The organism is Streptomyces sp. NPDC057002, from assembly GCF_042673825.1.
Classification (GTDB): Bacteria; Actinomycetota; Actinomycetes; order Streptomycetales; family Streptomycetaceae; genus Streptomyces.
Map to the genome: position 1 here is coordinate 1 of NZ_JBHURZ010000001.1, position 113,223 is coordinate 113,223.

Sequence of the window (113,223 nt, forward strand, 5' to 3'; positions counted from 1 at the left end):
CGCCTCGAAGCAGACCACGTCCTCGGCGGAGCGCCCAGACGCCCGAAACGTCACGCCCTGACCGGCCGGCACTCTCGCCGAGCTCGAGAGCACGCCTGCACCCCGGGGGCGAAGACCGGCACATCCGGCACCGCCCAGATGCCCTGGCCCAACGAGAGCGCGCCGACCTTGCGCAGCTCGCGCGAGACCGCCACCCGGTGCCGCGACGGCTCGGCGGGCAGCTTGATGACAAGGACGAGCCAGCGTATTCCAGATCCTTGAGCTGTCACGCCCGAGGATGTAGCAGGCGTTACATTGATACATGATTTTCTGAATTCAGGATTCTCTGTACTGTTAGGGTGTGCTGACTCTCGCTTCCGAGATCGAGGTGCTGGCGCGGTTCGGCCGCGCCCTCGCCGACCCGATCCGCTGCCGCATCCTGCTCGCCCTGCGCGACGCCCCGGCATACCCGGCCGATCTCGCCGATGCACTCGGCATCTCGCGCACGCGGCTGTCGAACCATCTCGCGTGTCTGCGTGACTGCGGGCTGGTCGTCACGGTCCCCGACGGCCGCCGCACCCGCTACGAGCTGGCCGACGAACGCCTCGGCCATGCCCTGGACGACCTGCGCACCGCAGTAGTCGCCGTCGAGACCGACCGGACCTGCGCCGACGCCGACGAGAAGGGCTGCTGCTGAGATGACCGCCGAGATATCGATACCCCTCGGCCCCTCCCCGGCCCGCCGCGACCTCCTCACCCGCCGGATACGCCTCCTGGTCGCGGCCACGATCACCTACAACGTCATCGAGGCGATCATCGCCCTCACCGCCGGCACCCTCGCCTCCTCCACCGCCCTGATCGGCTTCGGCCTCGATTCGATCATCGAGGTCTCCTCCGCCGCCGCAGTCGCCTGGCAGTTCTCCGCGGCCGACCACGCCGTACGCGAGGCGCGAGAGCAGCGCACCCTGCGGATCATCGCCGTCTCCTTCTTCGCCCTCGCCGCCTACGTCACCATCGACGCCGTCCGTGCCCTGACCGGCACCGGGGAAGCAGAGCGATCGATCCCCGGCATCATCATCGCCGCCCTGTCGCTGGCGATCATGCCGTTCCTGTCCGCCGCCCAGCGCCGCGCCGGCCGCGAACTCGGCTCCGCCTCCGCAGTCGCGGACTCCAAGCAGACACTCCTGTGCACGTACCTGTCGGCCGTGCTGCTGCTCGGCCTGGTCCTCAACGCCACCCTCGGCTGGTCCTGGGCCGATCCGATCGCCGCCCTGGTCATCGCCGCCATCGCGATCAAGGAAGGCCGCGAGGCGTGGCAGGACGAGGGATGCTGCGCCCCCACCGCCGCGCTCGTGCCGTCCGTCGGCGACGAGGCGGATGCGTGCGGCTGCCGTCCGGGCTGCGACTGCTGCAACTGACCGCACGCACGCAGGGCCCCGGCGTCGACCGACGCCGGGGCCCTCAGCTTGGGCGCATACGGTCGCTTCGGCGGCGAGGCCGGCCGGGCCGCCCAGGGCGGGGAAGCGGCGCGGACGCGGACGGCGGTGTCCGGCTGGAACAGGGTGCAGGCGTAGAGCATGGCGGCGTCGAACCCTACGGGAGCGCTGCCCCAGCCGTCCCAGTCCAGGAACGCAAGGGCGCGCTGAGGTGTTCGCCCATTGCACATGTCCGTGGGCGGTGGTCCAGCAGGTCACCGTCGCACCGAGCGGATCGAGCCGTCGCCGCCACCGGTAGTGGGCGAGGCCCTCAGGGAGCGCCGGCCTTCGGGCTGGGTGCTGCAGCAGGTGCGCGGCGAGCGTGGCCCGGGTTCCGGTTCGTCATCGAGCGCGATATCACACCGCTGCGCGGGGTGTCGGCGGCAAGCGGAGTGACGGCCACGAGCGCAGCAGCGGAGGTAGTGCAGGCCACCGGACGCGGCCCCCAATGGATGGCGCAGGTCGTGTGTGAGGCCAAGGAGCCGGACAGCGACGGCACGGCCCCTCACCGCTCGGCGCACACGGTGTGCGGAGGCGCATTGGGCGGCCAGGCTGTCGTCGAATCAGCCGGTGCTCTGGCGTGCGGCCTGTGAGCCCCGAGGGTCGGCAGCAAGGGTTCGTGCCTGGTCGAGGTCGGCAACGAGATGCAGAATGCCCCTGCCGGGTGACACCGCTGATCTCCCGCGGTGCCACCCCGGGCTCTCGGTTCAGGAAAATCAACCGCAATGACTGCGGCTGACCGCACGCACTCATAGATCTGGGCACCCCAGTTCGCACATGGCAGTCAGCCCCGCCGGGCGGCAACCACACGGCGGGGCTGATCAGCATGCGCGGTCGTGCAGGGCGGTCGCCTACGCGGCGAAAGGCTCTGCAGGGCTTCGATCGAGGTCTGCTCCTGTTGCGGCTCCGCGTGCAGGGTGTCCGCTTACGCGGCCGTGGTGAGTTCGGCGCGGCCGAACAGCAGCGCGTGGCCGGTGGGGAGCTGGTGGAGGATGCGGGTGATGAGGTCGGGGCCGGCGTGGGCGGCGACGGCCGCGAAGACGGAGCCGGTGTCCCACCGGGTCGTGGCCAGGGAGGCGCCGGAGCGGGCGGCGAGGGCCTTGACGAAGGCCCATCCGGTCAGCGGCTGGGTGGCGGGGATCTGTGCGGTCATGACGCGTGCGGCCTCCGGGGGCAGGCAGGCGGCCAGGTCGACTCGTTCGTCGCCGGTCAGCTGACGTCCCAGCCCTGAGAGGACCAGGCGGACGGCTTCGTCGGCTCTCTCACGGGTGGGGTAGGCGCCTTCGTAGCGAACCTTCTCCAGCATCTGCTCATACGCCGTCGAGTACGGCTGCTGGTGCTCAAGCGGTACGCGCACGTCGGTGATCACTACGGTGTATGCCTTTCGTGGAACCAGGGTGGGTGGGCTGGAGCCGGTGCGCCGGCACCCAGCGATGGGTCAGGTGGGCCGAGGGCGGCCGAAGGGCAGGTCGTAGCCGTCGGGGAGCTGGAGCAGGATCAGGCCCAGGAGGTCATCGCCGGCTGTGTCGGCGACCGTGGACAGCATGGCGCTGACGTCAGGTCGCGGTCTGCGCGGTGACACTCTTGATCCAGGCCGCGGTCGCCGCACGAACCGATTCGGGGACAGCGGTTCGCCGCTGCAGCGGGGTTGGGCAGGATCAGGGCGAAATCCTCCGGCAGGTGTGCCGTGAGCTGAGCGTGGACCTCGCCGACCGGGCGCGCCGAGCAAGGCGAGCACCACACGGGCCGCGCGGTCCGCCTCGTCACGCCTCGCAGAGTCATCTCGGCCGCCACCCCTTCATGTCCTTCGGACTGCCGACAGGAGGTGCGGAGGGCGGGTGAGGGGGGAGATCAGGTGCCCGTCCTCCGCACCTGTCCGGCCGGTGTCAGCCGGAGATCTCCTTGTGTCCGGATCCGACGCCGATGGAGATCTTGCGGGGCTTGGCGCGCTCGGCGATCGGGATCCGCAGGGTGAGCACGCCCGCGTCGTAGTGGGCTTCGATGCGCTCGGTGTCGAGGGTGTCGGCGAGCACGATCTGGCGGGAGAAGACGCCCAGCGGCCGCTCGGACAGCTCCATCTGCACGTCGTCGGCCTTCGCCACCGGCCGGCGCTCGGCCTTGACCGTCAGCATGTTCCGCTCGACGTCGATGTCGATCGCGTCCGCTGTGACACCGGGAAGGTCGAAGGCCACCACGTACTCGTCGCCCTCGCGGTAGGCGTCCATCGGCATCGCCGACGGCTTCGACCAGGTGCCCGGGCCCACCAGCTGCTGTGCCAGCCGGTCCAGCTCACGGAAGGGGTCAGTGCGCATCAACATCGTGAAAACACCTCCAGCAGGTTCAGGCAGTTGCTGCCAATGCGCCTCACTGACACCGTTGTAGCATGTCATCCAATGGATGACAAACACGATGTCGTCCATCTGATGACGAACCGAAGGAGGTGCCCATGCCCCCGGCCAACCAACCGTCCTCCCCCACCGCCGACGCCCACAGCCCGGCCTCGTTCCTCGCCGCAGCGGCGGCCCTCGACGCCATAGACAATGCCCTGCGCGAGGCCCGGCACAGGACCCCGAACGCCCCTGACACTCCCGGTCCTGGTCCGGAACAGGCCCTGGCCTCCTTGTCGCTGCTGCGCCAGGTACGCGAACAGCTCGCCGGATGGGAGACCGGCCTGATCGAAACAGCCCGCGACGCGGGCGCCAGCTGGGCCGACCTCGCCCACCCCCTCGGCGTCGCCAGCCGCCAGGCCGCCGAACGCCGCTACCTGCGCGGCCGCCCCGGCCCGGCCGGGACCACCGGCGAACAGCGCGTGACGGCCACCCGACAGGCCCGCGCCGCGGACCGCACCACCGCCACCTGGGCCCGCCGACATGCGGCCGATCTGCGCCGGCTCGCCGGCCAGATCACCGCACTCACCGACCTGCCCCCCGCCGCCCGTCTCCCGATCCGCGAACTCCGCGCGGCCCTCGCCCACGACGACCCCGCCAGCCTCATCGCTCCTCTGACCGCCACCCGGCATCACCTGGCCAGTACTCACCCAGACCTAGCCTCACAGGCCGACACCCTCACTCCCCCCTGAGCCGAAGCGATTGAGGAGCTCCTCAGCCCAGTCCCTGAGCGGGGCTTCGAGGTTGAGGTTGTCGCCTCCGCTCCAGCTCGCAGATCTTGGACTACCCGGCCGGGTAGCACCACTGTCCTCCTGCGGTGCCACCCCGGTTCGGTTCAGGCCACGGGAGGGGACGGCGCTACTTCACCGCTCCGGTGCGGAAGGGGTGACCGCCGTCGTCGATCCGTAGCGTGCCCGAGCGGGGGCCCTGGGTCCATCTCAGTTCCAGGTACCAGCGCACCTCGCTCTTCGACGTGTGCGCGGTGACGTCCAGGACCAGGGGGGTCCCGGCGGACGCCTCGCGCGGGAAGCCGCGCCTCGGGCTCACGGCCCGGGGCTCAGGGGCGTCCAGGTCCACGGCGAACGGGTGCTGTGCGTCTGTGCCTTGACAGTCCGCGTAAGTGACTTCGGCGGGCGGGGCTTCGGCGGACAGTACCCGGACGTCCATGGCGGTCATGGTCACGGGGCCCTCTGCCGTGCTTCGCACCTTCAGGCGGAACGTCGTGGGACGAGTCCGATTGCCGTCCGTCCGGGGGCAGTCGTCGTCGGACGGGACGACTGCCGCCGAGAGGGGGACGTTCCCTCCGGCCGCCCCGACCTCCTCGGTCGACGGGTCGGGCACCGTGATGGCCGGGACCGTCAGGTCCGGCACCGACTCGGCGCGGAACCGGTCGATGGCCAGCGCTCCGGAGGTGCTGAGGGCGACCACGGCGGCCCCCAGCAGGACGTACCGCGAGACGAGTTGGCGGGCTGGCGGCGTCGGCTCCGCGACAGTCGGCGGACTCTGGACGACCGGTACCGGCGCGGGCACCGGCACCTCCCCACCCTCCGACGGGCTCGCCCCTCTCCCGCGCCGCGCCTCGTCCGCCACCGCCCATCGCCGGTGCAGCTCCAGCAGCTCCTCGGGGTCCGCCCGGCAGATCCGGCCGAAGCGTTCGACCGGGGCGAACTCGGCCGGCACCGAGTCACCGGTGCAATAGCGGTGCAACGTCGAGGTACTCAGGTGCAGCCGGCCCGCGAGAGCGCCGTAGCTGAGGCCCGCGCGCTCTTTCAGCGAGCGCAGCATCTCGCCCAGCCCGGCCGCCGTATCGGCGTCCCTCACCGTCCCCACCCCACCCACACGTCCCACCCCGTGTCCCCTGCGGCCGCATCCCGCCTGGTCAGGGGATGCGGAGCGTCCCAGCGTCCCGGAACGGCCGTCCGGGCTGGCCCGGGACACACGTCCCGGGCAGGCTGCGATCACCAACCGGCGAGCCCGACAAGGGGATCATCACACATCTCGCCGGACGACTCGCGCGCGCACGCGCGGCCCTCCAGTCGACCGACCGATCCGCCCCAGGATGGAAATGATCACCGTCATACGCCAGACCCGCTCGTCCCGAAGATCCCTGATACGCCCGCCGGCGATGGTGGCGAGAAGCACCGCGCTCGGCGTGCTCCTCGCCCTGCTGCTGTCCGTCTCCGGCGTCTTCCTCTCCGCCACCCCCGCCCGGGCGAACGACTACTACAGCAGCATCACCGAAGCCTCCGCGGCCAACGTCGACTGGATGTCACGCGTCCCGGACGGGACCAACCTCGCCTGGCTCTCGGTGCCCGGCACCCACGACAGCCTCGCGCTCTGCGGGGACACACCGGACCCGGACACGGGCCAGTGCTCGGGCATCGTCACCAGCATCACCCAGACGCAGGAGAACCACGGCTTCAGCGCGAAGACCCTGACCACCCAGTTCGATGCCGGCATCCGGGCGCTCGACATCCGGGTCCGGGTCGACAAGGGGGACGAGGGGCTGAAGTTCACCGTCCACCACGGCGCCACCTATCAGTACGCCAACTTCACCGACGTGCTGAAGGCCACCGACGACTTCCTGAGCGCCCACCCCGGCGAAACCGTGCTGATGAACCTGAAGGCGGAGTGCACCGGCTCCACCTTCTCCTGCAAGGACGCCGACGGGTTCGGGACCGACGAGTGGCGCAAGAAGATCTTCGACTCCTACCTGAACGGCCGCTCATACACCGGGGACGGTAACGAGAGCAACCCGTCGACCGCCTGGCGCAACCTGTTCTGGCGCCCCTCGGTCACCGGCAAGAGCCAGTCGAGCCGCGTTCCGACGCTCGGCGAGGTACGCGGCAAGGTCGTGCTCCTCGGCTACCGGAACACCGGCGGCGGCATCTTCGGCGGCTACGGGCTCAAGCAGCCCTACCCGTCCGGCGGCTCCAACGAGGAGTACGTGCAGGACGACTTCGAGCTGTCCACCATCAGCGACATCGACGACAAGTGGGAGAAGGTCCGCGCGCACCTGCGCCGGACCAACGGCACGTGGGACGGCAGCCGCCCCGGTGAGAAGGACCACGAGTACGAGCAGGACGCGCTGTATCTGAACTACGCCAGCGGCTTCGGGACCGGCGTCCACCCCTACACGGTGGCGGGCGGCACCCCGACGGCGACCGGTGTGAACAACTTCCTCATCCAGTGTCTGCGCGCCGAGAAGGACCGGTGCCCGGAGTTCTACGCCGGACGCGACGACCGGTTCGGCGGGCGGTCCGACCTGGACCGTATGGGCGTCATGATGATGGACTTCCCCGGCGGCAAGCTCATCGACGAGATCATCGCCCGCAACTCCGTGACGCACACCGACATCCGCGACGTCATGGTGGTCGGCGATTCCCTCAGCCACGGGTACGAGGGTGACCACACCTGGCGCTACCGGCTGTGGGACTGGGCCAGGAGCAAGAAGTGGCCGGTCACCTTCGTCGGGCCGTACCGGGGCACCGTGCGGCAGGCCGACGCGCAGCCGCCGCGCCCGCCGGTGCTGGGCGAGAGCGGCGACGGCGAGCCCACGGAGCCAGGTTTGGGCGACCCGCGTGTCCAGGGCGAGTACGCCGGGGGCGTGAATGCCGGGTTCTCCGCTGGCGGCTCGGCTCACTACGCCCTCTGGGGCCGTTCACTGACCCGGACCGTGCCGACCATCAAGCCGGTGATGCAGGAGCTGAAGGCCAAGGGCCGGACGCCCGACCTGCTCCTGGTCGAGCTGGGCTTCAACGACATCGGCTGGTACGGGGCGGGCGCCGATCTGGTCGGCACCATGAAGAAGTTCGTGGACAACGCGCGGGTGGTCAACCCGGACGTGCGGATCGTCCTGGCCAACGTCCCCCAGCGGACCACCCTGGGCGACGCGAACCCTGACCTCCCCCAGCGCATCAGCGACTACAACGCGGCCCTCGCCAAGGCGGCCCCCGGCTGGAGCACCAGCGCCTCGCCGGTGGAGCTGGCCGACCTGGACAAGGCGATGGGCTGCGACCCGAAGGCGACGACCTGCGCCACCACCTACGACGGGCTGCACCCCAACGCCCTCGGCGAGTACCGCATCGCCCAGGCGTTCGGCACCGTGCTGCACAAGGAGTTCGGCATCGGCGCCGCCGCGCCCGACGTACCGGACAGCGCACCCGGCCGGTCGCTCGCCACGCCGTCCGGCATGAAGTTCGACGGCACCCAGCAGGGCGTCACCGCCACCTGGGACAAAATCTTCGGCGCGCACACCTACGACGTTCAGTGGCGTGACGTCACCACCGACTCGAACGCGGACTGGCAGGACGTGGTGCCCGGTGTGAGCGCCCCGCGCTACGACATGTCCTGGCAGTTCACCGACCAGCCCTACGACGGCCACACCTACGAGGTGCGGGTCCGCGCGGTCGCCGGTGACGGCGCGGCCAACCGTTCCTCGTGGTCCTCGACGGTCCGGGGCAAGGCGGCGCCGACGACGGTGGGGCGGCCGCCGGGGCTCACCGCGACGGCCGGCGCGGGCTCGATCGACGTGCGCTGGTCGGCGCCGACGAACTCGCACAGCGGCTCGATCGTCCGGTACGCGGTATGGGTGTACGACAAGAGCACCCCGATGAACCACTCCCGGATCATCGGCTACCCGGCCTCCGCCCGCTCCGCCAGGATCACGGGGGTCACGGCGGGTCACGAGTACGTGATCCTGGTCTGCGCCTGGAACGCTTCGGGTGAAGGGAAGCCGAGCATGAGCGACACGGTGGTCCCGGGCTAGCGACCGGGCGCGCCGTCTGTGCCGAGCGCTCCGTTCGGGGATACGTTCCGGGGTGGGGCGCTGGACCACAAGCATCGAGGAGAGCACAGCGTGGCGATCAGGCGGATGGACAATGTCGGCATCGTCGTCGAGGACATGGACGCCGTCGCCGCATTCTTCGAGGAGCTCGGCTCGAAGGTGCCGTCCCGGTCGCGGGGTACGGACATCTCGACCGGTCCGATTCTCGGTGAGCACGGTCTTGTCGCGGGGTGCCGTTGCGGGAGTTGCCGCCGTTCCTGCCCGCCGGGTCGTGCTTGTCATAGCCGAGGTCGTCGGTGTGCCTGGGCCCGGCCCACCAGCTCGTCGATCAGCGACCGTATCTGCGCAGTGACCTGCGGGTTTCCGTCCTGCTCGGTGCCGGGCACCAAAGTGGGTTCCACAGTGGCATCCCGAATGCGCACCACAGGAGGCCGGGTCGGCTTGCCCGGCTCTGGTCACAGGATCCCGATGGAGACAGCCCAGGCATGCCCCGCCCACGTCAGGGGAGGCAGGAAGAACGGTCCGCTGATGCCAAGCAGCAGGGCTGCCACAGCAGCCTCAGCGGTGACATTGGCGGAAGTCCGGCCGAAGGCGTCGCGATGTCCGTACTCGACGAAGAGCGCGGAGGCGGTCAGCAGCCCCCACAGGCACAAGGCGAGGGAGAAAATCAGAATGATGTAGGCGACGAGCTGAGCGATGGTCAGGCCGGCGTCGTCGCGCCAGGTGACGACGAAGGACGCGACGTTGATGTGCAGCACGGCACAGGCACTTAGACGCCATCTCATTTGGTGAGTCTGCGATAGCAGATGAGGGTGCAGGCGATGCTCGTGAAGGCGAGGAAGTGCTCGGCTTTGCGCTCGTAGCGTCGGTGGAGACGGCGGCATACGGCGAGCCAGGACATGGTCCGTCCGATGGTCCACCGGTGGCGGCCCAATCGCTGCGAGGTCTCGATGCCCCTGCGGGCGATGCGGTGGGTGATGCCGCGTTGCCGTAACCAACGCCGCAGGTACGAGTAGTCATAGCCCTTGTCGGCGTGAAGCATGCCCGTTTTGCGTCGGCGGGGTCCGCGGCGGGAGCGGATCAGCGGTATGCCCTTGACCAGGGAAATCAGGGCCTGGCTGTCGTGCAGGTTGGCTCCGGAGATACCGATGGACAGCGGTAGACCGGCCTGCTCAGTAATCAAGTGAATTTTCGAGCCATACTTGCCCCGATCGACAGGATTCGGACCTGTCAGCTCCCCTTTTTTGAGGGTCCGCATGTTCACGGAGTCGATCGCGCAGCGGGACCAGTCCAGCTCGCCACGCGAGCCGAGTTCATCGAGGACCAGGCGGTGGAGCTTGGCCCACACCCTGGACTTCGTCCACTCGGAGAAGCGCCGATGGGCCGTCGCTCCCGATGGCCCATACGACGCCGAAGGCAACTGCTGCCACGTGCATCCTGACGTGGCCACGAAGATGATCGCAGCGACCACCTCCCGGTCACCGTGCCGACGTCGGCCACCGCCCTGAGGCCGGGTCGGCGCCTTTGGCGCCACCTGCTGGAACAACTTCCACAACTCGTCCGGCACCAGCCGCTCAACGGTCATCACGCGCCCAGACTATGGATCAACCGGATCAGACCGGGCGGCGGATGAAGAATCCGCGGCTGCTCCATGCGGCGGGACGGAAGACGACAGCGGTGCCCAGAGCGGCGTCGGCCGGTACGAACATGTCGCCGGTTGGTGTCTCTCGAACGGTGAGCCCGTTGCGGCGCAGCAGGTCGCGAGTGAGGACGAGGTCACGTACGACCACGGTGTAGCCAACGAGCGCCGGGAGGGCGGGGGGCCGCTCGCCCGGCAGGGCGGTCGCCAGACCCGAGCTGGGCACAAGTTTCAGGGTGGCACCATCGAGGTCGAAGACGTAAGCGGGCCCTTCCTGCCGCGCCGTCCGTCCGAGGTACGTCTCGTACCGCCGCCGAACCGCGGCCAGTTCCGGGTCGGCGACGCAGAGCATCGTCTCGACGAGCTCGACGGCGCCGTTGGGGTGGTCGAGGCGGCGGGCACCTTGGACATCCGAGTCCAGATCGGCGACGAAGCCCACCCGCCCTTCGGCGACCGTGCCCGGCCTGGCATCGGACCTCTCGCCGTCGATCTCCAGGTAACGGACCGTCTCCACCGAAACTCTCGCACCCTCGGGTGAGGCTCGCCGCACTGTGTTGACCCCGCCGTGCCGTACGCCAGCGGAGGTCAGTCGCTCGGCTGCCTCGTCGATGGCGGGCGACGAGAACATGAGGATGTGCACCCCCTGGAAGCGGTCCAGGCACGCGGCCACGTTGGCGCTGGTCTCGCTGATCCGTTCCACGAGCAGAGGCAACACATCGGCCGGCGCCTCCAGGGGAACGAGGTGTGTGTCGGCGGGCAGGTTTCCGGTGTCTCCTTCCTTCACCCATGTCGCGAGTTCGAGGAAGGAACACGGGAAATCCGCATGGGTATTGGCGGCTCCGAAGGGTTCGGGCACCGCGCCCTCACGTCGGGACATCGCCGGACAGCTGGGCGGTGGCATAACGAACCCCAGCCGCTCGTACAGGCTGATCGCCTGAGCCATGTTCTCGACGATGTGGCCCACGTGGTGGATGCGGGCAGTGTCGTGTCCCATAGCCGTCACCGTAAGGAAGGGTCGATCACCGGTCAACGCACCGCAGAATGGGGCCACCATGTGCCACTGAAGCACTCGACGATCCACTAGATCGTTACTGCACCAGCGCGCACTCAGTCCACCGACTCTGACTGTCGGTCAAATGAGACAACGTCTTAAGCGCCAGATGTTCGGCCGCGCGGGCTTCAGTCTGTTGCGCAAGCGGGTACTACTCGCCTGAGCTGGCTGGCCGAGTTCCGGCTACTTCAGCAACCGGAAGCTGGGCTGCTGAGCCCATGCTCTGAGGAACTCCGCCGAACCATACGCGGCAGGCCACGGACCGGTCGTCGTGGCGATGACGCCGGGAAGGCCGACCACCATTGGCACTTGGTCCTCCCTTAGTTCGGCGTTGACGACTCCACCGATCACGTCGATAACGGCGGCGGTCAGCAGGGCCGTGACGACGTGGTCGACTGGACGGTTGCAGAAGGCGACGACATTGACGGCGTGGGTCGGCGTGAAGCCGATAAGAGACTCCTGATCGACTTCATCGGCGTGCTCGGCCTCGAGCACGGACTCGTCGCCGATACCGGGTCCCATGACGGAAACCAGGACAGGCCGGCTTCCGTCGACGTCCCCGGTCTCCGAGATGCCGAGGCTCTCCACGTGAATGTTCAGGTCGTACTCGCCGACCCGCTTCTCCTCAAACCGTGCCGACGAGCGAACCAGAAGGTCGCGGAGCCGCTGAATCGCCGCGCGGGGGACGGCCTCCGCCAACTCGATCCCCAACACCGGTCCGCTCATAGCTCGGAGCCTAACCAGCCGGAACCGTCTTCCCCACCTCATTACGCAGCGTGCACGCACCACAGAAGTTGAGCCAGAACCGCGTTCTGTGAATAGAGCACAGGCACCGACAGGCGAAGTGGGTTGGCGGGCGGGCTCAGATCGGGGTGGGCAGATGGATCGAGGCGAGTTTGGCCGGGTCGACCACCATGTGGATGCCGGTGACTCGGCTTCGGTGACTGTGAAGGCGATGATGGACAGAGGGCTTCCGTCGGGCGCCAGGGCATCTGGCCGGGGATGCCGTTGACCAGCACGGGTCGGTGGCGGGCGACTTCGCTGGAGAACATGCGGGCCTGGCGGCGACCTTGGTGGCACCGAGGGTGACGACCACGCCATTGAGGTGTCGACGGTCAGCTTCACGTTCGGTCGAGGACACGCAGGAGACCTTCGAAGTCGCCGCTGAGAGCGGCGGCGCCGAGTTCCTGGACGACCTCTCGGTGCTCGCGGCCGGGACTCGCCCGCCGGTCCGTGGCTTGGACCTTGCGGCGGGCACGGCCGGCGATCATCTTGGTGGCGTCGGCGGATTTGCTCAGGATCTGGCCGATTTCTTGGAACGGGACAGCGAACATGTCGTGCAGGACGAACGTCAGGCGCTCGCTCGGGGTGAGCAACTCGAGCACGACGAGCAGGGCGAGGCCGACCGAATCGGCCAGCGCCACCTGCTCGTCCGGCGTGGGGTCGTCGTCGGTTGTCACCACGAGGTTCGCCCACTCTTACTCGTAGGCGGTTTCGGGGTGGGCTCTGCGGGATCTCAGGAGGTCCAGGCTGATGCGGCCGACCACGGTGGTCAGCCAACCCGCCAGGTTGCCGATTGTCGCCTCGTCCTGGCGGGCGAGGCGCATCCAGGCTTCCTGGACCACGTCCTCGGCGTCGGCGTCGGCGTCGGCGTGCGAGCCCAGCACGCGGTACGCGACGGCGCGCAGCCGATAGCGCTGGGCTTCGAACGCCTCGGTGACGGAGCCGGACGGATGGGCGGTCACGGCTTTCGCGGCTGACGGAGCGAGACCCGGTTGCCGTCCGGGTCCACCGCCTCGATGCGGAGCCCGAACGGATAATCCTGGGGTTCGGACTCTTCGAAGATGACGCCGCGCGGGCGCAAGATCTCGAAATCCTTTCGCAGATCGTCGGATTCGAGGATCAGCAGACCGGGCGCGGCATGGCGGCCCGCGTCGGCCCGCTGTCCCGCGGCCGCCGCCTGCGGCCACAGGATGATCTGCACCGGGCTGTCGGGAACGCCGACGGTGAGGAAACGTCCGTCAGGTCCCGGGAAGTCGAGGCGCTTTTCCAGGCCGAGGCCCTGGGTGTAGAACTTCAGCGCGCGGTCCTGATCGGTGACGTAGATCGTCGCGTACATGATGTTGGTCAGCATCCGGTTCTCGATTCACTCGTTGGTGTGACGACCGTTCGTATTCGGCCGTCGCACCTATGACGAGTGCCGACGGGAGAAGGTAACAGGACCGGTCCGCCGGAGCTGTTGGCCGGCGAACGCGGTGCAGGCATCGCGCGTGACGTGGACGCTGCCAGAGCCGATGCTGAGGACGCCCGTGCCCGAGCCGAACCTGCGGTCGGCTGAGCCTCGGAGTTGGGTTTTGGAGCTGTAGGGCGTGACCGACGCCGGGGCGTTGGTGATGCGCTCCATGCGCGGCACCGAGCAGGACACATTGACCGTCGGTGTCGCTGAGTGCCTCGGCACCGGCAGAATACGGTACCAACGCGGCTCCTGTGCCCTGTGGGTCGTGACTTCGAACACCTCCCCCAACGGCACGGGGGCCTCGTGCGTTGCCGGCATCGATTCCGTCACCCGATCAGTAGCCACGCTGAAAGAGATCACTGCTTTTGACATGCCCTTTCGGCGGTCTCAACGTCTTCGCTATCCCAGCTTTGTTCGGCCTTCACCTATTTCCATGACAGGACACGGCCGGTTTGTCTGGCTAAGCTGGATGTGTGGTGTTTCCGGCTAGGTCCGGGAGCGTGGGTGAATTGCTCGCAGCTCCGAGGGGTGCGTGTACACCATGAGCGCAAAGATAAACCTTCTCGCGGCGTCATCCCTCCTGGTCGCCATGTGCGGGGCAATGGTGCCGACAGCGGGCGAGCCCTCTACCGGAGACCCTGAGCAGGCCAAAGCTGCTGTTGTGCAAGTGGTGGGCGACTCCGCAGCAGGTACTGGCTTTATTTACGACGCCAGCAGAGGTCTCGTTGTCACCACCGCATCCCTTATTGCGGGAGAGAGCAGCCTAGGCGTGATCATACCGGGTGAGAAACATTTGGCGCCTGCCCAGTTGGTAGGTAGTGATCTCTGCCAGGATCTAGCCGTACTTAGGCTTACTTCTCCACTGCAAGGACTGAAGGAACTGCAATTCGGAGATAGTGACCTGGTTGTTGACGGCGATCCCATCACGTCGCTTGGTTACCCGGAGGCAGGGGGTGACGCTGGAGCGGATGTTGTTGCCACCGCCGGCGAGGCGACAGATGAGTCCGACGTGGAAGGCGACACTCCGTCATACCCTCACCACCCCTCTGTAATTTACCATTCTGTGGAAGTGAAAGCCAGAGCCGCAGGAGGACCAGTACTTAATAGCGATGGAGAAGTGATTGGCGTCAATACTGGGGTATTCATAGAACAAGATCCCTTGATAGGAGAAAAGCATCGAAGTTCTTCTGTTGCCATAGATAGCAATCACGCGAAGTCCAAGCTTCCTGGCCTGGCTGCGGGCGACATGAAGAACGACCCTGGATGGTGGCTCGGTGCGGTGTCCGATCCGACTCTCCCGCAGAGTGCGGCGGCGGCCGGGATTCCGGAGGGGTCAGCGAAGGACGCACAGAAACGTCTTCAGGACGAGGGGATTAACGGTCTGTTCCTTGTTGATTTCCGGAAGAACTCTCCGGCCAGCAACGCGAATCTTCAACAAGGTGCCGTGATCGCCGCAGTCAACGGGGAGAATGTGTCCTCGGTCACCGAGCTGTGCGACGTCCTTGAGTCTGCTTCAGCCGGTGACACGCTGAACCTGAAAGGGGTGTATTCGGGAGTCGGTTCAGCTGGACATACGTTTGGTGGCTCGTGGACTGCCGAGCTGGTATTGGAAGGTAATTCGTAGAGGGAAATCTTCCGCCCACTAATACTCCAGCAGTAAATCGTGATCTTCACGTTCGAGCGGCTTGCCGCCGGTAGTGGCTGGTCTGGGATCGGGCCTGGTGGCGGCGTCGCCAGTCGGACCAGCCGAGCCGGTGGACCGGGTCACGGGCCGGATGACGAGCGTGATGAACAGCCGTTGGATATCGTTGCAGGTGAGCGGTATAAGGGCGTCTGGTGCGGGATCGCGGTCGTGTTCGTTCGCGCGGACGACGGCGAGGAAGACGTGCGCGAGCATGGCCAGGGTGACCCAGCGGGACCGGGACGGGTAGCGGCGGCCTGGTGCTCGTCCAAGGCCGCCAGGCCCTTGCCGGACTGGAAAAACTCCTCGACCCGCCACCTTGATCCAACGACGCGCACCAGGGTGGTTAGCGGCACTGCGGCGGCCGGCGAGTAGTAGCGGCAGTACGCGAGTTCGCCGGTACTGCGGTTGCGGCGGATCAGCAACTGCCGGCTCCCGGGCCGGAGGTCGGTGTGGTCGATGACGGCCCAGTCGTAGAAGCGGTGGCCCTTGGCTCCGCTCCCTGCGGACAGCTTCTACCGGCCCTCTTGGGCAGCTTCCTGGCCAGCGTGTCCGCGCGGAACTTCCCGGCGCCTGTGGTGACTTCGTGCGAGCAGGCCACCGCGAGGACGTAGCCGGTGCCGCGTTCTTCCAGCGCGACGCATAGCGTCGGGTTGCCGCCGTAAACCTCGCCTCCCGTGAGCCAGGCGGCCCGGTGGCCGGCGTCCAGGAGTCGGGTGACCATGCGGACGGCAAGCTGCGGTTTGGTCGCGAATTTGGTCGTGTCACCGAGTCCGGCGGCCCGGAAGCGGTCGGGGTCCAAGGTCCAGGAACGCGGAACGTACAGTTCCCGGTCTACTGCGGCGCGTCCGCGGCAGCCGGCGTAGACGAGACAGACGGCGACCTGCGCGTTCTCGATCCTGCCCGCGGTGCCGGTGTACTGGCGCTGGACACCGACGGTGTCGGTGCCCTTCTTCACGTCGCCGGTCTCGTCGACCACCAGAACCGCCTGGTCGTCCCGCAGATGCTCCACTACGTAGGCCCGCACGTCGTCGCGGACCTGGTCGGCGTCCCACTTGGCCCGCCCGAGCAGGTGCTGCATGCCGTCCGGGGTGCTCTCTCCGGCCCACTCTGCGATGGTCCAGCAGTTTTTGCGCGGCAGGTCCGACAGCAGCCCGAGCACCAACCGCCCGACCCGACGTCGGGGTTCGACCGTGCGAACCGGCCCGCGATCCGGGTCATCAGGCCCTCGAACGCCTCCTGCCAGCGGGCAGGGTCTACGCTGTGACCTGCGGCCACCGCATGATCTTCAGTCTTCACACACCGATGAGCAACGGTGGCCGCACCCGTCTCCACAGCGCGTCAGGGTCGCGCAGCGTCTGCCTGCCGTCATGTGTCTGGAGGACTTGTGCAACGTGGCGAAGTCTGGTGGGTCCAGTTCGACGAGCGGAGGTTGGTCGTACTGCTGTCGGGAGACGACACGTCCGGGATCCGGGTGATGCAGGTCGTCGCTCCGGCGGGCGTCGACATCAGCGGTCTGGGCATCGAAGTGATGGTGGGCGCCGGTGAAGGACTGCCGTTCGAAGGCGTGCTGCGGCTCGCGTTCCCGCGTCCAGGCTTCACCCCGTGCACGTGGCTGACCACTGTGTCCCGGGACGACCTGATAGAGCGGGCGGCCGTCCTGTCCTCCGTGAAGCTCAGCGAGATTGACGACGCCCTCCGACTCGCTGAACAAGCGCAGGAGCGGACCCCGGCCACGACCGCGAAGCTCAGCGAGATAAGGGATGCCCTCCGTCTCGGTGAACTCGGGTAGACGGAGAAGGAGCCGACGCCCGCGACGGCGTGGGCGATCTCGGGCGAGATGATCGACGCTGGCCACCTGCCGCCGCGGCGCCCCTCACCACCGAGATCACGATCTACGGCTGGAGTACTAAGCGAAATTGCGACCTTGCCCTCAGAGCTAGCGGATCGATCTAAGGGTTGTCCCGCAATCGGCCTTTGGCTTCGATCGACTGCAGGGCCGCGGGCTATCGGCCGCGCCTCCATCGCGAAGGCGGCAGCTCCAAGGAGCTCCGGCGCTGTGTGAGCGACTGGGTACTCGACGGGGTCGAGGGCCTGCCTGTGCGGGAGATATCGGGTGGTTACGCAGAGGGGTGGGGCACCTGGTGTCTCAGGTGCCGTGGTCCCCGGCGCGCCGTATCGAGCCAGCATGGCCAGCACCGCTTGGTCGACCGCGTTGGTGATGGCGGAGTCGTCAGGCTCCCAGCGTGCGAGCAGCATGCGCGGCCAGAACACGTAGTTGGAGATCATCCCGAGGAATTGGGTCGCTGCTATCTCCGCATCGTCAAGCCGGGCTGTACCAGCGGCGTTTTCCGCTGCCAGGTAGCGGCGGACCGATTCGAAGTAGGGCATCTTGCCGAGCCCGTCAGCGCTGCCCGCAGCACCGCCCGCCCCTGGGTCCGCTGTCGCCAGGCGGGCCACCACCGCGTCCGCCAGCGAGGTCGCCTCGTCCGTGTTGATACCGCGCTCGGTCGCGTGCCTCAAGATCTGTGTGCGTACGAGGGTGAGCTGGGCGCGGTCCAGCTCGGTCAGGGTGCCGGGGAGAGCCGCGGTGCCCCGACACAGGACCCGGCGCAGTCCGGAGCGGCCCCGCTCGACCAGGCCGTCGGTGGCGACGTCGAGCGCGGGACGGGCCACCTGGTCGAGAACGAGCCACACCACGGCGGTGACCAGGGCAGTGGCCTCGGCCAGACCGAACCCGAGCGGTTCCCTGCGTGATCCCCGCCCGGCAAGGACCGGGCGGCCTCCTCGTCGTCGAACCGGAACAATCCCTCGACAAGGGGCAGCTCGTGCGGCGCGTGCTCGGTCACCACCGCACGCACCACGTACCGTACCTTCGTCGTTCCGACCTCGTCGGTCACCGTGAACTCCCGTACGCCGACGACCCGTTGAGGTCCATGGCAGCACAGGGACACCGTCGGTCGCCCCCCCGTCGCCGTATGCAGCCACAGTCCGCGCACCTTCAGCGCGGCGGCGAGTCTCCTCCCATTGCTGCCGTCGGCGATCCGCAGCGCCAGCGTCCGCGCGCAGGCCACCTTGCCGTGCCGGCGCAGCAGCAGTGTGAGCGCCCGGAGGTTGGCGCCCTCCAGGGCAAGGCCCAGGTTGTTCACCGCGACTTCGCGACGGCCGTCGCCGAGCTCGCGGACCATGGTTACCGTCTGAGAGTGGCGTCTGACCGCTTCCTGAGTCAGGGCCAAACCCTCAGCGCTTGGCGTGTCAAAACGACGCAGAACGCCAACTGGACCGTCCCGACGGTTCGGTGTCCCAGCCGCAGCAGCACCAGGCCCGTCACGCCGACCGCCAGTGCCAGAACGCCGAAGCACAGCACCGTCGTCCAGTCTGCGGATCGGGCAGTGGGTCGGCCGCTGTCTGTCGGGAGCTGGCTCCATCCGGCCCAGCCCCCGTACCGCGAGCACGATGACGACCAGCAATCCGGCCGCCACGTCCGCCAACAACACAAGCTGCAGGAGACAGCCAGCGGTGAAAACATCCCTTCTGCTGGAAGGACGCTTGTCGGCAAGTTCGGGCATGTCCGAATGGTCGTGCAGGATCCACCCCTCCCCGGCATCAGCAGCCACCGCTCGGTTTCATGTCAGCGGATCACCTGGGAAGACACCGCCTCATGATGAGTGGCGGTCAGCCTGCCGCCCTGCCGGGCCCCGGGGATGCATTTCTCTCCAACTTTGCAAGCAGGCGGCGTTTGACGGAGCCGTATCAGCGGCTTCGCAGTCGGCGGGCCTCGGCTTGGCGGTTCCGTCGGATCACGTCGCCGATGGTCTGACCGGTACCTTGTCGGCTCGACCGGGTGCTGCATCCGCCGCTGCACGAGGGCCTGGAACAGGAGTCAGCCGAACGCGCCCGGCTGCTTCGACCCGCCGCTGCGGCAGGCAGCTCGCGTCCTCCACCGTGACTGTCCCGGCCCCGGGCGGTGCCGAACCCGTCATTCCGTGGTGCAGTCGGGCCATGGCCTCACCGTCCACGGACCACCAGGACTCCGATGCGCCTCCCGGACGCGAACGCCCTTCCCGGCTGATCGACATCGCCGTCGGCCTGCTCTTCCTGGTCGCGGACGCGGTCATCGTCGTCGCCGCCGGGCTGCTGTTCGTCATGGTCGGCATGGGGAGCGCGGAGCCGCCGCACTCGGTGCAGCCCGCGCGCTCCCGGGACGTACCCGTCCTGGCGTGGCTCGTCGTCTGGGGCGTTCCGGCCGTGGCTGCGGCCAGCGCCGTCGTGCACGCCCGTCTGCGGATGCCCGTCACCGCCGTCGTGCAGGGCCTGTTCACCCTCGTCTGCACGCTGCTGGCCGTGGTCTGGACGCGCATGCTGCTGTCGTGAGGCCGGTCGGACCAAGATCGATTGTCAGTGGTGGGTGAGAGGATTGGAGCATCAAGTCGGAACAAGGGGGAGCTGTGATGACCGGAAGCCAGAATTACATCAACCACGTTGCTCTAGTACTGGATGCCAGCTCATCCATGTCGCACCTGAGCCGAAAGGTTGTCGAGGTCGCCGACCAGCAGATCGCCTATCTCGCCCGCCGTTCGAGGGAACTGGACCAGGAAACCCGCGTCACGGTGTACGTCTTCGCCGACAAGGTGGAGTGCGTCATCTACGACAAGGACGTGCTGCGCATGCCGTCACTGAAGCAGCTGTACCGTACCGGTGGAATGACGGCGCTCCTGGCGGCCGCACTGAAGTCGCAGCGGGAGCTGGCGCAGACCGCGCAACTGTATGGCGACCACAGCTTTTTGACGTTCGTCCTCACCGACGGCCAGGAGAACGCGAGCCACCGCTGCCGGGATTTCTCCGCCCAGGATCCACGCCAACTGGTCCAGGCCGTGGCCGAGATGATCGCGACACAGCAGGACAACTGGACGCTGGCCGTCCTGGTGCCCGATCAGATGGGCAAGCGCGAGGCCATGCAGTGCGGTTTCCCCAAGGACAACATCGCCATATGGGACGCCACCAGCACACAGGGCCTGGAGGAGGCCGGGCAGGTCATCCGGCAGGCCACGGAGAACTTCATGATGGGCCGCGCCCAGGGCATTCGGGGATCGCGCGCGGTGTTCTCCACCGGCGCGGAGGCGGTCAATGAGAACACCATCAAGGCAGCCGGCCTCACCCCGGTCGATCCGTCGAACTACCAATTGATCCCGGTCTCTCGCGACGCGGCCATCAAGGAATGGGTCATCGAATGCGGACACACCTACCGGACCGGTGGGGCGTTCTACCAGCTGAGCAAATCGGAGAAGATTCAGGCGCAGAAGCAGATCGCGGTCCTGGAGAAGAAGACGGACCGCGTGTACTCGGGACCCGAAGCCCGGGCTCTGCTCGGCCTGCCCGACACGGAAGTTCGCGTCAAGCCGGACCACAACGACCACTTCACCATCTTCGTGCAGAGCACCAGTGTCAACCGGAAACTCGTGCCCCAGACGCGGCTGCTGCTCATGATCTGAATTCGATGTGAGACCGAGCGGGGTGCCGGAGAATTCACCGCTCTCTCCCCCGTCGCGGCCGGGCGTCAGGTGGCGGCCGAACAGCACGCTGTGCGACATGCTGCCGCCGCTTGCGTCTTCTCCCCGAGGCCGTCCCACACGCGGCCGACAGGTCGCCCTCCTTCAGTGCGTGGTCGGCGACAGACCGAGTTCGCGTTCTCCGAGTGAGTTAAGAAGCGCCCGACAGCAGCATCGGTGACTCCGCGACTCGGCATGCAAGGTCTCTGCGGCTTCCTTGAAGGCAGGAGGTACGGAGCTGCCGCACGACGACGTCCAGGCGCCATAGGGCGGCGATCTGGTCCTCGGTCAGGGCCTTGGTGCGGCGGCGGCGCCGGCCGCCGTTCGATGCCGATGGTCGGGTCGCATTCGATCCAGCGGGGGCGCTGCCACCAGCCGATCGCCTTGCGTGCGATGGAAAGTTCGCAGTTGACGGTGTCGGCGTCCATCCCGTCCGCCCGCATTGCCGCCAACTCGACCAACACTTCCGGCGGCAATGCCGGGGCGTCGATCGCGGCGACGGGGGGAGGACGGGCGGCTTCGCGCCCCGGCGGGCGGGCCCGGGTGCGCGGCAGCCGGAGTGCACCCGCTCTCGAATTCGGTGACCGGTGCGATCGCCACCCCCGTCCCAGCCCTTCCGGTCCTGCCGTAGAAAGTGCGGCGGACACCTCACCCTCCCGATCCGATCGGCCCACCACAGGTCGCGATGATCACGGCAGAGGCGCTGACGAGTGGATCCGGCATTTACTGCGGCAGCCCTGTCCGGGACAGGGTCCGGACATGGCCCCGGACCAGCCCGGACAGTCGGCGAACTGTCCGGGACAGCCGGCTCTCATTGCTTCACCTGTCGTTGGTCAGCAGCCTGTGTGGTGTCCGGCCGGCCGAACGGTCGCCCCGGCACAGCCCGCTGCGTCGATGAATCACTCTCCGCACAGCGAGCTGCTCCTGAACTACAACCGTCGATCCGCGACGTGTGGATGACATCCGTATTCCCCTGCTCAGCGGACGCTCAGCAGGACCATGGAGGAGGAAACCTTGCAACTGTTCAAAGGACTCGGAGTGACCATCGCCGTGACCGCGGCAGCCTTCGCGATGATGCCGGCAGCGTCAGCATCCGCTCAGGCGGACACCGTCTCCGCCCCTCAGGCTCCCGCAGCCGTGAACTGCAACTGGGACCCGAGCGGGTCGGGCGGCGGCGTGAGCCTTGTGACCAACAAGGAGATTCGACTCAGGTATGGGCCGGCTGCGCGCTGCGATTTCATCGGGTGGAGCGACATGGGCGTGCCCACGCAACTGTGGGCTGTGTGCAAGTACCGCAACCCCGATTCGGGCAACACCTGGTACTACGTTGACCCGGCCGGCTCCACTTGGCGGAATGGCTGGATCTACTCCGGCAACGTCGACGTCGGTTCGGGGACGATCCGCAACTGCTGAACAGGATCCGGAGTTCGTGTCCCAGGGTGAGCTTCCCGGTGTACGCACATGAAGGCAGAGCCCTTTCGATGCTGACCGTCCTCGGCGGCTCCCGTCGGGTCGGTCTCGCCGTGGCCTTCGGCCTCATGGTCACCGCCCGGCGCTACATCGCTTCCGCCCACGCCTGACATCGCACCACGAGAAGCGGCGCCCGAAGCCATAAGAGGTGGCTTCGGGCGCCACTTGGGTGTCGTTGCAGAAGTCGGCGACGCCGCCCTTGGCGAGGCACCATCGCTCGATTCAGCGATGGCCCGGCCCCGGTGGAAGGCATGGCGCGTGATGTGGACGCTGCCGCAGCCGATGCCGGCCACCACCGAGCCGGATCCCGCTCTGCCGTCGGCTTGGGCCGGCGAGTTGAGGTGGGACGGGTTCCGGGCTCTGGTCTCCGTCGACGCGGGGCGAGTGGTGCTGCGTTCGAGGCGGGGCACCGAGATGGGGCCGTCGCTCCCGGAGGTGGTGGCCGGCACTGCGCAGCTGCCGGGACGCGACCGCGCTCGACGGGGTCATGTGACCTGTGGGGGTGTCTCAGCCCCACAGGTGTCTCAGGCGGCGCAGCTCCCATGGACGAGACGTGACGGGAGTCGCGACCACGTTCCGCAGCGGCCGCTCAGAGGTGGCCGTCCAGGAACTTCCGTAGCTCGGCGATGGTCATAGGCCCCGTGCCGTGCGCCACCGCCTCTCCCTCCTTCAGCAGGACGTAGGACGGGGCTCCGGTGATCCCGTATCGCTCGGTTGCGGCCGGACATCGCGTGATGTCGGCGCGGACGGCCGTCAGGCGGCCCGTGTAGTCGTCGGCGATGCCACTCACGACGAGGTCCATCACCCGGCAGGGCTCGATTGCCTTGGGCCATGTCCCGGTGAAGTATGCGAGGACCGGAACTCTGCTCATCCCGAGGATGAAATTGAACTCCGCGTCCTCACGGGGGCGGTGAACCCGCTTCGTCATGGAGGCTCCTGACCTCACGTTCCGGAATTCCATCCCCATCATCCCTCGCGCGGTGTGCCAGGCCGGCCCGGCCGGTCGTCCGGTTGACCTGTCGGAAGGGAGGCACGGGGCCGTCGCGGAACCACGGTGGTCCCCGGCGCGAGCGGCCCGGCCCCCAGCCCCTGGTGACCCGGCTTGGCCGCCCCGCCGGTCACCCGGCTGCAGCCCGCCGCGCGCCCGTGGGCCAGCTCGTGCCAGGACAGCGCCCTGAACGACGACATGAAAGCCGTGTTCCAGGACGTAGCGGCCCAGATCATCGACCAGATGCTCGATGAGCGCGTCGACGAGCGGGCCTGGGCGCATCGTCCACCGGATCCAGTCGTCGTGGACGGTCGAAGTACGCGTCAGCCGGCCCGAAGACCGACCGCCAGCGTCAGTTCAAGGACCCGGTGTGGCGATGCGAGATCCGGAAACAGCTCCCGCAGCTGCGACATCCGGTACCGGACTGTCTGGGGATGGACGAACAACGCCGCCGCCACCTCGTCCCGTCTGCCCTGGTGCAGCAGCCACTCCCGCAACGTCTCCTCCAGCCGCCGTGCGGTCGCGACAGGCAAGGTCCGCAACGGTGCGAGGGCTCGGGCACGCAGGTCTGCGAACGCGTCCGCGTCCGCGCTCAGCACCAGCTCGGGCAGGTGGTCCTCGGTGTCGCGGATATCGGAGGAGAGGGAGCGTGCGCGTACGGCTCGTGCGTACGAGGCGGACGCACGAGTCCATGGCCGGGCTGGGCCCGCCACGGCGGTGCGGTCGGTCAGCTGCCGCAAGAGATGTGATCGGTCGGCGTCGGGGACGAGCAGCACACCGGTGGTGTCCGGCAGATCGTCCAGGACGAGGGTGCTCGGGTCGAGCGCGCGGTAGGCGGGCCGGGCCTGGGCGGCGGGCAGCAGGACCGCGGTCAGCGAGACCGGAGGCTGCCACCCGGCCCTTTGAGCAGAGACCAGCAGCACGTCCGGGCTCGCACTGGCGAGGAGGTCGCGAGCCAGGTGCTCCAGGTGGCGCTCGTGATCCCTGCCCCGGGCCGCCAGTTCGTCGGCGTGGCCCGCGGCGCTCGCGGCGGAGAGCTCGTCGATGTAGGCGAAGGTCAGCTCGGCGAACTTGGCGACCTCGGCGGCGGGCAGACCTGCGGGTACGGCCCCCGCTGCCAGGCATCGCCAGGCCACGCGGGCGCCGACGCGGTAGGCGCTGAGCAGGGCGTCCATCGAACGGCCGTCGCGGACCTCGCCGCGGCCCAGCTCGTAGGCCGCGTCACCGCCGTCGCCGCCCGTGGCATTCCCGCTCGCGAGGTCCAGGTAGTGCCCCAGGGCGGTGCGGACGGCTCGGCGGATGGTGGCGCCCATGTGGCCCGAGAGGGCGTTGGCGTAGGGAGGGACCTCGTCGATGATCGCCTGGACGACCTCGTCGGCGGTGGCCTTCAGCGCAGCCCGAAGTACTGTGACCGTCGTCTCATCCAGGGCCAGTTCACTGGCCCTGCGGATTACATGGCTCATGTTTTATTCCCTGCGAACAATTCAGCAGGCCAGATTTACGTCCTGCGGTCAGGACTTTACGCCCTGAGGCGCAGCAAGCTGGAGCCATGACGAGTACAGCCCTCCGCAGCAGGGCGTGGAAACTACTGGAGATGGTCACGACGCCGCTGCTGCCGTCTGACTACCTCGACCTGGTCAGCCCGCTGCGTGCGGGCGCTGACCTGCGTGGGCGCATCGAGGCCGTGCACCCCGAGACGGGGGACGCCGCGACCATCGTGATCAGGCCGGGACGGGGCTGGCGCGGCCACACAGCCGGTCAGTATGTGCGGATCGGGGTCGACGTCGACGGGGTGCGCCTGTGGCGTGCCTACTCGCTCACCTCGCCGACAAACCGCCAGGACGGCCGCGTCACGATCACCGTGAAGGCGATCCCGGACGGCAAGGTCAGCAATCACCTGGTCCGCAGAGCGAAACCGGGCACGCTGATCCAGCTCGACCAGGCGACCGGTGACTTCGTGCTGCCGCAGGCCAAGCCCGCCAAGGTGCTCTACCTGACAGCCGGCAGCGGCATCACGCCGGTGATGGGCATGCTGCGCGACACCGAGTTCGACGACGTCGTCATGGTCCACTCCGCGCCACAGCCGCACGACGTGATCTTCCGCAACGAGCTGCACGACCTGGTCGCGGACAAGAAGCTGCGACTCACCGAGGTGCACACCGACACAGACGGCATGCTCGACATCGCCCGTCTCGACGAACTCGTGCCCGACTGGGCCGAGCGCGAGACCTGGGCCTGCGGGCCCGCCGGCCTGCTCGACGCCGCCCAAGAGCACTGGACCGAGCATGGCGTCCTAGAGCGCCTGCACACTGAACGCTTCCGCCCCAGCATCGTCGTCGCCGGCGACGGCGGCGAGGTCACGTTCAGCGCCACCGGCAAGACCGTCGACGCGGACGGCGCCACGCCGTTGCTGGACGTCGGCGAGGAGGCCGGCGTGATCATGCCCTCCGGGTGCCGCATGGGCATCTGCTTCGGCTGCATCACGCCGCTCAAGGCGGGCGCCGTCCGTGACCTGCGCACCGGCGAGATCACCGAGGCCGAGTCGGGCGTCCTCATCCAGACCTGTGTGTCCGCCGCGGCGGGCCCCTGCGACATCGAACGGTAGGAGCACCTTGACCGCCATCGACCCCACCGCCCACCTGACCGCGGAGCAGATCGAGGAGCTCGGCCGCGAGCTGGACGCGATCCGCGACGAGGTGATCGCCGGCCGCGGCGAGAAGGACGCCGCCTACATCCGCAAGGTCATCTCGGCGCAGCGCAAGCTCGAGCTGGTCAGCCGGGGCGTGCTGCTGTTCTCGTTCTTCCCGCCCGCGTGGATCATCGGCACCGCCGGTCTGTCCGTGGCGAAGATCATGGACAACATGGAGATCGGCCACAACATCCTGCACGGCCAGTGGGACTGGATGCGAGACCCGAAGATCCACTCCACCACCTGGGACTGGGATCACGTCTCGCCGGCCGACCAGTGGAAACACTCGCACAACGAGCTGCACCACACGTACACCAACGTGATCGGCAAGGACAACGACCTCGGCTACGGCATCATGCGCGTCGACGAGGACCAGAAGTGGCACCCCTTCCACCTGGGCCAGCCGCTGTGGAACTTCATCAACGCCTGCTTCTTCGAGTACGGCATCGCGGCGTACGACCTGGAGCTCGGCAAGAACCTGCACAAGCGCCGCCGCAACAACCCGGAGTTCCGCGCGCGGGCCAGGGCCGTGGGCCGCAAGATCCGCAAGCAGGTGCTCAAGGACTACGTGATCCACCCGCTCCTGTCGGGCCCGTCGTTCCTCACCACGCTCGCCGCCACGTTCACCGCGAACCTGGTCCGCAACCTCTGGACCCACTCGGTGATCATGTGCGGGCACTTCCCCGAGGGCGTGCAGGTCTTCGAGCGCCGGTCGATCAAGGGCGAGACGCGCGGCCAGTGGTACCTGCGCCAGATGATGGGCTCGGCGAACATCAGCGGCAGCAAGGCCATGCACTTCATGACCGGCAACCTGTCGCACCAGATCGAGCACCACCTGTTCCCGGACCTGCCGAGCAACCGGTACGCCGAGGTCGCGGTGAAGGTGCGCGCGCTGTTCGAGAAGTACGAGCTGGAGTACGTCACCGGACCGCTGCCCAAGCAGGTGTTCTCGGCGTGGCACAAGGTCTTCCGGCTCTCGCTGCCGAACAAGAAGCCCAAGGTCAAGACGCCGGACCGCGAGCAGGAGCTCGTCGCGGCCTGATTCCCGGTACTGGTTCAGATCCTTCGGCCGTACCGGCGGCACCGCCGGGTTCGGTGAGATCCGTTGCGGACCCGGCCCACGCCGACGGAGACCAGGGCCCGCCACCCGTCCCACTTCGGCTCACCCGCCCATCCCGGCAGCAGCGCAGGGTCGGGCACAGGGGCGGCGGGTTCCGGCAGTGTCCACGTCACAGCACATGCCTCCCACCCAGCGCGCCCGTCCGCAGCCGAGTGCGCGTACGCACCCGACCACCGGCCCGCGACGGCCCTGGATGGCGGACCGGTCGTGTGGGAGCAGGAGCGGCTCGCATTCGAGCGGCTGCAGAACCGGCTGCGGCGGTGCGGCACAGGGGCAGCCCCGGCGACTGACGAGAGCCCCGATCCGAAGGTCGTGAGTGAGTTGCTGACCTGGGGGCGGTCGGCATGGAAGATGTGGTCTTCAAGCGGCTGGGCGGTGTGTACGAGCCGTCGGTGAGGGGCTGGCGGAAGTACAAGGTGCGCGGGACTACCAAGGCGATCGTCGGCACGGGCACCGGCTCCCTGGCTTCCCCGCGCTGTCTGCTGCGCGGCCGGTACGACGACCGTGGGCGCATGCAGCACACCGGCCGCACCACCCTCGCCCAGGCAACCGGCAGCACGGCCGCCGGAGGGAGACGCTGTCCATCGCGCTGGTGCGGCCCAAGCTGATGGAGGTCGGCGTCGACGTGGCCCGCGACGCCGCCGACAGTGGCGCCATCCCGCGCGAGTGCACCGCCCTGCACCGCACCGACCTCTCCCCTACTGACGTCCCCCTCGCTGCTCCGAGGCCGCCATGACCGCGGCCTGGCGCGGCGGTGGGCCGGAACCGACTCGGTTGGGTGAACGCGCCAGGGCAGGGAATCTCTGGGATCTGCGGCGCGTAGTGCCGGGCATGAAGCCGATCAACGAAGCGCACGTGGCGCTGCCGGGACTGGCCGCCGTCGACGTCTTGGCGCGCCAGGAGCCGGACTCGTAGCATCCCTCGCCAGAGTCGCAGGCCGGTGGGCAGGAGTTGCGGTAACGAGAATGCGTCACGGTGACGGAAGTTCTTTCGGAGTTCGGCGGTCAACGGATGTCGAGAACGTGCCACCGGCTCCGTCCCAGGGACATCAGCGGCCACCACCGGCCGCGCGAGGAAGAAGGAGAAGCCAGCATGGCGATTCAGCGGATGGACAACGTCGGCATCGTCGTCGAGGACATGGATGCCGCCATCGCGTTCTTCGTGGAACTCGGTATGGAGCTGGAGGGCAGAGGGGAGGTCGAGGGTCTCGTCGCCGACCAGTGCACCGGACTCGACGGTGTCCACTGTGACATCGCGATGGTCCGGACCCCGGACGGTCACAACCGACTCGAGCTGGCGAAGTACCGCAGCCCCGCGGTGATCAGTGCCGGGCCACGCAACCGGCCTCACAACATTGTGGGCACGCACCGCGTCATGTTCGCCGTCGACGACATCGAGGACACCGTTGCCCGTCTGCGCCCTCACGGCGCCGAACTCGTCGGCGAGATCGCCCGGTTCGAGGACAGCTATCTGCTCTGCTACCTCCGCGGCCCGGAGGGCATCATCGTCGGACTGGCCGAACAACTGCGCTGACTTTTGCTGAGAACCCAGTTCGTGAAAGAGGTAGCCGTCGACAATGTCAGCTGCAGACCGTCCAGCAGGGGCTTGGCCTGGCCCGCGGCGTAGTTGGGGCCGCTGTCCCGCGCGCTCCAACCGCCACCTGCAGAGAGGTTGACGGGCGTGCTCGTGAGGGCGTTACCGGAAGCAGCAGCTTTGAATACTTGCTGTATCCCGCCACAATGCTTGCGCCGCTCGGGATGGATCCAGGCTGGTGATCGACCACTGTACCGAGAGATTTTCCAGGCAGGAGACCGCGCTGACTCTCGCATCCAAGTCCCCCTCCTAGTTGAGGCCGAAGCAATTTCGTTCTATCTAGAATCTTTCGGATTGTGGGGGTCCGGTGCTCTTCGCTTACCGCCACCGGCAACGCGCATCGGCTGTCGCGGGGCCGACTGCAACACCGCCCGTGGCCGTGGCCACTTCCCACGAAGCGACAATCCCCGACCGCCTCTGACACCACGGGCCCGGGACGGCATGCCGCATAGCCGCGCTGAGCCGTCCTAGCAGTGGCGCGAGCCGGCGGGGTGTCAGGTTCGTGCGCCAGCAGGCCGCGACCAGGAGCGCAGGGTCCTACCGGGGTAGCGACAAGGGGCGTCCCGGGCGCCGCTGGTCGGCGCCCCCAGGCGGTCATAGCTGCCGGGGGCGGAATCCGGCAGAGCAGTCGCCCCCCCCAGAGCCTCACGCGCGCCGCACGAACGGTAGTTACGGGACAGTCCGTAGGCGACAACACGCACGCTGGACGCACTCACAGCGTTCGGGTCCGCGCAGCCTCACAGCCTGGATCTCAGCACGTCGACCTCACAGCCCGGCGCGGACGGGTCGAAGCCGTGCTCGACCAGCCAGCGAATCCCCAGCAGGCTTCGCAACGACCACCAGGCACGGATCACGTCGAGGTCGACGTCGGTGCCATAGCCGGCTACGACGTCGCCGAGGTGCTCCTCGTGTCCGAGCGTCAAAGTGGCGAGGTCGAACAGGGCATCGCCCTGGCCCGCCTCGGACCAGTCGATGATGCCGGTGATCTCGTCGCCGTCGACGAACACGTGAGCGATCTGGAGGTCGCCGTGCGTGAACACCGGAGTCCACGGCCGGAGTGCTGCCTCCGCGACCTGGCGGTTGCGGGTGACCAGGTCAGGGGGAAGGACGCCGTTCGTCACGAGCCACTCGCACTCGGCGTCGAGATCCGCCGCGAACTCATCGATGCCCCGGCCGCTCCGGCCGGGCCAGGGCGGCAACGGCGCGTCGTGCAGCTTCCGGGTGGCGGCACCCGCCTTGGCCCACGCCGCCGGCGACGCGGCAGACGGCTCACCGAGGCGGCCGAGCGCCGTCCCCGGGACCGCGGCGATCGCCAGCACGGGCGGCTTGCGCCACAGGACCTCCGGGGTCGGGACCGGCGCCAAGGCCATCGCCTCGACCTCGGCATCGACACGCGCCTGATCGGCATCCACCTTCAGGAACACATCGCCGACGCGCAGAGTCGCGCGCTCGGAATGGGCGACGACGACCTTGACCTCATCCATGGCGACCAGCATCCCGGGATGACCATCGCCAACACCGGGTCTACCGCGTGCGATTGCGCGGCTGACCGCGTCCCGCTGACGGCGGCTGCGTGCACTCCCCTAATCCTTAACCGCTGAGCCGCACTTCAGCACCACCCGGATCACCGTGTACCGCGGACACCCGCCTCTGGTGGAGTCCGGAGCGGCCGTAGCACTGCCATCCCTTCCTCGAGCGCGACCTTCATGGCGAAGTCGAACCGGTCGACCTCCGAACACAACTCCACATCCGTGGGGTGAGCGCCGCGGCGTCGCCCACTGCGCAGGTCGTCCGCGGCTGGGGAGGTGCGGGCACCATGAAGATAGGGCCCGGGGTCGACACGATCCCCGGCCAGGAGCCGGTCCAAGTACTCGGCGCAGGCCAGATCCTCGGCGGCACGGCCGTCCTCACCGGTGGCAACGAACGTCACCGAGTCGGCGTCGGCATCCATCAGCGCTCGTGCCGTCGCGCCAGCCACGGCGAAACTGGCGCACAACGCCAGTTTCGCCTCGACAACTGCCAGGGCCCCGACCGTTCCCGCAGTGGTCTTCTGAATCACGGTGCGGCCGACCAGGTCGGCCTCCTGGAGCAGGGCAGGGGAGTTGACCAGGTCGAACCCGGTGACCAGTGCCCCGTCCTTGAGTGCGAGCCAACCCGGGTGACCAGCCTTGATCTCCAGTGCCTCACCCTCGTCGGCAGCGAGAACGATCTTGTCTGCCCCGCGGTGGAACGCCCATGCGGCGGTGGTGAACGCCCGCATCACATCGATCACAACAGCTACCTGTTCGGTGCCGTCCACGCCGGGTATTCCGACTACTCGCGAGTCCATGCCGGGATGGTTGCAGCCCGCTGAAGCGGTCCACAAGGCAGTTAACGATCTTTCGGCGACTCGGGACTGGTGGCCGACTGCCTCACGGGCACACGTTCAAAGCATCGGGCGGTTCAGAGGGGAGGTCAGCGGCTCGTCGCCTGTGGTCCTGTGGTCAGGTGTCAGGCACTACCGCCGCCGATGCCACCAACGCCCGCAATCTCGACCGCAGTAGTGGGCCGCGGGTTCGGCCGTATTCCGGTGGCGGGCAGGGCCGCCGCTCCGACATGATCGCGAGCATGCCTTCTACAGTGACGAACATTGCGATCGACTGTGCGAACGCCTACCGGCTGGCGCAGTTCTGGAGCGATGTGACCGGACAACCGCTGGATCCCGAGGACAAACCGGGTGACGACGAGACAGAGGTCATGCTGCCCGGCGGCCCGGCTTTGCACTTCAACGAGGTTCCAGAGCCGAAGTCGACCAAGAACAGGCTCCATCTGTGCCTGCGCCCGGACACCTCACGAGAAGCAGAGGTCGAGCGGCTGCTGAAGCTGGGCGCCTCCCTGGTCGCCGATCATCGCAAGCCCGACGGCTGGGGCTGGGTCGTTCTCGCCGACCCGGAAGGCAACGAGTTCTGCGTACTGCTGGCCGAATCCGAGCGGGCGGCATTGTCCTCGTGACGGTGTAGCGGGGTGGGGCTTCGCTGGCGGTCCGCTCTGCCCGACGCGGTGCGTGCAGTGCAGTGCAGTGCAGTGCAGTGCAGTGCAGTGCAGTGCAGTGCATCATCAACTACTGGCGAGGCCGCCCGGTTCTGAATGTCGATGGCGGCTTCGGAGCGAAGACGGAGGAATGGGTGAAGGCATTCCAGCGGGGGTGGCAGGGCAAAGACACGGCAGCAAGTTCGCTTCCATCCGCATACCTTGGAGGTCGTGATGCGTGCAGGCATCGTCGTCAGCGCGCACCCCGGAGTGGAGGACCTCGCCGTGCGGGCCGAGGAGTTGGGCTTGCACAGCTTCTGGGTCAATGACACCCCGATGGTCCACGGCGATCCCTTCGTCGCCTTGAGCCTGTGCGCAAGGGCCACCAGCCGCATCAGGCTCGGCATCGGCGTGACCTCACCGGCGCTGCGCTCGGCTCCGGCCGCCGCAAGCGGGCTCGCCAGCCTGAACGCCCTGGCACCGGGCCGGATCATCTGCGGCGTCGGCACCGGGAACACCGCCCGGCGCACCCTGGGCATGCGGCCGACGACGACGGCCAGGCTGGAGAACTTCACCGCCGCATTGCAGGACCTGTGCGCCGGACGCTCGACCGAATACCGCGAAGGTGACCGGGTCCGCGACATCCGGTTCCTGCACACCGGGGCGCACGTGAACACCGCGGACCCGATCGAGTTCGTCATGGCCGTGCTCGGGCCGCAGGCCGCCGGCGTCGCAGGCCGCCGCGGCACCGGCCTCATCTCCTTCGGCCTGCTGGACCCCACCGCCTGGCACGCGCTGCACGATGCCCGCCACCACGCCGCCCAAGAATCCCCCCGCGACCCCGACTCCCCCACGGACTCCTACCTGGTCACCTCGCTCTATGTACTCGACGAGGACGAAGACCCCAACGGCGACGCGCCCCGGGACGCGACCGGCCACCTCATCCTGTCGCTGCTGGCCTTCGCCGCCGACACAGCCGCCGAAAATCCTGCCTTCGCCGAGCAACTGGGCCCTGAGGAACGCGAGGCGGTGCGGCTGCTCCTCGACCGGCGCGGCACCACCGCCACCGCGCCGGACCGGCACACCAAGCTCTACCCCAACTACCTCGGACGCATCGCACCGCAGGACCGGGACCTGGTTCTGCCGTCGCTGATGAACACCCTGGCCCTGGTCGGCACCCGCGACGACCTTCTCGCCCGCATCGCCACCCTGGAACAGGCCGGCATCGACGAACTCCTCATCCAGCCGGTGATCGACCCGCCCACCGAGATGGCCCAGCTCGCGAAACTCCTCACCTGAGCGGACCCGCCCGCCGCTCATCCATGACCTGCACACCAACAAGGCCACCAGGATCTTGCGATAGGCCTGCGTCTCCCCCCTTCCCCTGTGACACCGCCGTCGGAGCAATTCGTTCGGCTTTGAACGGTGACTCGCGTAGCGTGCCCCAGTCATCGAGGCGGAAGGCGGGTTGTGAACGTGGCACCCAAGAACGTGACGCGGGAGCAGTTGGCGGGTGCGGCGCGGGCCGCGCTGGGTGGCGGGCGGCGGCTGGAGGCGGTCGAGCGGCTCGCGGGCGGCACCACGAAGGGTGTCTACCGGCTGACGATGGACGATGCCATGACGGCGATCGCCTACCTGTGGGAGGACTCCGAGAACTACTGGCCGGTCACTGAGCACGATGGTGACCTCGCCGACCCGTTCTCGCCCGGCATCGGGCTCGATCTGTTCGAGGCCGCGTACGCGCGGCTGGAGGCACTGGGCCTTCGGGTTCTCAAGATCCACCTGGTCGACCGTGACCGCGTCCACTACCCGGCCGACCTCGCGATCGTCGAGGACGTGCCCGGCGAGGACCTGATGGACTTGCGCAATCGCGACCCGCGCGCCGCGGCGCCGACCATGAAGCGCCTCTCCGAGAGCCTGGCGATGATGCGCGGCCACCGGGCGCCGGCGTTCGGCAAGGTGGCCCTGATCGACGCGGGCGGCACGTCACGTTCGGTCTCGTGCGAGCAGGCAGCGCTCGCCTTCGCGCTGCGCTGCCTCGCCGAGGCGGCCGCGCGCGACCGCTGGATCGCCGACGCCCGCGATCAGCTGGAGGAGCGGCTGCGTCAGCTGACCGCGGCGGTGCGGCCGCGTGCCGAGTACTCCGTCGTCCACGGCGAGTTGGGCCTGGACCACGTCATGGTCGACCGGGACGGCCGACCCGTCGTGATCGACATCGAGAACTTGCTGTATTTCGACGTCGAGTGGGAGCACGTGTTCCTACGCCTGCGCCATACCGACAGCCAATATCAGCAGTTGGCGGTGGACGGCCTCGACGAGGACCGCCTCGCCCTCTACAAACTCACCCAGCATCTGTCGCTGACGGCCGGCCCGCTGCGCCTGCTCGACGGGGACTTCCCCGACCGGGAGTTCATGCAAGGGATCGCCGAGCACCATCTGAATGAGGCGCTGGCGCTGGTTCCGGCGGGTTGATGAAGCGACCGCGGCCGGGGTGGCTGCCCCTGGGCGCCAGGTTGCCCGGCGGCTGGGTCGGTGATTGGGCGCCGACAAGCCGTCAGGAACGGAACTCCTCGGCGTGGTCTCGGGCCCACTGCGCGAAGGTGCGGGCGGGACGCCTGGTGACGGCTTCCGCCGTCGGCATGGGGCCGAAGGACGAGGGGTCGAAGGAGGAGGGGTCGAAGGAGGAGGGGTCGAAGGAGGAGGAGTCGACCCCTTCGGCCTGCGAGGGGTCCGGCTCATCGCCGCCGTAGTCCTCGAATCCGAGGAGGAAGTCGGCGTTCTCCGCCGCGAAGCCGCCCTGCTCGCGATAGATACCGCGGGCCTCCTGCGAAGTCACCGTCTCGAAGCGGATCTCCTCCCCCATCGCCTCGGCGATGAGCTCCACCTGGCGCCGGTGCGTGAGGAGTTCGGGCCCGTTGAGGGTGTAAGCCTGCCCCGAGTGGCCCTCCTCGGTCAGGGCGAGGCAGGCCACGTCGGCGATGTCCCGCTCATGCACCGGGAACCACGCGGCCTCCGGGAACGGGTCACGCACCACACGCTCCGCGCGGACGGGCGGCCCCCACAGGGCCAGCTTGTTCAGGGCGAACTCACCGGGGCGCACATGCGTCCACTCCACTCCCGACGCCTCGACCGCCTGCTCCACAGGCAGGTGGAATTCGGTGTCGAAGCCGCTGGTGACCGCTCCGGAGGAGAGCACCACGATGCGGTGCACGCCCGACGCCTTCGCCAGGGCGACCACCTCCTCGGCTGTGGCCGCGACAGGGAACAGGAAAAGCGCGTCGACGCCCTCAAGGGCGCCCGTCAGCGTCTGTGGACGGGCGAGATCGCCCTCGTGGACCCGGACCTCTGGCGGAAACGCCCCTGCCTGTGCCCTGCGGGTCAGTGCCCGCACGTCATGCTTCATCTCCACGAGTTGCCGCACGATGTTCCGCCCGACTTGGCCGGACGCCCCCGTCACCAGGATCGTCATCGTTCACCTTCCGTCTCGTTTCGTTCCGTCCGTCCGTCCGTCCGTCTGTCCGTCCGTCCGTCCGTCCGTCAGGTGTCGCGTGCCCCGATGCCGTTCTCCAGCGTGCGGATGACCCATGCGGAGGCACCATGGCGCGGCAGAGTCCCCCCGCTGACCGCCATACAGCCCGCGCACACGTGAGCCCACAGCACATGCTCGATCCACTCGACGCTCACTTCCGCGTCCAGGAGTCCCTCGGCCTGGCCTCGCCTGATCAGCCGCCCGATCTCGCTGGCCGCTGGATCGGGGTCGCTTCGCACGGCGACTGCCTGGGTGATCCGCGGGTCGCCGTACAGGAACAACACGTGATCGCCGACGTCGAGCATCGCGACCACCAGCCGGCGCAGCGCCTGCAGTGGCGGGCCCTGCTCGATGCGGGCCTCCTGCAATGACTCGTGGAGCCGATGGAGGGAGTGCTCGACGACCGCCGAGACGAGCATCTCCCGGTCCGGGAAGTACCGCTGGAGGGTGCTGCGCCCGACGTCCGCCGCCGCCGCGATGTCCGCCAGAGTGGCGTCACGCCGACGGGACAGCACGGACGCCGCAGCTCCGAGGATCACCCGTCGCGTACGGCCGCGGACTCCCGACTCGCGCATACTGCTGACCATGACCGCACCGTAGCGGTTGCCGCCCCGCAACTGGCAAGTACCGCCTCTTTATGGGGCGTTGACGCCCCATTTCTGTGGACGCCACTGTTCTCACGGAGACCGAAGGCCGCGCACCCTCCGGGGGCAGCGGGGTCAGTCGGGCTTGGTCACTTGACCATGTGGAAGTCGGGGTGCTGAAGCCACGCGGCCTCGACCTGGCCCAAAGGTTCAGACATGCAGGGTGGGCCGGTAGATGAGCTCCTGGATGTGGCCGTCGAGCGTTCGGTGCTCGATCAGTTCGAGGTCGAAGTCGGCTGCGCCCCGGAAGATCGGGTCCAGCCCGGTCCGGCCGGTGATCACAGGGAAGAGCGTCACCTGGACGCGGTCGACCAGACCGGCGGACATCAGCGCCCGGTTCATCGACAGGCTGCCGTGCGAGCGCAACGGCACCTCGGACTCCTCCTTGAGCCGGGCTACGACGTCGACGGCATCGCCGCTCACGACGTTCGCGTCCGGCCAGTCGAGAGCTCCCTTCAGGGTGGTCGACACGACCGTTGCCGGCAGGCTCCTCATCCTTGTCACCCATGGGTCACGCACATCGGATTCCTCGGTGCTCGAGGCCAGCATCCGCGCGAACGCCCGATAGGTGTTGGCCCCGAAGACCATCCGCTGTTCCTCGCCGTACAGGGCGAGGCGGTGGTCGAGGAGCTCGGGGCCCTGCTTGCCCCAGTAGCCGGTCCAGTCACCGCCGGCGGCACCGAAGCCGTCGAGGCTGGAAAAGACGTCGAACGTGTAGGACGCGGTCATGATGCTCTCCTCGAGTCGAGTCCGATTTGATCACGTGCTGGGGATATAGACCGGCAACCACGGCGAGACTCATCGCGCCTGGACTCCTGGAAGCGTCAGAGTGTTGCGGCGTGGGCCACGGTCATGTGCACGGGACGGACGGTGCGGACGGCGGGCGCGACCGGTGAGTGGCTCCGCGCGAAGACAAGCAGGCGCAGCACCGCGAACCGCGCGACACCGGCGAGCGCGCAGGCGGACAGATAGACGACCTGCTCGAGCACCGCACTGGGCGCGGCCACCCACTGGTGCAGAACCAGCATCGCCACGCACGTCGTCGCGTACGCGGCCGCCGCGGACCCGGCCGACTGCCCATGCTGGCGCCACGTCGCGCGCCGGCCGGCGCCGAAGGTGAAGCGGGCGTGCAACTCCGTCGCGATGAGCGTGGAAACGGTGGTGATCAGGGCGTTGGCCAGAACCCACGGGATCCAGGAGGCGAGCGCCGCCACGGCGAAGCTGGAGGCGAGCCCCACTCCGCCGCCGCAGAGTACGAAGCGGCAGAACGCGGTGAAGACGCTGGGTGCCGCCTGTTGTCGGCTCTGCGCTGCCATGATCCAACCCCCTTGACACGGCCTGCCGGCCTTCCCCCTTGTTGTTTCCTTAGATACAAACGCTACGTTGCGTTCACTGGATTGGCAACGCACTGACTAGCCATCATTGCCGTTTATGCAGCATGTGACCTCTATTTCGTTGCAATGAATTCGGGCTAACGCAACGACCCTTTGAGTATTCGTTGCAATGGATTGAAGGTGAATGCTCTGCCGGGTCACCGTTATTGCGCGAGGGTCAGGGCCGCTGTGACGGGGACCGGCTGGGCCAGGCTCGAACGGCTCAAGCTCGCTTCCCTTGCCGAAACTGGAGGTATCCACCGTCAAGTGAGGAACGACATGTACGACACCATCGCCGAGCGCAACATCGCCACCGCCAAGCAGCTGCTCGAAGAGGCCATGCCCCATCTCGACTGGGACCTCATGCGCTCGCTGGTCACCCCCGACGCCCCGATCACGCGGGCGGGCTTCGCCGACCTCTACGCAGCCACCGGCGACGGAATCCCCCAGAGCGGCAACTTCATCGAGTGGCTGGAATCCGGCTGGAAGAAGCTCTCCGAAGGGCTCAGCGACAAGACCTCACGGGCGCAGGACGTGGTCGCCTCCGGCAACACCGTGATGATGAAATTCCACATGACCGCGCTGCACTCCGGCACCTTCGCCGGTGCCCCGGCCACCGGTCGGCGCGTCGAGTGGGACGAGATCACGGTGCTGCACTTCAACGACCAGGGCAAGATCACCGACATGTGGTACATGTGCCAGGAACTGGGCCTGGCCCGGCAGATCGGCTACCAGATGCAGCCGGCCTGAGCCGCTACCCAGCCGCCCGCTGGAGATGGGACGGCACCCGCCCGGGGTGTCTCACGGTGCGCTCCGAGACGGGGCGTGGCGTGGCGTGCGTTCCGGAGACCGCGTGGGTGCCTTGAGGTGTCGTCAGGGCCCGGCGTCAGGACGAGCCCAGGACGCAGAACTCGTGGCCTTCCGGGTCGGCCAGGCAGGTCCATGGGACGTCGCCCTGGCCGAGGTCGAGGTCGGTGGCGCCGAGGGTGCGCAGCCGGGCCACCTCCGCTGCCTTGTCGTCACCGGGGTACGGCAGCAGGTCGATGTGAACGCGGTCCGGCACGGTCTTCACGCCGGGCGTGCGGAGGAACTCGAGGTACGGGCCGACGCCCTTGGCCGAGCGCAGTACCGCATGATCGTCGTTCACCTCGTGCAGGGTCCAGTCCGTCGCCGCGCCCCAGAACCGGGCCATGGCCCGCGGATCCACGCAGTCGACCACCACCGCGGCGATCGGCCCGGTGTCCCGGTAGATCTCCCGAGGTTCCAGCACACAGAATTCGTTGCCCTCCGGGTCGGCGAGGACCGTCCACGGGACGTCGGCCTGGCCCACGTCGGCGGGCGTCGCACCGAGAGCCTGGAGGCGCGCGACCAACTCCGCCTGATGGGCCGGAGAAGTGGTGGCGAGATCGAGGTGCGCTCGGTTCTTTGTCGTCGACTTGGGTTCCGGGACGGTGACGACGTCGACGCAGACGGCGACCGGGTCCGGCCAGACATAGTCGCCGACGGGTTCGACGTTGGTCACGCCGGGTCCCTCGCTGGAAACACCCCAGCCGAGCGCCTCCGCCCAGAATCGGCCGACCGCCGAGTCATCGAGGGCCTTCATGTTCACGTTGACAGGTCGCAGTGCCATGACGGCGATCCTATGCACCCGCTCGCAACAAACCCGTTGGTGGAGCACGGCGACCGCTGCTCGTTTCCGGAGGCCGTGCGAGAGAACGAGGAGGTGGTGTCCGTGAACGCAGTATCGACATGGGTGCTCCCCTCCGGGGTCGCGGTCGGGCGATAGGTCGTCCGGGAGCGCCGTTCAAGCGCACTCCCGCCGGGTGTGGTGATGTGGTGACCGGCCCCGTTCCGCCGCCGACGAGCAAGCTCGCACCGACCTCCTCCGGGCGATGCAAGCCGGCGAGCCGGTCGACGAGATCTTCGAGTCACTCGTCGGCCCGCTGGTCGAGACGGCGGTACCGGAATGGCGGACCGCCCTGGACGCCCTTCTTTCGCTGCCCGAGACCGGCGGCCCGGTCGGGTACTCGGGGTGGACGGCCGTCGGCATTCGGCCTGCGGTCGTCGAACCGCGCATCGTGGCCGCCGGCTTCTTCGCCGGGGGGTACGTGCCCCGCGCCCAGCACGAAAAGGCCCGGCAGGTCACCATTCCGCTGCTGCTCCTGCTGCAGTGGGACGACGAAGGGAATCCCCGGCAGCGGGCCTGGGACCTGTTCTACACCTGAGGCACGACTGCCACGGCTCGCGTTTCCGGGGGCTGCTTCAGTAGTCGAGATCCAGGTAGTCGATGTCGTTGATGGCGACGTCCGACAGGCCCATCGCGCGGACTCCGCCGTCCTGGAAGTACACGTCCTTGAACCCGTCGGCGATGATCTGCCGCATCTGCTGGTCGCTGGCGCCGGCGTCGCGAGCGTTGAACAGACGGCCTGCGTACTCCGGTGGGAGGTGGACCGTGAGGCGGCGGAAGCGACCGTCGTCCGTTGTGCCGATCGGCGCGGTGTAGCCGAACCGGGCCCTCGTCTCCACCGTGATGCCGCCCGTGGTGGCGGCCTGTCGTCGGCGGCGCTTGCGTACCTTCGGCTGCCAGCGGGCCCGTACCGCTTCGTCGATCTTCGCGGCGACGTCGACGCGGGGGTGCTTGCGGGCGCCGCGCCGGTAGCGGTTCACGGAGTCGGCGGTGACACCGATCTCCTGGGCGACGGCCTTCGCGCTGCCCAACTGCCGGATCAGATAGCCGATCTGACCCTTCAGCGTCTTGGGCGGCTCACGGGTGAAGGACTCCCGGTCGGCACGTTCGATCGCGTCCTCGATCTCCCTCACCGGCTACTCCCCTTCTTCCAGGACGGCGTCGCCGCCCTTGATGTGGCGGGCGGGGTTGTAGCCCGCTTCCATCAGGTCGACCGCCCAGGACATCTCCTGGACGCCTTCGAACTTCGCCAGGCCCGGGGTGGGCCCGAGGCGGAAGGTGCCGGGGATGGGCTTGCCTGACGTGCTGTAGGGGAGGATGTCGATCGGCGAGCGGGACGGCGCGGGATAGACGACGCAGTCGGACAGCACGGCGAGCGGGTACAGGCCCGTCATCCTGGCCATGTTGAGCAGCTTGCGGTGCATGTTGACCCGGGCCTTGGAGATGACCGCGGCACGGATGTCCGGGCGCCAGGTGGGGCGCTCCATGGCCGGCCACGCATCACCCTCCCGGTAGCCCTTGCCCTGGGGGCGCTCGCGGAGCTTGCCGACTCCGCCCTTCACCGTGGCCTTGATGGCGGCGAGCACGGCGGCCAGGGCCGGGTCGGCGTCCTTGTGCCGCTCCATCGCCGCCAGGAAGGCGCGATCGTCCAGGTCCCGGGTGACGCCGAGGTCGGCCATGGTGTCGACGTACGCGGTCCGCAGCCGGTCGTGCCACGGGTCCAGGTAGGCGCCGGTCTCCCGCCGCAGGTACGCCTCCAGCGGCTGGACGTTGTGGCCGAGTTCCTGGGCGTAGGCGACGGTGTGGGTCTGATACCAGGCCGGGCCGGTGGGAGGGGTGCCGGACGGCGTGAACGGGCTGGGCAGACGCGGGTCGAGCTCGACGTGGGAGAGGTCCACCAGCCAGGAGCCAGGAATCTTCGGGTTGAACTTCGGGGTGTGGAAGTGGTCCGGGGCGGACAGGCCCACGACCAGTCGGGCGGCGGAGGCGAGGAAGGCGGTGTTCAGGTCGAGCCCGAGTGCCCAGGGCAGGGACACCTCGTCCCCGGTGAGCAGGTTGACGTCGCGCACCCACTGGTAGGCCTCCTCGTCGAGGAAGCCGCCCTTCCAGTCGTGGTGCACGACCAAGGGGTGTTCGGGGACGCATTCCGGCGGGGCGGGGTCGATCGGTTCCGTTCCGAGCGAGCCGGGGTTGTGGCCCGAACTCCACTGGCCGGTCGTACGGTCCTGCACCGCGCGCGTGGGCGGGCGCAGCGCGGTCATCAGCTCCAGTCCTGAGACGGCCGTCGAACCGCGCGGGGTGAGGACCCGCTGTGCGTAGACGCCCAAGACGCGGGCGATGTCGGCGGGCGCCAAGTCCGCGACGCCGGGCCAGGATCGCTCGTCGAGGGCGTCCCAGGGCAGGACCGCGAGCTGCACGCACTGCCGCTGATCGCCCTGGGCCGGGCGGTACACGCGGGCCCACGGGCCGAATCCGCGTTGGGTCAGCTTCCACTTCGCCCTGGTGACCTGCTTGACGACCGGGTGGTCCTCCGCCAGCCGCAGGCCCCGGCGGTCCTCCAGCCGCTCGGGCAGTCCGAGCCTCACGGCGGCGGCCGCGGTGAGCACGATCAGCGGATCGGCGTCACGGCCGTTGCGGTGCAGTCTGGACGCGCCGAGCCCGGACTCGTGCAGCGTCCACTCCACCAGCTCCGGGATGGTGGAGGCGGGGCAGTCCAGCACGATCTCGTCCACGCCGTACGCGGAGCCGTCATCGTCGAGGACGGCGAGGGGGCCGTGCGGAAAGCCGGAGTCGACGGGGGGCTTCGTGGCGTTCTTCGCGGCCGGGCGCCGCGACGGCGTCGCCGGGCGGGCGGCCGGACGGGCGGGGCGTTGGGGGGCGGGGCGTTGAGGGGCGGTCTGGACGGCGGGCGTCTCCGCCGGCGCTGAGCCCTCCGGTTGGGGGGCGGCCGGGTCGGTGAGGGTGGCCGGCTTCTCCTGCTGCGGCGCGGCGGCCGGGGCCGTGGGGGCGCCGAGCGCGGGGTACTTCGCCGCCCAGCCGTTAAGCAGGCGCTGGTACGCCTCCAGGCGGGGCGACTTCGGCTCGCTCCTGCCGTTCTCGTAGTTCTTCACCGTCTGCGTCGAGGTCTTCAGCGCGACAGCGAGACGGGCCTGGGTGATACCGGCGGCCTCCCGCAGCCGGGCGCGTTCCGCCGGTGGCGGGAGCTGCGGCTCCTCTTCCAACAGCGCGTCGACGGACGCGAACAGCTCTTCCTCGGTGGCCATGCGGATCTCCCTTCGCACGGCCACCCTAGCAACCCTTACCTCGCCATTTAACCTGCTTCTTTAACCCGATCAGGGGTTGACTCCGGGTGGGTGCGAGATGTCACCCGGGAGGAGGGTTCCCACGGCGCGCTCCACCTCCGCGATGCGGTCGGCGAGTGCCGCCGTGTCGGGATCGGCACCCGCTCTGTCGCGCAGGAGCAGTTCGATCTCGGTGAGCTGTTGGGTGATCTCTGTGAGCCGGTCCGTGTCCGTGCCGGTCGCGCGCATCGCCAACTGGCGGTTCTTGCGGTGCAGATCGAGGAAGACGGTGACCTTGGTGCGCAGTACCCAGGGGTCGACCGGTTTGGCGATGAAGTCCGCGGCGCCGATGGCGTACCCCCTGTAGGCGTAGTCGGCGCCGCCGTCCGTTCCGGTCACCAGGATGATGGGGACGTCTTTGGTCTGGTCGAGGCGCTTGATGTTGGCGGCGGTCTCGAAGCCGTCCATGCCGGGCATGCGGACGTCGAGGAGGACGACGGCGAACTCCTGACGCAGCATGGCTTTGAGGGCTTGCTCTCCGGAGCGTGCGCGGACCAGGTGCTGGTGCAGTGGGCCGAGTACGGCTTCGAAGGCGATGAGGTTTTCCTCCATGTCGTCGACGATGAGGATGCTGGACGTGTTGGCCAGGTTGGTGTTCATCGCGCGTCCTCGGGCGGATCGTCGGCGGTGTCGTGAGCGGGTGGTGGTTCGGGGTCGTCGGCGGCGCCCGGGCCCTGTGCGGGTATCGAGGGGTCATCGGGCGGGTCGAGCAGGTCGCAGATGGCGGAGAGCAAGCGGTCGATGTTGACCGGTTTGGGCACGTAGTCGTCGGCTCCGCTTTCGATCGCCTTGTCGCGGTCCTGGGGCATGGCCTTGGCGGTGAGGGCGATGATCGGCAGGTGGGCGAGCCGGGGGGTGTCCCGGATGGTGCGGATGGTCTCGTAGCCGTCCATCTCGGGCATCATGATGTCCATCAGGACCAGGGAGACGTCAGCGGCGCGTTTCAGGACCTCGAGGCCCTCCCGGCCGTTCTCGGCGTACCGCACGGTGATGCCGACTCGGCCCAGTGCGTGGGTGAGGGCGAAGACATTGCGGATGTCGTCGTCGACGATGAGGATGCGGCGGCCGGCCAGGACGCGGCCGGGTCGGCCGCTGAGCCATTCCTTGAGCCGGGTGGTCTCCGGCCAGGTGTCCTCGCGGCCGTTGGCGGGTTCGGTGGTCTGACTCCCCGTCAGATCGTCCGGCAGCTGGTCCGGGGCCGGGGTGTCGGGCTGGAGGGTTTCCGCGCGGTCGAGCATGTGCGCGGGTGAGGTGTCCCCGGCGTCGGCCGCCGCCGGCGGCCCGGGCTCCGGGGGAAGGGCGGGCGCGGTGCCGGCGGTGCGCGGGTCGGCGGGGCCCTGTACCGCGGTGGCGCCGGGGTGGAGGGCGGGGATGTAGAGGGTGAAGCGCGAGCCCACGCCCGGCTCGCTCTCGGCGACGATCTTGCCGCCGAGCATTCCGGCGATCTCCCGGCTGATGGACAGACCGAGGCCGGTGCCGCCGTACTTGCGGTTGGTGGTGCCCTCGGACTGCTGGAACGCCTCGAAGATCATCGGAAGCTTGTCGGGAGCGATGCCGATCCCGGTGTCCTTCACGGAGAACGCGATGACGGCTTCGGCGTTGCTGAGCGTCTCCTCGGTGAAGTGCATGCCCAGCACGCGGCTGACACGCAGCTCCACATGGCCGTCGTGGGTGAACTTCACCGCGTTGGACAGCAGATTGCGCAGTACCTGCTGAAGGCGCTGCTCGTCGGAGTACAGCTCGCCCGGTACGTCCTTCTCGACCGCGATCTCGAAGCCCAGGCCTCGGTCGATGGTGAGCGGCCGGAAGGTCGCGTGGACGTAGTCGAGCAGCTTGATCAGCGGGAGGGTCTTGGGGCGCACGTCCATCCGCCCGGCCTCGATCTTCGACAGGTCGAGGATGTCGCTGATCAGCTGGAGCAGGTCCGAGCCGGAGCGGTAGATGGTGGTCGCGAACTGCACCTCCTGTTCGGCCAGGTGGCCGTCGGGGTTGTCGGCGAGCAGCCGGGCCAGGATCAGCAGCGAGTTCAGCGGAGTGCGCAGTTCGTGCGACATGTTCGCCAGGAACTCCGACTTGTACTGCGAGGCGGTCGCGAGCAGTGCGGCCTTCTCCTCGAGTTCGGCGTTGGAGCGCTGCAGTTCGTCGGAACGCTCACGCAGTTCGGAGGTGAGCCGCTGGGACTCCGACAGCAGCGACTCCGTACGGGAGTTGGCGATGATCGTGTTGGTCGAGACGCCGATCGTGTTGACGAACTGGTCGATGAAGGCCAGGTGCACATCGTTGAACTTGCTGAGCGAGGCGAGCTCGATCACTCCGAGCACCTCGTCCTCGAAGAGGATGGGCAGGATGACGATGCTGGCCGGACGGGCCGTGCCGAGCCCGGAGTTGATGGTGATGTAGTCGGGCGGGACGTCCGTGATGAGGATGCGCTTCTTCTCCTGCGCGGCCTGTGCGATCAGCCCGCGGCCCGGGGTACCGGTGCCCGGCAGCGGGCTGCCCCCGCCGGCCTGGTCCGTGCCGTACCCGGCGATGAACTCCAGGCCCTCACCTGGTTGTGCCCCCGCCTCGGCCAGGAAGAACGCACCGAACTGCGCGTTCAACAGCGGAGTCAGCTCGCGCAGGATCAGGTCGGCGACCTCCACCAGGTCGCGGTGGCCCTGCATGAGCCCGGCCATGCGGGTCAGGTTCGACTCCAGCCAGTCCTTGGCGCGGGTGGTCTCGCGGAGGTTGGAGACCATGAGGTTGATGTTGTCCTTCAGCTCGGCGACCTCACCCTGTGCCTCGACCGTGATGGCGCGGGACATGTCGCCCTGGGTGACCGCGCTGGCCACCTCCGCGATCGCCCGGACCTGGGTGGTGAGATTAAGCGCCAGCTCGTTGACGTTGGTGGTCAGCCGTTTCCACGTTCCGTAGACGCCCTCGACACGCGCCTGGCCGCCCAGCTGCCCCTCGCTGCCGACCTCCCGTGCGACGCGGGTGACCTCGGAGGAGAACGAGGAGAGCGTGTCGACCATCGTGTTGATGGTGGTCTTCAGCTCCAGGATCTCGCCGCGCGCGTCGACGTCGATCTTCTTCGACAGATCGCCCTGGGCGACGGCCGTGGCCACCTGGGCGATGTTGCGGACCTGCGAGGTCAGGTTGTAGGCCATGAAGTTGACGTTGTCCGTGAGGTCCTTCCACACCCCCGACGCCCCGCGGACCTGGGCCCGGCCCCCCAGGCGGCCCTCCGTGCCGACCTCGCGGGCGACCCGGGTGACCTCGTCGGCGAAGGCCCGCAGCTGGTCGACCATCGTGTTCACGGTCTCCTTCAGCTGCAGGATCTCGCCGCGGGCGTCGACGGTGATCTTCTTCGACAGGTCGCCGTTGGCGACGGACGTCGTCACCTGGGCGATGTTGCGGACCTGGGAGGTCAGGTTCGACGCCATGAAGTTGACGTTGTCCGTCAGCTCCTCCCACACCCCCGACACTCCGCGGACCTGCGCCTGCCCGCCCAGGTTGCCCTCGGTACCGACCTCGCGCGCGACCCGGGTGACCTCGCCCGCGAACGCCGACAGCTGGTCGACCATCGTGTTGATCGTCGACTTGAGCTCCAGGATCTCGCCCTTGGCCTCCACCGTGATCGTCTTTCCCAGATCGCCCTGCGCGACCGCCGTCGCCACCTGGGCGATGTTGCGGACCTGCGAGGTCAGGTTGTCCGCCATGAAGTTCACGTTCTCGGTGAGGTCCTTCCACACCCCCGAGACCCCGCGGACCTGGGCACGGCCGCCGAGACGGCCCTCGGTGCCCACCTCGCGCGCGACCCGGGTGACCTCGCCCGCGAACGCCGACAGCTGGTCGACCATCGTGTTCACCGTCAGCTTCAGCTGGAGGATCTCGCCCCGGGCGTCCACCGTGATCTTCTGGCTCAGATCACCTGTGGCGACCGCCGTGGTCACCTGGGCGATGTTGCGGACCTGGGAGGTCAGGTTCGACGCCATGAAGTTGACGTTGTCCGTGAGGTCCTTCCACACCCCGGACACGCCCGGCACCTGGGCCCGGCCGCCCAGCTGTCCCTCCGTGCCGACCTCGCGGGAGACCCGGGTGACCTCGTCGGCGAACGCCCGCAGCTGGTCGACCATCGTGTTGACCGTCAGCTTGAGCTCCAGCAGCTCGCCGGTCGCCTCCACCGTGACCTGCCGGGTCAGATCGCCGCGGGCGACCGCCGTGGTCACCACTGCGATGTCGCGCACCTGCGCGGTCAGCCGGGACGCCATCGTGTTGACGGCCTCGGTCACGTAGCGCCAGTCGCCGGACAGCCCCTGTACCGTGGCACGCCCGCCGAGACGGCCCTCGGTACCGACCTCCCGGGAGACGCGGGTCAGCTCACCGGTGAACAGCGACAGCTGCTCCACCATGCGGTTCACTCCGCGCCCCAGGCGGCGCAGATCACCGCGGAGCTGGCGCCGGCCGTCGTGCAGCTCGGCGCGCTGCGTCAGATCGCCGTCGGCGACCGCGTCCAGGACGCGCGTGGCGTTCACGATCGGGACGGCCAGTGCCTCCAGCAGCGCGTTGGCCGCGTCCACGCCGGTAGTCCAGCCTCCCGCCCCGGGGCTCGCCGCCAGCCGCTCGTCCAGCCTCCCCTGCCGGAGCACCTCCCGGCGCACCCGCTCCAGCTCCGAAGCCAGATGCGCGTTCCGCGTGGTGATCTGGTCGAACTCCCCCGCCAGCTCGGCGAGGATCCCTTCGGGCACGTTACCCATGCGTACAGTGAAGTCGCCGTCACAGAGAGACCTCATGGCCGCCAGCAGCGGACGCAGCTGGGCCACGTGCACCCACTCGTCCCCGGGATCGGGGGCAGGTCGTTCCGCGGCCGCGGAACCGGTCCCGGCGGGCTCCCGCTCCCCGGATTCCGGCTCGGAGGAAGCGAGTTCAGGGCGAGCCACAGAATCCATGACAACACACTTCTCTTGGCACAAAATATGACCACTCCCCATTTAGGCTACATTCGTCCTGTACTGGTCCGCAGTGAGCTGGGCAGGGGTTGCCGTGAGGCCACAAGCGGGGTCGCAGACAGCACGGTCCTTCGGTCCGCGTTCAACAGCAGCAGCACGGATGCATGTACCCGCCAACGAACTCGCGGCCGCGGCGGCACGCAAGTTCGTGCGTGCCGTGCTCACCGAACGGACCGCGCCCCGCTCCCCCGCCGCGCCGGCGATCAGCGACCGGTCCGTCGACGATGCCGTGCTCCTCGCCAGCGAACTCGTCACCAACGCCGCCGCACACGCCGGATCCGGTCTCGAAGTGGCCTGTCACCTCGATGCCGGGCCACAGACCGGCTCCGAGGCCGGGTGGGCCGAAACCGCACAGGCCGGGACCGGGTGGGTGGGTGTCGTGGTCGAGGTGCTGGAGCACGGGGCCGCCCAGCGTCCTGGCGGCACGACAAGCCCGCACAGCCCCGTGCACGGCTATCGCAGGCAGCTCATGCACACACTGGCCGAATCCTGGGGCGTGACCTGCCGGCGTACCGGGAAAGCCACCTGGGTCCGCCTGGAATGCGCGACGACGGCGCCCCCGCCTGCCGCCGCCGAGCACAGGATCGCCGGCCTCCCGGCCGAGGCCGCCCGTCGCCCGCCGCCTCCCCCCGAGCCCGTTCTGCCGCGCGGACACCCCGGTCACAGAGCGCAGTGGGCGGAACGCGAAGGACAGTGGTTCCTCGCCGAGGCCGGAGAGCTCCTCGCCGGACAGCTGGACGAGGACATGGTCGCCGCCCTCGCCGGACAGCTCCTGGTGCCCAGACTCGCCGACTGGTGCGCCATATGGCTCACCACCGACCACGCCGATGTACGGCTCTCCCGCGTCTGGCACACCGACGAACAGCACATCCGCGCCCTCCGCCGGTCCCTGGAGAAAGACCCCCCGAGCGCGGCACTCAGCACGACCGGTCTCCCCTGGCCCTGGCCCGCATGCGAAACCGCCCCCGGCCAGACCGACCACAACACAGGCGGCTCCGCACTGGCCTTCCCCCTCGTCGCCGGCGGCCGGTACCACGGCACACTCCTCATCGGCCAGGCAGGACAACCCGAACTCACCGACACCGTCGTACGGCTCGTCGAGGACGTCGCCCGCCGCACGGCCCAGGCGGTGGTCACCGCCCGCCACTACACCCGCCAGGCGACCATCAGCCGCACGCTCCAGCGCCGGCAGCTCCCGACCTCGCTAGCCGCCATCCCCGGCGTCGACACGGCGATCGTGTACGAGCCCTGGGCGGAGGGCCAGACCGTCGGCGGTGACTTCTACGACCTGTTCCCCATGGGCCGGCACCGGTGGTGTTTCCTCCTCGGTGACGTCTCCGGCCACGACATGGAAGCCATGTCCGTCACCGGTCTCGCCCGCCACCTCGTACGGCTGCTCGCCCGCGAGGGCCACGGCGTCGAGACCCTTCTGAACCGGCTCAACCACGCGATGGCCGAGGAAGCCGCCGAAGCCACCGCGCTCCGTGGCGAACACGAAGGCCCCCGCCTGCTCAGCCTGCTCTACGGAGAACTCGAACCCGACGCCGTCACCGGCAACACCCGATGCACCATCGCCAGCGCCGGACACCCGCCGCCCCTGCGACTGACGACGAACGGCACCGTCACCTCCGCCGCGCACCCCCAAATACTCCTGGGCGTCGAAGAACACACCAATTACCACGCCGACACCATCACCCTCACACCGGGCGAAACACTTCTCTGTGTCACCGACGGCGTCACCGAACGCCGCAACGGCACCCATCAACTCGACGACGACAACGGCCTCGCCCGCATACTCGCCACCTGCACCGGCCTCGGCGCCAAGGCCATCGCCGAGCGCATCCGCCAGACCGCCCACGACTTCAGCACTCAGCCCATCGCCGACGACCTCGCCATACTCGTGCTCGAAGCAGTGCCGGTACTCAGGAGCGCCGGAACCATCACAACCAGCCACCCTCACGGTGAGTTCTGACTCGCCGATCGGCTGAGCAGGTGCCGAGTGGCTCAGAAGTCGGCGGCGACCCGGGCTTCTTCACTCACGCGCAGGACCATGCGGACATTCCCTGCAACGCGGCCAGACGCCTGGCCACGATGATCTGCTCCTTGCGGGTGGCCAGATCGGCGCGCGGGGCGAACTTCCGTCCTCCGGCGGCCACCCAGCTGGACTGGGTGAACTGCAGCCCGCCGTAGTGGCCGTTGCCGGTGTTCGCCTTCCAGTTCCCACCGGACTCGCAGGCGGCGATGGCGTCCCAGTCAGGCCCGAATCGGGCAGTCGGCAGGGCCTCCGCACTGGTGGCGACGCCGAGTATCACGGCGACCGCGAAAAGCACGAAGGCCGGACTCGCCCTGCGGCGGCGGCAGTCGCGAGTGCTGATCATTTGAACGTTCTGTGACGAAATCATATGTAGACGGTTGCACCGCGTCACATAAGTGGCGAACTGAGAACAAGAGCTCCTACGCCAAAAGAAGCAGCCATCAGCCCGTGCAACGACTGCTCTACCCTCTCCTGCATGGCCGGTGGCGCTTTTCGGCCTGCCAGGTGACTGAATCAGCCGCCTTGGCCGAGGTGATCCGAGATCCCCGTCAGGAGGACCGTTGCACCACGATGAGCGGACAGACCGGCCCGGAAGTCATGGCGAGCACCAGATCCAGCATGAGTTGGGCACCGTCGACCGCGCCGACCGGTTCTACGACGAGCAGGTGCTGGACCGGCTCAACCCACGCATGCGGGAGTTCGTGGCACGCCAGGAGATGTTCTTCCTCGCGACCTCGGACAGCCACGGCGAGTGCGACAGCACCTTCCGGGCCGGACCGCCCGGCTTTCTCCGAGTACTCGATGAAGGGGCCCTGGCATACCCGGAGTACCGCGGGAACGGCGTCATGGCCTCGCTCGGCAACATCCGGGAGAACCCCCATGTCGGCCTGCTGATGATCGACTTCTCCCGGGACCGCATCGGTCTGCATGTCAACGGCCGGGCGCGGCTGGTCGCCGACGACACGATGCGCCGGCGGTATCCGGACCTACCGGTTGATCCGGTACCCGGCCGCCGTCCCCACGTATGGGTGGAGGTCGCGGTCGAGGAGGCGTACATCCACTGCTCGAAGCACATACCGAGGCTGGTCCCGGCACCGCTCCGGCCGAACACCGACAGGGCGGACGGTTCCACGGCCGACGCGGAGCAGGCCTGGGGCACGGACGACGTCAAGCGGAAGGGCGGCGACTACTTCGGAGCGGCGGCCCAGGAGCGGGGGCTGGCTTCCCGCTGAGCACCGGGAGGGTCGGAGGCGAATTGACCCACGACAGTGGCCGTGAAATGCACCCTGTGGCCGGTCGATCGGCTCCCTAGGGTCGTAGTCATGACGACGAAGACGAACGAGACCACGCAGACCGTCCGGACCACGCGGACCGCGGACTTCAGCCCCGTCCTCACCCGCGCCGCCGACGCCGAGACGACCCGTGACCCCAGCAGTGTCATGACCCTTCTCGCGGACTCCGGCGACACCGGCGGGCGGCTCACCGGCTACCGGTCGACATTCGCCGAAGGCGCGGTCGGAGCACCCGCCCATCTGCACACCAAGGCGTCCGAGATGTTCTTGGTGATCGACGGAGCGCTCCAGGTGCTGGTGGGCGAGGAGATCACCGTCCTGGAGGCGGGCGACTTCCTCGTCGTGCCGCCGCACACCCCGCACGCCTTCGCGGCGGCGCCCGGCCGGACGGCCGACGTCCTGTTCGTCTTCACCCCGGGCGCCGGCCGCTTCGACTATCTGCGGCTCCTCGGCCGGGTGATGCGCGGCGATGCCGATCCGCAGGAGATCAAGGACTCCTCGGAGCGGTTCGACAACCACTACGTCGACAGCCCGGCGTGGCGCGAGGCCCTCGCCACGCGCGGCTGAGACGCGAAGCGGCCGCCGACGCCCTGGGGGAGGGTGCGTCGGCGGCCGCGGCCGGGAAGTGTCCCGCCTCGGATCCCGGCGTGCGTCAGAACGCCGGCATGGCGGACACGGCCCTGCTGTCGGCGCCGCGGGCCTTGTTGATGTTGCCGACGAGGGCGCCGGCCAGCGGGAAGTTGGCGCTGCCCCAGCTGGCGTTGGACAGCTTGGTGCGCAGGTCGCTCCTCATGTTGTCCAGGGTGAGCAGGCCCGGCTTGTCCCAGCCGCCGTCGCCCCAGGCCACCGCCCCCTCGCCGGTCTGGCGGCTGTCGGACACCCCGTCACTCGTCTTCCGTCACCCCCTGCACAACCAGCACCTCTACGGCGGTCTCGCCTGGGATCCCGGCCGGCCCGTCCTGCGCTATCTGGAGGGCGGCACCGTCCACACCCTCGATCTCACCACGGCCGTCACCGCCGCGTGGCGCGACCGCCCCCTGGACGCGGTCCTGGTGAGCCCTGACGGCCGTACCTTCGCCACCGCCGAGCTCTCCCGGCCCGGGCTCGGCTCGCCGGGCGGGGCCCCCGCAGGCAGCGGCTACACCTTCGAACTGCGCGCCACCCGCGACGGCCGCCTGATCCGCTCCCTCCCGCCGCTCCCGGTCTCCCCCGACTCCGGCCTGCCGCTGATGTCGTACAGCTCGGACGGCTGTTCCCTCGTCTACGGTCTCTCCACGCCCGGCGGGCGGGCCGCGCCGCAACGCTTCACGGTCTGGAACGTGTCAGGCAACCGGGCTCGTGGCTCGGTGGACCTGTCGGCCACCGCGTCCGGCGCGGCGGTCGTCGCCGTCGCCCTGGCCCCCGGCGGCCGCACTCTCTACACCACGCGCACGCCTGCCGTCGGCGAGCTGAGCAACGAGGCGTGGGACACCGTCAGCGGCCGGCGCAAGGGTGCCGCCACCGACTCCCGTCTGACCAGCACTCATCTCGTGGTACGCCCCGACGGGCGGCTGATCGTCGGCGACGACCGGGTGGCCCGGCTCCCCGACGGGCCGGGTACCGCCCGGGACCTCGTCCAGGGCGAGCAGATCAGCGCTCTCGCGTTCAGCCTCGACGGCCGGGTCCTGGCGGCGAGCGACCGGACCGGGCGGGTCGCGCTGTGGGACGGCGAGCTGCGCCATCGCGCGGGGATCCTGCGGAACGTCTTCCCCTCCTCCCTGGGCGGCTCGGCCCCCGAGGAAGTGAGCGCGCTCGCTCTCAGCCCCGACGGCCGCACCCTCGCCGTCGGCGGCGACACCGGCACGCTCCAGCTCTGGGACACCCTCACCCAGCAACCGCTGGGCGGCCCTCTGCCCACACCGGGCGAGGCCGTCGAGTCCCTCGCCTTCTCCGCCGACAGCAGCACGCTGTACGCCGGCGGGGCGCATGTGCTCCTGCAGCGCTACACCGTCGACCCGGAGCAGGCGGTCGAACAGATCTGCGCGCGAGCGGGGTCCTCGAACCTGACCAGGGCGCAGTGGCGGACGTACGTGCCGGAGGCGGCCTACCGGGAGGTGTGCGGGGACTGAGGTCAGCTCCGGTACTCGTCGCGCGCGGACCTGGGAATGGAGAAGCAGGACAGGACGACCGCGAAAGGCCAGACCGACTGGATCGTCGTCACCGCGCGTTCAGCGGCGCCGGGGGCACCCTGCTGGTGGAGTTCGGCCAGGAACCATGCCGCGCCCAGTGCCATGACGGCGGTCGCCCCCAGGGAGGGAAAGGGCCTCAGGGCCCAGGGCACGGCGTCGCCCCTTCTGGCTGCCAGGACGGGCCAGACCGCGAGGACGACGAAGCCCACGACGGCGACCGAGCCGTGGGTGAGGGAGCCGCCGCTGCTCGGCGCCGGAAACAGGGCCACGGCCAAGGCCGACACTCCCCCGGCCGCCAGGGCGGCACGTCCCGCGGGGGCGGCCGGGCGCAGTCCCCACGCGGTGAGCAGGTGGCAGATGCCCAGGGCGATGAAGGCGGCTGTCATCACCCAGTAGCTGGAGCCGCCGGGTGCCGCGAGGATGCTGATCGTCTGGACGGCGGGGTCGTAGGAGGGGCCCTGCAGGGATGCCGACACCGCCCAGCCCATGATCAGCACGAGGGGCGCGCAGCCGGACGACAACAGGACCCATTTCGGAACAGATCGCACCAGGACACCGTAAAGCGGATCTTCGGCTCCTCGCTCCACGAGCGGCGGGTGGGAGGGTCGCTGCAACCGGTCGGCGCGCGGTGCCGTCCTACAGGGCACCATGATCCCTTCGAGCTTCGCCGGCCCTTGGGCCGGACCGGTGCGTCAGCTGCTCGACTTCGCCTGGACACAGACACGGGCCTGCGCGTTCGCCATCGCCCTGCTGTGCGGCGTGGCCGTGTCCACACTGCTGCCCGAACTCCCCGTGGCGCGCTACGACCTGCTGGTCGCCTACGGCGTGCTGCTCACGCTGGTGTTCTGGATGCGTGGCTGGGAGAACGGGCGGGACGTCGCCGTCATCGCGGTCTGCCATGTCATCGGTCTGGCCTTCGAGCTGGTGAAGGTGTCGCTCGGCTCCTGGAGCTACCCGGAACCGGCCGTGCTGAAGTTCGCCGGTGTCCCGCTGTACGGAGGTTTCCTCTACGCGGCCGTCGGCAGCTACATCTGCCGCGCCTGGCATCTGTTCGACCTGGAGATCGTCCGCTATCGGCCGCGTGCGACCGCCGTGGTGGCCGCGGCCATCTACGTCAACTTCTTCAGTCATCACTGGCTGCCCGACGTGCGGTGGGTGCTGGCCGGGCTGCTGGCGGCCGTCACGCTGAAGACGTCCGTGCGCTTCACGGTGCGGGGCGTGCGCCGGCGGATGCCGCTGGCCGTGTCGTTCGTCCTGATCGGGTTCTTTCTGTGGGTGGCGGAGAATCTGGCCACCCTGGTCGGCGCGTGGCGCTATCCGTACCAGCAGCACGGCTGGGAGCCGGTGGGGGTGGCGAAGTTCGGCGCGTGGGCCTTGCTGATCAGCGTGACCTTCGTCCTGGCGGCGGTCGGCCGCCGCACGGGCTCCCGGGCGGTCCGGTCGGTGCGGTGAGCGAGCACGGGGAGCGCGGCCCTGCCCGGGTGCGCGAGTCGTCGCCGGAGCCCTCGACTGAGTATCATCCTATGGACGTATTTGAGATGATTTGCCACCGAGGGTTCTTCACCGACCGTGACCACCCTCGCCGGAGTGATCAATGTCCCGCACCGGCACCACGGACGACGGCGACGAGCTGCTGACCAGGCTCGGGGATCTGACGGCCCAGGCGCGAGCGCAGGCCGAGATGCAGCGCTCCCGGGTCGAACTGGCCCTCGCGCTGCAGAGCGACATGCTCCCCCGGGATCTGCCCGTCGCCCGGCGGCTGCATCTGGCCGTGCGGTACGCGCCCGCGACCCAGGGCCTCAACGTGGGCGGCGACTGGTATGACGCCTTCACGCTGGGCGACGGCCGCATCGGTCTGTCCATCGGTGACGTCCAGGGCCACAACATCGAGGCAGCCGCCTTCATGGGGCAGGTGCGGGCCGGGCTGCGGGCCCTGGCCTCCGTCACCAGCGAGCCGGGCGAGGTCCTGGCCCGGACCAACGAGCTGTTGCTGTCCCTGGGCTCGGACCTGTTCGCCACCTGCACCTTCATGCGCCTCGATCCGTGCGCCGGGGTGCTGGAGAGCGCGCGGGCGGGGCATCTGCCCTGCATCTGGGCCACAGCGGACGGGAAGTCCGGCCTCACCGCGGACGAGGGCGGTCCGCCTCTCGGTGTCCAGGCGGGGCCGCCGTATCCGGTGACCCGGTACGAGCTCACCACGGGCGGTGTGTTCGTGCTTCTCACGGACGGTGTCGTGGAGGGGCCGTCGATGCCGCTCGAGGAGGGACTGGACCAGGTGACGCGGCTCGCGGGCATCGCGGCGGTGGCGGGCATGGACGTGGACGGGCTCGCGGCCGCCGTGATCAAGGGTGCCGAGCGGGTGGGGCACGACGACGACGCCGCCGTCCTGGTGGTCGGCCTCGATGGGCCGGACGCTCAGCCATAGGGCCGCAGGGCCCCGCTCTCACCTCGCCGACGCGGCGACCTCGGTGTCTCATGGCTGCTGTGGTGGGTAGCCAGGATCTGCGCAAGCCGGTCGTCCTCGCTCTGCAGACGCTCGCCGTCGCCGCCTGCTACTACGTGTCGGGGAAGCTGGGCCTGCTGCGGGAGCTGGTCGTCGAGGGCGCGGTCGTCACACCCATCTGGCCCCCCACCGGCGTCTCGGTCGCCTTCCTGCTGATCCTCGGGCTGCGCTGCTGGCCGGGGATCGCCCTGGGCGCCTTTCTCGTCATCGTGTCCATCACCTCCGTCACGCCCTCGTCGCTAGGCGTCCTGGCGGGCAACACGGTGGCACCCGTCGTCGGGTATCTGCTGCTGCGCCGGGCCGGCTTCCGGACCGATCTCGCGCGGCTGCGGGACGGCCTCGCCCTGGTGTTCCTCGGGGCGTTCACCGCCATGCTGATCAGCTCGACCGTGGGCGCCGGCCTTCTGATCGCCACGGGCAAGCTCGACTGGCCGAGCTTCTGGGCCGTGTGGCTGGCCTGGTGGGTGGGTGACGCGATGGGGGTGCTGATCGTCACCCCGGTGCTGCTCCTGGTGTCCCGGCTCCGTCCGCCCCTGCGGCTGACGCGCTGGAAGGAGGCCTCGGGCCTGGCGCTGATCGCCTGCTGCGTCGTGCCGCTGGCCGCGCACAGCTGGCTCAGTCTGCTGTTCCTCGTCTATCCCCTGCTGATCTGGGCGGCTCTGCGTTTCCAGCTTGCGGGCAGCATGCTGTGCGCCCTCTTCGCCTCGATCATGGTCACGGTGGCGGCGACCGAGCGGATCGGGCCGTTCGACGGGCTCAGCCGTGTGGAGGTGATGCTCAAGCTGCAGGCCTTCAACGGGGCCATGGCCCTGACGGCGCTCATCCTGTCGGCCGTGATCACCGAGCAGATCAACACCCGGCGTTCCGTGGAGCGCGCGTGCCAGGAGCTGGTCGAGGTCCTGGAGCACCTCACCGCGGGCGAGTCGGCGGACGGCCGGGCCCCCTTGGAGGAGGGCGGGCTCGGGCGGAGGCAGGACGAGTGACGACCCGGGGCACCCCGTTACCGAGACGTAGGGTTGGCGCCATGACCGAGGTGGAGGTGCTGCGGCTGCTGGTGTCGCCCGCGCACCGGCTGGCCGGACGACCGGCGGACGGGCCCTCCCCCGGCCCGCCCACCGGAACGCGTCGGTGACCATCATGGCCTCGGAGAGCCTCCCGGAGGACGCCGGCCTTCGGCACACACGCCGGAACATCCTGCTCGCGGGCATCGACATCGACGCGTGACGATCGGCCCCGGCGCCCAGCGGGCCCTGCGCGGGCGGGGCGGTGTGCGGTGCACGCCGCTGAGCGACGGGGTCCTCACGCTCGGCCCGGCCACGTTCCGGGTCGTGACCGGGGCCGACACCGCGTCATGAGCCGTACGCCGCGCCCGGAGTGTCAGCCGGCCGACGGAGCCATCCGGATGGCGGCGATGTCGAGCTGCAGGCGCACCTTCTCGCTCACCATCGCACCGCCCTCGGCCAGCCTGCTGTTGTACGTCAGCCCCCAGTCGGAGCGGTTGATGGTGGTGGTGCCGTCGAATCCGGCCCTTTCGTATCCGAAGGGGTCGGTGACGTGTCCGATGTAGGTCAGATCCAGTACGACGGGCCTTGAGACGCCTTTGATGGTGAGGTCGCCCGACATGCGGAAGAGGTCCGAGCCGGTCTGTTCCACGCCGCTGCTGGTGAAGCGCATACGCGGATAGGTCGCGGCGTCCAGGAAGTCACGGCCGACCAGGTGGGCGTCGCGCTGTTCCACCCCGGTGTCGACGCTGGAGGTGAACAGTGTGATGTCGGCCCGCGACCGGGCGGGGTCGCGTGCGTCGAAGTAGAGCCGGCTTTCGTACTCCAGGAAACAGCCGCGCACGGTGGTCACCATGGCATGCCGGACGGAGAAGCCGATCCTGCTGTGCGCGGGGTCGACGACCCATTCACCGGTGAGGTTCGTCAGGTGGGGGTCCGGCAGCACGGCGGTGGGGGATGCCGGTGCGCCGGCCGGACGCTGTGGGGGGACGGGCGGCGCCTGCCGGCGGGACGACACGACGCGGTTGAACAGGTTCATGATTCATCTAGGTACTTGAGTTTGGTTATAGCCGCAAGTCCCCTTCCGTTTTGCGGCTGTTGAGAACCAGCACATGACCTTTTTGCCGCCGCATTACACAAAATCCACACACGCCTGTCGCGGCGCTTCGACGAAATACCCACCCGAAACTCCATGGATTTTCATTTCGGGCATATCGGTATTCGGCTTACGTCATCTCGATCGCTAGGTCGTTGTCGACGGTGTAGTAAGGACGCGCGGCGATTCCGTCCACGGTGACGGCCGGGTAGACGTACACGTGCTTGCGGTCCGCCACGTCGTCGAGGAGCCGGCCGATCCTGATCGGCCGTGCGTCGGCGGTGGGCCGGACGAAGGCGTCCCAGAACCGGCCGGCTCCCCCGCCGTCGACCGCCAGGTCCTGCCGGCCGGCAGTGAAGGAGAAGCCCCTGCCGTCCTCGTCGAGCCGGGGGCGGAGGCTCCGTACGGTGTCGCCGCCGCGCAGGCGCAACCGCACGGTGGCGTCCTCGTGGAGCCGGGCGCCGTGCAGGCGGGCCTCGACCGTGATGGCCTTCTCGGTGACGTCGAGGGTGCGTGCCTCGGCGTGGGCGGTGCGCAGCCAGGCCCGCAGGGCGAGGAATCCGTCCTTCGTGACGTACGGGATCCGGACGGCGACCGGCGAGGGCCGGTCGCGGAGGTGTCCGTCGACGAGGACGCGCAGGTCCCGCAGGCCGGGTCGCAGCCGCTGCCGTTCGGCTCCCGGCTCCGGCAGCAGAAAGAGGTCCCAGCGGCCTTCGTCGAGGGCCTGGTGCGGTTCCAGTACGGTGTGCCGCCTGCCGTCGGCCGGGTCGGGTTCCAGCTCGAGGCGGTGGCTGGTCGTCTCGGGATGGCCCTTCTTGGGGCGCAGCACCAGCAGCAGCTGGGGGCCGGCGGCCGAGGTCGCGGGGAGGCGGAAGGTGATCCGGCCGTCCGTGTCGATGGCGCAGTCGGTGCGCAGGGGGGTGTCCTGGTACTTGCTCATCGTTGTCCCTTCCGTATCGCGCGCAGGACGCCGGCGGCCGCGGTGTGGGCGAGGTCGCGGGCGGCGTGGCCGCGTCCGGCCAGCGGACTGTCCGTCCGGTGCCCGGTGGCCCGCCGGCCCGTGTTCTTGGCCGTCATGGCCTCGTCGATGATGCGTTCGGCCTGTGCGACGACAGGGACCGGGGCGAAGCGGTGGGCGTTCTCCAGGGCGGTGCGGCCCATGCGGCGGCGTCGCTCGTCGTCGCCGACGAGTTCCAGCAGGGCCGAGGCGAGGGCGTCGCGGTCTCCGACCGGCACCAGCCGGCCGTCGGCGCCGTCCTTGATGATCTCGGCGGGGCCGTAGGGGCAGTCGGTGCTGACGACGGGCAGTCCGCAGCGCATCGCCTCGACGATCGTCATGCCGAACGGCTCGAAGTCGGACGTGGCCGCGGCGATCGAGGCCTTGGCCCATTCGGCCTCCATGGGGGTGGCGGCCCCCATCAGGAACACGTTGTTCCACAGGCCGAGGCGTTCGATGAGCTGCCGCAGCGCGGGCTGTTCCTCGCCCTTGCCGTAGATGCGCAGCTGCCAGTCCGGGAACGCGGCGGCGACCTGGGCGAACGCCTCGATGAGGAGGTCGTAGCGCTTCACCCGCACGAGCCGGCCGGCGGCGATCACGATCTTGGCGGTGCCGTCGGCGGGAGGCAGCGCGGGGTCGGGGACGCTGTTCGGGAGGGCCTCCACATGGACTCCGGGGAGCCACATCTTGCGCCGGTAGGCGGCGGCGTCCGCTTCCGTGACGGTGGTGACGACGTCGAGGCGGCGGTAGGCGCGGCGCAGCGCGGTGCGCAGCCGCGGCGAGTGGTTGTCCAGGGTGAGGTGCTCCTGGCCGACGCGCAGGACGTGCCGCGGGGCCTGGCGTGCGATGTGCACGTTGAGGCCCGGGCGGGTGCCGATGACGACGTCGGCGTCGAGCGACTCGAGGTGCTCGCCGATCCGCTGGTCGGTCAGCTCGCTGTACTGGTGGTGGCGGTACTCGGCGGGCGGGTACACCCGCGCCGGTCTCTGGTGCAGCGGATGGTCCGCTTCCTTGCGCAGGTCCACCAGCGGCCGCAGCCGCACCCGGGGGTGCGGGGTGAGATTGGGGTGCTCCCGGTGGCGTAACGCGGAGACGATCTCCACGTCGTGCCGCTCGGCGAGCGCCCCGGCCAGGTTGAACGTGGTGGTGATCGTGCCTCCGATTCCGTAGGCGTTGTGGATCAGGAAAGAGATCTTCATGGTGGCCTAGACCGCGTCGACGACCGGAGCGTTGTTCGTCGTTACCACTCTGTGGCCGTGGCGGGGCAGGGCGGGCGTTCCCGCCGGTTCGGACATGATCTCGGACATAAGTGGTCTGGGCCATACCCGTTTGCCGCCCGGTTGTGAATAGCTTGACGTGTTTGCCCGCAGCAGCGTCGCGTCATCGGGTGCACCCTCGTATCGATCTTCAGGAGACCCATGCGCCCCCGAATAGCCTCCCTTCCGCGCATCACCTCTCTCCCGCCCTTCGCCCTGGCCGGCGGCGCGCTGGCCGTGGGGGTGGGCGGTCTGTATCTCGCCGGGCTGCTGCTGACGGGCGGGGAGATCGACACCGGCACGACCGTGCGCGGGGTGGAGATCGGGGGGCTGAGCCGCGCCGAGGCGGTGCGGAAGCTGGAGCGGCAGCTGGGCGCGGACGGTGCGCGGGAGCTGCCCGTGAAGGTCGGGGAGCGCACGGGCACGGTCGATCCGCGGCGCGCCGGGCTCTCCTTCGATGTCCGGGAGACCGTCGACCGGGCGGCACGCACCGGCGCCGATCCGCTCAGCGTGTTCGGCGGCTTCTTCCGTTCGGGCGGCGTGATCGAGCCGGTCGTACGCCTGGACGAGGGCAAGGCCCGGGCGGCCCTCGGGCGGCTGGCGAAGGGGCTCGACCAGAAGGTCCGTGACGGTGCCGTCTCCTTCGACGGCGGGCGGGTCGAGGAGGTCGCGCCCCGCACGGGGTACGCGCTGGACGTGAACGCCGCGGTCGGTCCCCTGCGCGCCTCCTTCCTGCGCGGGGACGCCGGCGCGGTCACGTCGCTGCCCGCCCGTGAGACCCGGCCGAAGGTCACGGCCGACGAGGTCGGGCGGGCGGTGCGTACCTTCGCGGAGCCGGCCGTGTCGGCGCCCGTCACGCTCACCGCGGGCGGCAGGCGGTTCACGGTCGGCCAGGACGTGCTGGGCGAGCATCTGGCCATGCGGCCGGACGGCGGCGGCAGGCTGAGACCGGAACTCGACGCCAAGGGGCTGCGTGCCGACCCCGCCGTGGCCGGTCCGCTGGACGAGGTCACCGCCACCGTCGAGAACGCGAAGCTGGGGTCGAACGGCGACAAGGTCGTGGTCGAAGAGGACGCCAGGGTCGGCCGGGAGGTCACCGACAAGGCGCTGGGCAAGGCGGTGCTGCCGCTGCTCACACGATCGGGCGCCGACCGCGGCGGCGAGGTGGCCGTACGCGAGACCCAGCCGGAGGTCACCCGGGAGAACGCCCCGGAGCTGGGGCTGACGGAGACCATGTCCTCCTTCACCGTGCACTTCGAACCGGCCGAGTACCGCACGAAGAACATCGGCCGGGCGGTGGAACTCATCAACGGCTCCGTCGTCGAGCCGGACGAGACGTGGAGCTTCAACCGGACCGTCGGCGAGCGCACCGAGGCGAACGGCTTCGTCGAGGGCATCATCATCCTCGACGACAAGTTCACGAAGGCGTCCGGCGGCGGTGTCTCGGCGGTCGCGACGACCATGTACAACGCGCTGTTCTTCGCCGGGGTCAAGCCCGTGGAGCACGGCGCGCACTCCTTCTACATCGAGCGCTACCCGGAGGGCCGCGAGGCCACGGTCGCCTGGGGCAGCCTGGACCTGAGATTCACCAACGACTCCGGCAAGGCGATCTACATCCGGGCCGAGTCCACGGACACGTCCGTGACCGTCTCCTTCCTCGGCACCCGAAAGTACGACGAGATCAAGTCGGTGAAGGGGCCGCGCACCGAGGTGAAGAAGCCGTCGAAGAAGGTGAGCAAGGACAAGGAGTGCGTGCCGCAGACGCCGCTCGAAGGGTTCGACGTCACCGTGGAGCGGGTCTTCTACAGCGACGGCAGGGAAGTGAAGCGGGAGCCGTACCGGACGCACTACACGCCGCGTGACGAGATCGTGTGCGAGTGATCCACCGGCCGTTCGCCTCTGCGTGGAAGCCGACTCCTTCCCTGTCAGAGGGTGTTCCGGAGTCCACAGCACTGTTCGGGTGCCGGTTGACGGTGAAGTCCAACCCCGCCGAGCGCTGGGCCGAGGGGCACGGCATCGTCACGGCCGCCACTTCGCGAGGCGTCGAGGTCGACCGATCGAGTCGCCTGGCGATCTCGGCGTAGGAGAGCCCACCGCCGAGCCCGGACTCGATGCGCCGACGGTCTGCTACCGCCGCCTTTCAATGCAACGCGCCATTGCATTCGTTTGCAGCGTCATTGCATCAATTCACCCTCATCTACCTGGTGAAATGCATTTCAGGCGATTGACGAATCCATGAACGCAACGTAGCTTTCAGCGCGAGCCGAACACGTACTATCGCGAGGTGAGGAATAGCCATGGGTGAATCGCTCCACACCGTCCCGACGCTGCCGACGACGCGCCGGCCCGGCTGCCCCTTCGACCCGCCGGCAGAGCTGGTCGACGCGCGCCGGCACGGCCCCATCAGCCGCTACACCCATCCCGGCGGTAAGCCCGGCTGGCTGATCACCGGATACGACCTGGTCAGATCGGTCCTGGCCGACCCGCGGTTCAGTTCACGCAAAGACCTTCTGAACGTGGTCGACTTCGAGGTCCCTCCGGCACCGCCCGGCGAGTTCCTCCTCATGGACGATCCACAGCACGGGCGCTACCGGAAGCCGCTGGTGGGCAAGTTCACCGCGCGGCGGATGCGGTTACTCACCGAACGCATCGAGCAGATCACCACCGACTGCCTGGACGCCATGGCGAAGGCCGGGCCACCCACGGACCTCGTCACCGCGTTCGCCAAGCCCATCCCCACCATCATCATCTGTGAGCTGCTGGGGGTGCCGTATCAGGACCGGGATTCCTTCCAGGAACAGATCGACAAGTTCATGAACGGGGAGACGAGCGACGAGGACCTGATGGCGGCCTACACCGCGACCCAGGACTACCTCGCACAGCTGGTGGTCACCAAGCGCGTGAACCCCACGGACGATGTGCTCAGCGACCTCACCGACAGCGATCTGACCGATGAGGAGCTGAAGGGAATCAGCCTGATCCTGCTGGCGGCAGGGTTCGACACCACCGCGAACATGCTGTCCCTCGGCACCTTCGCACTGCTGCGGAACCCGGCCCAACTGGCCGCGCTACGCGCCGATCCAGCGCTCATCGACGGGGCCGTGGAGGAGCTGCTGCGGTACCTGAGCGTCGCCAAGTCGTTCATGAGGACGGCGCTGGTGGACGTCGAGGTGGGCGGCCAGACCGTCGAGGCCGGCACGACGGTCGTCCTGTCGTACAACACCGCCAACCGTGACCCCGAGCGCTTCACCGAGCCCCACGTGCTCGACCTCCACCGGCAGGAGGGCGGGCATCTGGCCTTCGGTCATGGCACCCATCTGTGCCTGGGCCAGCAACTGGCCCGTATCGAAATGCGGATCGCGTTCTCCGCGCTGCTCAACCGCTTCCCCACGCTGCGCCTCGCCGTACCGGCCGAACACGTCGCTCTGCGCCCGGAGACCGCGGACATCCACGGGGTGAAGAACCTCCCCGTCACCTGGGACGTGTGACGGCGCAGCGGTGACGGGTGAGTTCGCGTACGATCGCCCGCCACCGCTACGGTCGCCCGCCTGCGATGATCACGCCCGAGCCGCTCCGGCCGTCGAATCCCCCATCTCGATGTCAGTCGGCCGGGGCGTTCAGCAGCCGGTCCGGCTCGTTCCCGGCCTGGTCGTATCCGGCGTCGGAGATCCGTTGGAGCTCTCGCAGGTCGCCGGTCGCCACCGCACGTCGAGTGAGCAGCGACCCGGCGTGCATGGATCCCTCGTCCAACAGCTCGCTCAGCTCTGCGAGGTCGCCGGCTGCGTCGGCGAGGTCGGCCAGCCGGTCCATAGCCGTCTCGTTGCCCTCATCGGCCAGCTCCCTGAGCCCGACGCGATGCTTCCGGCTACCGGCGGTACAGCGCCACCGACGCCATCGACCTGGTCAAGATCCGGACGCTCGCCGAGGCCGGAGTCCCCCTGGCCCGTATCCGGGACCTGAGATCACCACCGACGAGGAGTTCCAGCAGACGCTTCGCGAGATCGACGACTAACTCACCGGAGGCCGACTGCGTCAGCTCGCCTCCGGGCGGCTGGACCCCCTGCCCGACGAGGTCAGTGCCCATCTGCCGAACCGGGCCAGCACGTCGACTTCTGGGGGCAACAGTCAGCACTCGACCGTGCACGGGACGGCGTGGGTGAGGGATGACCGGCCCGCCCGGAGTTGAGGGGTGCGGGTTCGCTACAGGCCCACATCCCGGCTGCGGATGTCTTCCAGGGACTCGCGACGCACGAGGAGGCGGGCGAGGCCGTCGCGTACGGCGACGACGGGAGGACGGCCGACCAGGTTGTAGCCGGAGGCCATGGACAGGTGGTACGCGCCTGCCACGGGTACGGCGAGGAGGTCACCCGGGCGTACGTCGGCGGGGAGTTCCGCGTCGGCGGCCAGGATGTCGCCGGCCTCGCAGTGCCGGCCGACCACGGTCGTCCGGGCCGGGGCCGCGGTGCTGTGCCTGCCGATCAGGCGAGGGGCGTAGCGGACGCCGTACAGGGCCGGGCGCGGGTTGTCGCTCATTCCGCCGTCCACGGCCACGAAGACGTGTTGGCCCGTGTGCTTCACGGACAGGACGCGGTACAGGGCGATGCCCGCCGGGCCGACGATCGCCCGTCCCGGTTCGATGATCAGGCGGGGCACGGGGAGCCCGGCCGTGGCACAGGCGCCGGCGAGTTCGGCGCGGACCTTGCGGGCCAGGGACGTCAGGTTCAGGCCCTCCTCCCCCGGGCGGTAGGCGATGCCGTGGCCGCCCCCGAGGTCGAGCTCGGGCAGGACCAGGCCGTGCTGTTCATGCAGGCGAGCCATGAGACCGACCATGCGGCGTACGGCGACGAGGTACGGCTTGACGCTGGTGATCTGGGAGCCCAAGTGGCAGTGCAGGCCGGTGAGTTCGAGCTGGGGCTGGTCCAGGATGCGGGCGATGGCGTGCTGGGCGTAGCCGTCGGCGATCGACAGGCCGAACTTCTGGTTGTCCGTGCCGGTGCGGATCTTGGCGTGGCCGCCGGCGCTGATGCCGGGGACCACGCGGACCATCACCTTCTGGTGCCCGTGCGGCCCGACGGCGGCGGCCAGCCGCGCGATCTCCGAGGGGCTGTCGATGACGATCCGTCCGACGCCCAGGCGCAGGGCGGTGTCCAGGTCGCGCGGGGACTTGGCGTTGCCGTGCAGCACGATCCCCTCCGGCGGGAAGCCGGTGGTGACGGCGAGTTCCAGCTCACCGGCGGAGCAGACGTCCAGGCCGAGGCCCTCCTCGTCGACCCAGTGGGCCATGGCCCGGCACAGGAACGCCTTGGCCGCGTAGAGGATGTCGGCGTCGGGAAAGGCGTCCCGGTAGGTGCGGCAGCGGTCGCGGACCTCGGTCTCGTCGAGGATGTAGACGGGGGTGCCGAAGCGGTCGGCGATCTCGGCGAGCGATACGCCGCCCACGTCGAGTTCGCCGCGCCGGGGCTCTGTGGCCGAGGCGGGCCACACCGACAGCTCTGCCGAAGTGGTCGTGGTGGTGGGTTCGTGAACGGTGGTCATGGTGTCTGCCCCTCTCAGGCGATCCGCAGTGCGGGAACGGGAGCGGCGGGCTCGACCGGAGCGGGAGCCGATGCCGAGAACAGCGGGTCCACCGTGACGGTGGTGATGCCGAGCGGGGCGGTCAGCGACCGCAGGACGGGCTCGGCGAGATGGATCCACGCCTGGTCGGGGCCGAGCGTGGCGGTCAGTCGCTGTGCGGAGGTGAAACCGACGGCCGTACGCTCCCCGAGCGGGGTGCGGAACAGCCGGGTCGCGTACCCGGAGGGTCCCGGCCGGACCGGGACGCAGAGGGGTCCGGCCGGGAACCGATCAGGAGGTTCGGGGTCGTCGCCGAGGAGAAGTTCTGCCATGGGGTGCCTCCTGAGAGACAGAAAGTGAGTGGTCTGAAAGGCCCCGGACGCGGGGAGGCGGACCGGGGCTCGCCAACGACCTTATGCCCGGTGTCCCCGACTCCAGGACGTCCCTTGACGGGACCCTGACGGCGATCCCGCCGACCTTGACGGAGTGCTGACGCCGCTGGTGAGAGGGCATGGAAGGGGCCGTCAGGACTACGCCACGAACGATCGCGGGGGGTGTTCGAGTTCGACACCGTGCCGCCCAACGCCTGAGCGCTTCAGAACGCGGCCGGCAGGCTCGGGTGCTGCGGCCGCCGCTCGGGTGCCGTCCGTACCGTGAGGACCATGGTGAGGCCGCCGCCGGGGGTGTCCTCCGCGTGGAGCGTGCCGCCGACGGCCTCGGCGAAGCCGCGCGCGACCGCGAGGCCCAGGCCGACACCGGCTCCGCGGGGTGAGTCGCCGTAGCGCTGGAAGGGTTCGAAGATGCGGTCCTTGGCCTCGTCCGGTACGCCGGGTCCGCGGTCGACGACCCGCACCTCGACGCGGGCGGCGAGGGCACTCGCCGAGACCAGGACCTTCTCGCCGTGCGGGCTGTACTTGACGGCGTTCTCGACGACGTTGGCGACGGCGCGTTCCAGCAGTCCCCGGTCTACGTGGACCATGGGCAGGGTCTCGGGGATGTCGAGTGCCACGCTGTCCTCGGGGACTCCGCCGAGCGCCATGGGCACGACCTCGTCGAGGTCGGTCTCTCGGATGATCGGGGTGACCGTGCCGGTCTGGAGGCGGGACATGTCGAGCAGGTTGCCGACCAGGAGGTCGAGCCGGTCGGCGCCCTGCTCGATGGCCTCCAGCAGTTCGGCCTGGTCCTCTTCGGACCAGGCGACGTCCTCGGAGCGCAGTGAGGACACGGCAGCCTTGATGCCGGCGAGCGGGGTGCGCAGGTCATGGCTGACGGCGGCGAGCAGCGCGGTCCGTATGCGGTTGCCCTCGGCCAGTTCTTTGGCACGGTCGGCCTCTCGCCGCAGGCGCTGGCGGTCCAGGACGACGGCGGCCTGTGCGGCGAACGCGGCCAGCACCCGGCGGTCGGCGGCCGGCAGCACACGGCCGCGCAGGGACAGAGCCATGTGGTCTCCGACGGGGACGTCGACATCCGCGTCATCAGGATTCTCGGCGGGCCGGGGTCCTACACTGCTGGCGCACGTCCAGGGTTCCGTCTCGTCGGTCCGCTCGAGCAGGGCCACCGACTCCATGCCGAAGGTCTCGCGGACCCGCTCCAGCAGCTCCTCCAGTGAGGTCTCGCCGCGCAGGACGTTCCCCGCGAGGAAGGAGAGGATCTCCGATTCGGCACGCAGCCGCGCCGCTTGGTGGGTGCGGCGGGCCGCGAGGTCCACCACCGAGGCCACCGACACGGCGACCCCTACGAAGATCGCGATGGCGACGATGTTCTTCGGGTCGGCGATCGTCAGCGTGTGAACGGGCGGGGTGAAGTACCAGTTGAGCAGGAGGGAGCCCACCACCGCGGAGGCCAGGGCCGGGATGAGCCCGCCCAGCAGGGCCGACGCCACGGTCAGGGTGAGGAACAGCAGCATGTCGTTGGCGAGGCCGACGTCCGGGGTGGCGCTGGTGAGGAGCCAGGTGAGTACTGCGGGGCCCAGGACGCCGACGATCCAGCCCCGGATGACCCGGGAACGTCCCAGACGTGCTCCGCGCGCCGCCGGAAGGCCGCGCCCCTTGCCTGCCTCGTCATGGGTGATGAGGTGGACGTCGAGGTCCGGGCCGGAGTCCCGGGCAACCGTCGCGCCGACGCCCGGCCCGAAGACGTACTGCCATCCCTTGCGCCGTGAGACACCGAGGACGATCTGCGTGGCGTTGACTCCGCGTGCGAAGTCCAGCAGGGCCACCGGTATGTCCTCGCCGACGACCTGGTGGAAGGTGCCGCCGAGGTCCTCGACCAGTGTGCGCTGGACGGCCAGTTCCTTCGGGGAGGCGGCGGTGAGACCGTCACTGCGGGAGATGTAGACGGCCATGACCTCGCCGCCGGCGCCCTTCTCCGCGAGCCGCGCGGCACGGCGTATCAGGGTGCGGCCCTCGGGGCCGCCGGTCAGGCCGACGACGATGCGCTCGCGCGAGCCCCAGATGGCCGAGACCTTGTGCTCGTTGCGGTACTCGGTGAGATACGCGTCGACCCGGTCGGCCACCCACAGCAGCGCCAGCTCCCGCAGGGCGGTCAGGTTGCCCGGCCGGAAGTAGTTGGAGAGGGCCGCGTCGACCTTGTCCGGCTTGTAGATGTTGCCGTGCGCCATCCGCCGCCGCAGCGCCTGCGGTGACATGTCGACCAGCTCGATCTGGTCGGCCCTGCGGACCACTTCGTCGGGCACGGTCTCCTGCTGCCGGACGTCGGTGATCGACTCGACGACGTCACCGAGCGACTCGAGATGCTGGATGTTGACGGTGGAGACGACGTCGATCCCGGCCGCGAGCAGTTCCTCCACGTCCTGCCAGCGCTTGGTGTTGCGGGAGCCGGGAACGTTGGTGTGGGGCAGTTCGTCGACCATCGCCACCTGAGGGCGTCGGGCGAGGACGGCGTCGATGTCCATCTCGGTGAAGGTGGTGCCCCGGTACTCCAGTTCCTTGCGCGGGATCTCCTCCAGGCCGTGCAGCATCACCTCGGTGCGCGGCCGGCCGTGGTGCTCCACGAACGCGACCACACAGTCGGTGCCGCGCTCGATCCGGCGGTGTGCCTCGGAGAGCATGGCGTAGGTCTTGCCGACGCCGGGTGCCGCGCCGAGATAGATCCGAAGCTTGCCGCGTGCCATGTCATCCCTCGAAGCGGTAGCCCATGCCGGGCTCTGTGATCAGATAGCGGGGGTGGGAGGGGTCCGTCTCCAGCTTGCGTCGCAGCTGGGCCATGTAGACCCGCAGATAGTTGGTCTTGCTGCTCTGTGAGACGCCCCAGACCTCCTGGAGAAGCTGCTTCTGCGTGATCAGCCGGCCCGGATTGACCACCAGGATCTCCAGCAGGTGCCACTCGGTCGGGGTCAGCCGCACGTCCTGGCCGTCCCGGACGACCTTCTTGGCGAGCAGATCGATGCTGAAGTCCGCCGTCTCGACGAGGGTCGTCTCGGGGACGAGCGGCGCGTCCTCGGTACGGCGGACGGCGGCCCGCAGCCGGGCCAGCAGCTCGTCCATGCTGAACGGCTTGATGATGTAGTCGTCGGCGCCCGCGTCGAGTGCCGCCACCTTCTCGTCGGACGCCTGCCGGGCGGACAGGACCAGGATGGGCATACGGCTCCAGCCCCGCAGGCCTTTGATGATGTCGACGCCGTCCATGTCGGGCAGGCCGAGGTCGAGCAGGACCACGTCGGGCTGACGCGCGGCGGCGAGCCGGAGGGCGGTGGTGCCGTCGGGGGCGGCGTCCACTCCGTACTGGCGTGCCTGCAGGTTGATGACGAGGGCCCGTACGAGCTGCGGGTCGTCCTCCACCACGAGCACCCGGGTCATGGGCGTGTGCCTCTCCTGTCGTGCGTCGGGCCGTGCGCGCCCAAGGCGGGGCGACCGACTTCATGGCGGCGGGAGCCGACGGGTCCGGAATGCCTCCCGGTCCGCCGGCTCCCCTCTGGATCACGTAAGGCCCTCACTGCTTCGCTGCGAGGTCCTTGAGCGCGATGTTGAGTTCGAGGACGTTCACCCGGGGCTCGCCCATGAAGCCCAGCGTGCGGCCCTCGGTGTGGTTCTCGACCAGCTTGTTCACCTGGGCGACGGGCAGGCCGTTCTTCGCCGCGACCCGGTGGACCTGGAGCTCGGCGTAGGCCGGGGAGATGTTCGGGTCGAGGCCGGAGCCGGAGGAGGTGACCGCGTCGGCGGGGATGTCCGACGGCTTGACGGTGTAGCCGGACACGGAGTTGTCCTTCACTACCGCGGCCTTGGCGTCCTCCACCTGTCCGATCAGGTCCTTGTTGTCGGCGGAGAGGTTGGTGGCGCCGGAGAGCAGCAGCTTGTACCGCGTGTTGATGCTGTTGGCACCGAGCCCGTTCGCCGGACGGCCCTGGAACCACTTCAGGTCCGGTTCCGGGGTCTCCTGGCCTTTCTTCAGCGGCAGGTTGTACGACTGCCCGATCAGGGACGAGCCGACGACCCTGCCGTCCGCCTTGATCTCGGAGCCGTTCGCCTTGTCGTTGAAGAGCGCCTGAGCCACACCTGTGACCGCCAGCGGATAGAGGATGCCGGTGAGCACGGTCAGGACGAGCAGTGCCCGCAGTCCCGCCCCGAGCAATCGGGCAGTGTTCGCAAGGGAGTTGTTCATGTCCTTCACCCGATCCCGGGGATCTGAGAGATGAGAAGGTCGATGATCTTGATGCCGATGAACGGCGCGATCAGCCCGCCGATGCCATAGACGGTCAGGTTGCGGCGCAGCAGCTTGTCGGCGCTGACCGGCCGGTAGCGCACGCCCTTCAGCGAGAGCGGCACCAGGGCGATGATGATCAGCGCGTTGAAGATGACGGCCGACAGGATCGCGGAGTCCGGTGAGGACAGGCCCATGATGTTGAGCTTGTCCAGGCCCGGGTAGACCGCCGCGAACAGCGCCGGGATGATCGCGAAGTACTTGGCGACGTCGTTGGCTATGGAGAACGTCGTCAACGCGCCCCGGGTGATGAGCAGTTGCTTGCCGATCTCGACGATCTCGATGAGCTTGGTCGGGTTGGAGTCGAGGTCGACCATGTTGCCGGCCTCCTTCGCGGCCGACGTACCCGTGTTCATCGCCACGCCGACGTCCGCCTGGGCGAGGGCCGGGGCGTCGTTGGTGCCGTCGCCGGTCATCGCGACCAGCTTGCCGCCCGCCTGCTCGCGCTTGATGAGGGCCATCTTGTCCTCGGGGGTGGCCTCGGCGAGGAAGTCGTCGACGCCGGCCTCCTCGGCGATGGCCTTGGCCGTCAGCGGGTTGTCGCCCGTGATCATGACGGTCTTGATGCCCATGCGGCGCAGTTCCTCGAACCGCTCGCGCATGCCGTCCTTGACGACGTCCTTGAGGTGGATGACGCCGAGCACGCAGGCGCCGTCGAGGTCCTCGATCGCGACCAGGAGCGGCGTGCCGCCCGCCTCGGAGATCCGATCGGTCAACTCCTGTGCGTCCCGGGCGACTTCACCGCCCTGTTCCGCCACCCAGGCGACGACCGAACCGGCCGCGCCCTTGCGGATCTTGCGCCCGTCGACATCCACGCCGGACATCCGGGTCTGCGCGGTGAAGGCGATCCACTCGGCCCCGGCCAACTCGCCCTGGTGACGCTCGCGCAGTCCGTACTTCTCCTTCGCGAGGACGACGATGGAGCGGCCCTCGGGTGTCTCGTCTGCCAGCGAGGACAGCTGGGCGGCGTCGGCCAGTTCGGCCTCGGTGGTGCCGCTGACCGGCGCGAACTCGGCGGCCTGCCGGTTGCCGAGGGTGATGGTGCCGGTCTTGTCGAGCAGCAGGGTCGAGACGTCACCGGCGGCCTCGACCGCCCGGCCCGACATGGCCAGGACGTTGCGCTGCACCAGCCGGTCCATACCGGCGATACCGATCGCGGAGAGCAAGGCACCGATGGTGGTCGGAATGAGACACACCAGCAACGCCACCAGCACGACCATCGTCAGGTCGGTGCCCGCGTAGTCCGCGAACGGCGGCAGCGTGGCACAGGCCAGCAGGAACACGATCGTCAGCGAGGCGAGCAGGATGTTCAGCGCGATCTCGTTCGGTGTCTTCTGGCGTGCCGCGCCCTCGACCAGATTGATCATCCGGTCGATGAAGGTCTCGCCCGGCTTGGTCGTGATCCTGATGACGATCAGGTCCGAGAGCACCTTCGTACCACCGGTGACAGCTGACCGGTCGCCACCCGACTCCCGGATGACCGGGGCCGATTCACCGGTGATCGCCGACTCGTCCACGCTCGCGACGCCCTCGACGACGTCACCGTCGCCGGGAATGATGTCGCCGGCCTCGCAGACGACCAGGTCGCCGATGCGCAACTCGGTACCGGGGACCTGCTCCTCCGCACCATCGGTGAGCAGCCGGCGGGCGATCGTGTCGGTCTTGGCCTTGCGCAGGGTGTCCGCCTGCGCCTTGCCGCGGCCCTCGGCGACGGCTTCCGCCAAGTTGGCGAAAACCACGGTCAGCCACAGCCAGGCACTGATCGCCCAGCCGAACCAGTCCCCCGGATCCGTGCAGGAGAAGACGGTCGTCAGGACCGAGCCGATCCACACCACGAACATCACGGGCGACTTGACCATCACCCGCGGGTCGAGCTTGCGGAAGGCGTCCGGCAGCGACTTGACGAGCTGCTTGGGGTCGAACAGGCCGGCACCGACCCGGCCCTCCTTGTGCCCGGTGGGTACGTCGTCGTGCGGCGCCCGGGTCGGAGTGGCTGTGGACATTTCTTCACTCTCCGTACGGGTGGTCATCACGCCAGCCCCTCGGCGAGCGGTCCCAGCGCGAGTGCCGGGAAGTAGGTCAGACCGGTGATGATGAGGATCGCGCCGACCAGCAGGCCGGTGAACAGCGGCTTCTCGGTGCGCAGGGTGCCCGCGGTCACGGGCACGGGCTTCTGCTCGGCGAGCGAACCGGCCAGCGCGAGCACGAACACCATCGGCAGGAATCGGCCGAGCAGCATCGCGAGCCCGGTCATGGTGTTGAACCAGTCGGTGTTCGCGTTCAGCCCCGCGAAGGCCGAACCGTTGTTGTTCGCGGCGGAGGTGAAGGCGTACAGCACTTCGGAGAAGCCGTGCGCGCCGGAGTTCAGCATCGAGTTCGGCGGGGTCGGCAGGGCCATGGAGGCCGCGGTGAAGACGAGCACCAGCGCCGGGGTGATGAGGATGTAGCAGGCGGCGAGCTTGATCTCGCGGGTGCCGATCTTCTTGCCCAGGTACTCGGGTGTCCGGCCGACCATCAGGCCGGCGATGAACACCGCGATGACCGCCATGATCAGCATGCCGTACAGGCCCGAACCGGTACCGCCGGGCGCGATCTCGCCCAGCATCATGCCGAGCATGGTGATACCGCCGCCGAGGCCGGTGAAGGAGGAGTGGAAGGAGTCCACCGCGCCGGTCGAGGTGAGCGTGGTCGACACCGCGAAGATCGACGAGCCGCCGATGCCGAAGCGGACCTCCTTGCCCTCGTACGCACCGCCCGCTGCCTGGAGCGCCGGACCGTGGTGGGCGAACTCGGTCCACATCATCAGGGCGACGAAGCCCAGCCAGATGGTGAACATCGTGGCGAGGATCGCGTAGCCCTGCTTCACCGAACCGACCAGCACGCCGAAGGTGCGGGTCAGCGCGAACGGGATCACCAGGATCAGGAAGATCTCGAAGAGGTTGGTGAAGGGCGTCGGATTCTCGAAGGGGTGGGCGCTGTTGGCGTTGAAGTAGCCGCCGCCGTTGGTGCCGATCTCCTTGATGGCCTCCTGCGAGGCGACGGCGCCGCCGTTCCACTGCTGCGTCCCGCCCAAGCTGTGCCCATTGAGGAATTGGCCGACCTCGTGGATGCCGGAGAAGTTCTGGATGGCACCGCACGCCACGAGGACGAGGGCGGCGACCACGGAGAGCGGTACCAGGATCCGCAGGGTGCCGCGCACCAGGTCGGACCAGAAGTTGCCGAGCTCACCGGTGCGCGAGCGCGCGAAGCCCCGCACCAGCGCCACCGCGACGGCCATGCCGACGGCAGCGGAGACGAAGTTCTGCACGGCGAGACCGGCGGTCTGCACGACGTGCCCCATGGTCTGTTCGCCGTAGTACGACTGCCAGTTGGTGTTGGTCACGAACGACACGGCCGTGTTGAACGACTGCGCCGGGTTGACCGAGTCGAAGCCGAGCGAGCCGGGAAGGATGCCCTGGAGCCGCTGGAGCAGGAAGAGGAACAGCACACCGACGACCGAGAAGGCGAGGATCCCGCGCAGGTACGCGGGCCAGGTCATCTCGGTGTCGGGGTCGGCACCGATGGCCTTGTAGATCCACTTCTCGGCACGCAGGTGCTTCTTCGAGGAGTAGACCTTGGCCATGTAGTTGCCCAGGGGGATGTAGACGAGCGCCAGGGCTCCTATGAGGGCGAGCAGCTGAAGCACGCCCGCGGCTACGGGCCCCATCTCAGAACCTCTCCGGGAAGATCAGGGCGAGGACGAGATAGCCGAGCAGGGCGACGGCCACGACCAGACCGACAACGTTCTCGACGGTCACAGCTTCGTCACCCCCTTGGCGACGAGAGCCACCAGCGCGAAACCCGCGATCGTGGCGATGACGAAGGCCAGATCGGCCATCGCGAACTCCTGGAGTGAGGTTCGGTGTGTGCGGACGATTAGAGGAAAGCTCCTCTTTGGCCTGATCGGATCGGCCATTGACGGCTCCCTTACGGCGCGGCCCACGGCTTTGACGGGTCTCTTACGCCGCCTGAGCCGTAGCGGTGAGCAGGCATCGCGCGGAGGGTTCAGAGGAGCCGGAAGCGCAGCCGGCAGATCACCGCGTCCGTCTCCCGCCGCACGGCGTGCGCGACGACCGCGCCCCGCTGGTTCTGCAGCGTTCGCTGCCACAGCCGCTCCGGCTCGGTCTCCGGGATCAGCACGGTGACCCGCGTACCCGGCTCGGCGGCGGCCACCTCACGGACGTAGGCGGCGATCGGACGGCCCAGGCTGCGCCGCTCGCCGGCCAGCCGGACCAGGGGCACCCCGGGGTCCACACTGGCGCAACTCCCCTGTGCGGAAGGGTTCCTCCAGGTGCTTCCTCCCAAGAAAGCCGCTTCAGGCGGCGGGCGGCGCGGTTGCTAGCGGTTCCTTGGCGCCGGTCCCCGGGACCTTGACGCTGCCTTGACGTGACCTGGCCCGCTGAGGTGAGCGCTGGTGTGCCGAAAAGTCCGGTCGGCCGGAGGCCACGGTGGTCGCCGCCTTCGCGTCCGGGCACCCCTTCACGGCACCTTCGATCGAATCAAATGCCGCATCCGGCTGGGTACCGGATGCAACCCCGGAGCAGGTGTCAAGGGCGGTAGACCAGCTCGATGATGACGGCGATCATGAACATCCAGGCTCCCAGGCCGACGACCCACAGCAGATCGCCGGCGATGCCGCCCATGAGCACGGCCGGGCCGGCGGTGCCCAGCACGATCACCAGGCGACGAACACCGCGGTCGGGGAACCAGTCAGTAGCCACGCTGTCAGCGTCTGGAAGGTCGGCCGTCCAGCGCAAGCAATGCCTTGAATACTGTCGCGTTCCTAACGCGGCAGAGATCACGTCGCCGGGTACGGCACGAACGTGCTGCTGTTCTGGTCGATCCGCAGCGTGCGCCCCAGCCCCCGCGGTGCCGGGTGACCGCTCGGGGCTGTCGGTGCGCCGGATCAGCGGCCCGCCCACCCCTGACGGGGTGCGCACCAATATCGCCGTCGCACTGCGCTACTTCGCCGCCTGGCTGCGCGGACAGGGCGCCGTCGCGCTGTACGGCCTGATGGAGGACGCGGCGACCGCCGAGATCGCCCGCGTGCAGATCTGGCAGTGGCTGCGGCACCGCGTCATCGACCGGGAGACGGTGCTGCGACTGCTCGACGACGAGATCGCCGCGCTCGGTGCCGAGTATCCCTGGGCACCGGTCGACGACGTCCGCTCGCTCTTCGAACGGACCGCCCTGGCGGGAGAGTTGCCGCAGTTCTTCACGCCGGACGCGTACACCCGTCACCTCGTGCGGCGGACGAAGGCGGGGGCATGAGCGGGGCATCCGGCGCGTCGGCGTGGTCGGCGGCGGGCAAATGGGCGCCGGCATCGCCGAGGTGTGGGGTCTGAGCACCCCGCCTACCCCGCCGGCCGATGAAGAAAGCCATGTCTCAGTCAGCCCATAGAAGCCTGAGGGCCCCTGGCAGGGTCCTGCAAAGGCAAGCTCAGGCGTTGACCCGCTCTCAGGGCCTCAGCAGAATAGGCGCCCAGCATTGAGAGCGCTCTCAAGGGAGTCACATGACTGGCAGACAGGGCCCGGCGTTCAGTCGGCGTTCGCTCATCGGTGCCGGACTCGGCATCAGCGCCGTGGGGCTGGCCGCGGCCGGCTCCGGGCAGGCCATGGCGGCCGGTTCGGCCGTCACCGGTCGGGGGTCGGCCACCGGCCGAGGATCGGCCCCGGCCCGGGGACGCTCCTTCCTCGCCGCCGCCATGGACGCCTACCCCGACCACGGCGGCATCCGCCTGACCCAGAGCTACACCGACCAGGCCGGCCTCTTCAGCACTGCCTTCACCTACGACAACGCCCTCGCGGTCCTGGCCCACCTCGCGGCCCGGACCGCCGACGGCCTGCCCCGGGCGACCGCGTTGGGCGACGCCCTGCTCTACGCCCAGACACACGACCCGGCGTACGACGACGGCAGGCTCCGGCAGGCCTACAACGTCGGGCCGTACACCTTCTACGACGGCTCACTGCAGCCCGACGGCTTCGTACGGGCGGACGGCACCGCCAACGTGGGTGCACAGTTCGGCTTCACCGGCACGGCCGTGGGCGACATGGCCTGGGCCGGGATCGCGCTCAGCGCGCTCGCCCGCCGTACCCGGGCGCGCCGCTTCCTCGCCGGTGCCGTACGGATCGGCGAGTGGATCGAGCGCACCGGCCGGACCGACGAGCCGCTCGGCGGCTACAAGTTCGGGGTGGACGGCGCGAACCAGAGGCTGCCGTTCACCTCCACCGAGCACAACACCGACCTCGTGTGTCTCTTCGGCCGGCTCGCCCGGCTCACCGGGGACCGGGTGTGGCTGGAGCGGCGCGGGCGGGCCGAGGCGTTCGTGCGGAGGATGTGGGAGCCGTCCGGGGGCTTCTTCTACACGGGAACGAACGACGGTGTGACCGTCAACAAGACCCCGGTACCGGAGGACACCCAGACCTGGACCCATCTCGCCCTCGGCTCCCGTGGCCGTGGCTACTCGCGTTCTCTGGACTGGGCCGCGGCCGAGCTGGCCGTCCTGGATCATGCCGGGCGCGCGAACAGCACGGTGCCCGCGGGGCAGTCGTACGAGGGTGTCACCTTCAGCTCGGCGAGCCTCCTGGCGAACGAGGACGCGCCGATCGCCGAGGGCCAGCCCAGGCCCGACCGCAACGGGGTGTGGTTCGAGGGGACTGCTCACCTCGCGCTCGCCCTGCGGGACCGGAGTGGCCGTGGTGACGAGGCGCGTGCCCGGCGGCTGATCGCCTCGATCGAGCAGGCCCAGGATCTGCTGGGAGGCGGTCAGACCGTCGGCGGCCGGGCGCTTCCCGAGCGCTGCGGTGTGGTGTCCGCGAGCAGTCCGCTGGACACCGGGTTCGGCTTCGGCTACTACCCGTACCGGCACACGGGGGCCACCGCCTGGTACCTGCTGGCCGCGGCGCGCTCCAATCCGCTGGAGGCGTGACCAGGGATGCCCGGTCCGCCGACGCGTGCGACGGACCGGGCAGCTTCTCAACTGACGTGATGGACGGTCTGGTTGGTCAGCTCGTAGCGGGCGCCCACGATCGCCAGCCTGCCTGTGGTGATCTTGGCGGCGAGGTCCGGCTCCGCTTCCAGCTCGGAGCGTACGAGCCTGACATTGGCGTCGACGGTCGCGTCGATGCGGGCGTCGCCTTCCTTGCTGTGGTCTATGGCCGGGCTTATCCGGTCGGCCAGGTACTGGATGTGCGCGGGCAGTTGGCTCCCGGACTGCTCGGCCTCGACAGCGGCACGCACCGCGCCGCACGACTGGTGCCCGAGCACGACGACCAGGGGTATGCCGAGTTCCAGAACGCCGTAGGCGACGCTGCCGAGCACGGCCTCGTCCAGGACCTCACCGGCGCTGCGTACGGTGATCAGGTCGCCCAGTCCCTGGTCGAAGACCAGTTCCGGGGGGACGCGGGAGTCGATACAGCCGAGCACGACCGCGAAGGGGTGCTGAGCTGTGGCCAACGCGCGCCGGATCTCCGGGGTTTCGTGCGGGTGGCGTTCGCGGTAGGCACGCCAGCGACGGTTGCCGGCGGCCAGCTCTTTGAGGGCCTCGGCCGGGGTGCTGGGCCGTGAGCCTTGGGTGGGGGCGGCGGTGGCCGGCCGGGCGGCGCCGAGGCCCGCGCCGAGAGCTGCGGCTCCGGTCAGCGCGGTGCGCAGGAGAGTGCGGCGGACGGTGCCACCGTTGGTCGGCCGTGGACCGGCGAAGGGGTGCGGTTCACGGCCGGCGCCTCTGTGGGCAGCGGAATCTGTGTTCACGACCAGAACGTATGCCCGAGTTCGGGTCCGGCCGCGATCCTTGCCGATTCATGGTGAGAGTTGGGTAAGTGATGTTCTTACCTTGAACGGCTCTTGACAGTCTCTCAGACCTGACGGGTCCCTCCCCCAGAGAAAAGCAGGACGTCCGGACCGGCCTTCGCGGGCCGGGCCGGACGTCCTGTCAGGCGGGGGTGATCAGACCAGGTCGAACCGGTCCAGGTTCATGACCTTGACCCAGGCGGCGACGAAGTCGTTCACGAACTTCTCCTTCGCGTCGTCGCTCGCGTAGACCTCGGCGAGCGCACGCAGCTCGGAGTTCGAGCCGAAGACCAGGTCGGCGCGGGTGCCGGCCCACTTGACCTCGCCGGTGGCGGCGTCGCGGCCCTCGAACGTGGTCTGGTCCTCGGACGTCGACTTCCACGTGGTGCCCAGGTCGAGCAGGTTGACGAAGAAGTCGTTGGTCAGCGAGCCGGGCGTCTTGGTGAAGGCGCCGAGCGGGGACTGCTGGTGGTTGGCACCCAGGACCCGCAGGCCGCCGACCAGGACGGTCGTCTCGGGGGCGCTCAGGGTGAGCAGGTTCGCCCTGTCGAGCAGCAGGAACTCGGCCGGCAGGCGGTTGCCCTTGCCGTGGTAGTTGCGGAACCCGTCGGCGGTCGGCTCGAGCGCCTCGAAGGACTCGGCGTCGGTGTGCTCCTCCGTCGCGTCCACACGGCCCGCGGCGAAGGGAACCTGCACCTGGAAGCCGGCTTCCTTGGCGGCCTTCTCGACGGCGGCGGAGCCACCGAGGACGATCAGGTCGGCCAGGGAGACCTTCTTCGCGCCGGAGTTGAACTCCTGCTGGATGCCTTCCAGGACACGCAGGACCTGAGCGAGCTCGTCGGGCTCGTTGACCTCCCAGCCGCGCTGCGGCTGCAGGCGGATGCGGGCGCCGTTGGCACCGCCGCGCTTGTCGCTGCCGCGGAAGGTGGACGCCGAGGCCCACGCGGTGGACACCAGCTGCGAGACGGACAGACCCGACTCGAGGAGCTTGGTCTTGAGGGTCTCGATGTCCTCGGCGCCGATGGTCTCGCCCTCGGCCTCGGGCAGCGGGTCCTGCCAGATCAGGGTCTCCTCCGGGACCTCCGGGCCGAGGTACAGCGACTTCGGGCCCATGTCACGGTGGGTCAGCTTGAACCAGGCGCGGGCGAAGGCGTCCGCGAACTCCTGCGGGTTCTCGTAGAACCGGCGGGAGATGGGCTCGTAGATCGGGTCGAAGCGCAGCGACAGGTCGGTGGTGAGCATCTTCGGGCGGTGCTTCTTCGACGAGTCGTGCGCGTCCGGGACGATCTCCGCGGCGTCCTTGGCGACCCACTGGTTGGCGCCGGCCGGGCTCTGCTCGAGCTCGTACTCGAACTCGAAGAGGTTCTTGAAGAAGCCGTTGCTCCACTGGGTCGGGGTGGTGGTCCAGGTGACCTCCAGGCCGGAGGTGATGGCGTCACCGCCCTTGCCCGTGCCGTAGGTGCTGCGCCAGCCGAGGCCCTGCTCCTCCATGGAGGCGGCCTCGGGGTCGGCGCCGACGTTGTCGGCGGGGCCGGCACCGTGGGTCTTGCCGAAGGTGTGGCCACCGGCGATCAGGGCGACGGTCTCCTCGTCGTTCATCGCCATGCGGGCGAACGTCTCACGGATGTCGCGGGCCGCGGCGATCGGGTCCGGGTTGCCGTTCGGGCCCTCCGGGTTGACGTAGATGAGGCCCATCTGGACCGCGCCGAGCGGGTTCTCCAGCTCGCGGTCACCGGTGTAGCGCTTGTCGTCGAGCCAGGTGGTCTCGGGACCCCAGTAGACGTCCTCCTCGGCCTCCCAGACGTCGGCACGGCCGCCGGCGAAGCCGAAGGTCTCGAAGCCCATCTGCTCCAGGGCGACATTGCCGGTGAGGATCAGGAGGTCGGCCCAGGAGATGGACTGGCCGTACTTCTTCTTGACCGGCCACAGCAGACGGCGGGCCTTGTCGAGGTTGCCGTTGTCCGGCCAGCTGTTGAGCGGGGCGAAGCGCTGCTGGCCGGCGCCGGCGCCGCCGCGGCCGTCGCTGATGCGGTAGGTGCCCGCGCTGTGCCAGGCCATACGGATCATCAGGGGGCCGTAGTTGCCGAAGTCGGCCGGCCACCAGTCCTGCGAGGTGGTCAGTACCTCGGCGATGTCCTGTTTGACGGCGTCGAGGTCGAGGTTCTTGAAGGCCTCGGCGTAGTCGAAGTCCCCACCGAGAGGGTTGGCCACCTCGGGGTTCTTGGCGAGGATCTTCAGGTTGAGCCGCTCGGGCCACCACTGGCGGTTGCCACCACCCTGGGTCGGGTGCAGCGCGCGGCCGTGCGCGACCGGGCAGCCGCCTCCCGTCTCCTCCGACTTCGGGTCGGTGACGATCGCGTCGTGGTTCTCAGTCATGGAAATCCTTCCGGACGGGGTGGATCACGGTGCTCGGGTGGATCACATTGCTCAGGAACTGCGGGCGGTGGAGCAGGCGGGGCACAGGCCCCAGTAGATGACCTCGGCCTCGTCGACGGCGAAGCCGCGGTCGTCGGACGCGGTCAGGCAGGGGGCGTGGCCGACCGCGCAGTCGACGTCGGCGACGGTCCCGCACGACCGGCAGACGAGGTGGTGGTGGTTGTCGCCGACCCGTCCCTCGTAGAGAGCCGGGCTGTTGGGCGGGTCCAGGCGGCGTATGAGTCCTGCCGCGGTGAGTGCGTGGAGCCCCTCGTACACGGCTTGGACGGAGATGTGGCCGACGCGGCCGCGCACCTCGGAGGCGATGACCTCGGCGCCGAGGTGGTCACCGTCCCGCACGGTCTCGAGCAGCGCGACGCGGGCGGCCGTCACCCGCAGGCCGGCACCGCGGAGCTCCTCGGCGGTGGTCGGGGTCTGGGATGCGGTCATGCCGCACAACCTAGCGCCCTAAACACGACTGGTTCAAGAAAACGAACGGTTCAATTTTGGTGTCGTCTTCGTGAGGCCTTGCGTGGCGGGCTTCATCGCAGGTTTGTGAACTCCGTCACAGCGATTGTGCCGTGAGGTTCTGTCGGGGGGTGTCAGCTCTGCCCGTGGCGTGTCAGCACCGCTCGTGCCGTCGCCGCCATGGCCTCGTCGACCATCTGGCCCTCGAAGGTGAGCGCGCCGGTGCCGGTGCGCTGGGCCGACTCCACGGCGGCGACCAGGCGGGCGCAGCGGTCGAGCTCTTCCGCGGTGGGGGCGAAGACCTCGTTGATCACGGGGATGTGGGTCGGGTGGACGGCCATCATGCCTTCGTAGCCGAGGGCTCGGTTCTGCTCGGCGAAGGTGCGCAGGCCCGCCAGGTCGGCGATGTGCGTCCACAGTCCGGTCACCGGGTACGGCGCTCCGGCGGCGCGGACGTCGAGCAGTACACGGGAGCGCAACGCCAGCGTCTCGGTGCCCTGGGGACTCCAGCGGTAGCCGACGGCTCGCTCCACGTCGCCGCCGGGTGCGGTCAGCGCACCGGCGTGAGCGACCCGGGGGGCCGCGGCGGCGATGTCGTAGGCGTCGTGGAGCGCGCGGGCCGACTCCAGCAGGGGGACGAGGATCGTCGTGCCGACGGGGAGGCCGTGTTCCTGTTCGCACCAGGTGATCAGGCGGTCGGCGAGCCGTACGTCGGCGGCGGTGTGCACTTTCGGCAGGACGATCCCGGCCGCTCCGGGGCGTACGACGGCACGCAGTTCCTCGGCGGCGGCCCAGTCGTCGAGCGGGTTGATCCGGACGAACAGGGCCATGGCGCCGGCCGGTTCCGCGGCGGCCTCCGCCAGGGCCTCGGCGACCCGGGCGCGGGCGAGCGGCTTGTCGGGCACGGGCACCGCGTCCTCCAGGTCGAGGATGACGGCGTCGGCGCCGGCCGCGCGGGCCTTGGGGAGCCAGTCGGTGCGGTGGCCTGGGACGAAGAGGAGGGAGCGCAAGGGTGCCGTGGCGCGCGCCTCGCCCCTCGCGGGCGTACAACCCTCAGACGGCATCGTTCTTCTCCAGGGCCGCGAGTTCCTCGTCGCTCAGTCCGAGCCAGTCCCGGTACACGAGGTCGTTGTCCTGGCCGAGCGCCGGGCCGGTGCGCCAGACGCGGCCGGGGCGTTGCCGGAAGTGCGGGATGACCGCCTGCATACGCACCTCGCCCAGGTCGGGGTCGTCGACGGTGACGATGTCGTCGCGCTCGGCGTAGACGGGGTCGGCGGCGATGTCGGCCGCGTCGAACACCCGGGAGGCCACGACCTCGGCGCGGGCGAACGCCTCAAGGCACTCGGCCTCGGAGCGCTCCGCCACCCAGGCCCGCAGTCCCTCGTCCAACTCCCCCCGCCGTGTGTGCTGTTGCTCCGACGTGGCGAACTCCTCCTCCGGCAGGCCCAGCAGCCGGGCCACGTTGCGTACCGAGCGCAGGGTCGCTGAGGTCACCGTGATCCACTGCTCGTCGCCGGACCGGTAGGTGTTGATCACGGCGGCGGGGGCGACCGCCAGCTGGTTGCCGGAGCGCTGCGGCACCGTGCCCAGCTGGTCGTGGACGATGACCTGCCATTCGACTCCCTCGGCGGCCATCTGCCGGTGCTGGCGGCCGTCACGGGCATGCCGCTGAGTCTGGTCTTCACGCCGGACGCCTACTACCTCGGCGTCCTCCCGGTCCTCGCCGAGACGGCGCACGGCTTCGGGACCGATCCGGCGGAGGTCGCCCGGGCCGCCATCCTCGGCCAGATGACGACGGGTTTCCCGCTCAGCCCGCTCACCGCCTCCACGTTCATCCTGGTCGGCATGAGCGGTGTCCAGCTCGGCGAGCACCAGCGCTTCATCTTCCGCTGGGCCTTCGCCACCACCCTCGTGATGACCGCCGGCGCCCTTCTCACCGGCGCCCTCTCCCTCTGACGGAGGCTCAGGCGTTCGTGGAGGTCAAGCGTTCGAGCTTGGCGGTGGCCGTGGCGGCCTTGCGATCGGCCTCGCGGACGCGGCGGTCCGCCGTGCGCGCCCGTTCCCGGGCCGACCGCTGGGCGAAGCGGGCCTGCTCATGCTCGCCCCTGGTGCGTTCCAGTTCCTCGGTGAGCTCGCCGACGCGTCGCTCGAGGCGGTCCACCTGCTCTTTCGCCTCCTGCACCGCCCGGCCGGCGGCCGCCGCCTCGTCCCGTAGCTTCCCCAGCTCCCGATCGGCGGCCTCGGCGTCCCGCCGGGCCTGGGCCACTCGCTTGCGCTGCTGCCCGTCGTCCTTCCGGCCCGGACGGGACGGGGCGGCCGCGTCGGGTGGGCGACTCCGGCCCTTGGCTCCCCCGCCCTCCGCGACGGCACGCTCCCCGACGGCCGGAAAGCCGACGGTGGCACTCAGCGGCTTGACCAGCCGGCCGCCCGCCCAGGCCTGGGCGGCCTCGGGATCCGCCAGAACGGCGTGCAGGGTGTTCTCGACCTCGCGCTGCACACCGTCGCCGATCGCATGCCCGGCCTCCGCGGCGAGCTGCCGGGCCTGAGCGGACAGGGCACGGACGATCGCGTGCTGCTGCCGGCTCAGCTCGCGCAGCTGTGGGCCGTCCAGGTCGTGGTGAGCCTGCCGCAGGCCCTCCCCCAGGCGGAGCAGGGGCTCCACCTCGCCGGGGAGGCCGCGGACCAGGAGGTTGCCGACCCAGGCCGCGAGGCTGGGCTTGCGCAACGCGCCGATCCGCTCGGCGAGGTCCCGGTCACCGGCGGTACGGGCGGCGGCGACGGCCGACGCGCGGGCCGCGGTGAACTCCTCCGGCCGCAGGGCGTACAGCTCGTCGGCGACATCGTCGTACTCCATGAGCGTCCCTTTCGCGCGGAAGCTCCGATTCGATCGTCTCAGGCCGCGCCGTCCGGGGCTCGCGGAAGGCACCGGAGGTACCCCGTTCAAGATCGGGAAATCGACGGTTTAACATATGAGCGCCGCCTAGCTCGAAAGATGGATCTGTGACTGTCAACGACGACTCGTTCACCAACTGGAAGAACCGCGAGGAGATCGCGGAGTCGATGATCCCGATCATCGGGAAACTGCACCGGGAGCGGGACGTGACGGTCCTGCTGCACAGCCGCTCCCTGGTGAACAAGTCGGTGGTCAGCATCCTCAAGACCCACCGGTTCGCCCGGCAGATCGCCGGTGCGGAGCTCTCCGTCACCGAGACGCTGCCGTTCCTGCAGACCCTCGCCGCGCTGGACCTCGGGCCGTCGCAGATCGACATCGGCATGCTCGCCGCGACGTACCGCGAGGACGACCGCGGCCTGTCGATCGCCGAGTTCACCGCCGAGGCCGTCGCCGGTGCCACCGGGGCCAACAAGATCGAGCGCCGCGAGGGACGCGACGTCGTCCTCTACGGCTTCGGCCGCATCGGCCGGCTCGTGGCCCGGCTGCTCATCGAGAAGTCCGGCTCGGGCAACGGTCTGCGGCTGCGGGCCATCGTCGTCCGCGGCGGAGGAGACCAGGACATCGTCAAGCGCGCCTCGCTGCTGCGCCGCGATTCCATCCACGGCCAGTTCCAGGGCACGATCACCGTCGACGAGGCGAACAGCACGATCGTCGCCAACGGCAACGAGATCAAGGTCATCTACGCGAACGACCCGTCCGAGGTCGACTACACGGCGTACGGCATCAAGGACGCCATCCTCATCGACAACACCGGCAAGTGGCGCGACCGCGAGGGCCTGTCGCAGCACCTGCGACCCGGGATCGACAAGGTCGTTCTGACCGCGCCCGGCAAGGGCGACGTCCCGAACATCGTGCACGGCGTCAACCACGACACGATCAAGCCGGACGAGCAGATCCTGTCCTGCGCGTCGTGCACCACGAACGCGCTGGTGCCGCCGTTGAAGGCGATGGACGACGAGTTCGGGGTCCAGCGGGGCCACGTGGAGACCGTCCACTCGTTCACCAACGACCAGAATCTGCTGGACAACTACCACAAGTCCGAGCGCCGGGGCCGCTCCGCGCCGCTCAACATGGTCATCACCGAGACCGGTGCCGCCTCCGCCGTCTCCAAGGCGCTGCCCGACCTGAAGGCGAAGATCACCGGCAGCTCCATCCGGGTGCCGGTGCCGGACGTCTCCATCGCGATCCTCAATCTGCAGCTGGCGCGCGAGACCACCCGCCAGGAGGTTCTCGACTACCTCCGTGACGTCTCCCTGACATCGCCGCTGAAGCGCCAGATCGACTTCATCAGCGCCCCGGACGCGGTCTCCAGCGACTTCATCGGCTCGCGCCACGCCTCGATCGTCGACGCCGGCGCCACCAAGGTCGAGGGCGACAACGCGATCCTCTACCTCTGGTACGACAACGAGTTCGGCTACTCGTGCCAGGTCATCCGTGTCGTGCAGCACGTGTCCGGCGTGGAGTACCCGACGTACCCGGCTCCGGCGGTCTGATCCCGTTCTCTGATCCCGTTCGACGACGCGGGGCGTGCCAGGACGGCACGTCCCGCGTGGTCGTGCGTCAGGAGCGGGCCAGCTCGATCCTGTACCGGCGTGTCTGCGAGCCGTCCTCGCTGCTCACGGTCACGACGGCGGCCCGTGAGGTCTCCTTGCGGACGGTCACGGTCGCGTACGGGTCGCGGGACGTGGCGGTGACCCTCGCCCGGTCCGGGCGGTCGGAGGTCACGCTGTAGCTCGTCCGGTCCGGGGCGAAGCCGCCGACCGGCACCCCGTCGACCTCGATCGAGGCGGCCCCGGCGTCCGTGGAGGTCCCGGGTGCCTTGGCGCGCAGCTCGATCTCTCCGAGGGTGATGTAGCCGCCGGGGCGTGCCGTCAGGGCCACGCGTACCCCGGTCACCGGGCCGGTGGCGCGTACCGGGACGTCGGCCACCGGTGTGCCCTCGGTGCCTACCGCGACCTCGTCGCTCGCGTCGGCCCAGGTGCCGTCGGTCCCGCGCACCTGCACCTTGAGGGACTCCGCGAAGCTGAGGTTGGAGCCGTCACGGTGGAAGTGGGTCACGACCCGGGTGAGGTCGCGTGCCTCGGGCAGGGTGAAGGTGATGGTGTCGGACGGGTTCTTCGTGCCTGATCGCCAGTTCGACCAGGCCTTCTCGGACATGTTCCCGTTGCGCAGACCCTCGGCGGAGTAGCCGCTCTCGGTGTAGGTCGCGCCGACCGTCACGCCTTCGTCGAGCGCGGTGTTCGTCTCCCGGGGTGCGGTGACCTGGACGCGTACGGCCGCCTGCGCCGTCGTTCCGCCGGGGACCCGGGCGGTACCGCGCAGGGTCACCACGCCGGCGTCGTCGAACGCGCCGCCGGGTGCGGGGTCCCAGGTGACCGGGAGGTCTGCGGTTCCGCCGTGCCGTCCGACGCCGGTGACCGTGGCGGGCAGCTCAGGGCGTCCGCCGGTGTAGGTCTTGGCGCGGGCCGGGAGCGTCGAGGCGATGGTGTCCACCGTGACGACCGCTTCGGCGCGGACGGTCCGGCCGAGCGCGTCGGTCGCACGGCCCTTCACCCGGACGGTTCCGGGCTCGCGCCACCGTGACTCGGAGGGCAGCGTCCACCGCACGGGGAGCGAGCCCCGGGCGCCGTCCCGGTAGACGGGTGTGACGGTCCCGGGCAGTTCGGGCGTGCGGCCTGGGACGGTGAACGCCTCGGCCTGCTGGGTACGGAGCACCGTCTCGTCGGTGACGGCCCACCGCTGGTTGGCGTTGGAGGTCGGGAGGAAGGCCGATACGCGGGCGCCGTCCGCTGTCGACTGCCCGACGACGTCGAGCAGTCGGCCCGTGGTGGCGTTGACGAAGGTCCAGGTGCCGTCCCCGGTGGTCGACATGATCCACTGCGCGGCCGGGGAGTCGCTCTCTTCCAGCACCGCCTCGTTGTCGCGCACGGCGAGGCGCGCGCCGGTGGCGGCGTTGACGAGGGCGTAGCGCTCCCGGTTGCCGTCGCCCCTGGTCAGCTGTTTCACGGACCACAGCTGGGACTTGGCGGCCGGGTCGGCCGTACGGACGACGATGCCGTTGCCTTCGCCGGACGGGGCCAGGGACTTGCCGCTCTGGGCTCCCTGGAGGCGGTAGACGTGGCCGGGCTGGACGAGCGCGGCGTCCTTCGCGGTGCCCGACACCCCGTCGACGAGGAGGGACGTGACCGACTTCGCGGGCACGGTCACCGTGGCCGAGCCGTCCTTCACCTTGACCGGTGTCCCTCGGACGAGGGCGCCGTCCGCACTGGTCACCACCGGGGTCACCTTGGCGCCGGGTGTGACGCGCCCGAAACGCGAGAGGTCAAGGGTCACGGCGCGCGGGGCCGTGCCGTTGTTGACGTGCACGACGGTCGCTCCGCGCCCCGACTTCCGTACGGCGGCGACGCTGGAGGGGTCGTCGGCCTTCACGAAGTGGTCGCCGGGGCGGATGTGGTGGGTGAAGTTGCGCAGGGTGTGGAACTTGGTGTTGGCCCGGATCGGGCAGCTCTCCAGGGTGTCCTTCGCCGTGCAGTTGAACGGGATGTGGATGCTGCCCCAGTTCTTGCCCGCCTGCGCCTGGGGGATGGAGTCCTCCACTGGCTGCCACAACACCCAGGCGGACGGCTCCAGTTCACGGATGTCCTCGACGACCCGGGTGGCGATGCCGAGCCCCGGTTCCATGCCGGTGAAGTCGGTGCCGGTCCCCCAGGTGCCCTCTACCTCGCTCATCCAGAACGGCCGGTCGGCGGCCTTGGCGCTGTCGCGGGCGCTGGTGCGCATGCCGGTTCCGTAGGTGTGCACGTTGAGCTGGTCGACGGCGGCGCGGGCGGAGCCGTCGTAGGCGTTCCAGTTGCGGACGAAGGTGCTCGGGTTGGTCTCGTCCATGGCGGAGACGGTGGCGCGGGTCTTCGCCTTGTCGAGGGCGCGGCGCACGGCCAGTACGACCTTCTGCTGGAGTTCCGGGCCGGCGTGGGCGCCCTCCTGGCGGCCTCCGGTGGGCTGTCCGTCGGGGCCGAGCTGGGTGCCCCAGTAGTTGGTGTTGGGCTCGTTGAGCGGGGCGAGGGTGTCGAACTTGATGCGGTGCTTCTTCTCCAGTTGCTCCGTCACCTCGACCAGATAGGCGGCGAAGTCGTCGACGCGGTCCGGTCGTATCTGGTCGGTGTTGGCGTCGAAGCCTCCCGAGACATAGCCGCTGACGGTCTGGAACCAGGGCGGCGAGTTGCTGAAGGCCTCCCACTTGGTCACCTTGTTCTTGACCCGGTCCACCCACCAGCGCTGTCCCCGGTCGGCGGACCAGTCCCAGTGCTCGGGGTCGTCGGGGTTCCACCAGTCGGTGTCCTCCCTGGTGGTGCCCGCCGGGGCCTTCCAGAAGCCGTCCATCGTCGCGCCGGTCTTCATGTAGTCCTTGCGGACGTCGGGCGCGTTGCCGCCGCCGATGTTGTAGCGCGCGATGTTGAGGCGGAGGCCGTCCTCGCCGAACAGCATGTCGGCGAGCTTCTGGCGGATGGGTTCCGGGTAGCGGCCCGTGATGTTGGCGAACCAGACGAGGCTCGTCCCCCACCCTTCGAACTCCTGCTGCCGGTAGGACGGGTCGATCCGTACCGTGACCGCGCTGCCGGGCGGTTCGGCGACAGCGGCAGCGGCGGGCGGCACGGTCACGAGTCCCGCGCCGAGTACCAGGGGGACGGCGACCGCCAAGGCCGGGGCGAGGCGATGTCTGCTGGACATGGATTCCCTTCGGGAGCGAACAGAACCGCGCAGAACCAATCGAGCTTCCCGAATGTTTTAGGACGGCAATCAACACGTCAAGAGGTGGGGCGAGTTGGGAACCGACGCACACCCCTTGACGCGTTCCGCCCCGCCACCCCAATAATGACCGTCCACCTACCGTCCACATATCTAAACGACGTTCTCTGTTGTGTACGTAAGCGAGCACGGAGGCGCAGTGACCGCTTTAGGCACCATCCGCAGTCGTCCGATCGTCGCCTCCCTCGCCGTCCTGCTCGCCGTATCCGGCTGCTCGGTGGCAGGTGCCGACCCCATCGGCGGCGGTCCGGACACCCTGCGCATCGTCCTGCCCGAGGAACCGCCGACCCTCGAACCCTGTGACGCCTCGCTGACCGCGACGGGCCGGGTCACACGGGCCAACATCACGGAGGCGCTCACCGAGCGCGAACCGTCCACCGGACGCCTGGAACCCGCCCTCGCCACCAAGTGGACCCGGAATTCGGCCACTTCGTGGACCTTCACCCTCCGCGAGGGTGTCACCTTCCACGACAAGACGCCCTTCACGGCGGCCGCGGCCGCGTTCTCCGTCAAGCGCGCCACGGACTCGAAGATCGATTGCAACGTCGACGGCTACATCTTCGCGGACAGCGAGCTCACCGCCACGCCTCTCGACGACACCACGCTCCGGGTCACCACGGCGAAGCCCGACCCGATCCTGCCGCTGCGCCTGTCCTTCGTCGAGATCGTGCCGACCAGCACCGACCCCGACTCCCGCGTGCGCGAGCCGGTCGGCACGGGGCCCTACCGGATCGACGACTGGAACCAGGGCCGTCAGCTGCGGCTGAAACGCTTCCCCGGCTACTGGGGCAAGGCTCCCGAGTTCGCCGCTGCCACCTACGTCTGGCGCGCCGAGGGCAGTGTGCGCGCGGCCATGGTGACGAACAACGAGGCGGACGTCGCGATCGGGCTCGCCCCCGAGGACGGGGCCGGTGACCGCGCGGTCGAGTTCGCCACCAACGAGGTGTCCTACCTGCGGATGGACGCCACCGAGCCGCCCCTGGACGACATCCGGATCCGACAGGCCGTCAACTATGCGATCGACCGGGAGGGCCTGGTCACCGCGGTCTTCGCCGGCCGGCCCAGCGGGCAGCTCGTGTCGAAGGGCGTCACCGGCTACAACCCGCGCATCGAGCCATGGCCGTACGACCCGGAACGGGCCCGCAGACTCGTCGCCGAGGCCCGCGCCGACGGAGTCCGCACCGGCACCACCATCACCCTCATCGGCCGCAACGGCATCTACCCGAAGGCCGCCGAGGCGATGGAGGTCGTCCAGGACGGTCTCATCAAGGCCGGGCTGAAGGTCAGGATCAAGATGCTCGACGTCAACGCCTGGCTGGAGTACCTGCTGCGCCCCTTCCCCGCCGGCGACACCGGCCCCACCCTGCTCCAGGCCCAGCACGGCAACCAGGCCGGCGACGCCGCCTTCACGATGGGACAGATCTACGGCAGCGAGGGCGCCCAGAGCAGCTACGGCACCGAGGCCCTCGACACGCTCATCGAGGAGGCGCAGCTCGCGTCGGGCGGGAAGCGGCAGCAGGCGTTCGCGGACGCGTTCACCCATCAGAACGACGAGGTCGTCCGGGACGCCGTCATGGCCAACATGACCGGACTGCTCGCCCTCTCCCCCAAGGTCCGCTACCGGCCCGACTCGGCCACCAACGACGAGATGCGGCTCGCCGGCATGCATCGAGCGGACTGAGGGAGGACATCACATGCTGACCCTGCTGCGCCGCCGCGCGGTCTCCAGCGTCGTCCCGCTCCTCGTGGTGGTCCTCGGCGTCTTCTTCCTGGCCCGCCTCACCGGAGACCCCGCCAACCTGTATCTGCCGCTGAGCGCGACGCCCGAGATGCGGGCCGAGTTCGCCGCCCGCAACGGCCTGGACGAACCGCTGATCACCCAGTTCGGCGACTATCTCGCCCAGGTCGCCCACCTCGACTTCGGCGAGTCGCTGCGCACCGCCCAGCCGGCCGGCGAGGCCGTTCTGCGGGCCTTCCCGGCGACGCTCCAACTGGCCGGCTGGACGATGCTGCTCGCCATCGTGGGCGCGGTGGTCATCGGCAGTCTGGCGGCCTACCGCCCGAACTCGGCGACCGACCGGGTCGCGAGCTTCCTGTCCTCCACGGCCGCCAGCGTCCCCGACTTCTGGATCGCCATCATGGGCGTGCTGGTCTTCGCGGTCACCCTGGGCTGGCTGCCCACCTCCGGCACGAGCGGCGCGGCGGCGTGGGTGCTGCCCGTGGCCACGCTGTTCATCCGCCCGTTCGGCGTGCTGGTCCAGGTGGTGCGCGGCGCCATGGTCTCGGCGCTGTCCGCCCCGTATGTGAAGGTGGCGCGCGGCAAGGGGGCCTCCGAACTCCGGGTGGTCTTCGGACACGCCCTGCGCAACGCCGCCGCACCGGCGCTGACCGTCGGGGGCGATCTGGCCGTGGGGCTGGTCAACGGGGCGGTCGTCGTGGAGACCATCTTCGGCTGGCCCGGTATCGGCAAGCTCATGATCGACTCGGTGCTGCAGCGTGACTTCGCGGTGCTCCAGGCGGCCGTACTCGTGACCGCTCTGGCGATCTTCGCCCTCAATATCCTGGTCGACCTCTGCCACGCGCTCCTCGACCCGCGGGTCCGGCAGCGGGCGGCGGCATGAGCCAAGGACGGGACATGCTTCGGAAGGCCACATCCCAGACGGACGCCACGACCGTACGGCGGCGGTGGTTCGCCCTGCTGCTCCGGGACCGGTTCGCCTGCGCGGCGGCCCTGCTCCTGCTCCTGGTCGGACTGAGTGCCGTACTGGGGCCGCTGCTGGCCGGGGACCTGGCGACCCGTCAGAACCTGCGTGACCCGGGCCGGCCGCCCTTCAGTCTCGACCACGGCTGGGCCTTCGTCCTCGGCAGCGACTCCCTCGGCCGGCCCGTCGCCGCGCGACTGCTGGCCGCGGCCGGGACGACCCTGGCCGTGGCCGTGCCCGCCGTGCTGTGCTCGCTGGTCATCGGCTCGGTGTGGGGCATGTGGGCGGGCTATCACGGCGGTTGGCGCGAGAGCGTGTCGCTGCGGGTGGCCGACGTGATCCTCAGCTTCCCCTCCCTGCTGCTGGCCGTGGTCGTGCTGTACGTGTTCTCACCGAGTGCCGCGAGCATCGTGCTGGTGCTGGCCGTCGCCCGGATCCCGGTGTATCTGCGCACCGCCCGGGCCGAGGCCGCGGAGTTGCGCAGCCGGCTGTTCATGGACGCGGCCCGGACGTTCGGCACGGGCAGCTGGGCGGCCGTCCGACGCCATGTCGCGCCGAGCGTGCTGCCCACGCTGCTCACCGTCGCCGCGCTCGACTTCTGCTTCGTGATGCTGGCCGAGTCGTCGCTGAGTTTCCTGGGCATCGGCATTCAACCGCCGGACGTGAGCTGGGGGTTGATGGTCGCCCAGGGGCGGCAGGAGCTGCAGAGCGCGTGGTGGATCGCGCTGTTCCCCGGGCTCGCGATCGTCGTCACGACCGTGTCGGCGACCGTTCTCGCCTCCTGGGCCCGGCTGACGACCGATCCGGGGCAGCGGTGGCGGCAGGGGCTCGGGCCGCGTTCCCGGGGGTTGCGGACGGCGGCCGACGACGAGCGTTCGGGGGTGGGGAGCGGGGCAGGGGCCAGTGTCGGTGCTGGCGACCGTACGGCGGGCGCGAGCCTCGTCGTGGAGGACCTGTCCGTCGACGTGCACACTCCGGCCGGGCCGGTCCATGTCGTCCGCGGCGTGAGCTTCGCCGTGCGGTCGGGCGAGACGCTGGCGCTGCTGGGCGAGTCGGGCTGCGGCAAGAGCATGACCGCGCACGCCGTCGCCGGTCTGCTCGACCCGGTCGCCGAGGTGGTGGGCGGGCGGGTCCGGCTCGGCGGCGAGGATCTGCTCACGCTCGGAGCACGGGCCAGGCGCCGACTGGCCGGGCCGGGGCTGGCCATGGTCTTCCAGGACGCGCTCAGCGCGCTCAATCCCGTCCACACGGTCGGAGCGCAGCTGGCCGAGCCGTTCCGCATCCACGAGGGCGTGTCCCGGCGCGCGGCACGGGCCAGGGCCGTGGAGCTGATGGAACGCGTGGGCATCCCGGAGGCCCGCTCCCGGGTGAACGCGTACCCGCACCAGTTCTCGGGAGGCATGCGGCAGCGCCTGCTGATCGCGACGGCGGTCGCCCTTCGGCCCAAGGTGCTGATCGCCGACGAGCCCACGACGGCCCTGGACGTCACCGTGCAGGCGCAGATCATGGACCTGCTCGGCGAGTTGCGGGGCGAGCAGCGGACGGCCCTCGTCCTGATCACGCACGACCTCGGGCTCGCCGCCGAGCACGCAGACCGGGTCGCCGTCATGTACGCGGGGACGGTGGTGGAGACCGGACCGGTGGCGGAAGTGTTCGGCCGGCCCCACCACCCCTACACCCGGGGCCTGTTGGAGTCGGTGCCGGCCGAGCAGCACCGGGGCTCCCGTCTGACGTCGATCCCCGGGAGCCCGCCGGACCCGGCCGCGGTGCCGGACGGCTGTGCCTTCCGTACCCGCTGTCCCCTGGCCCGGGAACGGTGCGTCACCCACCGGCCGGCGCTGACCGGCACCGGAGCCGGCCGGGCCGCCGCCTGCCACTTCGGGAAGGAACTGGCCGATGCCTGAACGCGGGACCCTGCTGGAGGCCGCCGGACTGGCCAAGAGCTTCACGGTCCGGCGGACCGTACGGGGCGGCACCCGGCTGCGGGCGCTGGACGGGGTGGACCTGACCCTGGGGCGCGGGGAGACCCTCGGCCTCGTCGGCGAGTCCGGCTGCGGCAAGTCCACACTGGCCAGGATCCTCCTGCTGCTGGAGCGGCCCGACGCGGGCACCGTGCGGTACGAGGGCGTCGACCCGTTCGCGTTGTCGGGTGCGGAACTGCTCGCCTGGCGGCGGAAAGTGCAGATGGTCTTCCAGGATCCGTTCGGTTCGCTCAACCCCCGCCTCAGCGCGGCGGATCTCATCGGGGAGCCCTGGCTGACCCATCGCGACCTGGTCCCTCCTTCGCGGCGGGCGGCGCGCGTGGGCGAACTGCTGGAGATGGTCGGCCTGCGCGCGTCGGACGCGGGCCGCCACCCGCACGAGTTCTCCGGCGGTCAGCGTCAGCGCATCGGCATCGCCCGGGCGCTGGCGCTGGAACCCGAAGTGATCGTCTGCGACGAACCCGTCTCCGCGCTGGACCTGTCGGTGCAGGCGCAGGTGCTCAACCTCCTGTGCGACCTGCGGGACGAGCTGGGGCTGTCGTACGTGTTCATCTCGCACGACCTGTCCGTGGTGCGACACCTCGCCGACCGGGTCGCCGTGATGTACCTCGGCGGAATCGTGGAGACGGGCCCGACGGAGGAGGTCTACGAGCGGCCACGCCATCCGTATACGGAGGCACTGCTGTCGGCGGCCCCTTCGCCTCTGGCCGGCAGCGGGCACCGGCGGGAACGCATCGTGCTCACCGGCGAGATCCCGTCTCCCGCCGACCCGCCGTCCGGTTGCCGGTTCCGGACCCGGTGCCCCCGGGCGCGGGACCTGTGCGCCGAAGCCGTACCCGAGCCTGCGCCGGGTGCGCCTCTCCACGGTGCGGCATGCCACTTCCCCCTGGAGGAGGCACCCTCGGTCACGGTCTGACGGGTGGTGTCATTCGACCGCGTCCACCAGGAACTCCTGGTCCCGAGCCCCGGTGCACCGCTGCTGGGATATCTCGGCGCCCGCCGCCCGGTCGTCTGCGCCCTTGATCCCGAGACACATCCCGTTCTGCACCACGTGGATACGGTAGCCGTCGGCCTCGGAGCCTCCGGCCGGGTCGAAGAAGAAGTGCTGGCTGGTGCGGTCCGCCGAGCAGCTCTCCCAGGGCCAGGGTTCGAGCAGTCCCTCGACGACATGGCCGCTGCCCAGCGCGGTGAGACAGCCGTCGCCATACACCGGGTGGCGCCATTGGATGTAGTACGACCCTGTGGTGCCGACCGACACCAGTTCCAGGTCAGGCGGTGTGGCGTCGCCACAGGGCCGCTGGACGGCCACCTGGCTCCGGTAGCGCCCCTTGCGGTCGTGGCCCTCGGTGACGCACAGCTTGGGCGCCAAGGCCGGGCGGATCCGGGACGGTCCCGCCGGCGGGCCCTCGACGTCGGTGGATGAGGAGGGGACCGAGGAGGGATCCAGCCGTGGCCCGGCACCGGCCGCGCGCGTTCCCGTGCCCCGGTCGCCCGTCTCGCCGGGCAGCAGCGCCCAGGCTCCGACGGCGGTGAGCAGGAGCGCGGCGACGATGGAAACGGCCAGGGCGCGCCGGTTCTTGCCCCGGCCCACGTCCGGGCCGTCGGGGATGTGTGCCGACCCGCCGTCCACGGGCGTAGCCCCGTCGTCCGCTTCCGGCGGCTCGGCGGCGGCCAACCGGTCCCTGGCCTCCAGCCAGACAGCGACGTCCTCGTCTCCCCCACACGCCCGGACGAACGCGACGACCACCTCGGCACGCGGCAGCGAGTCCCGGCGCAGCGCGTCGGCCGCGGTGCTCCGCGCGAGCACGTCACCGTGCCGTTCCGCGTTCGCTTCCAACGTCCGGTAGGTCAGGCCGGCCTGTTCCTTGAGCCGTCGCATGCAGACCACGAACTCCGCGGCGCTGCGCGCCTCGTGCGCAACGGACGCTGTCTCCCCATGTCCGGCCATCATGGTCGTGCCCCTGGCAATGGACAATCCGGAATTCTGCCAATCCCCGTCCCGTCACTCCGCCGCGGTGACGCGCGCAACGCGGGGCTCCCGACGGGCACGTGAGAGGGGCCCTGCCGCGGCAGGGCCCCCACGCGCTCAGTGCTTGAAGACGTCCTTGGTCTTCTCCTTGGCCTGCCGGGCGTCTCCCTTGGACTGCTCCGCCCGGCCCTCGGCCGTCAGCCGCTCGTTACCCACCGCACGGCCGATCGTCTCCTTGGCCTTTCCCTTGGCCTGCTCGGCCTTCGCCTTAGACTTCTGCTCTCCAGCCACGATTCGTTCACTCCAAGTCGTGTCCGACTTCGGGGTCACCTGCCGAGTGACCTCGGGAGGGACGGCCAAACGTGCGTGAGGGCCGGAGTGTGTCAGCCCGCTGTCGGGTTCTGCGGGGCCTGCGCTCGTGTGAACCCGTGGCTCCGCTCCACTTTCGCCACATGCAGCGTGTAGCCCTGGTACCACTCGGCTTGCCCGCGCTTCCGCGCCGCGCGGTGCTCGGCGTTCGTCCGCCACTCGGTGAGGGCGTCGGCGTCGCGGAAGTACCCGACGGTGATGCCCAGCCCGCCAGGAGTCTGCGCGTGGTCCATCCCCAGGAACCCGGGGACGTCCTTGACCAGCTCTTCCATGCGGGCGGCGGTCTCGCTGTAGCCGCTCTGCTCCTGGGTTCGCACCGTGGTGAACACCGTTACGTAGTAGGGGGGTTCATAGGCCCCGACGGGCGTGACAGGCGCTTCGGAGTGGTCACTCATGGCGCCAATGTAGGGCAGGGTGCGCCGAGCGTACGGGGCGTCGGTCAGCCTGCCGCGGCACCGCCGACGACACCTCGGCCAGGAGCCGCTCCACCTCGCTCCCCCAGCGTGAGGCGATCACCAGATCACGGGCCGGGTCCACCCACAGCAGATGGTTGCCGCCGTTGCCCCGGGCGCAGCGGCCTGTGCGCGGGGCCCGGGGCCATACCGTGCCGTGGTCGTTGAGCCACCAGGACAGTCCGTACTCGGGCTTGACCGGGCAGGGCGTCCACATCTCCTCGATCCAGCGCCGCGACAGGACCCGACGCCCGCCCCACTCCCCGCCCCTCAGGCAGAGCAGGCCGACGCGGGCCAGGTCCAGGGCGCTGATCCACAGTCCGCCGCCCCAGTGCGCGCCGCCGGAGACCACCGGCACCTCGGCGCCGCCGAGGGCGATCACGGCGTGGTCGTAGCCGTGCCAGGACCAGCCCTCGGAGGCACCGGCCGGTGCCATGACGCGCTCGCGCAGCACGTCCGGCAGGGCCCGGCGGAACAGGGCCGTGAGCGCCAGCGCGGCCAGGTTGACGCGCACATCGTTGTAGGCCCAGCCGGCCCCGGGCGGTCCGCCTGCCGACTCGGTTCCCTCGCGGGTGCTCTGTGCGTCCACCCAGGTCGGCTTGGACCACAGCTCGCCCTCCCACTGGCTGGTCTGGTCCAGCAGGTGGCGCCAGGTGATCGCCCGCCCGTGAGGAGTGTCGAACTCGGGCAGGTCCACAGCCTTGGACACCGGCTCGTCCAGGCGCAGCGCCCCGTCGTCGTAGGCGATGCCCGCCACCAGCGACAGCACGCTCTTCGTGGCGCTGTAGGCCATCTCGGCGCGCGTGGGGTCGCCCCACGAGGCGAGGACCGTGCCGGCCCGGACCACGACACCGCTCGCCCCCTGGCCGTCGAGGAGCGGGCCGACGACCTCGCGGTGGGACGCGTCGGACACCTGGCCGGCGAGATACGACGCCATGTCGTCGATGCCCGCCACCGGCCGCCCCGCCTGCGCGCGCACGGCCCGCGCGAGTGCCGCCGCGTCCACTCCCTCCCAGGGGTCCCCGGCCGGGTCGCCGTTCTCCAGGACCTCTCCGTCATATCGCGATGTCACTGCGTCCATGCCCATCCTCCGCCCCCGTCTCCGGCCGCACCGATCTTCAACAGACCTCATTGTCGGTCAAGTTCGGGCACTAGGCCGGTCGTAGCCTTCGGCGGCGTGTCCGGGCGGCGGTGCGCCGGGAGGCCATCGGCGCTGCTCACACTGGCCGGATGTCCGACGCGTCCCCAGCCCCCACGACCGATGCCCGGCGGGTGGCCGTCATGACCGTCCTCACCCTGCTGGCCGGTGCCGTCGACGCCATCAGCTTTCTGACGATGGGGAAGGTGTTCTGCGCGCTGGCGACCGGCAACGTGCTCTTCCTCTCCTTCGCGCTCGCCGGTGAGGGCGATGTCCCGGTGGCGCGGCCCGCCACCGCGATCGGCGCGTTCATGGCCGGGGCCGCGATCGCGGCGGTCGTACTGAAGTGGCTTGCGGAGCGGGGCAGGGCCTGGTTCCAGGCCGGGCTCGTCAGCGAGGCCGCACTGCTGGTGTGCGCCGGCGCGATGGCCCTGTGGCGGCACGGCACCCAGGCGGCCGGTGCCGATCACGGCATCGTCGCCCTCGTCGCGCTGGCCATGGGGGTGCGTGCCTCCACCGTGCTGCGGGTGCACGTGCCGGGGATGCCGACCCTGCTGAGCCAGACGGCCATCGCCGAGCTGATCAACGACGTACTGAAGCGCCCTCGGGCGACACTGCGCGGGATGTCGGCCAGGCAACGGCTGGCCCGGACGCGGTGGACGGCGACCGTGGGCGGAATCTTCACCGGCGGGGTGCTGGGCACGCTGCTGCTGGTGCCGCTGGGCACCGGGCGTGCGCTGTTCGTCATCGCCGCCGCGGTGCTGCTCCTCGCGGCGGCCACGCCGGCCGTACCCCGGCCGGGTGAAGCGACGAGGCCGGACCACAAAGCTCCCTAGACACCGGGCGTCCCGCGTCCTCGACTCCCCCTTGCCGCAACCATTGACAAGCTTGCGCAACCTTGCCCAACATTGCAGCACCGTTAGGCATGGCCGTCGAGGAAACGGAGCACCGACGTGGCCCCCACGTTGACCGAGGTGGCGAAGCGCGCGAACGTCGCGCTCTCCACGGCGTCCCGGGCGTTCAGCGATCCGCAGCGACTGGGGCCGGCAACCTTGCGCAAGGTTCTGGATGCGGCTCGGGAGGTGGGGTACGAACCGCCTCCGCCGCGCCCGGTCGAGACGCCGGCCGACAATGCCACGGTGGCCGTGATCGTCCCCGACATCGCCAACCCGGTCTTCGGCACCTTCGTCAAGGCCGCGCAGGCCCAGGGATGGCACCGACGGCAGACCATCGTGCTCGCGGACACCGACTTCGACCCGGACCACGAGCGCGAGGTCATCGCCCACCTCAGCGCCAGGTCCGCGGGGCTCGTCGTGTGTTCCCCGCGCCTGGACGCCGAAGAGGTGCTCGACCTGTGCGGCGAGACTCCCGTCGTCCTCGTCAACCGCGAGACCACGACCGCCGACTGCGTCCTCGCCGACGCCACCGACGGCCTGCGCCAGGCCCTCGACTACCTGACCGCGCTCGGACACCGCCACATCGCCTACGTCCAGGGCTCGCAGCACTCCTGGTCCAACAGCCACCGCGTCGACCTGGCCCGGGAGCAGGCCGAGCGGTCGGAAGTGGAACTCGACGTCCTGGGCTGGCAGTCCGAGACGGTGGCCGGAGGTACCGCGGCCGCGGCCGGTGTGCGGGCCTCCGGTGCGTCCGCCGTCATCGCGCACAACGACCTCGTGGCGCTCGGCGTGATCGCCGGAGCGCGTCAGCTCGGGGTACGGGTACCGGACGACCTCAGCGTCATCGGCATCGACGACATGCCGCTCGCCGCGACCTCGTACCCGTCACTGACCAGCATCGCGGTCCCGATGGACCGTGCGGGCTCGCTCAGTCTGGAACTGCTCGCCCCCTCCCTGTCCGGCGAGCGCCAGGACCCGCGCACGCTGCGGCTGCCCACCCAGCTCGTCGTCCGCGGGTCGACCGGCCCGGTCGCCGGTCACGCCCGCCCCGTCGCAAGGGAGCAGCACGCATGACAGCACGCATGACAGATCGAAACCCAGCGATCGGGGCCGAGGGCGACAGCGGTCTGACCGTGGTCGTCAGCGATCCCCATCTCCCGGAGTTCCGCGAACAGTTCGAGGCCGCTCTGCCGAGCACGACCACGGTGCGCTGGTCCGCCGCCGGGGATCACGACGCTCTGCTGGCCGCCGTGGGCGACGCCGATGTCCTGGTGTCGGGGACCTGCCCCGCCGAAGTGGCCACTGCCGGGAAAGGCCTGCGGCTCGTGCACTCCGCCGGTGCGGGCACCGACGGAATCGATGTCGGCGCTCTGCCGCCGGGCGCGCTCGTCGCCAACACCTTCCACCACGAGGACGCGATCGCCGAGTACATCGTGGCCTCGGCGGTGCTGCTGCGCCGCGGCTTTCTGCGCCAGGACGCGGCGCTGCGCGAGGGTACATGGGAGCCGCCGGCGTACTCCGCTCTCCTCGGCGAGGCCGTGGTGGGCTTCGTGGGCTTCGGTCACATCGGCTCCCGTGCCTGGCAGCGGTTGCGGGCGTTCGGCGCGCGTGGCGTGGCCGTCACGCGCAGCGGCGGCGTGGACGCCGTGACCGAGCGGCTGCTCTGGGTTGGAACCCTCGACGACCTGGACACCCTGCTGGAAACGGCGGACGTGGTCGTGGTCTGCGTACCGCTCGCCGAGCGGACCACCGGACTGATCGCGGCGAAGGAACTGGCCCTGTTGGGGGAATCCGGCGTGCTGATCAACGTGGGCCGCGGCCCGGTCGTCGACGAGGACGCCCTGTACGCCGCGCTGCGCGACGGGATGATCGGGGGCGCGGCCCTCGATGTCTGGTACGACTATCCGTCGGGCGGCCGGACCGGGCAGCCCAGCCGGCACCCGTTCGGCTCGCTGCCCAACGTGCTGATGACGCCGCACTCGTCCGGGCTGTCCCGGCACACCTTCGCCCGGCGTTCGGACGACATCACCGCCAACATCCGCCGACTCGCCCGCGGCCACAGCCTCGACAACATCGTGGCGGTGGCCCGATGAGCAAGCCGGACAGCATCGTCGCCGCGGATGTCATCGTCACCAGCCCGGGCCGCAACTTCGTCGCTCTCAAGATCACGACGGAACAGGGGCTGACCGGCTGGGGTGACGCCACCCTCAACGGCCGTGAACTCGCCGTCGCCTCCTACCTGCGCGACCATGTCGCACCCCTGCTCCTGGGCCGTGACCCGGCACGCATCGAGGACACCTGGCAGTACCTGTACCGCGGGGTCTACTGGCGACGCGGCCCGGTCACGATGACCGCCGTCGGCGCGGTCGACCTGGCCCTGTGGGACATCAAGGGCAAGGTCGCCGGGCAGCCCGTGCACCAACTCCTCGGCGGTCCGGTCCGCGACCGTGTGCTGACGTACACGCATGCCACCGGCTGGGACGTACCGGAGCTGCTGGAGTCCGTGGAGGCGCAGCGCGAGCGTGGCTTCCTCGCGGTCAGGGCACAGATGGGCGTGCCCGGTCTGGACACGGTCTACGGGGTGAGCAGCACGGCTGCGGGGGCGAGCTACGAACCCGCCGGGCGGGGCTCCGCACCGAGCGTGGAGGTCTGGGACACGGCGGCCTATCTGCGGCACGCGCCCGGAGCGCTCGCCGCGGTCAGGCAGCATGTGGGCCCCGAGCTGCACCTGCTCCACGACTCCCACCACCGGCTCACGCCGAACGAGGCCGCGCGCCTCGGGAAGGCGCTGGAGGAGGTGGACCTGTTCTGGCTGGAGGACGTCACTCCGGCGGAGAACCAGGAGGTACTGCGGCACACCCGCCGGCACACCACGACCCCGCTCGCGATCGGCGAGGTGTTCAACACCGTCTGGGAATGCCAGTCGCTCATCACCGAGCAGTTGATCGACTACGTACGGACGTGTGTCACGCACGCCGGCGGGATCAGCCATCTGCGGCGCATCGCCGCGCTGGCCGAGGTCTGGCAGGTCAAGCTCGGCCCGCACGGGCCCTCCGACGTCTCCCCGGTGGCACTGGCCGCGTCCCTGCACGTCGGTCTCGCCACCCCGAACTTCGCCATCCAGGAGTACATGGGCTACGAACCGCTGGTCCACGAGGTGTTCCGGCACGACTGGAGGTACGCCGACGGATATCTGCACCCGGGCGACGCCCCCGGACTCGGCGTCGAGGTCGACGAGACGCTGGCGGCGCGCTTCCCGTACGAACCCGCCTACCTGCCGGTGGCCCGCCGCCGCGACGGCTCGATGACGGACTGGTGAGATGACGACCACGACCTCGCTGCCCCGCCTGGGCTCCGGCACCGTCCCGGAGCACGCGCTGCCGCACCGGCGCACCGTCGCCGAGACCGGCATCGTGCACCTCGGCCTCGGCAACTTCCACCGCGCCCATCAGGCCGTCCACACCGCCGCCGCGCTGGCACACACCGACGGCCCGTGGGGAATCCTCGGCGTCGCGAGCCGCTCCGCCGCCGTCGCCGACGCGCTGCGCGCACAGGACCACCGCTACACCGTCGTAGAGATATCCCCGGAAGGCGAGCGGCTCACCGTACCGGCGGTGCACACCGGCGCGCTCGTCGCGGCGCACGACCCGGACGCCGTCCTCACCGCCATCGCTGCCCCGCGCACCCGGATCGTCTCCCTCACGGTGACCGAGCACGGCTACACCTTCTCGCCGCGCACCGGACACCTCGATCTCGACCGCGACGACGTACGGGCCGATCTGCGCGGCGACACTCCCCCACGCACGACGATCGGCCAGGTGGTCCGCGGCCTGCAGCGCCGCCTGCGCTCGTCCGCGACCCCGGTGACCGTACTGAGCTGTGACAACCTGGCGGCCAATGGTTCCCAGACCGCGCGGCTGGTCGGGGAGTTCGTCCAGGCGCTGCCTCCGGCCGAGCGGGACGAACTGTCCGTGTGGCTGGACAAGAGCGTGGCGTTCCCGGACACCATGGTGGACCGGATCGTGCCCGCCACCACGGACGCCTACCGGGCCACCGTCGCCGAACGGTTCGGGGTGAGGGACGAGATCCCCGTCCCCGCCGAGCCGTTCAGCATGTGGGTCATGCAGGACCGTTTCCCCGCGGGGCGGCCCGGCTGGGAGCACGGCGGGGCGCTGTTCACCGACGATGTCACGCCGTACGAGTTGCTCAAGCTCCGGCTGCTGAACGGCACCCACTCGCTCATCGCCTACCTCGGCGCGCTGGACGGCAGGGCGACCATCCCCGAGGCGATCGCGCGACCTCATATCTCCGAGGCGGCGCACCGGGTGCTGCACGACGAGTACCTCCCCAGCCTGACCGTCCCCGACGACATCGACCTCGACGCCTATGTCGCACGGCTCTTCGGCCGCTGGGCCAATTCGGCACTGGGCCATCGCACCCGGCAGGTGGGCTCCGACGGTTCCGTCAAGCTCCGTCAGCGGGTCCCGGATCCGGCACTCCTCCGGTTGCGGGCCGGGCGGACGCCTCATCACCTCGCCCTCACCGTCGCCGCCTATCTGTGCTGCGTGGCACCGCCGCCGGGCCTGGACGCGGGGCCGCATTCCGCCGCCATGGCGGACCCGGCGCGCGGCCGTCTCCAGCGGATCGCCGAAAGCACCGCCTCCGTACCCGACTTCGTGACCGCCGTGATCGACACCGGTCTGCTCGGGAACGGTCTCGCCGAACACCCCGCCTTCGCCGAGCGGGTCGCCGAACTCATCGGTGTCCTCGTACGGCACGGCACGGCCGCGGCGGTGCGCGCCGCGGCCGAAGCCACGGACTCGGACCGGCCGCCGGGCGCCTGAGCCACCGCAAGGTCGTCGTCCGTCCCGGCGGCATGGCCGCCTGGCCCACGTCCCTTCTAGGAGCCCTTCTTCTCAGAGCCGCACCTCGACGTCCCCCAGCGTTCTGAGGCCATCCCCATCCAAGGAGGCATGGATGATGGACACTCCCACCGAATCCCTGACGCATGAGCCGACTCCGCCGTCGGCACCTGCCGAGCCCCCGGTCACGGACCCCGCCGCGGTCCGCCGGGCCGCCTGGGCGGGGCTCATCGGCACCGCCCTCGAACAGTACGACTTCGTCATCTACGGCACGGCGTCGGCCCTGGTCTTCGGCCAGCTGTTCTTCCCCGACGTCTCGCCGGCCGTCGCCCTGCTCGCCAGCTTCGCCACATACGCCGTGGGGTTCGCGGCCCGCCCGCTGGGCGGCCTGTTCTTCTCCCGCTACGGCGACCGGCTGGGCCGCAAGTGGGTCCTGGTCGCCACTCTGCTTCTCATGGGCGGCTCCACCCTGGCCATCGGACTGCTGCCGACGTACTCCCAAGTCGGCCTGCTGGCACCCGCGTTGCTCGTCGCCTGCCGCTTCTTCCAGGGGTTCGGGGCGGGCGCCGAACAGGCCGGCGGCGCCACGCTGCTCACCGAAACCGCGGCGCCCGGACGACGCGGACGCCTGGCCTCCCTGGTGATGACCGGTGCCGCCCTGGGCACGCTGCTCGGAGCGGTCGCGTGGGTACTCGCGCAGAGCCTGCCGGAGAACGCCCTCATGAGCTGGGGCTGGCGTCTGGTCTTCGGCAGCAGTCTGCTGGTCACCCTCGCCGCCCTGGTCATCCGCCGCCGGCTCACCGAGAGCCCGGTGTTCGAGGAGTTCAGGGAGCAGCACGAGAAGCCGAAGTCGCCGGTCGGCGAGGTCTTCCGGCACGGCCGCAGGCCCATGCTGCTCGTCCTGTTCATGAACGTCGGCATCAGCGCCCAGTCGTACACGTATCAGGTCTTCATGGCCTCGTACCTGGTCTCCAGCGTGGGTGTGGACGCCTCGCTCGTGCCGAAGGTCCTCATGATCGGCGCAGCCTGCGGCGGGATCGGCGCCATCGGGTTCGGCATCCTCTCGGACCGCGTCGGGCGCAAGCCCGTGTACTCCGCGATCCTCCTGGCACTGGTACTGCTCCCCGGACCGTCGTTCATCGCGCTCAACACCGGCGCACCGATCGCCATCACGGTCACGATGATCGTGGGCTTCGTCCTGGCGGGCCAGGGCGCGGTCGGCGTGCAGATGAGCTATTTCCCCGAGTTGTTCGGCAGCCGCTACCGGTACGCCGGAGTCACCCTGGGCCGTGAGTTCTCCTCGGTCCTCGGCGGCGGCGTCGCCCCGCTCGTCTGCGCGTCCCTCCTCACCGCGTTCTCCGGATCATGGATTCCCGTCGCGGCCTACATGACCCTGATGATGGTCATCAGCCTCGTCGCCGCCCGCATGGCTCCGGAGACCCGCGACCGCGACCTGACGGCTGTCACGGACGCCGAGGTCGGATCACCTGAACGTGTGGTTTGAGATTCCGTCGCGTCGATTGCATGGGTACGCCGAATGGCGGTCACTACGGTTCCCGCATGAAATCGACGCCTCTTTCCTCCGACCCACCGGCACAGGTGCCACAGCAGGCAGGAAGCTCCAATTCCACGTCGCCCACGAGCCGGTCGGCCTCGGCACTGGCCTCAGAACCTCCGGAGTGGAAGACATGGATCGAGAAGTCCGTGTTACCTGCCCTTGCCGTCGCGAGCGCCGTGCTGTTCGGACTGCTGACCGTGGAGTACGACCAGTTCTACCGTGAACTGGGAATGGCCCCCGGCGACGTGGGAATCGAATACTCGACGCAGTTGAGCGGCTCCGCAGGTCTCGCGGCACTGAGCATCGTCACATCGGCCGCTCTCTTCGCCGCCGTCGCGGCCGGACTGCTGATGGCGCGCCGATGGGGATGGGCCGGCCTTCGTCACCGCACTGATCGGGTGCGGGCTTTCCTGTGGCGCCGTGAGCACCGTGCTCGGGCCATGCTCGCCTGCTGCGCCCTGGGCATCCTCCTGGTGGGAGCCCTCGTCTCCTACGTGGCCGACGAAATGGCCGACAACGTCAAGGGCGGCAAATGGGTCGAGCCACTCCACATCGGCCCTGTCACCCTCCTGTCCGTCCGCGCATATCCCGCGGATATTCGGCTCACGGTCGACGACGGCAAGAAACGGCTCGACCTGACCAGCGTCGAGTCCGACCGGCTGCTCTACATCGGGCACGGCCCGAACACGGTGGTCCTCTACGACTACAAGAATCAGCGCCCCCTCTATCTGCCGGCCAGGGACGTCACCATCACCACCTACAACTGCGAGACCTGGCGCGCCGCACACCACGATCAGTGCCGCCACTGACCGGTGGTCAGTACCCCATCGGACCGCGGGTCAGTGGCAGCAGTCGTCGTCCGTCTGAGGGCCCGGTGCGGTGTCCAGGCGGCAGAAGCAGGACGCCTCGACGGGGACGTCGGCCAGCGCGGTCGCCATCTTCAGCTGCTGGGCGACGAGGGCGGCCTCGCCGGTCTTGCCCGTCCGGAGCAGGCATTCGTGGAAGCCGTGCAGGGACCAGACGTTGCCGGGGTGCTGTTGGGCGCGGGGCAGGGTGGCGTCGAGGCCGAGGTCCGCGCGGTAGACGGCCTCGGCCTCCGCCACGCGGCCCTGCTCCAGCAGCAGTGCGCCGTAGGCGTGGCGGGTGGGCTGCATCCAGCCCCACGGCTCGTCGTAGGGGAGGCTGTCGTCCAGTTCGATGGAGCGCTCCAGGGCGGCGAAGGCGAGGTCGTGGTTGCCCCTGCGGTATTCGAGCTCTCCGTCGAGCATGGCCGACGCGATGGCGAGGATGTCGTGGCAGGTGTTGTTGAACAGCATCCGCGTCTCGGGCACCCGGCTCACCGCCGCGCGGAAGAGCTCGCGCTCAGCCTCCGCGGATTCGGTTTCGCCGGTGGCAGAGAGGGCGACGCCGCGGGCGTAGTGCCGCATGGCGGTGGTCACCGCGTAGAGCCCGGGGTCGGCGGGGGCGGGCAGGGCGAGGATGTCGGTCCAGCGGCCGAAGCGGATCAGCACGTGGACGCGCATGGCCAGGAAGCCTTCGAGCCAGTCGGCCATCGGAGGGCTCGGCACCCGGAGCAGGTCTTCGGGGATGGCCGCTTCCAGCTGGGCTGCGGTGTCGAGGGCGACCTGGGCCTGGCCGAGGAACATCGCCCCGTAGATCTTGAAGTGGTAGTTGTGCGCCCGGTAGAGGGTGTAGAAGTTCATCGCGCCGGCGCGCCGGTGGTACTTCTCGTCGACGGCGATCGCCTCGCTGTTCGCCGCGACGACCCGGCGGTAGTCGCCGCACAGGACGTCGAGGTGCGAGGGCATGTGGTGCAGGTGCCCGGCGTCGGGCACGATGCCGCGCAGGCGGTCGGCGACGGTGAGGGCCTGCTCCGGAGTCGGGGACATCTCCATCAGGTGGATGTACAGGTGCAGCACCCCCGGATGGCCCACGCCGGCTTCGGTGGCGAGGGCGCCGTCCAGTACGGCCTTGGCCTCCACGGTCTTGGCGCCCTCGGCGGGCTGCCCGGTCCTCAGGTCCCACAGTTGCCACGGGGTGAGGTTCATCAGGGCATCGGCGTGGAGGGTGGCGATGTCCGGGTCGTGGGGTGCCAGTTCGTACACCGCACGCATCGCGTCCGCGTAGGGCTCGTTCCAGACCGAGCAGTCCTCGACGGCTTCCGCCTGCGGATAGCGGGCGCGCAGCGCGCCGATCAGGGCCTGTTCGACCGGGGTGGCCTTGACGGCCTTGTCGTGGGCCTGTTCGACGGCTGTGTGGGTGCGGTCGACCGTTCGCACCAACTCGTCGTCGTCGAAGAATTCCCAGGGCTTGTTGTAATTCGGACCGAGCGCGTAGGCGATGCCCCAATACGCCATCGCGCACTCCGGGTCGGCCTCGGCGGCCTTTTCGAAGCAGGCGACGGCTTCCTCGTGGTGGAAGGCGTACGTCCACAGCAGTCCGCGATCGAACCAGAGCTGGGCAGCGGAAGAGGACGTGGTAACGGGACGGCCGTAGGTGCCGAGGTCGTAGTAATCGTCCATGGTCATCTCCTGGAGAATCGGCCCGACCCGGTGAGAATAGCGGCCACGGACAGCCTCCCGGATCTTCGACCAATTCTGAGTATTAGCTCCCTGGTTCGAGAAGTCGAACGGGCATCGTTGTGCACATGACTGACTTCCCGAGTTTTCCGCCCGGATTCGTGTTCGGGGCGGCCACCGCCTCGTACCAGATCGAGGGCGCGGCGCAGGAGGACGGCCGCGGGCCGTCGATCTGGGACACCTACTGCCACACCCCCGGCCTGGTGGCGAACGGGGACAGCGGCGATGTCGCCTGTGATCACTACCACCGGTACCCGCAGGACGTGGCACTGCTGCGTGAGCTGGGCGTGGACTCCTACCGGTTCTCGATCGCCTGGCCGCGCATCGTCCCCGACGGGTCCGGGCCGGTGAATCCCAAAGGGCTGGACTTCTACTCGCGGCTGGTCGACGAACTGCTCGCGGCCGGCATCGAGCCCGCGGCCACGCTCTATCACTGGGATCTGCCGCAGGCCCTTGAGGACCGCGGTGGCTGGCGGGTACGGGACACCGCCGAGCGGTTCAGCGAGTACGCGGCCGTCGTCGCCGCGCATCTGGGCGACCGGGTGCCGCGCTGGATCACCCTCAACGAACCGTGGTGCAGTGCCTTCCTCGGCTACTCCGTCGGCCGGCACGCCCCGGGCGCCCGCGAGGGCCGGGGTGCGCTGGCCGCGGCCCATCACCTGCTGGTCGGGCACGGCCTGGCGGTACGGGCGTTGCGAGCGGCCGGAGTGCGCGAGGCGGGCATCACCCTCAACCTCGACCGCAACCTCCCCGCCACCGGCTCCCCCGCCGACCGGTCGGCCGTGACCCGCGCCGACACCCTGCACAACCTGGTGTGGACCGAGCCGATCCTGGCGGGCCGCTACCCGGCCGCCGAGGAGGAGACCTGGGGCGAGTTGATCACCGGCCAGGACTTCCGGCGGGACGGCGACCTGGAGCTGATCTCCCAGCCGCTGGACTTCATCGGCGTCAACTACTACCGGCCGATCGTCGTCGCCGGCGCCCCGTACCGCGAGAGCGACCCGGCGCTGCGCGTGGCGACCGACAACCGCTACGAAGAGGTACGGCTGCCCGGGGTGCGCCACACCGCCATGGGCTGGCCCGTCGCACCCGGCACCTTCACGGAACTGCTGATCGGGCTCAAGGAGCGCTACGGCGACACCCTGCCGCCCCTCCACATCACCGAGAACGGCTCGGCGGAGAACGACGAGGTGAGCGCCGACGGGGCCGTCCACGACAGCGACCGGGTCGCCTACCTGCGCGACCATCTCACCGCGCTGCGGGCCGCGATGGACGCAGGCGTGGATGTCCGCGGCTACTACGTGTGGTCCCTCCTCGACAACTTCGAGTGGGCCTTCGGCTACGACAAGCGCTTCGGCATCGTCCGCGTCGACTACGCCACGCAGCGGCGGACGCCGAAGGACAGCTACCACTGGTACCGGGCCATGATCGCCGCACAGCGGCGGTGACGGCCCGGGTCGGACGCTGGTCAGGGCCTGAGGGGCCGGCTGTCTGATCATGGTGTCGGTCCAGCGGAGCTGCCGGAGGGTCCGCGGACGGCAGCCGGTGACCAGCCCCAGGAACCGCTCGTCCCGGGTGGCCCGCGCCGCCTGGGCGAGCATCTCCCGGTGCAGGGAGTTCCGCGTGGCCGCCAGATGCGGGTCGCGCAGGTCGTTCATCCGCAGTGCGGTGAGGACGCGGAGTGAGGGTTTGGCGCGCGGGCCGGACAGGCCGTGGTCGTGGCCCGCGTCCGCGAGGCGGGCGGCGTGCTCGCGGGACCAGCGGGCGGCGTCGAGGGCGACGTGGTGGAACTCGTGGTCGGAACGGTGTCGCTCGCCCGGCGGGCAACGAGGGTGACGCGTGCCGCGCCGGTCTTGAACAGGGGCTGTCTACTGGTGACACAGAGTCCGCAAGGGTTACACAGCGGTCACGCGGTGGAATCGCGGGAAATCATCTTGTCGTTCGATCGGGGGCACCTGCGGCGAGAGGCTGGCACCGCCCAACTCCCGCTCCCTAGGATGTACTTCCTGTCCAGCCAGTCCGTTGGCGCGGCGCCTTGCAGGGGGGAACGATGCACTCCGAGAAGCAGTTGTCCACCGAGATCGACGCGACCGTGCCGACGGCAGCACGCATGTACGACCACTACCTGGGCGGCAAGGACAACTACGCGGCGGACCGCGCCGCGTGCGAGGAACTCGACAAGGTCGTGCCCAGCACACGCCGCCTCGCCCTCAACAACCGGCGTTTCCTCCAGCGCGTCGTGCGGACCCTGTCCGAGAAGTACGGCATCCGGCAGTACCTGGACCACGGCTCAGGCCTGCCGACGCAGGACAACGTGCACCAGGTCGCCCAGCGCATCGACCCCACGACCCACGTGGTGTACGTCGACAACGACCCGATGGTGCTGGTCCACGGCCGTGCGCTGCTGGAACAGGACGAGCGCACCACCGTGATCCACGCGGACATGCGCGAGACCGACCTGATCTTCGACCACCCCGACACCAAGCGGCTGATCGACCTCTCCGAGCCGGTGTGCGTGCTCTTCAACTCGGTGTTCCACTGCATCCCGGACAGCGACACCGACGGGCCGCTCGCGGTGGCCCGCCGCGTCCGGGAGCGGCTCGCGCCCGGCAGTTTCCTGGTGATGTGCCAGCTGGTCAGCGAGGATGCCGAAGTCCGCGACTTCGTCACGAACTTCATGGACCAGGCGACCCAGGGCCACTGGGGCCGGGTGCGTGAGCCGAAGGACGTCGAGGCGTACTTCGAGGAGCTGGAGATCCTCGAGCCGGGCCTCGTGGAGGTGTCCACGTGGCGTCCGGACACCGAGGTGGCGCCGCGTCAGCTGACCCACGAATGGATCGAGTTCGGCGGCGTGGGACGGATCCCCCTGGAGAAGTAGCGGGACCGAGGCACCCGCGCGTCAGGGGTAGCGCTGCTCCATGGTCTGACGCAGCAGTTCCAAAGAGTCACGGGGCTTGAGCGCCTCGTCCGCGAGCCGGTCCAGCGCGATCCGGTACTCCTCCGTCTCGTCGCGGTCCTCGAGGAAGTTCGCGCTCCTGATGTGCTCCAGGTAGACCACGTCGGGAAGGTCGAGGCCGCCGAAGCGCAGATACGTGACCGGGATGGCCGGCGCCGAGGCGTTCGTGACGCTCAGCGGCACGATCTGCAGGGTCACATTGGGGCACCCGGCCATCTCGACGAGGTGCGCGAGCTGTTCCCGCATCACATCGGTGCTGCCCAGGACGCGCAGCAGCACGGACTCGTCGATGATCGCCCAGAGCTGCGGGGCCTCGGGCCGCGACAGCAACCGGGCCCGCTGTTCGCGGAGTTCGACGCGCCGCCGCACCTCGCCGGCCGGGGCGTTGGGCAGGCCGCGCTCGACCACGGCCCTGGTGTAGGCGGGTGTCTGCAACAGGCCCGGCACATACTGGATCTCGAAGGTACGGATGGTGGCGGCGGCCTCCTGGAGTCCGACCAGCCGGTCGAACCACTCGGGCATCAGCCGCTTGTCGTACCGCTGCCACCAGCCCGGCTCTCCGGCCCGCTGCAGCAGCTTGAGCAGCACCGACACCTCGTAGTCGTCGGTGTTGTACAGCCCCAGCAGCGCACGGACGTCGTTCTCCGTCGGCGGGCGGCGGCCCTTGCCCGACTCGATGCGGGACAGCTTCGCGGGACTGAACCCGACAGCGCGCGCCGCCTGGTCCTGGGCGAGCCCGGCGTCCTCACGGAAGCCGGCCAGCTGCACACCGACCAGCATCTTCAGCAGAGTCGGCGCCGGCTCCGGCCTGTCCAGGTAGGGTTCCAGACGGGAGACGCGAGGCGACGCGGCGGACATCCTGACTCCCAGCAGACCGGACACAAGGGCGATTTAGCCTATCGCACCCGCCCCCTTCAGAGCAGGTGGTCGAACTCGCCGTCCTTGGCACCGGCCAGGAACGCAGCCACCTCCGCCGCCGTGTAGACGAGCGCGGGTCCGTCGGGATCACGGGAGTTGCGCATCGCGATCCCTCCGTCGACGAGGGGGGCGACTTCGACGCAGTTGCCCTCGGCGTTGCTGTGCCGGCTCTTGATCCAGCGGGCGTCCAGCATGCTCGCCCGCACTCCGTTCTGCACTGGTGGCACCGCGGTCTCCTTCTGGCTTGCGTACCCATAACGGCTTGATTTTCACGCAATTTCTCGTGCAATTGCACGCGAGCGCCGTCAGCGTGGATAATAGCCGCGGCGTCAACCCCTGTGCTGGCGCCGCGTCCTGACGTCGCATCGGGGAGATGCCGTGTCATCACCTGCGCAGCACGTGCTCCGGCCGCCGAGTGGCGCCGCGGCATACGCGAGCGCACCCGGCACGAGCCACGGTCTCCCGCCCGGCCCGCACACGCTGACGCCGTACGAGGCGACGCCGTACGGGACCATCCCGATGCCGGTGACGAGGCCGGTCCGGCTCGGACTCCGCCTGGATCCCACCCACCTGCCGGTCACCGTCTCCGACCCCGACGACCGTCCGCCCGTGCACACGCCCGCCGACGGCTCCGCTCCCGAGGAGCACGGCCGAGGCCTGTGCATCGTCGATGCCCTGTCCGAGGAACGGGGCTGGATCCCCTGTCCCCCGGCGGGCAAGACGGTCCGGGCCAGGTCGTCGACCTGTCCACCCATCTGACACGACTGCCGCGGAAAGGCCCCTCGCCATGCGCAGCGCTTCGACGGAACACCCGAGCAGCGAGCGCCCACAGCGCCCCGACATCCCGGCCGGGGTGGCCCGGGCCACCCCGCTCACGGCCATGGACCGCGTGCCGTGGGGCGACATCCAGGACTCCACCGGTTCGGCGGCCGCCATTCCCCTCCTGCTCAACGGCATCGCCTGGGGCGACCCCGACACCGCCCGCTCCGCACTCGACGACCTGCGGAAACGGATCTGCCAGTTCGGCTTCGTCGTGGAGCAGGCCACCGCCGCCACGGTTCCGTTCCTTTGGGAGCTGGCGAAGCTGCCGCAGGTGTCCTGCCGCGCCCAGATCATCCAGCTGCTCAAGAACATCGCCGACGCCCGGCAGTGGGAAAGCACCGCCGCCGTCTATCCCAAGCTGCTGAACCATCGGGAGAACCCGGTGGTGTGGGAGCGTGCGGCGCGCCAGGCGGTGCGTGCCCGGCGCGGCGAGCTGGGCCGGCTGATGGACGACGAGGACACCGAGATCGCCCGGGCCACGAACGAACTCGCGCGCTCCCTGGGAACCTGAGATCCGGGACCCTGGGGCCGCCGAGATTTTGCGGAAGGTTTCCGATCGGGCCAAAGTGAGTGTGCGTGCCCGGCCGGAGACGGCTCCCGGGTGCTCATGGCAGGCGCCGGGAGACGTGACGAAACCGTGAGGGCCCCCTGTCACCATGGGTGATGCCCCTCGCCTGACGGGGCCGGGCAGTGTAGACATGGCACATGGTCCGACTCTTGGGTCGATCCGGGACTCGATCGCCCCTGCGGCCCGGCGCTGCGCCGTCCGCACGGCAGCGGCGGGAGGCGGGTCCGTCGCGGTGGCATCCGATGGCGGGGCTGCGGTCGGTCGTGGGCGGACGCAGCGTCGCCGGACAGGTGTTCCTTCTCGTCGTGGTGATCGTGCTGCTGCTGGTGGTGGCCGCGGTGGTGGCGCTGGTGCTGCAGGTGCGGCACGACACGACTCAGGAGGCCCGTAACCGTTCGCTCGCCGTGGCGGAGACCTTCGCCAACGCGCCGGGCACGGTCGAGGCGCTGGAGAGCCCGGATCCCACCGCTGTGCTCCAGCCGCGTGCCGAGGCCGCCCGCGAGCAGTCGAAGGTCGACTTCGTCGTCGTCATGAACACCGACGGCATCCGCTACACCCATCCCAAGCCGGACCGCATCGGGAAGAAGTTCGTCGGCACGATCGCGCCCGCTCTGGCGGGGAAGTCGGTGACCGAGGAGGTCGAGGGCACGATCGGCCACCTCGTACAGGCCGTGGTGCCGGTGAAGTCCCCGGACGGGCGGGTCGTGGGCCTGGTGTCGGCCGGCATCACGACCGAGAACGTCGGCGGCACCGCCGACCGTCAGCTGCCGCTCGTGCTGGCCGCCGCCGCGGTCGCCCTGGCCCTGGCGACGGCGGGCGCCGCGCTGGTGAGCCGGCGGCTGCTGCGCCAGACCCACGGGCTCGGGCCGCACGAGATGACCCGGATGTACGAACACCACGACGCCGTGCTGCACGCCGTCCGCGAGGGCGTGCTGATCCTCGACGGCTCGGGCACCCTGCTGCTCGCCAACGACGAGGCGCACCGTCTGCTCGGACTGCCCGCCGACGCCGAGGGCCGGCACATCCTCGGCCTGGGGCTCGACCCCGGCACCGCCGACCTGCTGGCCTCCGGGCGCGTCGCCACGGACGAGGTGCACCTCGTCGGGGACCGGCTCCTGGCCGTCAACCAGCGCACGACGGAGAGT

102 protein-coding genes and 10 pseudogenes (1 of these 112 only partly in view) are annotated in these 113,223 nt (G+C 69.6%); 49 read left to right on the forward strand and 63 right to left on the reverse strand.

Going from position 1 to position 113,223, the window contains the following annotated elements; all coding sequences use genetic code 11:
• Positions 1-50 precede the first annotated feature (50 nt).
• On the reverse strand, positions 51-446 hold the full coding sequence (locus ACFT32_RS00005; RefSeq protein WP_382483908.1) for a Chromate resistance protein ChrB: 396 nt from the start codon (positions 444-446) through the stop codon (positions 51-53).
• On the opposite strand from ACFT32_RS00005, the gene ACFT32_RS00010 reads away from it, so the two are divergent.
• On the forward strand, positions 341-676 hold the full coding sequence (locus ACFT32_RS00010; RefSeq protein ID WP_382483911.1) for an ArsR/SmtB family transcription factor: 336 nt from the start codon (positions 341-343) through the stop codon (positions 674-676). The two genes, ACFT32_RS00005 and ACFT32_RS00010, sit on opposite strands and share 106 nt — an antisense overlap.
• Before the next feature lies 1 nt (position 677).
• Positions 678-1,397, forward strand: a complete 720-nt coding sequence (locus ACFT32_RS00015) for a cation transporter (RefSeq protein ID WP_382483913.1) — start codon at positions 678-680, stop codon at positions 1,395-1,397.
• A gap of 982 nt (positions 1,398-2,379) precedes the next feature.
• On the opposite strand, the gene ACFT32_RS00020 is transcribed toward ACFT32_RS00015, so the two are convergent.
• The 3 genes and pseudogenes from ACFT32_RS00020 to ACFT32_RS00030 form a co-directional block, all read right to left on the reverse strand.
• Positions 2,380-2,823 carry a DUF2267 domain-containing protein gene (locus ACFT32_RS00020; protein ID WP_382483915.1) on the reverse strand — a complete coding sequence of 148 codons (444 nt, stop codon included), beginning with the start codon at positions 2,821-2,823 and terminating at the stop codon, positions 2,380-2,382.
• A 69-nt stretch (positions 2,824-2,892) separates the two neighbouring features.
• Positions 2,893-3,216, reverse strand: a pseudogene (locus ACFT32_RS00025) (DUF2267 domain-containing protein); the annotation flags it as partial.
• A 124-nt stretch (positions 3,217-3,340) separates the two neighbouring features.
• Positions 3,341-3,772 carry an Hsp20/alpha crystallin family protein gene (locus ACFT32_RS00030; RefSeq protein WP_382483917.1) on the reverse strand — a complete coding sequence of 144 codons (432 nt, stop codon included), beginning with the start codon at positions 3,770-3,772 and terminating at the stop codon, positions 3,341-3,343.
• A gap of 128 nt (positions 3,773-3,900) precedes the next feature.
• Here ACFT32_RS00030 and ACFT32_RS00035 point away from each other — a divergent pair, with 128 nt between their 5' ends.
• On the forward strand, positions 3,901-4,533 hold the full coding sequence (locus tag ACFT32_RS00035) for a type III effector protein (RefSeq protein WP_382483919.1): 633 nt from the start codon (positions 3,901-3,903) through the stop codon (positions 4,531-4,533).
• Between the two features lie 166 nt (positions 4,534-4,699).
• Here the strand turns inward: ACFT32_RS00035 and ACFT32_RS00040 are convergent, their stop codons facing one another.
• Positions 4,700-5,662, reverse strand: a complete 963-nt coding sequence (locus ACFT32_RS00040; RefSeq protein ID WP_382483921.1) for a helix-turn-helix domain-containing protein — start codon at positions 5,660-5,662, stop codon at positions 4,700-4,702.
• Positions 5,663-5,906: 244 nt separating this feature from the next.
• Between ACFT32_RS00040 and ACFT32_RS00045 the strand changes: the two genes are divergently transcribed.
• Positions 5,907-8,609, forward strand: coding sequence for a phosphatidylinositol-specific phospholipase C domain-containing protein (locus ACFT32_RS00045; protein ID WP_382483923.1), 2,703 nt, complete (start codon positions 5,907-5,909; stop codon positions 8,607-8,609).
• 155 nt (positions 8,610-8,764) lie between these two features.
• Here ACFT32_RS00045 and ACFT32_RS00050 read toward each other — a convergent pair.
• The 7 genes and pseudogenes from ACFT32_RS00050 to ACFT32_RS00080 form a co-directional block, all read right to left on the reverse strand.
• Positions 8,765-8,925 (reverse strand): annotated as a pseudogene (locus tag ACFT32_RS00050) (transposase); the annotation flags it as partial.
• Positions 8,926-9,082: 157 nt separating this feature from the next.
• Entirely contained in the window at positions 9,083-9,385 is a 303-nt protein-coding gene (locus ACFT32_RS00055; RefSeq protein WP_382483925.1) for a hypothetical protein, read from the reverse strand.
• Between the two features lie 23 nt (positions 9,386-9,408).
• The gene (locus ACFT32_RS00060) at positions 9,409-10,212 is read right to left on the reverse strand and encodes an IS5 family transposase (protein ID WP_382486979.1); all 804 of its coding nucleotides are present in this window, start codon (positions 10,210-10,212) and stop codon (positions 9,409-9,411) included.
• 28 nt (positions 10,213-10,240) lie between these two features.
• Positions 10,241-11,260, reverse strand: a complete 1,020-nt coding sequence (locus ACFT32_RS00065) for a VOC family protein (protein WP_382483927.1) — start codon at positions 11,258-11,260, stop codon at positions 10,241-10,243.
• A gap of 240 nt (positions 11,261-11,500) precedes the next feature.
• Positions 11,501-12,043, reverse strand: a complete 543-nt coding sequence (locus ACFT32_RS00070; protein ID WP_382483929.1) for a DUF6368 family protein — start codon at positions 12,041-12,043, stop codon at positions 11,501-11,503.
• Between the two features lie 136 nt (positions 12,044-12,179).
• Positions 12,180-13,062, reverse strand: a pseudogene (locus ACFT32_RS00075) (sigma-70 family RNA polymerase sigma factor).
• Positions 13,059-13,451 (reverse strand): VOC family protein, encoded by a 393-nt coding sequence (locus ACFT32_RS00080; RefSeq protein ID WP_382483931.1) that lies wholly within the window; start codon positions 13,449-13,451, stop codon positions 13,059-13,061. The pseudogene ACFT32_RS00075 and the gene ACFT32_RS00080 overlap by 4 nt, the downstream one beginning before the upstream one ends.
• Before the next feature lie 643 nt (positions 13,452-14,094).
• On the opposite strand from ACFT32_RS00080, the gene ACFT32_RS00085 reads away from it, so the two are divergent.
• The gene (locus tag ACFT32_RS00085; RefSeq protein WP_382483933.1) at positions 14,095-15,177 is read left to right on the forward strand and encodes a S1C family serine protease; all 1,083 of its coding nucleotides are present in this window, start codon (positions 14,095-14,097) and stop codon (positions 15,175-15,177) included.
• Between the two features lie 46 nt (positions 15,178-15,223).
• Here the strand turns inward: ACFT32_RS00085 and ACFT32_RS00090 are convergent.
• Positions 15,224-16,455: pseudogene (locus ACFT32_RS00090) on the reverse strand (IS701 family transposase).
• Positions 16,456-16,621: 166 nt separating this feature from the next.
• On the opposite strand from ACFT32_RS00090, the gene ACFT32_RS00095 reads away from it, so the two are divergent.
• A complete protein-coding gene (locus ACFT32_RS00095) occupies positions 16,622-17,026 on the forward strand; it encodes a type II toxin-antitoxin system PemK/MazF family toxin (protein ID WP_359286194.1) in 405 nt (134 codons plus the stop codon).
• Between the two features lie 437 nt (positions 17,027-17,463).
• Here the strand turns inward: ACFT32_RS00095 and ACFT32_RS00100 are convergent.
• Positions 17,464-17,625, reverse strand: a pseudogene (locus ACFT32_RS00100) (TetR/AcrR family transcriptional regulator C-terminal domain-containing protein); the annotation flags it as partial.
• A 176-nt stretch (positions 17,626-17,801) separates the two neighbouring features.
• A complete protein-coding gene (locus ACFT32_RS00105; RefSeq protein WP_382483935.1) occupies positions 17,802-18,422 on the reverse strand; it encodes a hypothetical protein in 621 nt (206 codons plus the stop codon).
• An 814-nt stretch (positions 18,423-19,236) separates the two neighbouring features.
• On the opposite strand from ACFT32_RS00105, the gene ACFT32_RS00110 reads away from it, so the two are divergent.
• From ACFT32_RS00110 to ACFT32_RS00125, 4 genes are all read left to right on the forward strand, one after another.
• Positions 19,237-19,608: a hypothetical protein gene (locus tag ACFT32_RS00110; RefSeq protein WP_382483937.1), complete on the forward strand. Its 372-nt coding sequence runs from the start codon at positions 19,237-19,239 to the stop codon at positions 19,606-19,608.
• 77 nt (positions 19,609-19,685) lie between these two features.
• Entirely contained in the window at positions 19,686-20,726 is a 1,041-nt protein-coding gene (locus tag ACFT32_RS00115) for a VWA domain-containing protein (protein WP_382483939.1), read from the forward strand.
• 1,056 nt (positions 20,727-21,782) lie between these two features.
• Positions 21,783-22,196, forward strand: a complete 414-nt coding sequence (locus ACFT32_RS00120) for a hypothetical protein (protein WP_382483942.1) — start codon at positions 21,783-21,785, stop codon at positions 22,194-22,196.
• A 38-nt stretch (positions 22,197-22,234) separates the two neighbouring features.
• A complete protein-coding gene (locus tag ACFT32_RS00125) occupies positions 22,235-22,363 on the forward strand; it encodes a hypothetical protein (protein ID WP_382483944.1) in 129 nt (42 codons plus the stop codon).
• A gap of 479 nt (positions 22,364-22,842) precedes the next feature.
• On the opposite strand, the gene ACFT32_RS00130 is transcribed toward ACFT32_RS00125, so the two are convergent.
• Together ACFT32_RS00130 and ACFT32_RS00135 are read right to left on the reverse strand one after the other, a co-directional pair.
• Positions 22,843-23,181, reverse strand: coding sequence for a thioredoxin family protein (locus ACFT32_RS00130; protein ID WP_382483945.1), 339 nt, complete (start codon positions 23,179-23,181; stop codon positions 22,843-22,845).
• Positions 23,182-23,564: 383 nt separating this feature from the next.
• Entirely contained in the window at positions 23,565-24,704 is a 1,140-nt protein-coding gene (locus ACFT32_RS00135) for a PucR family transcriptional regulator (RefSeq protein WP_382483948.1), read from the reverse strand.
• Positions 24,705-24,790: 86 nt separating this feature from the next.
• On the opposite strand from ACFT32_RS00135, the gene ACFT32_RS00140 reads away from it, so the two are divergent.
• The 4 genes from ACFT32_RS00140 (at position 24,791) to ACFT32_RS00155 (ending at position 28,583) form a co-directional block, all read left to right on the forward strand.
• Positions 24,791-25,846 (forward strand): ferredoxin reductase, encoded by a 1,056-nt coding sequence (locus tag ACFT32_RS00140; RefSeq protein ID WP_382483950.1) that lies wholly within the window; start codon positions 24,791-24,793, stop codon positions 25,844-25,846.
• A 7-nt stretch (positions 25,847-25,853) separates the two neighbouring features.
• The gene (locus ACFT32_RS00145) at positions 25,854-26,972 is read left to right on the forward strand and encodes a fatty acid desaturase family protein (RefSeq protein WP_382483951.1); all 1,119 of its coding nucleotides are present in this window, start codon (positions 25,854-25,856) and stop codon (positions 26,970-26,972) included.
• Positions 26,973-27,394: 422 nt separating this feature from the next.
• The gene (locus tag ACFT32_RS00150; RefSeq protein ID WP_382483953.1) at positions 27,395-27,658 is read left to right on the forward strand and encodes a hypothetical protein; all 264 of its coding nucleotides are present in this window, start codon (positions 27,395-27,397) and stop codon (positions 27,656-27,658) included.
• 484 nt (positions 27,659-28,142) lie between these two features.
• Complete coding sequence (locus tag ACFT32_RS00155) at positions 28,143-28,583, forward strand: VOC family protein (RefSeq protein WP_382483956.1); 441 nt, start codon at positions 28,143-28,145, stop codon at positions 28,581-28,583.
• Positions 28,584-29,108: 525 nt separating this feature from the next.
• Here ACFT32_RS00155 and ACFT32_RS00160 read toward each other — a convergent pair.
• From ACFT32_RS00160 to ACFT32_RS00170, 3 genes and pseudogenes are all read right to left on the reverse strand, one after another.
• A pseudogene (locus ACFT32_RS00160) lies at positions 29,109-29,228 on the reverse strand (IS5/IS1182 family transposase); the annotation flags it as partial.
• A 152-nt stretch (positions 29,229-29,380) separates the two neighbouring features.
• Positions 29,381-30,127, reverse strand: coding sequence for a phosphotransferase family protein (locus ACFT32_RS00165; protein ID WP_382483958.1), 747 nt, complete (start codon positions 30,125-30,127; stop codon positions 29,381-29,383).
• A 140-nt stretch (positions 30,128-30,267) separates the two neighbouring features.
• Positions 30,268-30,972 carry a 2-phosphosulfolactate phosphatase gene (locus tag ACFT32_RS00170; RefSeq protein ID WP_382486981.1) on the reverse strand — a complete coding sequence of 235 codons (705 nt, stop codon included), beginning with the start codon at positions 30,970-30,972 and terminating at the stop codon, positions 30,268-30,270.
• A gap of 278 nt (positions 30,973-31,250) precedes the next feature.
• Between ACFT32_RS00170 and ACFT32_RS00175 the strand changes: the two genes are divergently transcribed.
• The 3 genes from ACFT32_RS00175 (at position 31,251) to ACFT32_RS00185 (ending at position 34,124) form a co-directional block, all read left to right on the forward strand.
• Complete coding sequence (locus tag ACFT32_RS00175) at positions 31,251-31,634, forward strand: VOC family protein (RefSeq protein WP_382483960.1); 384 nt, start codon at positions 31,251-31,253, stop codon at positions 31,632-31,634.
• A 252-nt stretch (positions 31,635-31,886) separates the two neighbouring features.
• A complete protein-coding gene (locus tag ACFT32_RS00180) occupies positions 31,887-32,951 on the forward strand; it encodes an LLM class flavin-dependent oxidoreductase (RefSeq protein WP_382483963.1) in 1,065 nt (354 codons plus the stop codon).
• Positions 32,952-33,143: 192 nt separating this feature from the next.
• Complete coding sequence (locus ACFT32_RS00185) at positions 33,144-34,124, forward strand: phosphotransferase family protein (protein WP_382486983.1); 981 nt, start codon at positions 33,144-33,146, stop codon at positions 34,122-34,124.
• Positions 34,125-34,206: 82 nt separating this feature from the next.
• Here ACFT32_RS00185 and ACFT32_RS00190 read toward each other — a convergent pair whose 3' ends face one another.
• From ACFT32_RS00190 to ACFT32_RS00205, 4 genes are all read right to left on the reverse strand, one after another.
• The gene (locus ACFT32_RS00190) at positions 34,207-35,121 is read right to left on the reverse strand and encodes an SDR family oxidoreductase (protein WP_382483964.1); all 915 of its coding nucleotides are present in this window, start codon (positions 35,119-35,121) and stop codon (positions 34,207-34,209) included.
• A gap of 68 nt (positions 35,122-35,189) precedes the next feature.
• Complete coding sequence (locus ACFT32_RS00195; RefSeq protein WP_382483967.1) at positions 35,190-35,768, reverse strand: TetR/AcrR family transcriptional regulator; 579 nt, start codon at positions 35,766-35,768, stop codon at positions 35,190-35,192.
• A gap of 207 nt (positions 35,769-35,975) precedes the next feature.
• A complete protein-coding gene (locus ACFT32_RS00200; RefSeq protein ID WP_382483970.1) occupies positions 35,976-36,554 on the reverse strand; it encodes a dihydrofolate reductase family protein in 579 nt (192 codons plus the stop codon).
• 95 nt (positions 36,555-36,649) lie between these two features.
• Positions 36,650-37,141 (reverse strand): GtrA family protein, encoded by a 492-nt coding sequence (locus ACFT32_RS00205; RefSeq protein ID WP_382483973.1) that lies wholly within the window; start codon positions 37,139-37,141, stop codon positions 36,650-36,652.
• 324 nt (positions 37,142-37,465) lie between these two features.
• On the opposite strand from ACFT32_RS00205, the gene ACFT32_RS00210 reads away from it, so the two are divergent.
• Complete coding sequence (locus ACFT32_RS00210; RefSeq protein WP_382483975.1) at positions 37,466-37,948, forward strand: ester cyclase; 483 nt, start codon at positions 37,466-37,468, stop codon at positions 37,946-37,948.
• Between the two features lie 136 nt (positions 37,949-38,084).
• Here the strand turns inward: ACFT32_RS00210 and ACFT32_RS00215 are convergent, their stop codons facing one another.
• Entirely contained in the window at positions 38,085-38,828 is a 744-nt protein-coding gene (locus ACFT32_RS00215; protein ID WP_382483977.1) for a VOC family protein, read from the reverse strand.
• Positions 38,829-39,030: 202 nt separating this feature from the next.
• On the opposite strand from ACFT32_RS00215, the pseudogene ACFT32_RS00220 reads away from it, so the two are divergent.
• Positions 39,031-39,414: pseudogene (locus ACFT32_RS00220) on the forward strand (alpha/beta hydrolase); the annotation flags it as partial.
• A gap of 46 nt (positions 39,415-39,460) precedes the next feature.
• On the opposite strand, the gene tpg reads toward ACFT32_RS00220, so the two are convergent.
• The 4 genes from tpg to ACFT32_RS00240 form a co-directional block, all read right to left on the reverse strand.
• A complete protein-coding gene (gene tpg, locus ACFT32_RS00225) occupies positions 39,461-40,018 on the reverse strand; it encodes a telomere-protecting terminal protein Tpg (protein WP_382483979.1) in 558 nt (185 codons plus the stop codon).
• Between the two features lie 3 nt (positions 40,019-40,021).
• A complete protein-coding gene (gene tap / locus ACFT32_RS00230; protein ID WP_382483982.1) occupies positions 40,022-42,148 on the reverse strand; it encodes a telomere-associated protein Tap in 2,127 nt (708 codons plus the stop codon).
• Positions 42,149-42,217: 69 nt separating this feature from the next.
• Positions 42,218-42,826: a two-component system response regulator gene (locus ACFT32_RS00235; RefSeq protein ID WP_382483984.1), complete on the reverse strand. Its 609-nt coding sequence runs from the start codon at positions 42,824-42,826 to the stop codon at positions 42,218-42,220.
• On the reverse strand, positions 42,823-47,001 hold the full coding sequence (locus ACFT32_RS00240; RefSeq protein WP_382486985.1) for a HAMP domain-containing protein: 4,179 nt from the start codon (positions 46,999-47,001) through the stop codon (positions 42,823-42,825). The genes ACFT32_RS00235 and ACFT32_RS00240 overlap by 4 nt, the downstream gene beginning before the upstream one ends.
• A gap of 316 nt (positions 47,002-47,317) precedes the next feature.
• Here ACFT32_RS00240 and ACFT32_RS00245 point away from each other — a divergent pair, with 316 nt between their 5' ends.
• Positions 47,318-49,189: a SpoIIE family protein phosphatase gene (locus ACFT32_RS00245; RefSeq protein WP_382483987.1), complete on the forward strand. Its 1,872-nt coding sequence runs from the start codon at positions 47,318-47,320 to the stop codon at positions 49,187-49,189.
• A 64-nt stretch (positions 49,190-49,253) separates the two neighbouring features.
• Here the strand turns inward: ACFT32_RS00245 and ACFT32_RS00250 are convergent, their stop codons facing one another.
• Positions 49,254-49,595: a transglycosylase family protein gene (locus tag ACFT32_RS00250; protein WP_382483989.1), complete on the reverse strand. Its 342-nt coding sequence runs from the start codon at positions 49,593-49,595 to the stop codon at positions 49,254-49,256.
• Between the two features lie 217 nt (positions 49,596-49,812).
• On the opposite strand from ACFT32_RS00250, the gene ACFT32_RS00255 reads away from it, so the two are divergent.
• Both ACFT32_RS00255 and ACFT32_RS00260 read left to right on the forward strand, forming a co-directional pair.
• Entirely contained in the window at positions 49,813-50,484 is a 672-nt protein-coding gene (locus tag ACFT32_RS00255) for a pyridoxamine 5'-phosphate oxidase family protein (protein ID WP_382483991.1), read from the forward strand.
• A 90-nt stretch (positions 50,485-50,574) separates the two neighbouring features.
• Complete coding sequence (locus tag ACFT32_RS00260; protein WP_382483993.1) at positions 50,575-51,111, forward strand: cupin domain-containing protein; 537 nt, start codon at positions 50,575-50,577, stop codon at positions 51,109-51,111.
• An 85-nt stretch (positions 51,112-51,196) separates the two neighbouring features.
• On the opposite strand, the gene ACFT32_RS00265 is transcribed toward ACFT32_RS00260, so the two are convergent.
• Positions 51,197-51,337, reverse strand: coding sequence for a hypothetical protein (locus ACFT32_RS00265; RefSeq protein ID WP_382483996.1), 141 nt, complete (start codon positions 51,335-51,337; stop codon positions 51,197-51,199).
• 25 nt (positions 51,338-51,362) lie between these two features.
• Between ACFT32_RS00265 and ACFT32_RS00270 the strand changes: the two genes are divergently transcribed.
• The gene (locus ACFT32_RS00270; protein ID WP_382483999.1) at positions 51,363-52,652 is read left to right on the forward strand and encodes a WD40 repeat domain-containing protein; all 1,290 of its coding nucleotides are present in this window, start codon (positions 51,363-51,365) and stop codon (positions 52,650-52,652) included.
• Between the two features lie 2 nt (positions 52,653-52,654).
• On the opposite strand, the gene ACFT32_RS00275 is transcribed toward ACFT32_RS00270, so the two are convergent.
• The gene (locus ACFT32_RS00275; RefSeq protein ID WP_382484000.1) at positions 52,655-53,260 is read right to left on the reverse strand and encodes a DUF998 domain-containing protein; all 606 of its coding nucleotides are present in this window, start codon (positions 53,258-53,260) and stop codon (positions 52,655-52,657) included.
• A 100-nt stretch (positions 53,261-53,360) separates the two neighbouring features.
• Between ACFT32_RS00275 and ACFT32_RS00280 the strand changes: the two genes are divergently transcribed.
• The 4 genes from ACFT32_RS00280 to ACFT32_RS00295 all read left to right on the forward strand — a co-directional run bounded on the left by ACFT32_RS00280 (position 53,361) and on the right by ACFT32_RS00295 (position 56,570).
• Positions 53,361-54,164: a DUF817 domain-containing protein gene (locus ACFT32_RS00280; RefSeq protein ID WP_382484002.1), complete on the forward strand. Its 804-nt coding sequence runs from the start codon at positions 53,361-53,363 to the stop codon at positions 54,162-54,164.
• 142 nt (positions 54,165-54,306) lie between these two features.
• Positions 54,307-55,137, forward strand: a complete 831-nt coding sequence (locus tag ACFT32_RS00285; protein ID WP_382484004.1) for a PP2C family protein-serine/threonine phosphatase — start codon at positions 54,307-54,309, stop codon at positions 55,135-55,137.
• A gap of 59 nt (positions 55,138-55,196) precedes the next feature.
• Complete coding sequence (locus ACFT32_RS00290) at positions 55,197-56,198, forward strand: MASE1 domain-containing protein (RefSeq protein ID WP_382484007.1); 1,002 nt, start codon at positions 55,197-55,199, stop codon at positions 56,196-56,198.
• A 237-nt stretch (positions 56,199-56,435) separates the two neighbouring features.
• Positions 56,436-56,570 carry a hypothetical protein gene (locus ACFT32_RS00295; RefSeq protein ID WP_382484009.1) on the forward strand — a complete coding sequence of 45 codons (135 nt, stop codon included), beginning with the start codon at positions 56,436-56,438 and terminating at the stop codon, positions 56,568-56,570.
• 22 nt (positions 56,571-56,592) lie between these two features.
• Here the strand turns inward: ACFT32_RS00295 and ACFT32_RS00300 are convergent, their stop codons facing one another.
• From ACFT32_RS00300 to ACFT32_RS00310, 3 genes are all read right to left on the reverse strand, one after another.
• Positions 56,593-57,255, reverse strand: coding sequence for a YceI family protein (locus ACFT32_RS00300; RefSeq protein ID WP_382484011.1), 663 nt, complete (start codon positions 57,253-57,255; stop codon positions 56,593-56,595).
• Positions 57,256-57,442: 187 nt separating this feature from the next.
• Positions 57,443-58,252, reverse strand: coding sequence for a transferase (locus ACFT32_RS00305; RefSeq protein ID WP_382484013.1), 810 nt, complete (start codon positions 58,250-58,252; stop codon positions 57,443-57,445).
• Positions 58,249-59,508: a glycosyltransferase family 4 protein gene (locus tag ACFT32_RS00310; protein ID WP_382484016.1), complete on the reverse strand. Its 1,260-nt coding sequence runs from the start codon at positions 59,506-59,508 to the stop codon at positions 58,249-58,251. The genes ACFT32_RS00305 and ACFT32_RS00310 overlap by 4 nt, the downstream gene beginning before the upstream one ends.
• Before the next feature lie 219 nt (positions 59,509-59,727).
• Between ACFT32_RS00310 and ACFT32_RS00315 the strand changes: the two genes are divergently transcribed.
• Complete coding sequence (locus ACFT32_RS00315) at positions 59,728-61,446, forward strand: VanW family protein (protein WP_382484018.1); 1,719 nt, start codon at positions 59,728-59,730, stop codon at positions 61,444-61,446.
• A gap of 148 nt (positions 61,447-61,594) precedes the next feature.
• Here ACFT32_RS00315 and ACFT32_RS00320 read toward each other — a convergent pair.
• Positions 61,595-61,678, reverse strand: a pseudogene (locus tag ACFT32_RS00320) (MarR family transcriptional regulator); the annotation flags it as partial.
• Between the two features lie 184 nt (positions 61,679-61,862).
• On the opposite strand from ACFT32_RS00320, the gene ACFT32_RS00325 reads away from it, so the two are divergent.
• Positions 61,863-63,053 (forward strand): cytochrome P450, encoded by a 1,191-nt coding sequence (locus tag ACFT32_RS00325; RefSeq protein ID WP_382484021.1) that lies wholly within the window; start codon positions 61,863-61,865, stop codon positions 63,051-63,053.
• Between the two features lie 112 nt (positions 63,054-63,165).
• Here ACFT32_RS00325 and ACFT32_RS00330 read toward each other — a convergent pair whose 3' ends face one another.
• From ACFT32_RS00330 to ACFT32_RS00390, 13 genes and pseudogenes are all read right to left on the reverse strand, one after another.
• Positions 63,166-63,375, reverse strand: coding sequence for a hypothetical protein (locus ACFT32_RS00330; RefSeq protein ID WP_382484022.1), 210 nt, complete (start codon positions 63,373-63,375; stop codon positions 63,166-63,168).
• A gap of 55 nt (positions 63,376-63,430) precedes the next feature.
• A complete protein-coding gene (locus ACFT32_RS00335) occupies positions 63,431-63,649 on the reverse strand; it encodes a hypothetical protein (protein WP_382484023.1) in 219 nt (72 codons plus the stop codon).
• Positions 63,650-63,765: 116 nt separating this feature from the next.
• Positions 63,766-65,100: a diaminopimelate decarboxylase gene (gene lysA, locus ACFT32_RS00340; RefSeq protein WP_382484025.1), complete on the reverse strand. Its 1,335-nt coding sequence runs from the start codon at positions 65,098-65,100 to the stop codon at positions 63,766-63,768.
• Between the two features lie 14 nt (positions 65,101-65,114).
• Complete coding sequence (locus ACFT32_RS00345) at positions 65,115-65,450, reverse strand: SAV_915 family protein (RefSeq protein ID WP_382484027.1); 336 nt, start codon at positions 65,448-65,450, stop codon at positions 65,115-65,117.
• 263 nt (positions 65,451-65,713) lie between these two features.
• Positions 65,714-68,251: a DUF4118 domain-containing protein gene (locus ACFT32_RS00350; protein WP_382484029.1), complete on the reverse strand. Its 2,538-nt coding sequence runs from the start codon at positions 68,249-68,251 to the stop codon at positions 65,714-65,716.
• Between the two features lies 1 nt (position 68,252).
• Positions 68,253-68,936: a response regulator gene (locus ACFT32_RS00355; RefSeq protein WP_382484031.1), complete on the reverse strand. Its 684-nt coding sequence runs from the start codon at positions 68,934-68,936 to the stop codon at positions 68,253-68,255.
• Positions 68,937-69,069: 133 nt separating this feature from the next.
• On the reverse strand, positions 69,070-69,738 hold the full coding sequence (locus ACFT32_RS00360) for a potassium-transporting ATPase subunit C (RefSeq protein ID WP_382484034.1): 669 nt from the start codon (positions 69,736-69,738) through the stop codon (positions 69,070-69,072).
• A gap of 5 nt (positions 69,739-69,743) precedes the next feature.
• Positions 69,744-71,840, reverse strand: coding sequence for a potassium-transporting ATPase subunit KdpB (kdpB, locus tag ACFT32_RS00365; protein ID WP_382484036.1), 2,097 nt, complete (start codon positions 71,838-71,840; stop codon positions 69,744-69,746).
• A gap of 26 nt (positions 71,841-71,866) precedes the next feature.
• Positions 71,867-73,543, reverse strand: a complete 1,677-nt coding sequence (gene kdpA, locus ACFT32_RS00370; RefSeq protein ID WP_382484038.1) for a potassium-transporting ATPase subunit KdpA — start codon at positions 73,541-73,543, stop codon at positions 71,867-71,869.
• Between the two features lies 1 nt (position 73,544).
• Positions 73,545-73,634, reverse strand: a complete 90-nt coding sequence (kdpF, locus tag ACFT32_RS00375; protein ID WP_037770757.1) for a K(+)-transporting ATPase subunit F — start codon at positions 73,632-73,634, stop codon at positions 73,545-73,547.
• Positions 73,631-73,792 carry a hypothetical protein gene (locus ACFT32_RS00380; protein ID WP_382484040.1) on the reverse strand — a complete coding sequence of 54 codons (162 nt, stop codon included), beginning with the start codon at positions 73,790-73,792 and terminating at the stop codon, positions 73,631-73,633. The genes kdpF and ACFT32_RS00380 overlap by 4 nt, the downstream gene beginning before the upstream one ends.
• 89 nt (positions 73,793-73,881) lie before the next feature.
• Positions 73,882-74,136, reverse strand: a pseudogene (locus ACFT32_RS00385) (amino acid permease); the annotation flags it as partial.
• A 287-nt stretch (positions 74,137-74,423) separates the two neighbouring features.
• Positions 74,424-74,597: a hypothetical protein gene (locus tag ACFT32_RS00390; protein WP_382484042.1), complete on the reverse strand. Its 174-nt coding sequence runs from the start codon at positions 74,595-74,597 to the stop codon at positions 74,424-74,426.
• A 169-nt stretch (positions 74,598-74,766) separates the two neighbouring features.
• On the opposite strand from ACFT32_RS00390, the pseudogene ACFT32_RS00395 reads away from it, so the two are divergent.
• Positions 74,767-75,147 (forward strand): annotated as a pseudogene (locus ACFT32_RS00395) (malate synthase A); the annotation flags it as partial.
• Positions 75,148-75,389: 242 nt separating this feature from the next.
• Positions 75,390-76,805 carry a Tat pathway signal sequence domain protein gene (locus ACFT32_RS00400; protein ID WP_382484044.1) on the forward strand — a complete coding sequence of 472 codons (1,416 nt, stop codon included), beginning with the start codon at positions 75,390-75,392 and terminating at the stop codon, positions 76,803-76,805.
• A gap of 47 nt (positions 76,806-76,852) precedes the next feature.
• Here the strand turns inward: ACFT32_RS00400 and ACFT32_RS00405 are convergent, their stop codons facing one another.
• From ACFT32_RS00405 to ACFT32_RS00425, 5 genes are all read right to left on the reverse strand, one after another.
• Positions 76,853-77,626, reverse strand: coding sequence for a carbonic anhydrase (locus tag ACFT32_RS00405; protein WP_382484047.1), 774 nt, complete (start codon positions 77,624-77,626; stop codon positions 76,853-76,855).
• 195 nt (positions 77,627-77,821) lie between these two features.
• Positions 77,822-80,041, reverse strand: coding sequence for a catalase/peroxidase HPI (gene katG, locus ACFT32_RS00410; RefSeq protein WP_382484049.1), 2,220 nt, complete (start codon positions 80,039-80,041; stop codon positions 77,822-77,824).
• A gap of 51 nt (positions 80,042-80,092) precedes the next feature.
• Complete coding sequence (locus ACFT32_RS00415) at positions 80,093-80,530, reverse strand: Fur family transcriptional regulator (RefSeq protein ID WP_382484051.1); 438 nt, start codon at positions 80,528-80,530, stop codon at positions 80,093-80,095.
• A gap of 152 nt (positions 80,531-80,682) precedes the next feature.
• Positions 80,683-81,612: an HpcH/HpaI aldolase/citrate lyase family protein gene (locus tag ACFT32_RS00420; protein WP_382484053.1), complete on the reverse strand. Its 930-nt coding sequence runs from the start codon at positions 81,610-81,612 to the stop codon at positions 80,683-80,685.
• Positions 81,602-82,183, reverse strand: coding sequence for a CoA transferase (locus ACFT32_RS00425; RefSeq protein WP_382484055.1), 582 nt, complete (start codon positions 82,181-82,183; stop codon positions 81,602-81,604). Before ACFT32_RS00425 ends, ACFT32_RS00420 begins: the two co-directional genes overlap by 11 nt.
• On the opposite strand from ACFT32_RS00425, the gene ACFT32_RS00430 reads away from it, so the two are divergent.
• A complete protein-coding gene (locus ACFT32_RS00430; protein WP_382484056.1) occupies positions 82,145-82,504 on the forward strand; it encodes a hypothetical protein in 360 nt (119 codons plus the stop codon). The two genes, ACFT32_RS00425 and ACFT32_RS00430, sit on opposite strands and share 39 nt — an antisense overlap.
• Positions 82,505-82,511: 7 nt before the next feature.
• Here the strand turns inward: ACFT32_RS00430 and ACFT32_RS00435 are convergent, their stop codons facing one another.
• On the reverse strand, positions 82,512-83,402 hold the full coding sequence (locus tag ACFT32_RS00435; protein ID WP_382484058.1) for a hypothetical protein: 891 nt from the start codon (positions 83,400-83,402) through the stop codon (positions 82,512-82,514).
• 146 nt (positions 83,403-83,548) lie between these two features.
• On the opposite strand from ACFT32_RS00435, the gene ACFT32_RS00440 reads away from it, so the two are divergent.
• Positions 83,549-84,994 carry a glyceraldehyde-3-phosphate dehydrogenase gene (locus tag ACFT32_RS00440; RefSeq protein ID WP_382484060.1) on the forward strand — a complete coding sequence of 482 codons (1,446 nt, stop codon included), beginning with the start codon at positions 83,549-83,551 and terminating at the stop codon, positions 84,992-84,994.
• A gap of 67 nt (positions 84,995-85,061) precedes the next feature.
• Here the strand turns inward: ACFT32_RS00440 and ACFT32_RS00445 are convergent, their stop codons facing one another.
• Positions 85,062-88,229 carry an RICIN domain-containing protein gene (locus ACFT32_RS00445; RefSeq protein WP_382484062.1) on the reverse strand — a complete coding sequence of 1,056 codons (3,168 nt, stop codon included), beginning with the start codon at positions 88,227-88,229 and terminating at the stop codon, positions 85,062-85,064.
• Between the two features lie 217 nt (positions 88,230-88,446).
• Between ACFT32_RS00445 and ACFT32_RS00450 the strand changes: the two genes are divergently transcribed.
• The 4 genes from ACFT32_RS00450 to ACFT32_RS00465 are packed head-to-tail and all read left to right on the forward strand — an operon-like array spanning position 88,447 to position 93,907.
• Positions 88,447-89,988: an ABC transporter substrate-binding protein gene (locus ACFT32_RS00450; protein WP_382484064.1), complete on the forward strand. Its 1,542-nt coding sequence runs from the start codon at positions 88,447-88,449 to the stop codon at positions 89,986-89,988.
• A 13-nt stretch (positions 89,989-90,001) separates the two neighbouring features.
• On the forward strand, positions 90,002-90,928 hold the full coding sequence (locus ACFT32_RS00455) for an ABC transporter permease (RefSeq protein ID WP_382484066.1): 927 nt from the start codon (positions 90,002-90,004) through the stop codon (positions 90,926-90,928).
• A 14-nt stretch (positions 90,929-90,942) separates the two neighbouring features.
• Entirely contained in the window at positions 90,943-92,913 is a 1,971-nt protein-coding gene (locus ACFT32_RS00460; protein ID WP_382484068.1) for a dipeptide/oligopeptide/nickel ABC transporter permease/ATP-binding protein, read from the forward strand.
• Positions 92,906-93,907 carry an ABC transporter ATP-binding protein gene (locus ACFT32_RS00465; RefSeq protein WP_382484071.1) on the forward strand — a complete coding sequence of 334 codons (1,002 nt, stop codon included), beginning with the start codon at positions 92,906-92,908 and terminating at the stop codon, positions 93,905-93,907. The genes ACFT32_RS00460 and ACFT32_RS00465 overlap by 8 nt, the downstream gene beginning before the upstream one ends.
• A 9-nt stretch (positions 93,908-93,916) precedes the next feature.
• Here ACFT32_RS00465 and ACFT32_RS00470 read toward each other — a convergent pair whose 3' ends face one another.
• From ACFT32_RS00470 to ACFT32_RS00485, 4 genes are all read right to left on the reverse strand, one after another.
• On the reverse strand, positions 93,917-94,966 hold the full coding sequence (locus tag ACFT32_RS00470; RefSeq protein ID WP_382484073.1) for an XRE family transcriptional regulator: 1,050 nt from the start codon (positions 94,964-94,966) through the stop codon (positions 93,917-93,919).
• 111 nt (positions 94,967-95,077) lie between these two features.
• Entirely contained in the window at positions 95,078-95,251 is a 174-nt protein-coding gene (locus tag ACFT32_RS00475) for a CsbD family protein (protein ID WP_184586600.1), read from the reverse strand.
• Between the two features lie 92 nt (positions 95,252-95,343).
• The gene (locus ACFT32_RS00480; RefSeq protein ID WP_382484075.1) at positions 95,344-95,724 is read right to left on the reverse strand and encodes an antibiotic biosynthesis monooxygenase family protein; all 381 of its coding nucleotides are present in this window, start codon (positions 95,722-95,724) and stop codon (positions 95,344-95,346) included.
• Positions 95,717-96,862, reverse strand: coding sequence for a serine hydrolase domain-containing protein (locus ACFT32_RS00485; RefSeq protein WP_382484078.1), 1,146 nt, complete (start codon positions 96,860-96,862; stop codon positions 95,717-95,719). The genes ACFT32_RS00480 and ACFT32_RS00485 overlap by 8 nt, the downstream gene beginning before the upstream one ends.
• 149 nt (positions 96,863-97,011) lie before the next feature.
• Here ACFT32_RS00485 and ACFT32_RS00490 point away from each other — a divergent pair, with 149 nt between their 5' ends.
• From ACFT32_RS00490 to ACFT32_RS00520, 7 genes are all read left to right on the forward strand, one after another.
• Positions 97,012-97,755 (forward strand): YoaK family protein, encoded by a 744-nt coding sequence (locus ACFT32_RS00490; protein WP_382484080.1) that lies wholly within the window; start codon positions 97,012-97,014, stop codon positions 97,753-97,755.
• Between the two features lie 117 nt (positions 97,756-97,872).
• Positions 97,873-98,889 carry a LacI family DNA-binding transcriptional regulator gene (locus tag ACFT32_RS00495; protein ID WP_382484082.1) on the forward strand — a complete coding sequence of 339 codons (1,017 nt, stop codon included), beginning with the start codon at positions 97,873-97,875 and terminating at the stop codon, positions 98,887-98,889.
• Positions 98,890-98,897: 8 nt separating this feature from the next.
• Positions 98,898-99,908 (forward strand): 2-hydroxyacid dehydrogenase, encoded by a 1,011-nt coding sequence (locus ACFT32_RS00500; protein WP_382484084.1) that lies wholly within the window; start codon positions 98,898-98,900, stop codon positions 99,906-99,908.
• Positions 99,905-101,134: a D-mannonate dehydratase ManD gene (gene manD, locus ACFT32_RS00505; RefSeq protein WP_382484087.1), complete on the forward strand. Its 1,230-nt coding sequence runs from the start codon at positions 99,905-99,907 to the stop codon at positions 101,132-101,134. The genes ACFT32_RS00500 and manD overlap by 4 nt, the downstream gene beginning before the upstream one ends.
• 1 nt (position 101,135) lies before the next feature.
• Positions 101,136-102,659 (forward strand): mannitol dehydrogenase family protein, encoded by a 1,524-nt coding sequence (locus ACFT32_RS00510; RefSeq protein WP_382484089.1) that lies wholly within the window; start codon positions 101,136-101,138, stop codon positions 102,657-102,659.
• A 133-nt stretch (positions 102,660-102,792) separates the two neighbouring features.
• Positions 102,793-104,181, forward strand: coding sequence for an MFS transporter (locus ACFT32_RS00515; protein WP_382484091.1), 1,389 nt, complete (start codon positions 102,793-102,795; stop codon positions 104,179-104,181).
• A gap of 200 nt (positions 104,182-104,381) precedes the next feature.
• Positions 104,382-105,044 (forward strand): hypothetical protein, encoded by a 663-nt coding sequence (locus ACFT32_RS00520; RefSeq protein WP_382484092.1) that lies wholly within the window; start codon positions 104,382-104,384, stop codon positions 105,042-105,044.
• Positions 105,045-105,074: 30 nt separating this feature from the next.
• Here ACFT32_RS00520 and ACFT32_RS00525 read toward each other — a convergent pair whose 3' ends face one another.
• Positions 105,075-106,757: a hypothetical protein gene (locus ACFT32_RS00525; protein WP_382484094.1), complete on the reverse strand. Its 1,683-nt coding sequence runs from the start codon at positions 106,755-106,757 to the stop codon at positions 105,075-105,077.
• Positions 106,758-106,882: 125 nt separating this feature from the next.
• Here ACFT32_RS00525 and ACFT32_RS00530 point away from each other — a divergent pair, with 125 nt between their 5' ends.
• Both ACFT32_RS00530 and ACFT32_RS00535 read left to right on the forward strand, forming a co-directional pair.
• Positions 106,883-108,262, forward strand: a complete 1,380-nt coding sequence (locus ACFT32_RS00530; protein WP_382484096.1) for a GH1 family beta-glucosidase — start codon at positions 106,883-106,885, stop codon at positions 108,260-108,262.
• A 602-nt stretch (positions 108,263-108,864) separates the two neighbouring features.
• Complete coding sequence (locus tag ACFT32_RS00535) at positions 108,865-109,692, forward strand: SAM-dependent methyltransferase (protein ID WP_382484098.1); 828 nt, start codon at positions 108,865-108,867, stop codon at positions 109,690-109,692.
• Between the two features lie 21 nt (positions 109,693-109,713).
• Here ACFT32_RS00535 and ACFT32_RS00540 read toward each other — a convergent pair whose 3' ends face one another.
• Both ACFT32_RS00540 and ACFT32_RS00545 read right to left on the reverse strand, forming a co-directional pair.
• The gene (locus ACFT32_RS00540) at positions 109,714-110,628 is read right to left on the reverse strand and encodes a helix-turn-helix domain-containing protein (RefSeq protein ID WP_382484100.1); all 915 of its coding nucleotides are present in this window, start codon (positions 110,626-110,628) and stop codon (positions 109,714-109,716) included.
• Between the two features lie 56 nt (positions 110,629-110,684).
• Positions 110,685-110,915, reverse strand: coding sequence for a DUF397 domain-containing protein (locus tag ACFT32_RS00545; protein WP_382484102.1), 231 nt, complete (start codon positions 110,913-110,915; stop codon positions 110,685-110,687).
• A gap of 151 nt (positions 110,916-111,066) precedes the next feature.
• Between ACFT32_RS00545 and ACFT32_RS00550 the strand changes: the two genes are divergently transcribed.
• The 3 genes from ACFT32_RS00550 to ACFT32_RS00560 all read left to right on the forward strand — a co-directional run.
• Positions 111,067-111,447: an ATP-binding protein gene (locus ACFT32_RS00550; protein ID WP_382484104.1), complete on the forward strand. Its 381-nt coding sequence runs from the start codon at positions 111,067-111,069 to the stop codon at positions 111,445-111,447.
• A gap of 28 nt (positions 111,448-111,475) precedes the next feature.
• Positions 111,476-112,021 (forward strand): hypothetical protein, encoded by a 546-nt coding sequence (locus ACFT32_RS00555; protein WP_382484106.1) that lies wholly within the window; start codon positions 111,476-111,478, stop codon positions 112,019-112,021.
• Positions 112,022-112,320: 299 nt separating this feature from the next.
• Positions 112,321-113,223, forward strand: partial view of a SpoIIE family protein phosphatase gene (locus ACFT32_RS00560; RefSeq protein WP_382484109.1) — the start only. It continues 1,728 nt past the right edge of the window; 903 of the gene's 2,631 nt are visible here — the first part of the coding sequence; the start codon lies at positions 112,321-112,323; the stop codon falls past the right edge of the window.

Bases quoted from the DNA above. Each gene is read 5' to 3' on its own strand.
- ACFT32_RS00005 (WP_382483908.1), bottom strand. From the start codon at position 446: ATGCCGGGGCGTCGCGCAGGGCGAGCAGGATGCGGCAGCGGATCGGGT.
- ACFT32_RS00015 (WP_382483913.1), top strand. From the start codon at position 678: ATGACCGCCGAGATATCGATACCCCTCGGCCCCTCCCCGGCCCGCCGC.
- ACFT32_RS00030 (WP_382483917.1), bottom strand. From the start codon at position 3,772: ATGTTGATGCGCACTGACCCCTTCCGTGAGCTGGACCGGCTGGCACAG.
- ACFT32_RS00035 (WP_382483919.1), top strand. From the start codon at position 3,901: ATGCCCCCGGCCAACCAACCGTCCTCCCCCACCGCCGACGCCCACAGC.
- ACFT32_RS00045 (WP_382483923.1), top strand. From the start codon at position 5,907: ATGATCACCGTCATACGCCAGACCCGCTCGTCCCGAAGATCCCTGATA.
- ACFT32_RS00060 (WP_382486979.1), bottom strand. From the start codon at position 10,212: ATGACCGTTGAGCGGCTGGTGCCGGACGAGTTGTGGAAGTTGTTCCAG.
- ACFT32_RS00065 (WP_382483927.1), bottom strand. From the start codon at position 11,260: ATGGGACACGACACTGCCCGCATCCACCACGTGGGCCACATCGTCGAG.
- ACFT32_RS00070 (WP_382483929.1), bottom strand. From the start codon at position 12,043: ATGAGCGGACCGGTGTTGGGGATCGAGTTGGCGGAGGCCGTCCCCCGC.
- ACFT32_RS00080 (WP_382483931.1), bottom strand. From the start codon at position 13,451: ATGCTGACCAACATCATGTACGCGACGATCTACGTCACCGATCAGGAC.
- ACFT32_RS00085 (WP_382483933.1), top strand. From the start codon at position 14,095: ATGAGCGCAAAGATAAACCTTCTCGCGGCGTCATCCCTCCTGGTCGCC.
- ACFT32_RS00105 (WP_382483935.1), bottom strand. From the start codon at position 18,422: ATGGTCCGCGAGCTCGGCGACGGCCGTCGCGAAGTCGCGGTGAACAAC.
- ACFT32_RS00110 (WP_382483937.1), top strand. From the start codon at position 19,237: ATGGCCTCACCGTCCACGGACCACCAGGACTCCGATGCGCCTCCCGGA.
- ACFT32_RS00115 (WP_382483939.1), top strand. From the start codon at position 19,686: ATGACCGGAAGCCAGAATTACATCAACCACGTTGCTCTAGTACTGGAT.
- ACFT32_RS00120 (WP_382483942.1), top strand. From the start codon at position 21,783: ATGGAGGAGGAAACCTTGCAACTGTTCAAAGGACTCGGAGTGACCATC.
- ACFT32_RS00130 (WP_382483945.1), bottom strand. From the start codon at position 23,181: ATGACGAAGCGGGTTCACCGCCCCCGTGAGGACGCGGAGTTCAATTTC.
- ACFT32_RS00135 (WP_382483948.1), bottom strand. From the start codon at position 24,704: ATGAGCCATGTAATCCGCAGGGCCAGTGAACTGGCCCTGGATGAGACG.
- ACFT32_RS00140 (WP_382483950.1), top strand. From the start codon at position 24,791: ATGACGAGTACAGCCCTCCGCAGCAGGGCGTGGAAACTACTGGAGATG.
- ACFT32_RS00150 (WP_382483953.1), top strand. From the start codon at position 27,395: ATGGAAGATGTGGTCTTCAAGCGGCTGGGCGGTGTGTACGAGCCGTCG.
- ACFT32_RS00155 (WP_382483956.1), top strand. From the start codon at position 28,143: ATGGCGATTCAGCGGATGGACAACGTCGGCATCGTCGTCGAGGACATG.
- ACFT32_RS00165 (WP_382483958.1), bottom strand. From the start codon at position 30,127: ATGGATGAGGTCAAGGTCGTCGTCGCCCATTCCGAGCGCGCGACTCTG.
- ACFT32_RS00170 (WP_382486981.1), bottom strand. From the start codon at position 30,972: ATGGACTCGCGAGTAGTCGGAATACCCGGCGTGGACGGCACCGAACAG.
- ACFT32_RS00175 (WP_382483960.1), top strand. From the start codon at position 31,251: ATGCCTTCTACAGTGACGAACATTGCGATCGACTGTGCGAACGCCTAC.
- ACFT32_RS00180 (WP_382483963.1), top strand. From the start codon at position 31,887: ATGCGTGCAGGCATCGTCGTCAGCGCGCACCCCGGAGTGGAGGACCTC.
- ACFT32_RS00190 (WP_382483964.1), bottom strand. From the start codon at position 35,121: ATGACGATCCTGGTGACGGGGGCGTCCGGCCAAGTCGGGCGGAACATC.
- ACFT32_RS00195 (WP_382483967.1), bottom strand. From the start codon at position 35,768: ATGGTCAGCAGTATGCGCGAGTCGGGAGTCCGCGGCCGTACGCGACGG.
- ACFT32_RS00200 (WP_382483970.1), bottom strand. From the start codon at position 36,554: ATGACCGCGTCCTACACGTTCGACGTCTTTTCCAGCCTCGACGGCTTC.
- ACFT32_RS00205 (WP_382483973.1), bottom strand. From the start codon at position 37,141: ATGGCAGCGCAGAGCCGACAACAGGCGGCACCCAGCGTCTTCACCGCG.
- ACFT32_RS00215 (WP_382483977.1), bottom strand. From the start codon at position 38,828: ATGGCACTGCGACCTGTCAACGTGAACATGAAGGCCCTCGATGACTCG.
- tap (WP_382483982.1), bottom strand. From the start codon at position 42,148: ATGGCCACCGAGGAAGAGCTGTTCGCGTCCGTCGACGCGCTGTTGGAA.
- ACFT32_RS00235 (WP_382483984.1), bottom strand. From the start codon at position 42,826: ATGAACACCAACCTGGCCAACACGTCCAGCATCCTCATCGTCGACGAC.
- ACFT32_RS00240 (WP_382486985.1), bottom strand. From the start codon at position 47,001: ATGAGGTCTCTCTGTGACGGCGACTTCACTGTACGCATGGGTAACGTG.
- ACFT32_RS00245 (WP_382483987.1), top strand. From the start codon at position 47,318: ATGCATGTACCCGCCAACGAACTCGCGGCCGCGGCGGCACGCAAGTTC.
- ACFT32_RS00250 (WP_382483989.1), bottom strand. From the start codon at position 49,595: ATGATCAGCACTCGCGACTGCCGCCGCCGCAGGGCGAGTCCGGCCTTC.
- ACFT32_RS00260 (WP_382483993.1), top strand. From the start codon at position 50,575: ATGACGACGAAGACGAACGAGACCACGCAGACCGTCCGGACCACGCGG.
- ACFT32_RS00265 (WP_382483996.1), bottom strand. From the start codon at position 51,337: ATGAGGAGCGACCTGCGCACCAAGCTGTCCAACGCCAGCTGGGGCAGC.
- ACFT32_RS00280 (WP_382484002.1), top strand. From the start codon at position 53,361: ATGATCCCTTCGAGCTTCGCCGGCCCTTGGGCCGGACCGGTGCGTCAG.
- ACFT32_RS00285 (WP_382484004.1), top strand. From the start codon at position 54,307: ATGTCCCGCACCGGCACCACGGACGACGGCGACGAGCTGCTGACCAGG.
- ACFT32_RS00300 (WP_382484011.1), bottom strand. From the start codon at position 57,255: ATGAACCTGTTCAACCGCGTCGTGTCGTCCCGCCGGCAGGCGCCGCCC.
- ACFT32_RS00305 (WP_382484013.1), bottom strand. From the start codon at position 58,252: ATGAGCAAGTACCAGGACACCCCCCTGCGCACCGACTGCGCCATCGAC.
- ACFT32_RS00310 (WP_382484016.1), bottom strand. From the start codon at position 59,508: ATGAAGATCTCTTTCCTGATCCACAACGCCTACGGAATCGGAGGCACG.
- ACFT32_RS00315 (WP_382484018.1), top strand. From the start codon at position 59,728: ATGCGCCCCCGAATAGCCTCCCTTCCGCGCATCACCTCTCTCCCGCCC.
- ACFT32_RS00325 (WP_382484021.1), top strand. From the start codon at position 61,863: ATGGGTGAATCGCTCCACACCGTCCCGACGCTGCCGACGACGCGCCGG.
- ACFT32_RS00330 (WP_382484022.1), bottom strand. From the start codon at position 63,375: ATGGACCGGCTGGCCGACCTCGCCGACGCAGCCGGCGACCTCGCAGAG.
- ACFT32_RS00335 (WP_382484023.1), bottom strand. From the start codon at position 63,649: ATGGGCACTGACCTCGTCGGGCAGGGGGTCCAGCCGCCCGGAGGCGAG.
- lysA (WP_382484025.1), bottom strand. From the start codon at position 65,100: ATGACCACCGTTCACGAACCCACCACCACGACCACTTCGGCAGAGCTG.
- ACFT32_RS00345 (WP_382484027.1), bottom strand. From the start codon at position 65,450: ATGGCAGAACTTCTCCTCGGCGACGACCCCGAACCTCCTGATCGGTTC.
- ACFT32_RS00350 (WP_382484029.1), bottom strand. From the start codon at position 68,251: ATGGCACGCGGCAAGCTTCGGATCTATCTCGGCGCGGCACCCGGCGTC.
- ACFT32_RS00355 (WP_382484031.1), bottom strand. From the start codon at position 68,936: ATGACCCGGGTGCTCGTGGTGGAGGACGACCCGCAGCTCGTACGGGCC.
- ACFT32_RS00360 (WP_382484034.1), bottom strand. From the start codon at position 69,738: ATGAACAACTCCCTTGCGAACACTGCCCGATTGCTCGGGGCGGGACTG.
- kdpB (WP_382484036.1), bottom strand. From the start codon at position 71,840: ATGTCCACAGCCACTCCGACCCGGGCGCCGCACGACGACGTACCCACC.
- kdpA (WP_382484038.1), bottom strand. From the start codon at position 73,543: ATGGGGCCCGTAGCCGCGGGCGTGCTTCAGCTGCTCGCCCTCATAGGA.
- ACFT32_RS00380 (WP_382484040.1), bottom strand. From the start codon at position 73,792: ATGGCCGATCCGATCAGGCCAAAGAGGAGCTTTCCTCTAATCGTCCGC.
- ACFT32_RS00400 (WP_382484044.1), top strand. From the start codon at position 75,390: ATGACTGGCAGACAGGGCCCGGCGTTCAGTCGGCGTTCGCTCATCGGT.
- katG (WP_382484049.1), bottom strand. From the start codon at position 80,041: ATGACTGAGAACCACGACGCGATCGTCACCGACCCGAAGTCGGAGGAG.
- ACFT32_RS00415 (WP_382484051.1), bottom strand. From the start codon at position 80,530: ATGACCGCATCCCAGACCCCGACCACCGCCGAGGAGCTCCGCGGTGCC.
- ACFT32_RS00420 (WP_382484053.1), bottom strand. From the start codon at position 81,612: ATGCCGTCTGAGGGTTGTACGCCCGCGAGGGGCGAGGCGCGCGCCACG.
- ACFT32_RS00425 (WP_382484055.1), bottom strand. From the start codon at position 82,183: ATGGCCGCCGAGGGAGTCGAATGGCAGGTCATCGTCCACGACCAGCTG.
- ACFT32_RS00435 (WP_382484058.1), bottom strand. From the start codon at position 83,402: ATGGAGTACGACGATGTCGCCGACGAGCTGTACGCCCTGCGGCCGGAG.
- ACFT32_RS00445 (WP_382484062.1), bottom strand. From the start codon at position 88,229: ATGTCCAGCAGACATCGCCTCGCCCCGGCCTTGGCGGTCGCCGTCCCC.
- ACFT32_RS00455 (WP_382484066.1), top strand. From the start codon at position 90,002: ATGCTGACCCTGCTGCGCCGCCGCGCGGTCTCCAGCGTCGTCCCGCTC.
- ACFT32_RS00460 (WP_382484068.1), top strand. From the start codon at position 90,943: ATGCTTCGGAAGGCCACATCCCAGACGGACGCCACGACCGTACGGCGG.
- ACFT32_RS00465 (WP_382484071.1), top strand. From the start codon at position 92,906: ATGCCTGAACGCGGGACCCTGCTGGAGGCCGCCGGACTGGCCAAGAGC.
- ACFT32_RS00480 (WP_382484075.1), bottom strand. From the start codon at position 95,724: ATGAGTGACCACTCCGAAGCGCCTGTCACGCCCGTCGGGGCCTATGAA.
- ACFT32_RS00485 (WP_382484078.1), bottom strand. From the start codon at position 96,862: ATGGACGCAGTGACATCGCGATATGACGGAGAGGTCCTGGAGAACGGC.
- ACFT32_RS00490 (WP_382484080.1), top strand. From the start codon at position 97,012: ATGTCCGACGCGTCCCCAGCCCCCACGACCGATGCCCGGCGGGTGGCC.
- ACFT32_RS00500 (WP_382484084.1), top strand. From the start codon at position 98,898: ATGACAGATCGAAACCCAGCGATCGGGGCCGAGGGCGACAGCGGTCTG.
- manD (WP_382484087.1), top strand. From the start codon at position 99,905: ATGAGCAAGCCGGACAGCATCGTCGCCGCGGATGTCATCGTCACCAGC.
- ACFT32_RS00510 (WP_382484089.1), top strand. From the start codon at position 101,136: ATGACGACCACGACCTCGCTGCCCCGCCTGGGCTCCGGCACCGTCCCG.
- ACFT32_RS00515 (WP_382484091.1), top strand. From the start codon at position 102,793: ATGATGGACACTCCCACCGAATCCCTGACGCATGAGCCGACTCCGCCG.
- ACFT32_RS00525 (WP_382484094.1), bottom strand. From the start codon at position 106,757: ATGGACGATTACTACGACCTCGGCACCTACGGCCGTCCCGTTACCACG.
- ACFT32_RS00530 (WP_382484096.1), top strand. From the start codon at position 106,883: ATGACTGACTTCCCGAGTTTTCCGCCCGGATTCGTGTTCGGGGCGGCC.
- ACFT32_RS00535 (WP_382484098.1), top strand. From the start codon at position 108,865: ATGCACTCCGAGAAGCAGTTGTCCACCGAGATCGACGCGACCGTGCCG.
- ACFT32_RS00540 (WP_382484100.1), bottom strand. From the start codon at position 110,628: ATGTCCGCCGCGTCGCCTCGCGTCTCCCGTCTGGAACCCTACCTGGAC.
- ACFT32_RS00555 (WP_382484106.1), top strand. From the start codon at position 111,476: ATGCGCAGCGCTTCGACGGAACACCCGAGCAGCGAGCGCCCACAGCGC.